Here is a 115,343-nt window from a genome sequence, read left to right on the forward strand (position 1 = left end):
GGGGCGCGGACTTCGAAAAGGGTGCCGGCTTTGAAACGGGCGACGACAGCGACTTCTTCAAGGACCTGTTCGCCCACGTGGGCGGGCGCCGTCGCCAAACCTTCCACACCCGCGGCGACGACAGCCACGCCACCATCCGCATTTCGCTGCACGACAGTTATCACGGCGCGGCGCGCACTATTACCTTGCGCGTGCCGGAACATGATGCGCAGGGACGTGTGGTCACGCGCGCACGCACGCTGAACGTGACGATCCCGAAAGGCGTGACGCCGGGCCAGCAATTGCGTCTGGCGGGGCAGGGCCATCCCGGTGCCGGCGGCGCCGCTTCGGGCGACCTGTATCTGGAGATCGAGTTCGCGCCGGACGCGCGTTACCGGATCGACGGCCGCGACGTGCACGAGACCGTGCCGGTAGCGCCGTGGGAGGCAATGCTGGGCGCGCAGATCGACTTGCCGACGCCGTCGGGGCGTGTGACGGTGACGGTGCCGCCGGGATCGCAGACGGGCCGCAAGCTGCGCCTGAAAGGCCGCGGCATCCCTGCCGCCGGCAGCGCGGCCGCAGGCGACCTGTATCTGATGCTGGAGGTGGCGCTGCCGCCGGCCGACACGGCGGCAGCGCGGGCGCTCTACGAACAGATGGCGCGCGAACTGACATTCGATCCGCGCGCAAACCTGGGGATAAAACATGACTGAGGACACGACTGAGTCGGTCCGCGGCGTGCTGCTGGAGGACGCCGCGCTGACCCTGGACGAAATCGCGCGTGCCTGCGCCGTCGAACCGGAGTGGGTAGTGCAGCGCGTGCGCACCGGCATTCTGCGGGGCGGGACGAGCGCCGCGCCGGAAAGCTGGCGCTTCACCAGCGTGGACCTGGTACGTGCCCGCAAGCTGGTGCAGGTGGAGCGCGATTTCGACGCGGACGAGGAGCTGGCCGCGCTGGTGGTCGATCTGACCGAGGAGGTGCGGCGCCTGCGGCGGCTGGTGGGACAGCCTCTTTAAACGGGTCAGGCCGACATTCGGACAAATGTCCGGATGTCGGACCTGGCACCGGGGTGCGTGACCCCGGTGTGCGTTACGCAGGCTTTAGCGCTGGTCTTCGTTCCCGCTGTCGCGCGGCTGTACGCTGGCAGCGCGTTTGCTGCCGATATCGTCGACGTCGCGCGTCGCGTCATCGGACTGCTCATTGCCGCGCGTGCTCTGGTATTGGTTGTCCATGCCGTCACGCTGGACGCTTTGCTGGTCTTGCGCCTGCGGGTTGCCCGGACCGCCTTTCTGGTCCAGCATGCGGCTGGCCGCATCCTGGCTGCCGGGGCCGCCCTGCAGGCCCTGGCCCGAACCCTGCTGGTTCTCCGGTCCGCCCTGCAGCTTGTCGGCCACGTCGCCGGAGCCGCCGGGTGAGCTGGACGCATAGCTGCCGGACTGCCGGCTGTCGCCCGTGCCCGTTTCATTGCCGTTGTCGCCCGACTGCTGGTTGAGGGAACGCTCGCCGTACGACTGGCCCGGCTGTTCGCCCGTGCGCACGTCGCCCTGCAGCGTGCCCGACTGGCTGCCGGACTGGTTGGTCGACATCTGGTTGCCGGACGGCTGGCTGCCCACGCCGCCCTGGCCCTGCGGCGAACCGCCCAGGTAGTCCGACTGGCCGCTTTGCTTGTTTCCGCCCTGATTGACGCCCTGGCCCGCGTCGGCGCCCTGCGTTCCGGACGGGGTACCGCTGATGCCGTCCTGTGCGCCCTGTCCACCGATCGATTGCGATGCTGTCATGTCCATTCCTCCTGAGCTGCCGGCGGCGCCGCTCTGCTGGCTGCCGGCGTTGTTGGCGCTGCCGATGTTGGGTTCGCGGTTGACGCTGGGGTATCGTTGGCTTCGAGCCCGGCGGCGTGATTGCCGCTCTGGGTCATGTAGCCGGCATCTTCCGCTTTCCCGTCGTGGTAATTACCGCCGATTTTGTCGAGTTTGTTCGTCATGTCCATTTCCTTTGCAAAAGCATGGCCAGGTGCCGGGCACCCGGCAGATGCTCATGCTATGCCCGACGGAGCAGGGCAGGAGTAGGCGCACGCCTCCCTCCGCTGTAGGAATGAGGCAGAAGCCGGTGCCAGTGCTCAGAAAGCGTCGTGCGGCAGGCCGTAGTCGAGATCGAGGAACTGCTGCCGGAGCCAGCGTCCGGCTGGACCCAGCGGATCGTCGCTGCGGTGGATGATGAAGAGCGGGTACTGCAGTGTCGCGCCGTCCTGCGGCTTCAGGGGTACGAGACGGCCCTTGGCCAGGTCGTCGGCAATCATTGCCTGCGGCATGCTGCCCCAGCCGAGGCCGCCGCGCAGCAGCGCGTGTTTCGAGTGCAGGTCGCCCAGCCGCCAGTTGGCGCGGCCGAACACGCCGAAATCCTGGCCTTGCGTCAGCGGACTGCGGTCCGTGACGACCAGTTGCAGGTGCTCTCGCAATGTGGCCGTCGGGATCACGCCCTCGATGGCGGCCAGCGGATGGTGCGGTGCGCAGACTGGCATCATCGTCACATGGCCCGTCAGCTGGCGTTCAATGCTATCCGGCATCGCCAGCGGCATGCCGCTGATGCCCAGCTGGCAGCGTCCGTCCAGCACCATCTGCATGACAGCGCCCAGCGCTTCCGTGTGCAACCGCAGCGAGACGGTCGGGTATTCGCGGCGGAAGGCCTCCAGCACCGTCACCAGCAGGCACATGGGGAACATGATGTCGACGACCAGACACAACTCCGCCTCCAGCCCTGCGCCCAGCGCCTTGGCGCGCGCCCGCATGTCGTCCACCTTGGCGGTGACAGCGCGTGCGTCGGCGAGCAACGCCTTGCCTGCCTCCGTCAAGGTGGGCTTGCGTTTGGCGCGGTCGAGCAATGCCACGTTGAGCTGCTCCTCCAGATTGGCGATCGTGTAGCTGATGACGGACTGCGTACGATGCAGGACCCGCGCGGCGTGGGCGAACCCGCCATGGTCGATAACGGCGATAAAGACGCGCAGCTGGTCGAGGGAAGGAAGGCCGGGTTCGCGCATATCGTGAAAATCGATAGAACTCATCGAATTAAAGTGGATTTCCTCGATACTAAACCCGATCTATGATGAACGCAATTACCCAACTTTAGGAGCTCATCATGGCAAACGTTCTGTACATCAATAGCAGTGTTCGTACCACCGGCTCGCTGTCGCGCCAGCTCTCCGCCGAGTTCATCGCCAAATGGCAGGCGGCCCATCCGCAGGACACCGTCGTCGAGCGCGACCTGGCCGCCAACCCGGTGCCGCACCTGAACGAGGAAATGCTGGGCGCGTTCTTCACGCCGGCCGACAAGCGCAACGCGGACCAGGCGTACGCCGTCAAGCTGTCCGACCAGCTGGTCGACGAAGCGATCGCCGCCGACGTCATCGTCATTGGCGCGCCGATGTACAACTTCTCCGTGCCGTCCGGCCTGAAAGCGTACATCGACCAGATCGCCCGCGCCGGCCGCACGTTCAAGTACACGGAGTCGGGCCCCGTCGGCCTGCTGACGAACAAGAAAGTGTATATCGTGACCGCCAGCGGCGGCGTCTACAGCGAAGGCCCCGCGGCCGGCTACGACTTCCTGGCCACGTATCTGCGCGCGGTGCTGGGCTTCCTGGGCATCACCGACATTACCTTCATCCGTGCCGAAGGCGTCGCGCTGGGCGAACAGGCGCTGGCCGACACGCTGGCGAAAAGCCGCGTCGCCATCGACGAGCTGGCGGCGGCATAAGCCCGTGGCGCGGCCCGGCGGCCGCGCCATTTTCATGGGATCCTGAAGGAAAGGCCGGCAACCGTTATCATGTCGGCATGCCCGCAACGGAGCCCTGAATGAAACAACACCTGCATTTGCTGATCATCGACCCGCAGAACGATTTCTGCGACCTGCCGCCCGCATACCTGCCGGTCAGCCCGGGCACGAGCCGCGCCGTGCAGCCGGCGCTGCCGGTACCCGGCGCGCACGAGGACATGCGCCGCCTGGCAGAAGTGATCCACCGTGGGCGCGACGGCATCGCGGCCATCAGCGTCACCCTCGATTCGCACCACCGCTACGATATCGCCCATCCGACCTTCTGGGTCGGCGCGGACGGCGGCCCGGTCGCGCCCTTTACCCAGATCGCAGCAAGCGACCTGCGGGCGGCGCGCTACCTGCCGCGCCACCCGCAGGCGCGCGCCCGCGCCCAGGCTTACCTGGACTCGCTGGAAGCGAATGGCCGCTATCGCCTGATCGTCTGGCCCGTGCACTGCGAGATCGGTTCGTGGGGCCACAACGTGCACGAGGACGTGCGCCTTGCCTACAACCGCTGGGAAGACGCGGCGCTGGGCGTCGTCACCAAGATCGCCAAGGGTTCGAATCCGTGGACCGAGCATTACTCGGCCGTCATGGCCGAAGTGCCGGACGACGACGATATCGACACGCAGCTGAACCGCAAGCTGATCGACAGCCTGCTGCAATCGGACCGCGTCTATATCGCGGGCGAGGCGGGCAGCCACTGCGTCAAGGCGACCACGGAACACATCGTCGCCGAGTTCGCGCAAGTTGGGCCGGAGGCGCTGGCAAAGCTGGTGCTGGTCACCGACTGCATGAGCCCCGTCAGCGGCTTCGAGGGCCAGCAGATGCAGTTCCTCGAGGAGATGCGCGAGCGCGGCGTGCAGATGGCGCGCGCCGGCGAAGTGCTGCAGGAATTGCTGATCAATGCAGGACGCTGAAATGACCGATACCACACCATTCGTTCCCGTCGTCCGCAGCCTGCTGGAGACGGACCTGTACAAATTCTCGATGTGGCAGGCCTTGCTGCACTGGCATCCGGGCACGCAGACGGAGTATGAATTCCGCTGCCGCAACAAGACCGCCTATCCGCTGGCGGAGCTGAAGGAAGAGGTGGAACGCCAGCTCGACCACCTGTGCACGATGTCGTTCAAGGAAGAGGAACTGGCGTATCTGCGTTCGCTGCGCTACATCAAGAGCGACTTCGTCGACTTTCTCACCGTGTTCCGCTTCCAGCGCAAGTTCATCACCGTCGCCACCGATGGCGACGGGCTGACGATCCATGCCGTCGGTCCGCAGGTGCACGTGATGGGCTTCGAGATCTTCGTGCTGTATATCGTCAATGAACTGTACTTCCGCCGCTTCGACCAGGCCGCGGCGCTGGCCGAGGGCCGTCGCCGGCTCGATGCGAAGATCGCCGCGCTCAAGGAGTTTGGCCGCGAACCCCAGCTGCGCAATCCGTTTGAATTCTCCGACTTCGGCGTGCGCCGGCGCTTCTCGGCCGCATGGCACGACGAGGTGGTGGAACGCCTGGCGCACGAGGTGCCCGAATTCTTCAAGGGCACGTCCAATGTCTACCTGGCGATGCGCTACAAGATCCACCCGATCGGCACGATGGCGCATGAATACATGCAGTCGTTCCAGGCCTTCGGCGTGCGCCTGCGCGACTTCCAGAAAGCCGCCCTGGAGGACTGGGTCCAGGAATTCCGCGGCGACCTGGGCACCGCCCTGACGGACGTTGTCGGCATGGACGCGTTCCTGCGCGACTTCGACCTGTACTTCGCCAAGCTGTTCGACGGCCTGCGCCACGATTCGGGCGATCCTGTCGTCTGGGGCGAAAAGGCGATCGCGCACTACCAGAAGCTGCGCATCGACCCGAACACGAAGCGCCTGGTGTTCTCGGATGGCCTGGACCTGGACAAGGCCGTGTCGCTGTACCGCCACTTTGCCGACCGCATCATGACGGGTTTCGGCATCGGCACGTGGCTGACGAACGACCTGGGTATCCAGCCGCTGAACATCGTCATGAAGCTGGTGCGCTGCAACGGCCAGTCGGTGGCCAAGCTGTCGGACTCGCCGGGCAAGACGATGTCGAAGGACGAGACGTTCCTGGCTTACCTGCGGCAGGTGTTCGAGATCGAGCAGCCGAAATAAAACAGGGGACAGCAGCGCTGTCCCCTGTTTTCCGCGTGCCGGCGCCTGGGACTACGCTTCGCTGGCGCCGAACCCGCGCACGATGGCATCGGCCTGGTCGCGCTCTTCGTCGGTATCGACATCGATGGTGAGCATCGCGGCCGCGCGCGGCGCACCGTGATCGGTCGTATCGGCATCGTCGGGCGTCATCGAGTTCATGATGTTGTCGACGGCGTTCGTGCTCGTGTCCTGTCCGCGCGGATCGTGCGTGTTCAGCTGCACGGCCGAAGGCTGGAAGCCGGCGTCGAGCAATGCGGTGCGCGCGCTTTCCGCGTCGGCGACCTGTTTGAAATTGCGATAAATCGTGTTGGCCATGGTGCTGTCTCCAGAGTTGCGTTGCCATCATTGTGCTGCAAAAATGGCAAGCATGTCGCCGCGATGGCGCCCCCGTCAGCTGCCGAAACCCGTCACGACCGTTTCGATATGCTCGACCTTTGGCGCCTCGGCAAAGAAGCTGCCGACGAGGGCGCGCCAGGCCTGGAAGTCCTCGCTGCCGCGGAAGTGCACAGTGTGGTCTTCCAGCGTCTGCCAGCCGATGACGAGGCGGTACGTTTCGGGCCGCTCGAAGGTGCGGTCCAGCCGCATCGACACGCAGCCGCGCGCGCGCTGGAACAGCGGCACGGCCTGCGCGACGGCGGCCTCGAAGGCGGCATTGGTGCCGGGCTGGATGGTGAGTTCGGCGATTTCGTGGATCATGGAGGTCCTTTGCAAATGAGTCATTCTGCCTTAAACATGGTAGCGCTGCCGGGGAAGGCGCGATGACAATTATCCGGACGGCGCGGCTGGACCTGCGCCTGTGGCAGCCCGAGGATGTGGCGCCGTTCGTGCAGCTCAACGCCGACCCGCTGGTCACCGAGTTCCTGCCGGGTCCCGTTTCTCCGGACGAGGCGCGTTTACTGTTCGCCAGGCAGAACGCACTGTACGAACAGCATGGCACCTGCTACTTCGCCGCGGCGCTGCGCGAGACGTCGGAACTGGTGGGTTTTGTCGGCGTGAAGCATGTCGCTTCCGGCCTGCCGTTTGCGCCGTGCTACGAGATCGGCTGGCGGCTTGGGTCGCCATGGTGGGGCAGGGGGCTTGCGACCGAAGGGGCGCTGGCGGCGCTGCGGCATGCGTTCGATACGTTGATGCTGGCGGAGATTGTGTCGTTCACGGTGCCGGACAATCTGCGGTCGCGGCGGGTGATGGAGCGGATCGGGATGGTGCGGGATGTTGACGGGGACTTCGATCATCCGGCGTTGCCGGTGGGGCATCGGTTGGCGCGGCATGTGCTTTATCGGATGCCAAGAGCGGCTCCGTCATAGCCGGAGTTAAGGAGCATCGCTTCCGCCTGCCTGGAGCAATGCAGGTCGTTATCGCCGTGAGCGGTTCCTGTACTGCCGGGCAGCCGAGTTTGCCTCGGCTGCCCGGCAGTACCCTGGGTACTGCCTTTGTCAGCGCTGCTGGTTACCGCCCTGATTGCCTTGAGCAGCCGGGTTGTCGTTGTACATCTCGCGCTGGTCCGCACCGGTGCTGTCGGCACCCGACGGGCTGCCGTGGTTTTCACCGCTCTGCCGATTTTGCTGGCTGTCGCCGGACGCATTGCCATGCCCGATCAGGTCGCCCGAGGTGCCGTCTTCGATGCGCTGGCCGCCAGATTCTGGCACGTTAGCGGAACCCATATTGCCGGCGTCCGTCTGCAGGCCGTCGGGGTCGGATGGCCTCATCGAGCCACCCATGCCGCCGGGCTGCGCATCGCCTTCCTGACGGTTACCACGGCTGCCGCCGGTCAGGCTGCCCATATCGCCCATACCCGTCTGCAGCTCACCTGCGCCTTTGGGGCTGGCGAAGCCTTTGTCGTATTGGTCGGCTTCGGAGCCGCCTGCCAACAGGTCGTCGGTACGGCCGCCCGATTGCATGCCACCCGAGTGCGCGGCTTCATCGTAGCCTTCCTTCGTGCCGACGTGGCCCGTCGAGCCCGCGCCCATTGAACCGGCGCTCGTGGTGCCGTCGTGGGTTTTCTGGTACAGGTCGCGGCCTTTTTCCTTGCCTTCGTTTTGCATGGTGGGTCTCCCGTGTTGGTTGGATAACAAAGGCATCGTAGGCTTTGTCGCGGAAGTGCGGAGTAGGTGCGCGGGTTGAACTCTTGTAGGAATTTGTCGGCACGCGCCTGGCGCGGCGATTCGCCGTCATATCGAGTCACTGGACATCGCCTGACGCGTTCGAGATAGCGGGCGACCTCACCGGTATCATCCTGCTATCCTTGCCTGCTTTCCTGCACAAAGGAGCAGCGTAATGGATGACGCGGTGCAGAAGCCGGCCCCCGAGGTGGAACTGCCGGCAACGGTGAGTGAGAACCTTGAGACCATCAGCGCCTTGCACGCGCGGCACAGGGAACAAAGCTCGGGTGCGCAGACAGCGATCGAAAAGCTCAGTTTATTCTTCGGGCGGCCCGCGTATCTCGTAGGCATTGTCGCGTTTGCCGTGCTGTGGATCGGCGCTAACGTTTTTGCCGATGAGCTAGGGTGGCAAGTGTTTGATGAGCCGCCGTTCTTCTGGCTGCAGGGCATCATAACGTTCAACGCCTTCCTGACCACCACCACCGTTCTCATTCGCCAAAATCGCATGGCCCGCCTGGCCGATCAGCATACCCATCTGGACCTGCAAGTTAACCTACTGACGGAAAAGAAAACCAGCAAGGTAATTAGCCTGCTGGAAGAACTGCGGCGCGATATGCCGCAAGTGGTCAACAAGGCCGACCCCGAGGCTGAGGCGCTGCACCAGCCCGCCGACCCTGCAGCGGTGCTCGGTGCCATCGAAAATCAGGACAGCGACGAAAGCAGAACTGCTTGAACGGTATGGGGCTGATCGACAATTGTCCCTAGGCGAATTGGGCCGTGCGCCGTGCAGGAGTGTACGGAAACTGTGGCAAGAGCAGTGGAGCAGCTGCTCATCCGATCAGGATCGGGCGATCGGGACAGGGCCGACATTCGGCTGTTGTGCGGAGCGCTGAGTGGCCCTCCGGGCGGTGGCGACATCGCGGAGCGATGTCGTGAATGGGCGAATCGGAGAGCCCCGGGCTGGTAGGCCCGGGTCGCCTTGCCGGCGTGCCGCATGCGGCACGAAACCCCGGCAAGGCCCCGCGTCCGTCTTTGGACGGACGCGGCTCCGATTCCCGCGGTCAACGATAGAACAAAAGAAAAAGGCCCTGAGCGAGCTCAGGGCCTTTTTCTTTTGTTCGGTGGTGGAGACGGCGGGAATCGAACCCGCGTCCGCAAGCACTCCACAGACAGTTCTACATACTTAGCTCTGCCATTTAATTTAACCTCCACGACGCGGACGAGCACGCTGCGTAGAAGCGATTCACCTTGGATTTAACGCTCTTTGAAGTGACCCCTCCGAGCGCGAGTCCCTGTAAATGACTCCACAGCTTTTAACGGCCCACCCCAGGGACGAGGTGTTGTGGAGCTAACAGCGATTAAGCTGCCAGTGCGTACGAGTTATCGTTTGCAGTTAGTTTGTTTCTGGGTGTATTTACGAGGTAACCAGGCCTCGGTATGCCCTGTTCTGCTTTGCAACCCACGTCGAAACCAGGTCGTCCCCACAGAAGGAAGGTTCATTGTACCTCAAACCGCGACCTGCGCGCATCCCTTAAGCCGAAAGTAACGCAGGGGCCGGGCATTGGCGTGAATCCTTGACGTTCAGTTCTTGAGCTCGACAAGGGGGCGGCCGGCAGCGCTCAGTGTCTTGAGCTCCGGGGTACCGTGGTCGAACACGCATTCGAACAGGTGCCGCCGTGCGATGGGGACGTGTTCGGACGTAAGTTCGTGGAAAGCGTCCGCGTCCTTGAAGCCAAGGTCGACCGTCAGGCGCTCGAGCAGGTATGTCTTCTGCAGCTCTTCAAGCCGCTCGCGCCGCGTGCCCAATTCCACCTCCTTGCGCGCGCGGGGCGCCGGGCCCTCGAAGTAGCGGATCAGTGCACCTTCGATGAGGTCCGTCTGCGTGCGAACCGACGCTTCTTCCGACATGTCGCGCGCGGTCGTTTCAACCTTTACGTCCATGCGCTGGATCAGCAGGAAGGTGTCGTTCTCGTCCATGACCGATTCGCGCAGGCGGTTGACGAGCGGCGACAGCCCTTTGGCCAGCTTGCCGGCCGGGTCGTGGGTCTGGCCGACGTACAGGACCGTGCTCGGGAAGGTCGGCTCTGGCTGGTAGCGCTGGATCAGGTCGTGGATGCTGAGCGTTTCCGTCAAGGCTCCCCAGTTCAGCAGCAGGAATTTGTCCTGCAGCTGGACCGTGGGCTTTTTCAGCGTCGCCTCGAACGGGACGTCGAGATCGATCGTCAGCGTGCTCTTGCGCTCTGCCGCGCCGAGCAGGATGGGAATGGTCAGCTTCAGCGAAAAGAAGCCCCAGCTGACGTTGCGATGCGTGTCGATGCGCACGCGCGGACGCGCGATGAGGAAATACAGCAGGCGCTTCTCCATCGTGCCGTCGAGCGCGAACTGCATGCGGCGCAGGTAACGGCCGACCGGGTCGCGAAAATCCGGCAATGGGCCGCCGCCGGCCAGCAGGTCGTACCAGTAGAACTTGCTCTCTGCTACCGTGGCCGTCCAGAACTGCGGAGCGGTGCTGTGCGGTGTGAGAGACAGCTCGGTCGTTTCTTCACCAGGCATTTCTGTCTCCCTTGGGGCTGTTGCCGGATTATTATTTTAATTGCCATCTATGGTAAGCCCATTGTTGAGTCTGGGCAATAACAATTGCAATAAATAGCGTCTCCGAGTGCGGATGTGCAACGCTTTATGCTGCCAGGGCGCCGCCCTCCAAAGTCGTGCGGATCAGCTCCAGCAAATCGCGCGGCGTGGCCATCAGGTAGTCGGCACCCCAGGCGGCGGGCTCGATCGCACCGCAATAGCCCCACTGGCAGGCAATGGTCGGCATGCCCGCTGCCTTGCCAGCCTGGATGTCGCGCAGGTCGTCGCCCGCGTACCAGCACTGTTCCGGTGCCAGGCCCAGGCGTTTGGCCGCCTCCAGCAACGGAGCGGCATGCGGCTTCGGGTGTGGGGTCGTGTCGCCCGAAATTGCGCAGGCGGTCTTGTCCAGACCGATCAATGGCAGCAGCGGGTCCGTGAAGCGGGCCGGCTTGTTGGTGACGACGCCCCAGACGAGTCCGGCGGCGACAATACCGTCCAGCAGTTCGGGGACGCCGTCGAACAGCGAGCTGTGCACTGACATCGCCGCCCCGTAGTTGTCGAAGAAGCCCTGGCGCAACGCCTCGTAACCTTCGTCGTGCGGGGCAAGGCCGAACGATGCGCCGATCATGCCGCGCGCGCCGGCCGACGCGGTGGGGCGCAGAATCTCGTACGGCGTGGGCTCCAGGCCGCGTTCCGTGCGCAGCAGGTTGACCGCTGCTGCCAGGTCGGGGGCCGTGTCGGCAAGCGTGCCGTCGAGGTCGAAGAGGATGGCGCGCGGGACAGTGATAAAGCTCATGGTCGGACTGAAATAGAAGAGGCGACCGCAGCCGCCTGCAGGACTGTAAACATACCGCTTAAAGCGGCCGCGTGCACGCCATCAGGTAATTCACGCTGGTGTCGTTGTTCAGCGAGTAAAGCCGGGTCAGCGGGTTATAGCCCAGCCCGCGCAGACTCTCGACCTGCAAACCCGCACTGCGCACATATTGCGACAACTCCGCCGGCGTGATGAATTTGTCGTAATCGTGCGTGCCGCGGGGCAGCATGCGCAGCACGTACTCCGCGCCAATAACGGCATGCAGGTACGACTTCGGATTACGGTTCAGTGTTGAAAAAAATACGTGGCCGCCCGGTTTCGCCAGCGCGGCGGCAGCGCGCACGATGCCGCCCGGATCCGGCACGTGTTCCAGCATTTCCATGCACGTCACGACGTCGAACCCGCCCGCTTCCTGCGCCGCCATTTCTTCGGCGGCGATCAGCTTGTAGCGCACCGGTACGCCCGATTCGAGGCTGTGCAGGTCGGCCACGCGCAGCGCTTTTTTCGACAGGTCGATACCCGTCACCGTGGCGCCTTTTCTGGCCATCGATTCGGACAGGATACCGCCGCCGCAACCGATGTCGATCACGTTCTTGCCCGCCAGTGGCGCGCGCGCGTTGATCCATTCCAGACGCAGGGGGTTGATATCGTGCAAGGGGCGGAATTCAGACGTCGGGTCCCACCAGCGGTGGGCCAGCTCGCTGAATTTCTGTATTTCGAGGGGGTCGGCATTTGCATTCATGATCGGCATCATAGCTGTAATTGGTCGTGTTCCAAAGCACGCTTGCAAAGCGCGCTCCGGTACAAATGAAAAACCCCGCCACGAGGGCGGGGTTTCGGGCCCGGCGGGGCGGAGATTACTTGCTGCGGGTACCGACGACTTCGATTTCCACGCGACGGTTCTTCGCGCGGCCTTCGGCGGTCTTGTTGTCGGCGACCGGCTGCTTCTCGCCTTTGCCTTCGGTGTAGACGCGGTTGGCTTCGACGCCTTTGCTCAGCAGGTATGCCTTGACGGACTCGGCGCGGCGGATGGCCAGCTTGTCGTTGTAGGCATCGGAGCCGACGGAGTCGGTGTGGCCAACGGCGATGACGACTTCAACGTTCATGCCGCCCAGTTTCGAGTGCAGTTCGTCCAGGGCCTGCTTGCCTTCAGGCTTCAGCGTGGCCTTGTCGAAATCAAAGAACGCATCGGCGTTGTAGCTGACTTTTTCGGACGTCGGCACTGGCGCGCCCGGGACCGGCGTTGGTGCCGGGGTCGGCGCTGGCGTTGCTGGCGGCGGTGGGGCTACGCACTTGCCGTTTTCCAGACGCTCAGGTTCCACGCAGATCGGCAGATCGCAACCTGGCACCGCGTCGGCAGGCGTCCAGTAACCGGTGCGCCAGCACAGGCCGAACGGGTTGCGGGCGATGACGCCGCGCTGATCCTGCACGTAAGCGCTCTTTGGCGTTGCGGCCTTGACGTCCTGGGTTACCGGCGCAAAAGGCGGCGCGGTTGGCTTGTCCTGCGCTGCCACGGTGCCAGCCAGAACTGCCGACGCTGCAAAGATGGTTGAAATCAGTTTTTTCATGTTTTTCTTTCCTTTCGGGGGTGATATCGGCAGAACACACTACATCGCATTTTGTTGCGTGGTGCGTCGCGTGGTGCGAATACTAACACGCGCACCCCTCTCGCTACTATGGGGCGACAACTGTGGAGACTGCCGATTGCGAAACAGCCAATTTTGAATTCCTGTCATTTTGCCATATGCCGCAAAAAGCACTGTGCGCCATCCAACAGGGCGCGTACATGCTGCCGGCCATGATGTTGTTTTTGTGCAACCTCTTTTGCTGATGCCCGGCGATATTAAACAGCAAATATGTCAGCCCGATTACACGTTCTTCCTGGGCTGCGGCCGCCGCCGCCGGGGCAGGGAGGGGCAAATGATCCGGCTGGCATGCCCGCATGTTAAAATCGTGCGATTGTCTGCCTGCACCTGCAGCAGCGTGGAGCGCGCCGGAAGCGGTTTTCCAGGCCCTCGGAACCAACGTCAGAGAACATCGACCCGCCAATGGATCAATTCGCAAAAGAAACAATCCCAATTTCCCTCGAAGAAGAGATGCGCAAGAGCTACCTCGATTACGCGATGAGCGTGATCGTGGGCCGCGCCTTGCCGGATGCGCGCGACGGCTTGAAGCCGGTGCACCGCAGGGTATTGTTCTCGATGCACGAAAGTAACTACGTGCACAACCGTCCCTACGTCAAGTGCGCGCGCGTGGTCGGCGACACGATGGGTAAATATCACCCGCACGGCGACTCGTCGATCTACGACACGCTGGTGCGCATGGCGCAGGATTTCTCGCTGCGCTACACGCTGGTGGACGGCCAGGGCAACTTCGGTTCCATCGACGGCGATGCCGCAGCGGCCATGCGTTACACCGAGTGCCGCCTGGACAAGATCGCCGGCGAACTGCTGGCCGACATCGACAAGGAAACCGTCGACTTCCAGCCGAACTACGACGGCAAGGAAAAGGAGCCGACCGTCCTGCCGACCCGCGTGCCGAACCTGCTGATCAACGGCTCCTCCGGTATCGCCGTCGGCATGGCGACCAATATTGCGCCGCACAACCTGTCGGAAGTGATCAACGGTGCGCTGCACGTGCTGGCGAACCCGGACTGCTCGATCGACGAACTGATCGAACTGATCCCGGCACCGGACTTCCCCACCGGCGGCATCATCTACGGCGTCTCCGGCGTGCGCGATGGCTATCGCACGGGGCGCGGCCGCGTCGTCATGCGCGCCAAGACGCACTTCGAGGAATATGGCAAGGATGGCGGCCGCATGGCGATCATCGTCGACGAGCTGCCGTATCAGGTCAATAAAAAATCGCTGCTGGAGCGCATCGCCGAGAACGTGCGCGACAAGAAGCTGGAAGGCATTTCCGACATCCGCGACGAGTCCGACAAATCGGGCATGCGCGTCGTCATCGAGCTCAAACGCGGCGAAGTGCCGGAAGTGGTGCTGAACAACCTGTACAAGCAGACGCAATTGCAGGACACGTTCGGCATGAACATGGTCGCGCTGGTGGACGGCCAGCCAAAGCTGATGAATCTGAAGCAGCTGCTGGCCACGTTCCTGTCGCACCGCCGCGAGGTGGTCACGCGCCGCACCGTGTTCGAACTGCGCAAGGCGCGCGAACGCGGCCACGTGCTGGAAGGTCTCGCTGTCGCGCTGGCGAACATCGACGATTTCATCGCCATCATCAAGGCCGCGCCGACGCCGCCGCTGGCGAAATCCGAACTGATGGCGCGCGCGTGGGATTCGTCCCTGGTGCGCGAGATGCTGGCCCGTACCGGCGAGGAAGGCCAGCGCGGCATGGATGCGTTCCGTCCCGAGCACCTGCCGAAGCACTACGGCATGCAGTCCGATGGCCTGTACAAGCTGTCCGACGACCAGGCCCAGGAAATCCTGCAGATGCGCCTGCAGCGCCTGACGGGTCTGGAGCAGGACAAGATCGTCAACGAATACAAGGACGTGATGGCGCAGATCGCCGATCTGCTGGACATCCTGTCCAAGCCGGCCCGCGTCACCTCGATCATCAGCGACGAACTCAATGCCGCCAAGCTGGAATACGGCACCAAGGACGAGCGCCGTTCGACCATCGAGCACAATGCCACCGACCTGGAAACGGAAGACCTGATCACGCCGCAGGACATGGTCGTGACGCTGTCGCACATGGGCTACATGAAGGCGCAGCCGATCTCCGAATACCGCGCGCAGAAGCGCGGCGGCCGCGGCAAGCAGGCGATGGCAACAAAAGACGAGGACTGGATCGACCAGCTGTTCATCGCCAACACGCACGACTACATCCTGTGCTTCTCGAACCGCGGCAGGATGTACTGGCTGAAGGTGTGGGAAGTGCCGCAAGGCTCGCGCAATTCGCGCGGCAGGCCGATCGTCAACATGTTCCCGCTGCAGGACAATGAAAAGATCACCGTCGTGCTGCCGCTGTCGGGCGAAAACCGCACGTTCCCCGAGGACCATTATGTCTTCATGTCGACAAGCCTGGGCACGGTGAAGAAAACGCCGCTGAAGGACTTCTCCAATCCGCGCAAGGCCGGCATCATCGCTGTCGACCTGGACGAGGGCGACTTCCTGATCGGCGCCGCGCTGACCGACGGCAAGCATGACGTGATGCTGTTCTCCGACTCCGGCAAGGCGGTGCGCTTCGACGAGAACGACGTGCGTCCGATGGGCCGCACGGCCCGCGGCGTACGCGGCATGAACCTGGAAGAAGGCCAGAACGTGATCGCGCTGCTGGTGGCCGAGAACGAGCAGCAGTCGGTGCTGACGGCAACCGAGAACGGCTACGGCAAGCGTACGCCGATCACGGAGTACACCCGTCATGGCCGCGGCACGAAGGGCATGATCGCCATCCAGACGTCGGAACGTAACGGCAAGGTCGTCGCCGCGACGCTGGTCGACGTGACGGACGAGATCATGCTGATCACGACGGGCGGTGTGCTGATCCGCACCCGTGTCGCCGAGATCCGCGAAATGGGCCGCGCCACGCAGGGCGTCACCCTGATCGCGGTGGAGGACGGCACCAAGCTGTCCGGCCTGCAGCGCATCGTCGAGGCGGACGTGGACGAGGTGGTGTTCGAGACCGAGGGCGGCGCGGCTGCAGTGGATGGCGCCGCGGAGCCCGCGGCCGAGCCGGCGGGCGACGACACCGCGGCCGAGTAATCCAGGCGGGCCCCGTCCGAGCAGTCGGACCGGGCCCGCAGTGTTTCAACTCAACGGAAAACGAATAAACATATGAAAAAAATCGCCGCTGCGCTGTCCTTCACCTTCTCCCTGGCATTCGGCCTGGCCGTGCCTGCGCTGGCACAGACGTCCGCGCCTGCCGCGCCTGCCGCCACTGCCGTGGACCCCGCGGCCGCCCAGGCCGTGCGCGAGCTGCTGGACTCGATGAACTATCGCGCGCTGGTTGCCGACGGGTTCAAGCGGATGTCGGCGCAGATGCCGCAGATGATGCGCTCCGGTGCCGAGGCCGCGGTGCGCGGTACGCCAAACCTGACGGACGCCGAGCGAGCGAAGCGGATGGCGGACGTGGACAAGCGCCTGGCCAACGTGGGCCCCCTGATGACGCAGCTGTTCAACGATCCCACGCTGATCGACGACATGGTGAACGAAATCGTGCCGCTGTACGCGCGCCACTTCACGGCCGACGAGATGCGCCAGCTGGCCGCGTTCTACCGCACGCCCGTGGGCGCGAAAGCACTGGAAAAGATGCCGCAGCTGATGGGCGAGAGCATGCAGATCGGCCAGAAGGTCGTGGCGCCGCGCGTGGAAAAACTGATGCGTGACGTGCAGGCAAAGTGACAGAGGACAGCGTGACGACGATCTACAACTTCTCCGCCGGCCCGGCCGTGCTGCCCAAGGAAGTGCTGCGCCAGGCTGCTGCCGAAATGCTGGACTGGCAGGGCAGCGGGATGTCCGTGATGGAGATGAGCCACCGCGGGCCGGAGTTCATCTCGATCTACCGGGCAGCCGAGCGCGACCTGCGCGAGCTGCTGGCGGTGCCGGACAATTACCGCATCCTGTTCATGCAGGGCGGCGGGCTGTCGCAAAATGCCGTGATTCCGATGAATCTGGTCGGTCGCAAAGGTGGCACTGGCGCGCAGCCGGCGACGATCGACTTCGTCCGCACGGGCTCCTGGTCCGGCAAATCCATCAAGGAAGCGGCGCGCTACGCCAACGTCAACGTGGCCGCCTCGGCCGAGGCGAACGGTTTTACGTTCGTGCCCCCTCGGTCGGAATGGAAGCTCACGCCCGATGCGGCCTATCTGCACCTGTGCACCAACGAGACCATCGACGGCGTCGAGATCGACTTCGTGCCCGACGTCCCGGCCGGCGTGCCGGTTGTTGCGGACATGTCGTCGCACATCCTGTCGCGCCAGGTGGACGTGTCGAAGTACGGCCTGATCTTCGGCGGCGCGCAGAAAAATATCGGCCCGGCCGGTGTCACCGTCGTCATCGTGCGCGATGACCTGATCGGGCACGCGCTGCCGATCTGCCCGTCCGCCCTCGACTTCAAAAACGTGGCCGACAACGAATCCATGTACAACACGCCGCCCACCTACGGCATCTATATCGCCGGGCTTGTGTTCCGCTGGCTGAAGGAGCAGGGCGGAATCGCGGCAATGGAACGCAAGAATATTGAAAAGGCCCGGCTGCTGTACGCCGCACTGGACGCCGACGACTTCTACCAGAACAGAGTCGCGCCAGCCTGCCGTTCGCGCATGAACGTACCGTTCTACCTGCGCGACGAATCGAAGAACGAAGCATTCCTGGCCGGCGCCAAAGCGCGTGGCCTGCTGCAGCTGAAGGGCCACAAGTCCGTCGGCGGCATGCGTGCATCCATCTACAATGCGATGCCGATCGAAGGCGTACAGGCGCTGGTTGATTACCTGAACGAATTCGCTAACCGGTAGTCCCTCGGCGCGATGTCGCCGGGGAGCGGAGCAGGGGTTTCGAAGAGCGCCGCTCTTCGCCTGCGCAGCGGCGATGGCATACTTGCCATCGCCATGTCCCCGACGTTGACGAAGCGCCGCCACGACCGGCACCGAGATCACAAGCCAACCATGACAGACAAACTGAAACCCCTGCGCGAAAAGATCGACACGATCGACGCGCAGATCCTCGCGCTGCTGAACCAGCGCGCCGCCGTGGCCCAGGAAGTGGGCCACGTCAAGGCCGAAACCAACGCGCCCGTGTTCCGTCCCGAGCGCGAAGCGCAGGTGCTGCGCGGCGTGGCCGACCGCAACCCCGGCCCGCTGGGCAATCTTGAGGTGCAGACGATCTTCCGCGAGATCATGTCGGCATGCCGCGCGCTGGAAAAGCGCGTCACCGTCGCCTATCTCGGGCCTGTCGGCACGTTCTCCGAGCAAGCCGTCTATCAGCAGTTCGGCCGCGCCGTCGAAGGCCTGCCGTGCGCGTCGATCGACGAGGTGTTCCGCGCCACCGAAGCGGGTACCGCCGAATTCGGCGTCGTCCCCGTCGAGAATTCGTCCGAGGGGGCGATCAACCGCACGCTCGACCTGATGCTGCAGACGCCGCTGATCATCAGCGGCGAGGTGGCCATCGCCGTGCACCACAGCCTGATGTCGAAGACGGGTGCGATGGATGGCGTCACCGTCATCTGCGCCCATTCGCAGGCGCTGGCGCAATGCCAGGTGTGGCTGAACCAGAACTATCCGCACGTCGAACGCCGCGCGGTCGCCTCGAACGCCGAGGCGGCGCGCATGGCAAGCGTGGACCCGACGATTGCGGCGATCGCCAGCGAGATCGCCGGCATGCAGTACAGCCTTGGTGTCGTCAAGGGCCACATCCAGGACGACCCGCACAACCGTACCCGCTTTGCCATCATCGGCAAGCTGCAGCCGGGGCCTTCCGGCAGCGATCACACGTCGCTCGTACTGGCCGTGCCGAACAAGGCCGGCGCCGTCTACCAGCTGCTGGCGCCCCTGGCGAAACACGGTGTGTCGATGACGCGCTTCGAGTCGCGCCCGGCACGGGTGGGCACGTGGGAGTATTATTTTTATGTCGACATCGAAGGCCACGTACAGAACCCGTCCGTGACGCAGGCGTTGGACGAACTCCGGCACAACGCCGCCTTTTTCAAAGTGCTGGGCTCCTACCCGACCAGCCTGACCTGACTTACAAGAGAGAGAAGCGAGAGAGAATCCATGTCCAAGCAATTCGGTCCAGAATACGTTCGTGCCATCGCCCCCTACCAGGCCGGCAAGCCCATTTCCGAAGTCGCCCGCGAGTTCGGTCTCGACGAGGCATCCATCGTCAAGCTGGCCTCCAACGAGAACCCGTTCGGCGTGCCCGAGTCGGCACAGCAGGCGATGACGAAGGCCGCCGCGGAGCTGGGCCGCTATCCGGACGCCAACGGCTTCGAGCTGAAGCAGGCGCTGTCGAAGCGCTACGACGTGCCGATGGAGTGGATCACGCTGGGCAACGGCTCCAACGACATCCTGGAAATCGCCGCGCACGCGTTCGTCGAGCGCGAGCAGGCCATCGTCTATTCGCAGTATTCGTTTGCCGTCTACGCGCTGGCCACGCAGGGTGTCGGCGCGCGCCATATCGTCGTGCCGGCCAAGGATTACGGTCACGACCTCGATGCGATGGCCGCGGCCATCGACGCCGACACGCGCCTCGTGTTTATCGCCAACCCGAACAACCCGACCGGCACCTTCGTGCCCGGCCCGGAGATCGAAGCGTTCCTGAAGAAGGTGCCGGCCAATGTGGTCGTCGTGCTGGACGAGGCGTACAACGAGTTCCTCGACGAGGCGGACCAGTACGAGTCGGCCGAGTGGGTGCGCCGGTACCCGAACCTGCTGGTATCGCGCACGTTCTCGAAGGCCTATGGCCTGGCGGGCCTGCGCGTGGGCTTTGGCCTGGCGCAGCCGGCATTGACGGACCTGATGAACCGCATCCGCCAGCCGTTCAACGTCAACTCGCTGGCGCAGGCCGCCGCCATCGCCGCGCTGAACGACCGCGCGTTCCTGGAGAAGAGCGCCGCCAACAACGCGGCCGGGTACCGCCAGTTTGTCGAGGCATTCGAGCAGCTGGGATTGCAGTACGTGCCGTCGCACGGCAACTTCATCCTCGTCAAGGTCGGCAACGACCTGGCGGCCGGCGCCCGCGTCAACCTGGCGCTGCTCAAGCAGGGCGTCATCGTGCGCCCGGTCGGCAACTACGGGCTGCCCGAGTGGCTGCGCATTTCCATTGGCCTGCCGCAGGAAAACGCGGTGCTGATCGCCGCCTTGCAAAAGGCGCTGGCCGAGCACCGTGAATAAAGTCGTCATTGTCGGCGTCGGCCTGATCGGCGGCTCGTTTGCGCGGGCCCTGAAGAAAGCGGGCGCCGTGCGCCACGTCGTCGGCATCGAACGCTCGGCGGCGTACGGCGCGCGCGCGCTGGCGCTGGGGATCGTCGACGAAGTGGCAACGGACTTCGCCGCCGTCGCCGATGCCGACATGGTGCTGCTGGCCGCGCCCGTCGCGCAGACAGGCAGGATCCTGGCCGCGCTGGCGCCGCACCTGTCGCCGGGCACCGTCGTCACCGATGCCGGCAGTACCAAGGCCGACGTCGCGGCGGCGGCGCGCGCGGCGCTGGGCGAGCGCGTCCGGCAATTCGTGCCGGGCCATCCGATCGCGGGGCGCGAGACGAACGGTCCCGATGCCGCCATCGTTGATTTATATGTCGGCAAAAAATTCGTCCTGACGCCGCTGGCGGAGAACGCGCCGGCCGACGTCGAGAAGGTGGCCGAGGCGTGGCGCGCCTGCGGCGCCATCATCCACCGCCTGACGCCGGAAGAACACGACAAGGTGTTTGCCGCCGTCAGCCACCTGCCGCACCTGCTGGCCTACGCGCTGGTGGACGATATCGCCAACAAGCCGCACGCCGACCTGCTGTTCCAGTACGCGGCCAGCGGCTTTCGCGACTTCACCCGCATTGCCGGCAGCTCGCCGGAGATGTGGCGCGACATCAGCCTGGCCAACAGCGCCGCGCTGCTGACGGAACTGGACGCGTACATGGCGCAACTGGCGCAATTGCGCGCGCGCCTGGCCGCGGGCGACGGCGCCACCCTGGAAGCCGTGTACGGCAACGCGCAGCGCGCGCGCCGGCAATGGATCGAGGCGATCGAGGCGGCCGAGGCGCCGCCTCCGGCCGACAGCGCAGAATAGAAAATATTTAAGAGAGAATCGCATGACCGCATCCACCGAACATCCAGCCTTTATCGACCTGCAACCCGTGATGCACGTGGAAGGCGTCGTGCGCCTGCCCGGCTCCAAGAGCATCTCCAACAGGATCCTGCTGCTGGCCGCACTGGCCGAGGGCGAGACCAAGATCGTCGACCTGCTCGACTCGGACGACACGCAGGTGATGCTGGGCGCGCTGCGTGCGCTGGGCGTCGAGTGGACGGAAGAGCCGCACACGGCCGTGAACGGCAATGCGCGGACGATCCACCGCGTGCGCGGCACCAACGGCAGCTTCCCCAACCGGGACGCGGACCTCTTCATGGGCAACGCCGGCACGGCGATCCGTCCGCTGACGGCGGCACTAGCCGTCATCGGCGGCGACTACCGGGTCAGCGGCGTGGCGCGCATGCACGAGCGCCCGATCGGCGACCTGGTCGACGCGCTCAATGCCGTCGGCGCGGCCATCGAGTACACGGGCCAGCCGGGCTATCCGCCGCTGCGCATCCGTACCGGCAGCTTCAATACGAACCGGCTGTCGGTACGCGGCAATGTATCGAGCCAGTTCCTGACCGCCTTGCTGATGGTGGCGCCGCTGATGGCGCACACGCATGGCGTGACGATTGCCGTCGAAGGCGAACTGATTTCCAAGCCGTACATCGAGATCACGCTGAACCTGATGCGCCGCTTCGGCGTCACGGTGGAGCAGGACGAGTGGCAGTCGTTCACGATCGCGTCCGGCCAGCGCTACCAGAGCCCGGGCAATATCCACGTCGAGGGCGATGCGTCGTCGGCGTCGTACTTCATGGCGGCCGGCGCGATTGCCGGCGGCCCGGTGCGGGTCGAAGGCGTCGGCCGCGATTCCATCCAGGGCGACGTGCGTTTCGTGCACGCGCTGGAGCAGATGGGCGCGCACATCACGATGGGCGACAACTGGATCGAAGCGAAGTCGCACGGCCCGTTGAAGGCCATCGACGCGGACTTCAACCATATTCCGGATGCGGCCATGACGATCGCGATTGCCGCGCTGTATGCCGACGGCACCAGCACGCTGCGCAATATCGCTTCGTGGCGCGTCAAGGAAACCGACCGCATCGCCGCCATGGCCACCGAGCTGCGCAAGCTGGGCGCCGAGGTGGAGGAGGGTGCCGACTACATCAAGGTGACGCCGCCGAAAGTGCTGTCGGCGGCCACCATCGACACCTACGACGACCATCGCATGGCGATGTGCTTCTCGCTCGCCTCGCTGGACGGCGCCGCCCGCAGCGGCGCGCAGGTGCGCATCAACGACCCGAAGTGCGTCGCCAAGACGTTCCCCGACTACTTCACCGCCTTTGCGGGCATCGCCCACGAAGCGAAGTACTGAAAAAAACCGCAACAGAAAACCGGTGCCAGAAAAACGGAGCCAGGCTCCGGTTTTGAGGAAAACGGAGCCAGGCTCCGGTTTTGAGGAAAACGGAGCCAGGCTCCGGTTTTGGAACCCGGCACGAAAAAACCGGTGCCTGGCTCCTTTTTCCGCCGAGGGAAACCGGAGCCTGTCACCGGTTTTCTGTCCTACAGGCTCGGCAGCGGAGTAAAATTCGGCCATGCCCAATTCGAATATTCCCGTCATCACGATCGACGGCCCCACCGCTTCCGGCAAGGGGACCGTTGCCCATAGAGTCGCCGAGCGACTTGGTTTCCACCTGCTCGATTCCGGGGCGCTGTATCGCCTGACCGCGCTGCAGGCGCTGCGTCGCCAGACGCCGTTGAACGACGAGCATGCACTGGCAAAACTGGCCGAGCATCTGCACATCGGCTTTACCGGCGAAGCCATTTTCCTGTCCAGCGAAAACGTCACGGACGCCATCCGCGCCGAGGAAGTTGGCAATACGGCATCGAAAATCGCCGCACTGCCGGCCGTGCGCCAGGCGCTGTTCGGCCTGCAGCTGGGCTTTCGCAAGGCGCCGGGCCTGGTGGCGGACGGCCGCGACATGGGCACGGTGATCTTTCCCAACGCACAATTAAAGGTGTTCCTGACTGCAAGTGTGGAGGCGCGCGCGGAACGCCGTTACAAGCAATTGATCGGCAAGGGAATTTCTGCTAACATGGACGACCTCCTGATGGATTTGAAAGCGCGCGACGACCGGGATACCCACCGGGCCATCGCTCCTCTCGTCCCTGCAGAGGGGGCGCATGTGCTCGATACTTCGGACATGACGGTCGAGTTGGCCGTAGAACAAGTAATGAACTGGTATGCGGCCTTCGGGAAGTAAGTTTTGGTGCCGTGAGCGTGCTCTGTCCGCCGCGGTGGTGTTCGGGAGCCCGGATTGAACTTTTCGGACTCCTTTAACCTCTAACCCAGCTGAAGTCGCATGTTGCGAGCCTTGCTGGATAACATGGAAGTACATACCTAATATGGAAAGTTTCGCAGCCCTCTTCGAAGAGTCCCTGTCACGTCAAGACATGCGCTCCGGCGAAGTGATCTCCGCTGAAGTCGTGCGTCTGGATCACAACTTTGTGATCGTCAACGCCGGCCTGAAATCGGAAGCTTTCATCCCTGTTGAAGAATTCAAGAATGACCAGGGCGAACTGGAAGTCAAAGTTGGTGACTTCGTTTCCGTGGCCATCGAATCGCTGGAAAATGGTTTCGGCGATACCATCCTGTCGCGCGACAAGGCCAAGCGTCTGGCTTCGTGGCTGGCACTGGAAAAAGCAATGGAATCCGGCGAGATCGTCACCGGTACCGTCAATGGCAAAGTCAAGGGCGGCCTGACCGTTCTGACCAACGGCATCCGCGCATTCCTGCCGGGTTCGCTGGTCGACACCCGTCCGGTCAAGGACACGACCCCATTCGAAGGCAAGACCCTCGAATTCAAGGTTATCAAGCTGGACCGCAAGCGTAACAACGTCGTTCTGTCCCGCCGCGCCGTCATCGAAGCATCGATGGGCGAAGAGCGTCAGAAACTGATGGAAACGCTGAAGGAAGGCACGGTCGTGACCGGCGTCGTCAAGAACATCACCGACTACGGCGCGTTCGTGGATCTGGGCGGTATCGACGGCCTGCTGCACATCACCGACCTGGCATGGCGTCGCGTGCGTCACCCGTCGGAAGTGCTGACGGTTGGCCAGGAAATCACCGCGAAAGTGCTGAAGTACGATCAGGAAAAGAACCGTGTTTCGCTGGGCGTGAAGCAGCTGGGCGACGATCCTTGGACCGGTCTGTCCCGTCGTTACCCGCAAGGCACCCGTCTGTTCGGTAAAGTCACGAACCTGACCGACTACGGCGCGTTCGTGGAAGTCGAGCAGGGCATCGAAGGTCTGGTGCACGTGTCCGAGATGGACTGGACGAACAAGAACGTCGCTCCGAACAAAGTCGTGCAGCTGGGCGACGAAGTCGAAGTCATGGTCCTGGAAATCGACGAAGAACGTCGTCGTATCTCCCTGGGCATGAAGCAGTGCAAGGCCAACCCTTGGGACGACTTCGGTGTCACCCACAAGAAGGGCGACAAGGTCAAGGGCGCGATCAAGTCGATCACCGACTTCGGCGTGTTCATCGGCCTGGCCGGCAACATCGACGGCCTGGTACACCTGTCCGACCTGTCCTGGACCGAGCCTGGCGAAGAAGCCGTGCGCAAGTTCAAGAAGGGCGACGAGCTGGAAGCCATCGTTCTGGCCATCGACGTCGAGCGCGAGCGTGTCTCCCTGGGCGTGAAGCAGCTGGAAGGCGACCCGTTCAACAACTTCGCAGCCATGAACGACAAGGGCTCGCTGGTCACCGGTACCGTCAAGTCCGTTGAGCCAAAAGGCGCCGTCATCGCTCTGTCCGAAGAAGTCGAAGGCTACCTGCGCGCTTCCGAAATCTCCCGCGATCGCGTGGAAGATGCCGGTACGCACCTGAAGGTCGGCGACTCCGTCGAAGCCCTGGTCATCAACATCGACCGCAAGGCACGCAGCATTCAACTGTCCATCAAGGCCAAGGACAATGCTGAGACCGCCGAGCAGATGCAGAAGATGGCAACCGACAGCAGTGCAGCTTCCGGCACCACCAGCCTGGGCGCACTGCTGAAGGCCAAGTTCGACAACAAGAACTAAGCAAGCAATCCAGACGAACGCGAACCGCATATGACCAAGTCCGAACTGATCAATCGCCTGGCTGAACGCTATTCCCAGCTGGTGGCGAAGGACGCGGAGTATGCCGTCAAGACCATCCTCGATGCGATGACGGGCGCCCTGGCGAACGGCCAGCGCATCGAGATCCGGGGCTTTGGCAGCTTTGCGCTGAACAGCCGGCCGCCGCGCATCGGACGCAATCCGAAGTCCGGCGACAAGGTGATGGTGCCCGAAAAGCGGGTGCCCCACTTCAAGCCGGGCAAGCAGTTGCGCGAGCGGGTCGATGCGATGGTCGGGCAGCCGATCATCGAGGACTGAAAATCTCTGCGGTAACGTAAGTCGGGAGGGGCGGGCGCAAGCCTGCCCCTTTTTTTTGATGCGGAAAGCATGTAATGTCGGGGCTCCGGTATCCCTTCAAGCCTCCGGCTGCATGCGGCTGTTGCAACAGGATCTTTACGATGAAAATAATCTCCACCGTCGTTGGCGTAATACTGTTTATCCTGTTCTTTGGTTTTGCCCTGAAAAACACGCAGGAAGTCGACCTGCACCTGTTCCTCAATTACGAATTGCGCGGCCCCCTGGTGCTGATGCTGCTGGCGTTCTTCATCGCCGGCGCCGCCCTCGGCGTGCTTGCCCTCACTCCCACTGTCTTCCGCCACCGGCGCGAAGCAAACAAACAGAAGACCACGATCCAGTCGCTGCAGACGTCCGTGCTGCAGGTCAACCGCGCGCCGGACAACGTCAACGCGCAGCAGTGACGGCATCGCCGTCCTGCGATCCTCATCAAATAAGAAAATATGGAATTTGAACTCTGGTGGTTACTGGGTATCCCGGCATTCTTCGGCCTGGGATGGATTGCCGCGCGTGTCGATATCCGCCAGCTGGTGTCCGAATCGCGCACGCTGCCGCGCGGCTATTTCAAGGGCCTGAACCACCTGCTGAACGACCAGCCGGACAAGGCGATCGATTCGTTTGTCGAGATTGTCCGCGCGGACCCGGAGGCGGCCGAGATGCACTTCGCGCTGGGGAACCTGTTCCGCCGCCGCGGCGAGACGGAACGGGCGATCCGGGTCCACCAGAACCTGCTGTCGCGGCCCGACCTGCCCGCCGACGAACGGGCCCACGCCGAGTATGAGCTGGGCCAGGATTACCTGAAGGCGGGCCTCCTGGACCGGGCCGAGGAAACCTATACGCGCCTGCTGGAGACGTCCTACGCGGTGCAGGCGCGGCGCGCGCTGCTGGAGATCTTCCAGCGCGAAAAGGAGTGGGTGCGCGCCATCGAAGCAGCCATTGCACTGCAGGAGGCGGGTGCCGGCTCGCGCCAGCGCGAGATCGCGCAGTTCTATTGCGAGCTGGCGCAGGACGCGCTGGTGCACATGCATCCCGACGATGCGCTGCCGCTGCTGGAAAAGGCGCTGCACGCGGATCGCACCAGCGTGCGCGCCACGATCCTCGTGGGCGACGTGCAGGGGGCCAAGGGCGACACCGAAGGCGCGCTGGCGACGTGGCGCCGCGTGGAACAGCAAAGCGTGCCGCACGTGGCGCTTGTCGCGCAGCGCCTGATGGACGGCTACCGGAAAGTCGGCCGGCCGGAAGAAGGCGTCAGCCTGCTCAAATCGTACCTGCAGCAGGCGTCGTCGATCGACTTGCTGGAAGTCGTGTTCAAGGCCACGCTGGAGCTGGAAGGAGTGGACGCGGCCAAGCAGCTCGTCGGCGACGAACTGCGCCGTACGCCCACGCTGCTGGGCCTCGACAAATTCCTGGAGGCGCGCATGCTCGATGCGCCGCCCGCCGTGCTGGGCGAGCTGTCGCTGGTAAAGAACCTGGTGCATGGCTACACGCAGAAGCTGGCGCGCTACCAGTGCAGCCATTGCGGCTTCAAGGCCCGCCAGTTCTACTGGCATTGCCCCGGCTGCAGCCGCTGGGAGACGTATCCGCCGCGCCGGACCGAAGAACTGAATGTGATGAATTAAGCGCGGACGGCAGCGTGCCAGGGGTCGGTCCCCATCGGGAACGACCCCGGTTTTCAGCGCGCCGCCGCCGCAGAACAAGAGCGACCAATGTTGAACACATCTCCCGCAGCATTCCAGACCCCCGCCCTGCAAAACGTGCGCATCCTCGTCGTCGGCGACGTGATGCTGGACCGCTACTGGTTCGGCGACGTGGGCCGCATCTCACCGGAAGCGCCGGTACCGATCGTGCGCATCGAGCGCCGCGAAGCGCGCCTCGGCGGCGCCGCCAACGTGGCCCGCAACGCCGCCGCGCTGGGCGCGCACGCCGGCCTGCTGGGCGTCGTCGGGGCGGACGAAGCGGGCAGCGAAGTGGAGATGCTGCTGCAGGGCGGCGGCATCCACAGCTACCTGCGCCGCGACGAAGCCATCTCCACCATCATCAAGCTGCGCGTCATCGGGCGCCAGCAGCAGATGCTGCGCATCGACTTCGAGGAACCGCCCAGCGACATCGTCCTGCGCGACAAGCTGCTACAATACCGCGCGCTGCTGCCGGACTACGACGTCATCGTGCTGTCGGACTACGCCAAGGGCAGCCTCGTCAACGTGACGGACATGATCGCCGCCGCGCGCGCCGAGAACAAGGTCGTCATGGTCGATCCGAAGGGTGACGATTTCTCGCGCTATGCCGGCGCCACGGTGCTCACGCCGAACAAGGGCGAACTGAAACGCATCGTCGGCAGCTGGAACGGCGAGGAGCAGCTCACGAGCCGTGCGCAGAACCTGCGCAGGGAGCTCAAGCTCGATGCGCTGCTGCTGACCCGTTCCGAAGAGGGCATGACGTTGTACACCGATGCCGAACGTTTCCATATTCCCGCCGATGCGCGCGAAGTGTTCGACGTGTCCGGTGCCGGCGATACCGTCATTGCCACGATGGCCGCCATGCTGGGGGCGGGCGCGGGCTGGAACGACGCCGTGCAGACGGCCAACCGGGCCGGCGGCATCGTCGTCGGCAAGCTGGGCACGGCGACCGTGACGCGCGAGGAGCTGTTCGGCACATGACCTCGCACGTTTGAGGCGCCGCAAGGCGGGGATGGCGATGTGGACCAGCCGTCAACGCCTGCCATGACGGGACGTTACTGGAAGTCAGGGCGCACGCCCTCGTTCAATCACTCCCGGAGGACTTATGTTGAAAAAGATGCTGCTGGCAGTTGCCGCAATGGTTGTCGCGATGGGCATGGCGTTTGCCCAGGTCGACGTGAACAAGGCCGACCAGGCCGCGCTGGACACGGTCAAGGGCGTCGGCCCGGCCAAGTCGAAAGCCATCCTGGAAGAGCGCTCGAAGGGCGAGTTCAAGGACTGGGCGGACTTCCAGAAGCGCGTCAAGGGCATCGGCGGCAAGAACGCCGCCAAGCTGTCCGAAGCGGGACTGCAGGTGAACGGCAAGTCGCTGGAAGGCGCAGCCGCCAAGCCGGCCGACACCAAGGTTGCCGAGGCGAAGAAGGAGCCAGCGAAGAAGTAACGCTGTCACAAAGCCGAACGTCCGCAATGGACGATGCATTGGGGACTGGCTCCGGTTTCAGGGCGAACGCCCTGTGACCGGAGCCAGCCCGAGGTAAGGCCACCGATGTAAAGTCCTGACGTAAAGCCCCTGACGTAAAGTCCCCGACGTAAAGTCTCCAACGTCATCGCTCGCGCCACGCGGGCCGGAGACCCGACGGAGCAACCCTGCAAGGCGCCGGTTCCGAACGCCTGTGAGTGGACGCCGTTCCGGTCTTCTGTGGCGTGCACTGCACAACAGTGCTTGTGTTGACGCAAGGCAAATTCGTGTTATCAATAAATCTTTATCTATCGTAATTGCACGTGTATCCTCGTGGAATCACTTTTCGGGGAACGACGATGCGCACACGGATTACAACCATTGCGGCCACGGTCATGCTGACGGCGGCCGCCATCGCCCACGCGGGCAATGTCGGCATCAGCGCCGGCGATTACTATTCGCCCACGCTGGCCACGACGTTGACCGCGCAGGGCAATAGCGTCCATGCCGTCGGCTGGTATAACGACAACGTCTTGTCCACGTACGATGTGTACATCCAGGACGGCAGCTCCTTTGCCGACGCGGCCGCGCTCGACCGCTTCGTCTATCACGGCGGCACCCTGATCCAGCTGCCGTGGAGTTTCACGAACATCGCCTACACTGCCGACACGACGGTTTTCAGCCGCCGCCGCAGGGGCACGCTGGAGCAGCTCAATCCGGGCATCGACGTCATCGCGCCAGACGACTGGCTGCTGGCCGGTGTGACGTTGCCCGAGGCGGGCACACAAACGATCGGCCGTGAGATCGGCAACCGGTTCGCGGACGGCGCCACGCCCGTGCTGGAATGGGAAGACGGCACCGCGCTGCTGGGCTACCGCCGCTATGGAGCCGGGCTCGTGGTCGGGTTCGACGTACACCTCGTCACGGCGGACGCCTCGCCCCTGTCGGCCGACTGGTCGAACCGGATCATCGGTAACGCGATCAGCCCCGTTCCGGAGCTGTCCACGTGGGCCATGCTGGCGACCGGCGCGACGATGCTGCTGCTGCGCCGGCGCCGCCCGGACTGACTTACCTCGCCGCCGGCAGGTTGGCGAGAAAGGCGTGGATCTGCGACACCACCTGCGCGCCTTCGCCGACACCGGCCGCGACCCGCTTCGTCGAGCCGGCGCGTACGTCGCCGATGGCGAACACGCCGGGCACGCTCGTCTCCAGTGCGGCGCGCTCGGGCTGGTCCGGCGGATAGATGCCGTTCTCGAAGTTGGCGCGGCACTGCGCCTTCGTCACGTCGTGGCCCGTGCGGATAAAGCCCTGGGGATCGACGTCGACGCCGCAGTCGCCCAGCCAGTCGGTGTTCGGGTCGGCGCCGATGAACAGGAACACGCGGCAGACGTCGCGCAGCTTTTCCGTTCCCGCCGCGTTATTGCGCAGCATGACCTGCTTCAGGCCTTCCTCGTCGCCTTCCAGCGCCACGATTTCCGTGTGCGTGTGCAGCTCGATATTCGGCGTGGCCCGGATACGGTCGATCAGGTATGTCGACATCGTCGCCTTCAACCCTTCGCCGCGCACGACCATGTGCACCTTTTTCGCATGTCCGGACAGGAACACCGCCGCCTGGCCGGCCGAATTGCCGCCGCCGACGAGGATCACCTCCTCGGTGCGGCACAGGTTTGCCTCAATGCGCGACGCCCAGTAATAGATGCCGCGGCCTTCGAACTGCTTGATGTTGGCCAGCGAGGGCCGGCGGTAGCGCGCGCCGCATGACAGCACGACGGTGCGTCCCTGGACGCAGGTGCCGTCGGCCAGCTGCACCCGCAGCGGGTACGTGTCGCAGAGAAGCCGCGCCGCCGCGGCGGGAATGGCCACCTCGACGCCGAACTTCTGCGCCTGCACGTAGGCCCGCCCCGCTAGCGCGCCGCCGGAAATCCCCGTGGGGAACCCCAGGTAGTTTTCGATGCGCGCGCTGGCCGCAGCCTGGCCGCCGTACGCACGCTGTTCCAGAGCCAGCACGGACAGGCCTTCCGACCCCGCGTACACGGACGTCGCCAGGCCGGCCGGTCCGGCGCCCACGACGATGACGTCCCACACTTTCGACTCGTCCAGCTCGGGCAGCATGCCCAGGCAGCGGCCCACGTCGGCGTTGCTCGGGTTGCGTTTGACGCTGCCGTCCGGGCAGACGACGAGCGGCCAGTCGTCGGGCGTCGGCTGGTAGTAGTCGCACAGCGAGCGGGCCTGCGCGTCTTCCTTCGGGTCCAGCAGCGTATGCGGATAACCGTTACCGGTCAGGAAGCTCTGCAGCTGGAACAGCCGCGGGTGGCCCGGCGGACCCACCAGCACGGGGCCGCCCGATCCGACTTCAATCAGGTTCACGCGGCGCAGGATCAGCGCGCGCACAATGCGCTCGCCCAGCTCCGCCTCGGCGATGACGAGCGCGCGCAGGTTCTCGGCCGATATCACCAGCGCTTCCACGTCGCCGACCGCCGTCGCATTCACCAGCGAAGGGCGGCCAGCCAGCTGCGACACTTCGGCCGTGAACTCGCCCGGTCCGTGCTCCGTGATGAAGGCGGAGTTGCCCAGGCCATCGTACCGGTTGATGGCGATGCGGCCGGACAGCACAACGACCATGCCGAACGTTGTATGACCCGCCTCCAGGATGCGCACGCCGTTGTGATAGGTGCGCACGCTGCCGAAGCGGTGCAGGCGCCGTACCTCCTGCTCGGTCAGGCGCGGGAAAATCTGGTGGCGGCGCGATTCGATCGTGGCGCCGATGGCGGGCACCTCGTCTTCCTTGCTTGCCTCGGGCACGAATTGGGTTGGGGTCAGCGTCATGTTGGCCATTGCGGGTCCTGCGGGTCGGTTGATGTGGCGATGCAACCAGTCTAACCGAACGTGCGCACGGCTTGGGCGAATCGGTCCAATGCTATCCCGTTCGGAGGAAGGGCACGCGGCGGGAACCGTCCCCGCTGCGGTATCGCGTGCCACGCGGCGGCGAATACGCTATCCTCGTGGCAGCCAAACAAGGCGCGGAGACAATAAAAAGGAGAAGGGAATGGCGGGTCTGGTAATCAGGGGAGTGCGCAAGCGGTTCGGCGAGCAGGCCATCCTGCACGGGATCGATCTCGATATCGCCGACGGCGAGTTCGTCGTGTTCGTTGGGCCATCCGGCTGTGGCAAGTCCACCTTGCTGCGCACGATCTGCGGGCTGGAGGAGGCGGATGCGGGCACCATCGGGATCGGTGGCCGCGACATGACGAACGTGGCACCCGCGCAGCGCGGCATCGCCATGGTCTTCCAGAGCTACGCCCTGTATCCGCACATGACCGTCTACGACAATATGGCGTTCGGCCTGAAGCTGGCCGGCACGCCGGCGGACCAGATCCGCGAAAAGGTGACGGCAGCCGCCGCCAGCCTGCGCATCGAAGCGCTGCTGCAGCGTAAGCCGAAAGAGCTCTCCGGCGGCCAGCGCCAGCGGGTGGCCATCGGACGCGCCATCGTGCGCCACCCCGAGGTGTTCCTGTTCGACGAGCCGCTGTCGAACCTCGACGCGGCGCTGCGCGTGCAGATGCGCATCGAGCTGAAAAACCTGCACCGCAGCCTGAAAAGCACGATGATCTACGTGACGCACGATCAGGTCGAGGCGATGACGCTGGCCGACCGCATCGTCGTGCTGCGCGGCGGGAAGGTCGAGCAGGTAGGCGCGCCGCTGGAGCTCTATAACCGGCCCGGCAACCTGTTCGTTGCCGGATTTATGGGTTCTCCAGCGATGAACTTCGTCAAGGGCACCGTGCGCGCCGGCCGGGTCGACGCGGCCGGCACGCAGCTGGCGGTCGCCGATGTCAAAGGCCTTCCCGACGGCGCGGCCGTCACGCTGGGCCTGCGCGCCGAGCACGTGGTGCTGGGCCAGGACGACGCCGCCGGCGGCATCCCGGCGCAGGTGCAGGCCACGGAGCTGCTGGGCGACTTCAGCTACGTCTACCTGCAGCCGGAAGGGGGCGGCGACCAGATCGTCGCCCGCGCCGATGCGGACATCGATTGGCAGCCGGGCCAGCGCGCCATCCTGCGCGCCGACGCCGGTCGTTGGCATGTCTTCGACGAGACGGGCGCGGCGCACCGGCCCAATCGCTGAGTGCGTGTCCCGCCGCGGTGCCTGGCACCGGGATGGGACACGAGTTCGACAGTGGGCGGGCACTCGTACTGCGGCTACAATGTTTCGATGACTACTCCGATCATCCGCCCGGCCAGCGAGGCCGACTTAAGCGCCTTCTTTCCTTATCTCGCCGACCAGCTGAGCGATAACGGCCAGCATGGCAACCCGCTGTTCCAGCCGATGTCGCGAAGCCAGCGCGGCGTACCGCCCGGCCGTATCGAGACTTTTACGCGTGGCGTGGCGACGCCGCTAACGCAACCTGGCTGGCGGCGGCTGTGGCTGGCGCTTGACGGCGACGACATCCATGGCCACATCGATTTGCGGGCGCGGCCCGAACCGGAAGCGGCGCACCGGTGCTTCCTTGGCATGGGCGTCCACCGCGATGCGCGCCGCCTTGGCTTGGGCATGGCGCTGCTCGAAATGGCGATCGACTGGGCCACGGCCAATCCGGCGCTGGACTGGATCGACCTGGAAGTGCTGAGTGTGAACGCGCCGGCGCGCGCACTGTACCGCAAACGAGGTTTTATCCAGACTGGCGAGATCGTCGACCTCCTGCGCATCGATGGCGAGCGGCATGGGTATGTCTCGATGAGCTTGCCGTTACGGTGGACGCTGTAGGCCGGCTCAGCGGGTAGCGTGGTTACTGTCGTTACGGTCGCGCCATCGCCATCGCCAACGTTCGCCCAGCACCAGCAGCCCTGTCACGAGCAGCAACCGATCTTGCCCCCGTCAAACGCGCTGCGGGCAGCTTCCGGCATGTAAGGGACTGGCCACGGCAGGCTCCGGGGCAAAGGCGGCCCAAGCGGCGCAGCCTGACTCGGATTAGAATGGTTGTTTTGGTGAAGAAAAAAGCTGATCGCATGACCTACAAGACCATCGCCGACACGATCGGCAACACACCGCTGGTGCAACTGGTTCGCATCCCGGGTGCGGAGGCCGCCGCGCGCAACAATATCATCCTGGGCAAGCTGGAAGGCGACAACCCGGCGGGTTCCGTCAAGGACCGCGCCGCGATGTCGATGCTGCGCCGCGCCGAGGAGCGGGGCGACATCAAGCCGGGCGACACGCTGATCGAGGCCACCAGCGGCAACACGGGTATTGCGCTGGCGATGGCCGCGGCCATCCGCGGCTACAGGATGGTGCTCCTGATGCCGGAAAATCTGTCCGAAGAACGTCGCCAGAGCATGGCCGCGTACGGCGCGCAGATCGTGCTGACGCCGAAAACCGGCGGCATGGAATACGCGCGCGACTTGGCCGAGCAGATGCAGAAGGACGGCAAGGGCATCATCCTCGACCAGTTTGCCAACGGCGACAATCCGCGCGCGCACTACGAGTCGACCGGTCCCGAAATCTGGCGCGACACCGACGGCCGCGTCACGCACTTCGTCAGCGCGATGGGCACGACGGGCACCATCATGGGGGTGTCGCAATACCTGAAGGAGCGCAACGAGGCCATCCGCATCATCGGCGCGCAGCCGGAAGAGGGCTCGTCGATCCCCGGCATCCGCAAGTGGCCGGAAGCATACCTGCCGAAGATCTTCGACAAGGCGCGGGTCGACCAGATCGAATACGTGTCGCAGGGAGCGGCGGAACGGATGGCGCGCCGGCTGGCGGCCGAGGAAGGCATCTTCTGCGGCATCTCCGCGGCGGGCGCCTGCGAAATCGCGTTGCGCATTTCGCAGACGGTAGAAAACGCGACAATCGTTTTCATCGTCTGCGACCGCGGCGATCGTTACTTGTCGACGGGGGTCTTTCCCGCCTGAGGCGCCCAAGCACATGAGGATCGGCGCCCCAGCCTGGCGCCTGTCCTGACGTTTGGTTGGCGGGTCGCACAGCCGGTCGGCACCGCATGCCAGGCCCCGACATTTTCAGCAGCCAGCCGCGGTGCGATCGACAGCCGCAGGCGCCTGGCACGGACGTCCACGACGTCGAACAGTGCCCCGTAAACGAAAACAGCCGGCATTGGCCGGCAGTCTGGTACTAATCCCGAACAAAACGCGTCACGCGCGTCCTCGCCCGGTGGGGGAGGACGCTGGCGCAACCGCGGCATCAGCCGTTGTTGTTGCTGGTGCTGCTTTGTGGCGTTTCGCCTTCTTTCGGCTTGAACTGCTTGTCGCTGATACGGAACTTGTTGCGGCGGTCGCCCATCAGGTAGCGCAGGTCGCGGATCGACAGATCGCTGACCTCGTGCATACGGATCAGCAGCGAGGCGCCCACCGGCAGGCGGTGGTGGCGGATCTTGCTGATGACCGGCGGCGCCACTTCCAGAGCGCGCGACAGGGCCGCATCGTTCTTCAGGCGCAGGTTCTCGATCAGCGTGTCCAGCAGGCGATTAGGGTTGTACTGCAGCAGGTCGTCGCCTTCCGAATCGTTGTTCATATCAATTCCGACTTGGTTTGTCATGATACGTCTGTTCCTTCTGTAAAGTTGTTCTGCAAAGTGAAACACTCGGAGCTCAAGCTGCGCTTCAGGACCACGAACCCGCTGTACGCCGAGGGCACACAACGCTGTCCGAGATCCCTATGTTCTCCCTTCACTGAGGAACGATACGCGGATTCCGGGATAACAAGGTTTCATAATATATACACAATTGTACAACATTCCGCAATATTTTACCCAAGAGCAATAGAAAATTTACCATCTTTCTGCTTGCCGTTGTCCTATCGCAACAATGTGTGAGAATTCTACCTGAATTTTTGTGGTAGATAAACGCACATCAGCGAGCGCGGCTTTGTCATTCGTACAATCTTAAGTGTAATATAAAACTTACCACTGTTGCTGCACTAAATGCAACAGTATCACAAGTTTCCCACATACATTACATTCTTGCAAGCAATAATGCAGTAATCTTTACAATATCTTGCAAACAAGACCAATGTCGGAAGGCTACGACCCCGTACGCGTGGTGCGGACGGCCCGGCCCAGTTCGACAACGGACATCGCGTAGAAATAGCTGCGGTTGTACTGTGTGATGGCGAAGAAGTTGTTACTTGCGACCCAATATTCAGTCGGCTCCGAGCCGTTCTGAAGATCCACCAGCCCATACAACATGTCTGGTGGCAAAGACGAAGTGGTGACGACGCCGGCCGCCGTCAAGTCTTCCGGGCGCACTTTCGCTTCCAGTCCGAGGTTCAGGTACTGCTCCCACGCGCGGCTGGGCGACACGGTGGCGTGATGGACAATGGGCCCGGCCTGGTCGCGTTTCCAGCCGTGACCGACAAGGAACGCGGCCACGCTGCCGATTGCATCCGCAGCCGAATTGCGCAGATCGACGCGGCCGTCGCCGTCGAAATCGACGCCATACTTCACAATGTTGCTAGGCATAAACTGCGGCATGCCGACGGCGCCTGCAAACGAGCCCTGCAGCGACAGGGGGGCAATACCCGTCTGGCGCGCGTACAGCAGCGTCGATTCCAGTTCGCTGCGGAAGAACGCCATGCGCGCATCGCGGTTTGGCGCCATGGGGTAGGCAAAGGCCAGCGTCGTCAGGGTATCGACTACGCGGAAGCGGCCCGTGTCGCGGCCATAAATCGTCTCCACGCCGATAATGCCGACAAGGATCTCCGCCGGCACGCCGTATAGCGCCTCGGCGCGTGCCAGCGTGTCCGCGTTGTCGTTCCAGAAGCGCACGCCTGCGTTGATGCGGATGGGTTCGATGAAGCGGCTGCTGTACACGGTCCAGTTCTTCGGCTTGCCAGGCGGTGCCGGCTTGACCAGCTGCACGACCGAATCGAGGAAGCGCACGTTCGACAGCAGCGAGCCCAGCTCGCCACGGGTGAAGCCGTGTTTGTCGACCATGTCGTCAACGAAACCCTGCACTTCCTTCCACTGGCCAAAATTGACGAATTCGCCCGTGTAGTAATCGCTCACAGGCGCGACGACGGGCTTCCTGACCTTGGCGGCTTTCGACTTCTTCGTCTGCTGCGGAGCGGCCAGCACCTCGGGCGGGCACAGGCTCGTCGCGGCCACGAGAGCGGCAAGCAGCAGGGTGGTCAGGGGTTTGGTACGGGATTTGACATGGGGCTTGATGCCGGACTTGATACAGGAGGATGGCTTGGCGGATTTCATCAGGGCTTATGGTTAGCGCAGTAGTGAAGCCAGCCGTCTGGCTGACCGGATTCGTTCATCGTCGTCGAGTGCGCGATAACGGAGCGCACCATAGAGTTCCAGGAATTCCGCGAGTGCGGCTTTCCGCTCTTCCGGCAGCGGCAGCGCCCGGAGCCGCAGCGCCAGGCTATGTGGACCCTCGCCGGGCGCGGGCACGAGACCCAGACCGGCGGCATGACGGCAGAAGCGCGCATACGCGGCCTGAACCGGATCAAGGGCGCGACGTTGCCGCCACCGGTATCCGGCCCAGGCCAGCGCGCCCAGCAGCGCCGCCGCTGCGGGCGTGCGCCAGTTGCCGATGGCTTGCCATAGTTCCACAAGGAAATTTTGCTGCCTCTCGGGATTGTAATCCAGGACCCATTGATTCCAAGCATTATTTGCCGCGTTCATGCCGAAACGCAGGCGCGAAAGCCACGAATCCTTATCGTTCTGTAACGCCATCAGCCCCGCCAGGCCAAATGGCGCCGGCCGTGGCAGCGCGCGCGACAGCCCCGAGTTGATCCGTTCCGGCGCCGCCGCCGCGGTCGGGTCGACGCGGCGCCAGCCCCGCCCGGGTACCCAGACCTCCGCCCATGCGTGCGCATCGGACTGGCGCACGGTGACGTAGCCATCCAGTGGATTGAGTTCGCCCCCCTGGTAGCCGGTGACGACGCGCGCCGGCACTCCGGCGGCCCGCATCAGGAACACGAACGAGCCGGCGAAGTGCTCGCAGAAGCCCTGGCGGGTGCGGAACAGGAAGTCGTCCACGCTGTTGCGGCCCAGCAGCGGCGGCTCCAGCGTGTATTCGAAGCGGCGCTGGCGCAGCATGCTCAGCACGGCGTCCACCAACTCCGCCGTCCCGCTGCCGCGTTCCCCGGCCAGCGCGTGCAGCCGGGCGCCCAGTGCGCGCGTGAGCGGATTGAAGCCGGGCGGCAGTTGCAGCCATTTGCCCGTCAAGGCGGGGTCGAGGTCGGCCTGCACCGCGTAGTCGGTGTGGGCCACGGCCGTGTAGCGCACCCGTTCATGCAGCGGTCGCAGGGTGTAGCTTTCCAGTTCGTCCGACGCAGAGACGCGCTGGCCGGGCACGATCAGATCGGGTGCCGTCAGCTCAAGCGTGAAAAGGTAGCGCTGCTGCGTGCCTTCCAGCGTGATCTCGTGCCGGATCGCGCTCCCGCCCAGGCGCAGGGTCAGGCCGTCCGTGATGCGGTTGATGTCGCGCCGGTAGGGTGTGCCGCCGATGCGCGTCCAGGTGCGGCCATCGTAGTTACTCAGGACCACGCCACGCCAGTACAGCCGGTTCTGCGGTGGTGCGGGGTCGAGGAAGCGCACCCGGAACGCCACTTCCTCGGACAGTGCCAGGTTCGTCATCGTGCCCGGCGCCATCGAGTCGGAGATGCCGGTGCGCGGGCCGCGCGCGTCGCCGGGCATTCCCCACAGTGGTCCCTGGATGCGCGGGAAGCCGACGAACAGCAGGGCCGCCAGCGGTGCCGCCAGCGTGGCCAGCTTGCCGGCCAGGCGCAGGCGCCGGCCCAGTGGCGGCACGGCACCCGTGTACTGGAACGTGATCTGGGCCGTCAGCAGCACGACGATGGTGGCGACCATCGCCACCCCCGTCAGGATCGTCTGCGAGTAGAAGAAATTTGTCAGCAGCAGGAAGAAGCTGAGGAACAGCACGACGAACAGGTCGCGCCGCGCATGCATTTCCAGCAGCTTGAACGCCAGCAGCAATGCCAGCATCGCCACGCCCGGATCGCGCCCCAGCAGCGTGCGGTACGAGTACCACACGCCGCCAATCGCCAGCAGCGCAATGGGCAGCAGCAGCCAGACAGGCGGCAGGCGGCGCCCGCGCAACGTCAGCAGCGCGCGCCAGAACAGCGTGACGCAGACGGTAGCGCTTATCCACCATGGCAGATGGGCGAAGTGGGGCGCAATGACCATGAACGCGGCGGCGACCAGCAGCAGCGTATCGGCTTTGTCGCGCGTAAGGGCCAGGTTCTTCATGCGCCGCCCTCCCTGCCGTACAAGGCCAGTGCGCGCAGGCACGCGGCCCGGTGGGCGTCGCCCAGCGCGGCCGGATAGTGCAGGTGGCCCAGGCGAAACGCATAGGGCAGGGCGCGGCCTTCGGCATCGAGCACCCACTGCGTCATGCGCGCCAGGCGCAGTTCGAGATCGAGCATGGGCTGCAGTTCGCCGAAATCGAGCAGCAGTTCGGCCACGGCGCCGCCATCGAAATGCTTGGTCACCAGCTGGCCGCCGTCGGCGGGGCCGAGGCGCGCGATCTGGCGCCATGCCAGGTGCCGCATCGGGTCGCCCGGCTGATAGCTGCGGATGCCGGCGAAATTGTCCAGGCCCACGGCGCCGTGGCCTTCCGCGCTGGCCGCGCCCCGCACCGGCAGCGGCGGCGCGTCCGCCTCGGGGAACGGGTAGACCAGCACGCGCATGTCCGGCTGCCAGTTGCTCCAGGCGCCGAAGAGGCCAAGCGGGAAGCGTGTCGTCAGGCGCACGGGCGGCGCCGGCAGCCAGCCCCGCTGCGGCGCCGGCACCGTCAGCACGACGGCCGCGCTGGCGCCGGCCGGCACGTCGACGGCATGCGGCAGCTCCATCGTGCGCGGCGTGCCAGGCGGATGAAAGCCCAGGCGCACGGCATGACGGTCGGTCGTGCCGTCGTTATGCAGCTGCACTTCGAACTGCGCTTCTTCGCCGGCAAAGACCGGCTGCGCGCGGCCGGCCGTCAGCCGCAGACCCGCCATGTTCATGACGGTCAGCACCATGTCCGCCACGGCGCACGAGCCGGCGAAAAACGTCAGCGCGAACCCCAGGCCCAGCGTGTAGTTGATGGCGCCGATCAGCATCAGCAGCAGCAGTACCGCATACGCCATGCCGGGCCGGGTCGGCAGCACATAGACCCGGCGCATCGTCAGCACGGCGGCACCGCTGGGCTCCGGCTTGCGGACGGCCGGCCTGAACATCGCTAGACGGGCACGGACTGCTGCAACCGCAGCACCAGGTCGCGGCTGGCCAGCGCCACGCCGTGCGCCGATTTCACCGGCCGCAGCCGGTGCGCGCAGACGGGCACCAGCACGGCCTGCACGTCCTCGGGAATGACGTGGTCGCGCCCTTCCAATGCCGCCCATGCGCGCGCGGCCTGCACCAGCGCCAGCGCCGCGCGCGGACTGAGTCCCTCCGCGAACGAGCCGTTCTGGCGCGACGCCTGGGCCAGCGCCTGGATGTAGTCGATCAGCGCGCCCGATGTGTGGATGTCGCGCAGGCCCCGCTGCGCGGCCGCCAGCTCGTCCGGCGTCATCGCGGCGGGCAGGGTTTTCAGCAGCGCGCGGCGGTCCTCGCCCATCAGCAGTGCGCGCTCCGCCGCCGCGTCGGGGTAGCCCAGCGAAAGGCACATCAGGAAGCGGTCCAGCTGCGATTCGGGCAGCGGGAACGTGCCGATCTGGTGGGTCGGATTCTGCGTGGCGATGACGAAGAATGGCGCCGGCAGCGCTCGCGTGACGCCGTCGGCCGTCACCTGGCGTTCCTCCATCGCTTCCAGCAGGCCCGATTGCGTCTTCGGCGTGGCGCGGTTGATCTCGTCGGCCAGCAGCACCTGGGTGAAGATGGGACCAGGATGGAACACGAAGCCGTTCTTTTCACGCTCGTAGATGGAGATGCCCGCGACGTCCGCCGGCAGCAGGTCGCTGGTGAACTGGATGCGGTTGAATTGCAGTCCCAGCGAAATCGCCAGCGCGTGCGACAGCGTGGTCTTGCCGACACCCGGCACGTCCTCCACCAGCAGATGGCCGCCGGCGAGCAGGCAGGTCAGCGCCTGGCGGATCTGCAGGTCCTTGCCGACGATGACCGTCCCCACCTGGCGCGCGACGGCGTGCAATTTGGCGTACATGGTGTCTGTTATAGTGGTGTCCGTGATGCAGGGGATTCTACCTTGCGCCATCCATCATGCGGTACAGAAACGAGTGGGGCAAACCACAGCAAAATGACGACAGCCATTTACAGCCATCCCGATTGCCAGCGTCACGAAATGGGGGAGTGGCACCCCGAATCGCCCGCGCGGCTGCTGGCCATCGCCGACCAGCTGATCAATTCCCACATCGACGACCTGATCGAGCACCGCGAAGCGCCGCTGGCCGACATGGAAGCCATCGCCCGCAACCACTCGCCCAATGCGATTGCCATCGTCAGGACCCAGCCGCATGAAGGCGACGATTACTATCCGATCGACGGCGACACGTCACTGAACCGGCACAGCTGGCAGGCCGCGTTGCGCGCCGCCGGTGCGGCCGTCGCCGCGACCAACGCCGTCATCGATGGCGAGATCGACAACGCATTCTGCTCCGTGCGCCCGCCCGGCCACCATGCGCGGCCATCGGCGCCAATGGGCTTCTGCCTGTTCAACAACGTCGCCATCGCGGCGCGCCATGCGCTGGACGGGCGCGGCCTGAAGCGCGTGGCCATCGTCGACTTCGACGTCCATCACGGCAACGGCACCGAGGAAGCGTTTCGCGACGAGCGCCGCGTGCTGATGGCCAGCTTCTTCCAGCACCCGTACTACCCGTATGTGGACGCGCTGCCGATCACGCCGAACCGCATCAACGTGCCGGTGCCCGCGTACACGAAGGGCGATGTGGTACGCCAGCTGGTGCTGGACAAATGGCTGCCGGCGCTGCACTCGTTCAAGCCGGAGATGATTTTCATTTCGGCGGGCTTCGATGCGCACCGCGAGGACGACCTGGGCGGCATGGGCCTCGTCGAAGCGGATTACGCGTGGATGACGGAGCAGCTGATGGCGGTGGCGAAGAAGCACGCCAGGGGGCGCATCGTCAGTTGCCTGGAGGGCGGTTACAACCTGTCCGCGCTGGGGCGCAGCGTGGTGGCGCATGTGAAGGCGCTGGCGGAGATCTGAACGCCGGGGACTGGCCGCGCGGCGGACCGACCTGAAGGTGCCAGTGCCCGAACGCCTCAGTTGATCGTCGAATAATCGAATTCCACCACCGCGTCGTCGCCCCACCCGCCATCGGCCAGCGGCGGCGTGAACGTGCGGTTGCGCTGCCGGTTGACGGGCAGCGCCTCGCGCCGCGAGCCCTCGCGCAGCCACGCGGCCCGCAGCGGCTGTGGCGCTTCGAAGCCGGTATGCGCCAGCGGCGAATGACATGGTCCGCCGCTCGCATCGAGGGCGCCGCGCGCCTGCGGTGTCAGCGCTTCCCGGTCGATAGCCCACTGCACGGCGCATTGCAGGCGCAGGTCGCCCAGCCGGCGCGCGCCGGCCGGCACGCCTGGACTGCGCACCTCCGGCCGCCAGCGGAACGAATTGCGTTTCTTGTTCAGCACCAGTTCCGCCCGATCCTCCAGCGCCGCCGCGCTGCGCGGCAGCACGAAGCCGCCGTCCGCCGCCAGCTCCACGGGCACCGTCACCTTGTCGCCGCTGATCTTCAACGTCAGGCCTTCCAGCGATTCGCCCGCGCCGGGGCGCAGCAGGAAACGCAGTACCCCCTGCGGCGCGTGCGCGCGCTCCTGCTCGAACGCGTCCAGTCCCTTGACCATCGTGCGATAGGCTTTCAGTTCCGGATCGCGTATGCCGGCCACTTCGACGACGGGGGCGGCATTGGCGCACGCGTGGGCGGCAAGCAGGAAGGCGAGGAGTTGGCGTTTCATGGGGCGAAGAGCGGACAGGCAAAGGGCAATGGTACCAGCGACTTGCTGCCGAGAAAATAGGCGCTGTGCGGTTTCCTCGGTAAAATAGCGGATTGTTCCAACGATTCTGAAGGCAAGAGCATGGCTATCCAATGGTTCCCCGGGCATATGAACGCCGCCAAGAAAAAGGCGGCGGAACAGATGGCGGACGTCGACGTCGTCATCGAAGTAGTCGATGCCCGCCTGCCCGCCGCCAGCTGCAATCCGCTGGTGGAGGAACTGCGCAAGTTCCGTGCGAAGCCATGCCTGAAGATCCTCAACAAGATCGACCTGGCGGACCCGGACGCCACGGCGGCGTGGGTGCGCCACTTCGAGCAGGACAGCAGCGTGACGGCCTATGCGATGACGACCAAGAAGCCGGCGGACGTGGCGAAAGTCATTGACAAGGCCCGCGCGCTGGCGCCGCATCGCGGCGTGGCGACCAAGCCGCTGCGCATGATGATCATGGGCATTCCCAACGTCGGCAAATCGACGTTGATGAACGCGCTCTTGAAGCGCCGCGTCGCCAAGGTGGGCGACGAGCCGGCTGTCACCAAAACGCAACAGAAAATCTACCTGGACCTGAACACGGCCATCATCGACACGCCAGGTTTATTGTGGCCGAAGATCGAAATGCCGAGCGACGGGCTGGCGCTGGCCGCCAGCCACGCCATCGGCGCCAATGCGCTGATTGAGGAAGAAGTGGCAACCTGGCTGGCCGAGGAGCTGCTGCGCCGCTATCCGCAACTGGTGCAGGCGCGCTACGGCTTCAAGAGCCTGGACGGCATGGACGGCATCGCCGTCGTGGAAGGGCTGGCGCAGAAGCGCGGCTACCGCATGCGCGGCGGCGACTGGGATTTCGAAAAGGCGTCGCACATGCTGCTGCAGGACTACCGCAGCGGCGCGCTGGGTCGCATCTCGCTGGAGACGCCGGAAACGCGCGCCGCAGCGCTGGCCGAGTACCGGGAGGCCGAGCGCATCAAGGCCGAGAAGGCCGCCATCAAGGCCGCCGAGAAGGAAGCCGAGAAGATGCGCGGCAAGCGAGGAACCTGATAGGGGTCTGCCCCCGGCAAGTGGTCCGGTCAGCGCCCGCCTGCGGCTTGATCGGAGGACTGACCCCGGTTTTTGGCTCCGCCGGCGGCCGGCTACTGCCGCAGTCTACCCGAACCTGAAACTCGACACCGCCAAGGCCCCGAAGAAATCCTCTTCGTGATAGACGACGGTTGCAGCATCGTCCTCCGCCGCGCCCAGCGCCACCATCAGCGGCAGCAGGTGTTCCTCGCGCGGATGCGCCTGGCGCGCGGCCGGTGCCCGCTCCCATTCCAGTAAGGCCGCCGTGCGCTCCTGCGGCGGCAAAGCCATCGCCGCGCGCAGCCAGGCGTCGAACGCATGCGACGCCGCGGCGCCCGCCCCATTGAACGCGCGCAGGTTGTGGTAACTGAGGCCACTGCCGACGATCAGTACACCCTCGCTGCGCAACGCGGCCAGCGCGCGGCCGACCGCCACGTGCTCTGCCGGATCGAGTCCATGCCGCAGCGACAGCTGCACGATTGGCACGTCCGCCTCGGGAAACACCGGGTACAGCGCGGAAAACGTGCCGTGATCGAAGCCGCGTGCATCGTCCAGCACGGCCCCGTGGCCCGCCTCCCGCAACAGCGCCTGTACGCGCGCGGCCAGCGCCGGTTCGCCCGGCGCGTCATACCGGATCGCGTAGGTATGCGGCGGGAAGCCGCCGTAGTCGTAGATCATCGGCGGCCGCGTGCCGGACGAGATCATGAAGTCGCGGCGGCCTTCGGCTTGCCGCCGATCTGGCGCACGATGTCGCGCAGCGATGCATCGAGCGCATCGTACGCCTGGCCGAACTGTTCGCGCATCCACGGCCATGGGCCGCCGCCATGCGACAGGAAGTAAGTGGGTAGCTGAGGCATTTGTTCTCCGTGCTCGTCGTTCGTCGATACGCACTATATGGCAGCGCGGCATGCCACCACAACGGCCAGAATATCGATACTGACGTTCGATTTGCCGGGTCAGCGCACCAGCATCGCCACCCGCACCAGCGCAAACAGCCGCGCCACGCGCATCCAGCCGATCACCAGCGCAATCAGCTGCGTCAGCAGTAGCGCGGCGATCAGCTGCACCGGTCCCACCGGCGGCACCTGCAGCCGGCCCAGCGCCAGCGAGGCCGCCAGTACCAGCCCCGCTACCGTGAACAGCGCATAGGCGCTCAGCACGGGTCCGGGCCGCTGCGCCAGCAACCCAAGGCCGCGCCACCACCCGGCCACCGCCGACGTGCGGCGGCGGTCGGTTGCCAGTGCGGCACGCCCCGCGTCCAGCGTCAGGTTGACCAACAGGACCAGCAGCGCCGCCGCCGCGCCGGCCGCGAGCGTGGCATTGCGCGCGTCCTCCGGTAGTATCACCGTGCGGCCGTGGGCCCGGGCCATGTCCAGCAGCCACATGCCGAGAAAAACGGCCGCGCCCAGCGGCACCACCGCCCAGCACAGCATGCGGGCCATGCGCGGATACTCGGCCAGCGCGCCGGCCAGCAGCGCTCTGAAACGCAACTGGTCCGGCGCGCGCGCCGCGGCGACGACGGCACCCGACAGCAACGGCGACAACGCCAACGTCAGCGCCAGCGCGCCGAAGCCCGCCGTGCCGATGGCGGGCATCTGTCGCCCCAGCACCGTCGCCAGGTCGCCGAGGGCGACGATGTCGAGGGCGCGTGCCAGCGCCGGCGCATGCGTCGAATAGTCCAGTTGTCCCGCCAGCAGGCTGTAGACGGGTATGGCCAGCAGCAGGGTAGGCAGCAGCACGCACGCGGCCCACAGCAGCAACAGGCGCCACTGCAGCGCGGCGCGGGCGGACAGGCTCAGGATCGATGTCATACGGTCGCCAGCAGGGCCAGTAAGGTCTGTACGATGGTGCCGAAGTCCAGCGTCCAGCGCCGGGTCGCGCTGGTGTCCGGCGCCAGGGTGCGGCCGTCATCGAGCTTGTTCGCATCGAGCAGGTGCCGGCGGTCGGGGTCCAGCTGCGCCGAAATCGCCTGCGCCGGCCGTACCCATTCGAAGCGGCGCCACTTTTCGGCACCGTTCCACTGCACCGTCTCGCGGCTGCCGTCGGCAAACGTGACGACCAGCGTCTGCGGCACCGCCGCGCCGCGCCGGCGCAGCACGACGGCGGTGCGATACGGGTACGGCCCCGTGCCGTCGCGCGCATCCGGGTTCGCCTTGCGCCACCGCTTCCGCGCCGCTTCCGCGCGCTCGTCGGCCTGCTCCAGCGTGACGTTCACGTACCTGCCGCCCACCAGCTCCCAGCCCGGCTGCGGTACCACTTCTTCGCTGGTGAAGTCGGCAATGCGATCGTCCACCGCCTGGGTCGCGTAGACCTGCTGCTCGAACACCGTGTTGACGAGGTCCGCGCGGCCGCTGACCTCCGCCAGCGTTGCGCGCAGATCCGCGGTGCTGGGGTGACGGAATTGCCACCGGCGGTAGTATTCGCGCATCGCCCGCTCCATCGTGTCCTTGCCCAGCTGCGCCTCCAGGTCGTGCAGCATCAGCGCCGTGCGCGCGTACACGGGGCCGACGCCTTCCAGCCGTCCCCAGGCGTTTTCACCCAATGGGTCGGCCGGCTCGTCCAGCGACAGGCCGATGCGCTCGAAGCCGAACACGTCGAAGGCGGGCGCGAAGCCGAGGCGGCGCAGCAGCGAATTGGTCGCATAGAGCCGCTGCCCGCGCGCCCGCAGCATGCGCTGGTCCCAGAATTCGTTGAGGCCTTCGTCCAGTATCGGTTCCTCGAACTCGTTGCTGGCCAGGATGCCGTGGAAATAGCCGTGGCCGAATTCATGGATGGTGACGAAGTCCAGCGTCATCTCCCCCATCGTGCCGGGTGCCGGGTCGGGCACGCTGTCGGCCGTGAAGAACGTGGGGTATTCCATGCCGCTGGCTTCGCGCCCGTTGAACGGCGGGATCACCGCCGTGACGGCGCGGTAAGGGTAGGGGCCCAGCGTGCGTTCGAAGTACGCCAGCGAATCGAGCGTGGCCTTCAGCACGGGCGCCGCATTGGAGCGGTACTCGGGCGGGAACAGCACGGTGACCTGCACCGCGTGGCCGGCCGCGCCCTTGTACGTGGCGCGCAGCGGCGGGGCCGTGCGGCTGTCCGCCGTCCAGGCGAAATCGTGCACGTCGCCCTGCACGAAGCGATGCGTGACAAGGCCGTTCTTCTCGACGGGCGCGCCCTGCGGCTCGCCCGTCGCGCCGACCGTATAGCCCTTCGGTACCGTCAGACGCACATCGTAATGACCGAAGTCCGCGTAGTACTCCGACTCGGCATGATACTCGTGGGCATTCCAGCGCACCGTCGTGGCGCCCCGTTCGCCCGGCAGTTCCAGCACGGCGATCTTGGGAAACCATTGCGCCACCAGGTGGAAGGTATCGAAGTAACCCGTGCGCACCGTCACGCGCGGCAGCTGGTCGAAGAAAGCGATATCGAGCGTCGTGCTGGCGCCCGCCGCCACGGGCTCGGGCAGGTCGAAGCGCACCACCGTGCGGTCCGTGGCCGGTCCGCCATCGGGTTGCACGAATGTCCACGGCACCTTGCGCCCGTTCTGGGTGACCGAGCGCAGCTCCGTGTAGCCGTATTTCTCGTCCCCCGCGTCCAGCCCCGAGCGGAATCCTTCGCCGCCATGCCGTTCTTCCGTATAGAACGTGCTGTTCTCGTTGCGGTGCGCATTCAGGTACAGGTGCAGATAGACGCTGCGCACCGGCCGGTCGCTGCGGTTGCGCCACGTGAGCTGCTGGCGCGCCTCGACGGTGTGGCGGATCGGGTCAAGGGTGGCGTCGATCCGGTAACTGGCGACGCGGTCGGACAGTGTAGCCTCGGTCCCGGTGCGCGGGCCGCCCCAGGCGTTCGGCGCGCTGGGCGTGCGCACGGCGGCGGCATTGGCCGGCGCCATCGGGATATCGTCAGGCGTTGGCGGCGCGGCGGTGGCCGCATGGACAGCCAGCGCGGCCAGCGCGGCAGCGGCAAGGATCTTGAGCGAACGGCAAGGCGGCATGGTGCACCTGTCGAGGTAGCGATGCTGTCACTATAACGGTTTGCCCCGCTGTTGTGGCGTGCCGTGCACACGGGACCGCCGGGGCTTAAACCCGCCTTAATTTCGCCGCGGGGGTGAACCGGGGCGCCAAAAGGTGGTAATCTCGCGGCGTTTACCGTCGGGAGGGCAGCCCTTCCCGATGGCCGTTTTCCGCAACCAGACAAGAAGGAAGATCATGCGTTTTCTGCGCCTCATGCTTGCCGCCACCGCCCTGCTGGCATTTACCGCCACCTCCCGCGCCGCCGAGATCCGCGACGGCGCCGGCTACCAGACGCTGGCACAGCCCGTGCGCTCCGACACGGGCAAGAAGGTCGAGGTCATCGAATTCTTCATGTACACGTGCCCGCACTGCAATACACTGGACCCGATGCTGTCGGAATGGGTGAAGAAGCAGGGCGACAAGATCGCCTTCCGCCGCCTGCACTTCCCGGCCGGCGGCGAGAAGGACCCGCTGGCGCACGCCTACCTCACGCTGGAAGCGATGGGTCAGGCCGAGCAGTTCCATCCGAAGTTCTTTAACGCGATCCACGTGCAGCGCGATCGTATCTACCGCAGCGACGAGCAGATCCTGGACTTCCTCGTCAAGAACGGCATCGACAAGGCCAAGTACCAGCAGTTCTTCAACTCGTTCGGCGTGCTGACCAAACTGAAGCGGCTGAGCGCCACCATCGGCGCCTACAAGGTCGAGAGCGCGCCGACGATCGTCGTCGACGGGCGTTACGTCACGTCGCCAACCATCGCGGGCGCACCGAACATGCCCGAACTGCAGGCCGGCAAGAACACGCTGGCCGTGCTGGACGCGCTGGTGGCGAAGGTCGCGGCAGAGAAGAAATAAGCAGGAAGGAGCGGCACCATGAGCGAGCGGGAAAAAGACGTCATGCAGATGTACGATGCGCTGGCGCCGGACGAGAAGCGGCTGTTCAGCGCCAGCAACGTCAACCACCTGGGCTGGAGCCTGGTCGTGGTGCTGGCCCTGCTGCTGGCGTGGTTCGGCGCGGCACTGGTCAACGCGGAGAACCAGCGCAACGCGCTGATGACGAAGCAATGCCAGGACCGCGTCTTCAAGGAAGAAGTGGACAAGACGTGCCTGCTGACCGTGCGTTCGCGCGAGCACTGGTGGCAGCATCTGACGTATGCGCTGGGGCATTTGTCTCCGGAGAAGTAAGCGCCGATGCCGGAATGGGCCCGCTGTTGCAGCGGGCCTTTTTGTTTGCCTACGCATCGTGGTCTCCGGCATCCTGCCCGCCAACGCTGCGCTGCTGGAGAACAGGGCTGTGACAGGCGGCGGCAGAGCAGACTGCTGTGTCTGCGGCCTCCGCGTGCTCTGCACCGAGCCGCTTTCGGCGGGCCCGTTTCATTAAAAATATTCTTTGTAATCAAGCTGTTGTGTACATGCCTCGGATTGTTGCACGCAAGTTCATCAATCGCATGTTTTCATATTCACAGACCATTCCTTAAGGCAATATTCACAGTTATCACATATGTGTTTAACAGTTCTTGGGAATTATCGTGAAATTACGGACAAAAATGCTGGCCGCCTTCGGTGCAGTTCTGGTGGTGTTCATCGTCGCCATCACCACCGCGCTGATCGGCATGCGCTCGGCCAAGGAAAGCTTCAATACCTTCATCGACCGCGACCAGGCCTTCCTCAGCGTCAGCGATGCGCTGTATGCGCAGGGCCTGCAAATGGGCCAGGCGCTGCGCAATATCATCCTGTCGCCGCAGAACCAGCAGGGCTACAAGAATCTGGCGACGGCGCGCAAGGATTTCCGTGAAGCGCTCGCCAGGGCCGAGCAGCTGTCCGGCGATGACGCGGCGGCGTCGAAAATCCTGGCCGACATCAAGGACCTGCATGCGCAGCAAAGCGGCCTGCAGGACGAGATTGTCAAGCTGGCGGTGCCCGACCAGCCGACCGCCATCGCCACGCTGAACGCGAAGGAAACCCCGGTCTGGCGCAAGATCCGCGGCCACATCCTGGAACTGCGCAAGGCCAAGGAAACCACGGTCGCCGACGCCAAGGTCGAACTGGCCGCGCGCACGGGCGCGATCGAGACGTACAGCATCGCGTTCGCGGCCGCAGCGGTGCTGATCGCCATCGGCGTCGCGCTGGCGATCACCCGCACCATCATGCGTCAACTGGGTGGCGAACCGGCTTATGCGGCGTCGATCGCATCGTCGATCGCGGCCGGCGACCTCTCCCAACCCATTGAACTGGACCGCACGGACGACAACGCCAGCCTGCTGTTCGCGATGCGTTCGATGCGCGACAGCCTGGCGGGCCTGGTGCAGCAGGTCCGCTCGGGCACCGACGTCATCGAGACGGCATCGGCGGAAATCGCCGCCGGTAATATGGATCTGTCGACGCGCACGGAGGAGCAGGCCAGTTCGCTCGAGGAAACGGCGGCCGCGATGGAAGAACTGACTTCCACCGTGGGCCTCAATTCGGAGAACGTGCGCCAGGCGAACGCGCTGGCCAATACGGCCTCCGAGGTCGCCGTGAAGGGCGGCCAGGTGGTGGCGGAAGTTGTCGGCTGCATGGACTCGATCAGCGACGCCGCCAGGCGTATCGTCAACATCATCGGCGTCATCGACGGCATCGCGTTCCAGACCAACATCCTGGCGCTGAACGCGGCGGTGGAAGCGGCGCGCGCCGGCGAACAGGGACGCGGCTTTGCCGTTGTCGCCTCGGAAGTGCGCAACCTGGCACACCGCAGCGCCTCGGCTGCAAAAGAAATCAAGGAACTGATCGACGACTCGGTGCAGCGCGTGGATGCGGGCACGCGTCTCGTCGACGCCGCGGGCGGCACGATGAACGAAGTCGTCGCCAGCGTACGCCGTGTCACGGGCATCATGGGAGAGATCGCGCTCGCCGGTGAAGAGCAGAGCCGCGGCATCGGTCAGGTCAACGAGGCGGTCGGCCAGATGGACGAGGCCACGCAGCGCAATGCCGCGCTGGTGGAAGAGGTGACGGCGGCCGCCGATTCGATGGCCGCGCAGGCGAAGAACCTGGCGGCCATCGTCAGTACCTTCCGCCTCGCGTAAAGGCGAAAGCGGGGTTTCTCAGCCGACCATCAGCTTGACGGACTTCAGGTCCACGCTGTCCGGCCCCACATGGATCGTGAAGCTGCCCGGTTCGACGACGCGCTTCATGTCCACATTGAAGAACCACAGGTCGCTCGGCCGGATATCGAAGACGAGCGTCCTCTTCTCGCCGGGGTTCAGCGTCACGCGCTGGAAGCCCTTCAGCTCCAGCACGGGGCGCGTCACGGACGAGACGTCGTCGCGGATGTACAGCTGCACGACTTCGTCGCCCCTGACCGGTCCCACGTTCGTCACGTCCACTTCTACCTGCGTGCTGTCGGCCAGGCCGATCGACGATTTCTTCAGGCGCGGCGCGGCGATGTCGAACTTCGTGTAGCTGAGGCCAAAGCCGAACGGGAACAAAGGCTTGGTGCTGCCGTCGATATAGCCGCGCCGGGCCGAGGGCTTGTGGTTGTAGAAGATCGGCAGCTGGCCCACGTCGCGGGCAATCGACACGGGCAGCTTGCCGCCCGGGTTGGCCCGGCCGAACAGGATGTCCGCGGCGGCGTGGCCCGTTTCCTGGCCCAGGTACCAGCCTTCGACCAGCGCGTCGGCGCGCTGCGCCAGCAGGTTGACCGACAATGGACGGCCGTTCAGCAAGAACACGACCGTCGGTTTGCCCAGCGCGAAGATGGCGTTTGCCAGCTCGTTCTGCTGGCCCATCAGGTCCAGGCTGTTGCGGTCGCCCAGGTGGTTGTCCGCCCACGCCTCGCGGCTGGTCTGCTCGTTGTCGCCCAGGACCATGACGATGGTGTCGGCGTTCTTCGCCGCCGCCACGGCCTCCGCGATCAGCCGCGCGTTGACCTCCGGCGGGGTGAACTTGATCTCGTCCTTGCCCCAGATGCGTTCCTCGGTGATGCGCACGGCTTCGCGGTAATCGAAGCCGAAGCCCTGCGCCTTTGCTTCGGCCTGCAGCGCGTCGTGAATCGACACCACGTGGCGCGGCACGTCCGAATAGCCGCCGATGGGCGTGTCTTTCGCGTGGGTGCCAAGCAGCAGCAGCTTGCCGACCTTCTTGCTGTTCAAAGGCAGCAGGCCCTTGTCGTTTTTCAGCAGCACGACGGAACGCACGGCAGCTTCGCGGGCGAGGGCGACGGCATCCGCCGTTGCCGTCAGCCCGTCCGCTGCCTGCGCGTCCACGTACGGCTGTTCGAACAGGCCCGCGTTGAATTTCAGTTCCAGGATGCGGCGCACCATGGTGTCGATCTCCGCGACCTTGACCTTGCCTTCCCTGACCAGCTGCGCCAGCTCGCGGTAGCCGTGGCCGTCCGGCGTCTCGATGTCGACACCGGCCCTGATCGCGTACAGCGCCGCGTCCTTCGGCGTGTCCGCCAGGCGATGGCGCGTGACGAGCTCCTTGATGCCGAAGTAATCCGACACCATGACGCCCTTGAACCCCACTCCTGACGGCATACCTTGTTCAGAAGCCAGCGGTTGGCATGCGATGGCACGCCGCCGATCTCGTTATATGACGGCATGATGGCGGCCACTGGCGTCTCGCGCACGAGCTTCTCGAACGGCGGGAAGAATTCCTCGCGCAAGGTGCGCTCCGACACTTCGGCCGGCCCGATATTCGTGCCCGATTCCGGCTGGCCATGGCCCGTCATGTGCTTCAGCGTGGCCAGCACCTTGTCCTTTGCCAGCTTGCGGTCCGTGCCGGAGAAGCCGAGTACCGCGGCCTTGCCCATCTCGCCGCACAGGAACGGGTCTTCGCCATAGGTTTCCTCGATGCGGCCCCAGCGCGGTTCGCGCGCCACGTCCACGACCGGCGCCAGGGCGAAATTGGCGCCGCGCGCACGCATCTCGCGCGCGGCGACGGAAAACACCTTCTGCGCCAGCGCGGGATCGAAACTCGATGCCAGGCCGATCGCCTGCGGGAACGACGTCGCGTCCTTCGCCACATAGCCGTGCAGCGCTTCCTCGTGCATGAACAGCGGGATGCCCAGGCGCGTCTGCTCGACCGCCCACTTCTGTACGGCGTTCACGTACGTGGCCGTTTCCAGCGCGGTGCGGTTGGCGCGGGCACCGCTGTCGCCGGCGCCGCCGGGCTTGGCGCTGTCCGCGCTGGCCTGCCCCTGGCGGTCGGACGGCCGCGCCATCATGCCCAGGCCGTGCGGATACCGCTGCGACGCCTTGGCCGGTGCGAAGTCGCCGTTGGCTTCCTCGATCAGGTTCTTCTCTTGCCAGACGCAGTCCATCTGCGCGATCTTTTCCTCCAGCGTCATGCGCTTCAACAGGTCGTCGACGCGTTTCGGCACCGGCGCGGCCGGGTCCTTGTACGGCGGGGGCGCATCGGTGGCGGCCAGCGCGAGCGTGGGCGCCGATGCGATGGCCGCCAGGCCCGTCATGGAAGTGAGGAACTGCCGGCGTTCGGGGTTGGTCTTGTCAGTCATCTTGTCTCCTCCGTTTTATTTTCAGCGCTTGCCGGCGCGTGTCGCCACGTCCACCCAGACTGCCAGCGTCAGGATGAAGCCCTTGACGATCATCTGCCAGTAGGTATCGACGTCCAGCATCGACATGCCGTTATCCAGGCTGGCCATCACCAGCGCGCCGATCAGCGCGCCGTACACGGTGCCCGAGCCGCCGCGCATCGACGTGCCGCCGATGAAGCAGGCGGCAATGGCATCGAGTTCGCCGGACATGCCGGCCGACGGCGAACCCGCCGCCAGGCGGGCCGTGTTGATCACGCCGGCCAGGGCGCACATCAGCCCCATGATCCCGAAGATCCACAGCTTGACGGCCTTGACGTTGATGCCGGACAGGCGTGTCGCTTCCATGTTCGAGCCGACGGCATAGATGCGGCGGCCGAACACGGTCTGCGTCGTCATGTACGTGAAGACGGCCAGCAGCGCGAGCAGCAGCAGCACGGGCAGCGGAATGCCTTCGTAGCTGTTCAGCGTCGTGACGAAGCCCGCCAGCACGGCGGCGATCAGGACCAGGCGCAGCGCGTCGCGCCAGATGGGTGCCTGCTCCAGCCCGTGCCTGGCGCGGCTGGCGCGCTGGCGCCACGTCAGGAACACCGCCACACCAAACAGCACGACGCCCAGCAGCAGGCCCAGTTGCGGCGCCAGGTAGCCCTGGCCCAGGTGCACCAGCTCCGGCGACACGGGCGCCACCGTCACGCCGCCCGTCACGCCCAGCACGATGCCGCGGTAGGCCAGCATGCCGCCGAGGCCGACAATGAACGAAGGGATGTGCAGGTAGGCCGTCAGGTAGCCGTTGAACAGGCCGATGAACAAGCCGACGCCAAGAACGATCAGCAGGTTGATGGGCAGCGACATGCCGTGCGTGACGTCCAGCACGGCGGCAATGCCGCCCAGGAGGCCCAGCAGCGAGCCGACCGACAGGTCGATCTCGCCGGCGATGATGACAAGCGACATGCCACAGGCGACGATGCCGGTGATGGCCATCTGGCGCATCAGGTTCGACATATTGCGCGGCGTGATGAAGCCGCCTTCCGTCTTCCATGTGAAGAAGCCCCAGATCAGCGCGATGGCGATCAGGAGCGCCAGCATCTTATATTGCGTAAACAGCTTTTTGAGTTGGTTGCTTTGCATGGGAATGGAGGGTCAGTGGGTGATTGCCGCGGTCAGCAGCGTTTCCTGCGTCAGGTTGTCGTTGACGAAGTCGCCGCGCAGTTTTCCTTCGCCGATCACGAGCACGCGGTCTGAGATGCCCAGCACTTCCTGCAGCTCGGACGACACCATGATGATCGACATGCCCTGTCTGGCAAGGTCGAACATCAGCTGGTAGATCTCGAACTTGGCGCCCACGTCGACGCCGCGCGTGGGCTCGTCCAGGATCAGGATCTTCGGGCGCGTCAGCAGCATCTTCGACAGCACGGCCTTCTGCTGGTTGCCGCCGGACAGGCTTGTGATCGAAAGGAACGGGCTGGCCGTCTTGAGCTTCAGGCGCTTGACTTCCTCGCGCACCGTGCGCAGCTCTGCCTCGGCATCGATGCGGGTCGCGTGCGCGAAGTCGCGCAGCACCGCCATCGTCATGTTCTGGCCGACCGTCAGGTCCGGCACGATGCCGTGGTGCTTGCGGTCCTCCGGCACCATCGCCAGGCCGTTGCGGATGGCCTTCAGGGGCGTGCCCGTATCGAGCCGCTGGCCTTCGAGCAGGACTTCCGCCTCGTACGGCCCGTTATAGGCGCCGAAGATGGCCGAGACCAGTTCCGTGCGGCCGGCGCCCACCAGGCCGGCGATGCCAAGGATCTCGCCACGGCGCAGGTTGAACGACACGTTGTCGACCCGCTTGCGCTGCGGGTTGTCCGGATCCCAGCACGTCACGTTGCGCGCCTCGAACACGACCTCGCCCAGCGCATGTTCATGCTTCGGATACAGCTGGTTCATCTCGCGGCCCACCATCTGCGAGATGATGCGCTCCACGCTCATCTCGCGCATCGGCGTGGTGGCGATATGCTGGCCGTCGCGGATCGTCACGATCGTGTCGCAGATCGCCGCGATCTCATCCAACTTGTGCGAGATGTAGATGCACGTGACGCCCTTGGCCTTGAGCGAGCGCATGATGTCGAGCAGGACGGCGATTTCCGACGACGTCAGCGACGACGACGGCTCGTCCAGGATCAGCAGCCTGGCGTTCTTGTTGAGCGCCTTGGCGATCTCGATCAGCTGCTGGTGGCCGCCGCCATACTGCTTGACGGGCAGCACGACGTTGACGTCGCGGATATTCAGTTCGGCCAGCAGTTCCACGGCGCGGCGGTTCATCGCGTCGTAGTCCATCCGTCCGCCGGGCAGCCTGATCTCGTTACCGAGGAACAGATTCTCCGTCACCGACAGCTCCGGCACCAGCATCAGCTCCTGGTGGATGATGACGATGCCGGCCGCCTCCGTCTCGCGGATCGACGTCGCCTTCAACGGTTTGCCCTGCCAGAAAATCTCGCCGTCATAGGTGCCGTGCGGGTAGACGCCGGACAGCACCTTCATCAGCGTCGACTTGCCGGCGCCGTTCTCGCCACACAGGCCGACGCATTCGCCGGCCTTGACCCTGATGTCGATGCCGTTCAATGCCCGCACACCGCCGAACTGCTTGACGATGTTCCTCATTTCGAGCAGATACTCGTTCATGCGTTGTCCTGTCAGTTGGCGCTCAGCTGGGCTTTCGTGTAGAACCCGTCGTCCACCAGCGTCTGCACATTGGCTTTCGTGAGGGGGATGGGTTTGAGCAGCAGGGTGCTGACCTGTTTCAGGCCATTGTTGTACTGCGCGTTGTAGGCCGGCTTCTCGTTGCGCACCAGCTGGATCGACAGCTTGGCCGCCTCGCTGGCGATCAGCTTGAGCGGCTTGTAGACGGTCAGCGTCTGCGTGCCGGCGATGACGCGCTTGACGGCGGCGATATCGGCATCCTGGCCGGACACCGGCACCTTGCCGGCCAGCTTCTGCGCCGTCAGCGCCTGGATGGCGCCGCCCGCGGTGCCGTCGTTGGAGGCGACGATCGCGTCGATCTTGTTGTTGTTGGCCGTCAGCGCGTTCTCGACGATGGACATGGCCTCGGAAGCGCTCCAGTCCTTGACCCATTGCTTGCCGACGATTTTGATGTCGCCCTTGTCGACCAGCGGCTGCAGCACCTTCATCTGGCCTTCGCGCAGCAGCTTGGCGTTGTTGTCGGTCGGCGCGCCGCCCAGCAGGTAATAGTTACCCTTCGGTTTGGCCGCCACGACACCCTGCGCCTGCATCTCGCCCACCTTCTCGTTGTCGAACGAGATATAGGCGTCGATGTCGGCGTTCAGGATCAGGCGGTCGTACGACACCACCTTGATTTTCGCCTTTTTCGCTTCGCGCACGGCGTTGTTCAGTACCGTCGCGTTGTACGGCACGATGACCAGCACGTCCACGCCGCGCGAAATCAGGTTCTCGATCTGGGAGATCTGGCGCTGCTCGTTGGCGTCGGCCGACTGGACGTACACTTTCGCGCCCAGCTTCGTGGCCTCGGCCGTAAAGAAGTCGCGGTCGCGCACCCAGCGTTCCAGGCGCAGGTCGTCAATGGAAAAACCGATCTTGGGATTCTTGGCGTCCGCGTGGGCGGCGCCGCAGGACAGGGCGAGCAGGGCGCCGACAACGGCGGTTTTCAACAGCTTGTTCATACAGTCTCCTGGTTAAGGGCCTTTGCGGCCTCTTGTTCTTGGGGTGGATGATGGTTGTCTGCCTGGTGAATAGTGCTTCTCTGGTGGTTACCTTCTAGTGATTATGCCGCGGCATGACATTGGCGACGCCGCGGTATTCGACGGCCAGCTCCATGCAGGCGCCCGTGTGCATCTGGCCCACGGTAGCACGGTAGATTTCCTGCCACGGCGTCTGGCTTGGCGGTACGGGCGGAATGCCTTCTTCCTTGCGGCGCGCCAGCTCCGCGTCGTCGACCAGCATGTCGCACGTGCCTGCGTTCAGGTCGATGCGGACCGTGTCGCCGGTACGGATGTACGCCAGGCCGCCCCCCACCGCCGCTTCCGGCGACGCGTTCAGAATCGATGGGCTGTCCGACGTGCCGGACTGGCGGCCGTCGCCCAGGGTCGGCAGGTTCTTCACGCCACGCCTGATCAGCGCATCGGGCGGCTGCATGTTGACCACTTCGGCGGAGCCGGGCCAGCCGATGGGACCCGCGCCACGGATGACGAGGATGCAATCCTCGTCGATGTTCAGGCTCGGGTCGTTGATGCGGGCGTGGTAGTCGCCGGAACCGTCGAACACGATGGCGCGGCATTCGAACACGTTTTCCTGCCCGGGCTTGGACAGGTAGCGGGCGCGGAACTCCGGCGAGATGACGGACGTCTTCATGATCGCGAAGTCGAACAGGTTGCCCTTCAGGACAAAGAAGCCCGCAGCCGTTTTCAGCGGCTGGTCGAACGGCGCGATCATCTCGCGGTCGACGCTTTCGTGGCCTTCCAGGTTCGCCGCCATCGTCCTGCCGGTGACGGTGGGGCGGTCGGCGCGCAGCTTGCCGGCCTGCAGCAGCTCCCACATCACGGCGGGCACGCCGCCGGCGCGGTGGAAGCGCTCGCCCAGGTATTTGCCCGAAGGCTGCATGTTCAGCAGCAGCGGCACGTCGTGGCCGTATTCCATCCAGTCTTCCAGCCGCAGCTCGACGCCGGCATGGCGCGCCATGGCGATGATGTGCTGCTGGGCGTTGGTGGAGCCGCCGATGGCCGCGTTGACGACGATCGCATCCAGGAACGCGTCGCGCGACAGGATATCGGATGGCTTGACGTCCAGCTTCGCCAGTTCGACGATGCGCCGGCCCGTCTCGTAGGCCATCTGGCCCCGTTCGCGGTACGGCGCGGGAATGGCGGAGCAGCCGGTCAGCGACATGCCCAGCGCTTCGGCGATGGCGTTCATCGTCGACGCCGTGCCCATCGTGTTGCAGTGCCCGGCGGACGGCGCCGAAGCGGCGGCAATCTGCAGGAATTTCTCATTGTCGATCTCGCCCGCGGCCAGGCGGCGCCGCCCCTTCCAGATGGCGGCGCCGGAACCGACCAGTTCACCATCGAGCCAGCCGTCCAGCATCGGGCCGCCGGACAGCACGATGGCGGGAATGTCCACGGTGGACGCGGCCATGATCTGCGCCGGCGTCGTCTTGTCGCAGCCGGTCGTCAGCACGACGGCGTCGATGGGGTAGCCGTGCAGGATTTCCACCAGTCCCATATAGGCCAGGTTGCGGTCGATGGCGGCGGTGGGGCGGCGGCAGTTCTCGAAGATCGGATGCAGCGGGAATTCCATCGGAATGCCGCCCGCATCGCGGATGCCGTCGCGCACGCGCCTGGCCAGCTCCAGGTGGATGCGGTTGCATGGGCTGATGTCGCTGCCCGACTGGGCGATGCCGATGATCGGCTTGCCCGAGCGCAGCTCGCTCGGTGTGATCCCGTAGTTCATGAAGCGCTCCAGGTACAGCGCGGTCATGTCGATGAAGTCGGGATTGTCGAACCAGTCCTGCGAGCGGTAGCGGCGGGTGGTGTTTTCGGCGCTCATGCGAATTTGTCCATGATGTATTGATGCGCCGGCAGGCCGGGCACGGGCACGCGGAAGGCGAACAGCGCGCCGGCCAGCGGGTGGCGCCCGCGTTCCTCGTCGCTCATGCCTTTCCAGGCGGTGGTGGCAAAGGCCGTGCGCAGGTCCGGGCCGCCGAACGCGATCTTCGTCACGTTCGGGCACGGGAACACGACGAAGTCGAGCAGCTCGCCGGCGGGCGAGTAACGCTCCACGCGGCCGCCGCCGAACAGCGCGACCCACACGCAGCCGTCGGCATCCACGCTGGTGCCGTCCGGGTAGCCGCTGCCGGCGATTTCGACGAACGTGCGGCGGTTCGACAGGGCGCCGGCGGCATCGACGTCGAACGCGTAGACGCGTTTCTGCAGCGTGTCCGTGTGGTAGAAGGTCCTGCGATCCGGGCTGAATGCCGGACCATTGGTGATGACGTAGCCGTGGTCATGGCGGCGCAGCGCGCCGTCGAAACGGTACAGGGCGCCGGTCGGCGCTTCCTCGGCGTTGTCCATGGAGCCGAACCACAGCGCGCCGTCCGGGGCCACGCTGGCGTCGTTCATGCGGTTGCCCGGCAGCTGATCTTCCAGCGTCAGCACGGGCTTGAACGTGGCGCGCGCCGGGTCGTAATGTACCAGCTGGCCAGGCAGGCCGCAAATCAGGCCGCCGCCGCGCACCGGCAGTGCGAAGCCCGTTTCGTCCGGCATGTCGAACGTCTCGCGGTTGCCGCCATCGGGGCCGCAGCGGTGCAGCTTGCGTCCCTTGATGTCGACGAAGTACAGCACCCCTTCGTCCGCATGCCAGACCGGGCCTTCGCCCAGCTTGGCGCCGACGGGCCAGATGCATTCTGGCGCGATCGCCTGGGCGTTCATGCGCCGTACCATCCCGCGTCGACAAAATAATCGCGGCCGGAGCAGCGGCGGGCGTTGTTCGACGCCAGGAACAGCGTCAGTGCCGCCACGTCTTCCGTTTCCACGCGCTCGTGCAGGCATTGCGCGGCCAGGATATTGGCTTCGTCTTCCGGCGAGTGCCACAGGGCCATCTGGCGCGGCGTCCTGATGGAGCCGGGAATGATCGTGTTGACGCGGATGCCGTCGCCGCCGAGGTCGCGCGCCAGGCCGCGCGTCATGCCTTCGATGGCCGCCTTGGCAGTCATGTACAGCGACAGGCTGTCGAGCGCCAGGTGCCACGAGATCGAACCGAAGTTCAGGATCACGCCGCCGCCGGCCGCCTTCATGCCGCCGGCCACCGCCTGCGCGCAGAAGAACTGATGGCGCAGGTTCACGGCCAGGCTGTCGTTCCAGTACTGCGGCGTGACTTCGTGCACCTTGTGGCGGTGGTCGTTGGCGGCGTTGTTGATCAGGATTTCGACGGGGCCGATTTCGTCGGCAATCTGCGCGAACGTCCTGCCCACGGCGTCCAGGTCTGTCAGGTCGCAGTGAATGAAGCGGGGAACGTGTCCCACGCCTTCGGCGCCGGCCAGACCAGTCGCCAGCGCGTGCGACGCTTCGTCGGCGATGTCGAGGAAAACGACCTGCGCGCCCTGGCGGGCGAACGCGTCGACGATGGCCGAACCGATGCCGGTGCCGCCGCCCGTGACGACGACCCGCTTGCCGGCGAGGTCAGGGTAGGTTGCATAGACCATCGCCGTTTTTGCTTCACTCATTATTTCTCTCCAATTGTCGATGCCAGGCCGCGCCGGGCCAGGTTGCCGTACAGGGCGCGAACGCCGAAGGTCCATGGCGCGATCTGGTCGCTGCGCTGGACGTGATTGATCAGCGCACCCAGCGCCGGCGTCGCGATCGTGACGCGGTCGCCCAGGTGGTGCGTGAAGCCGGAGCCGGCGCTGTCGCGGTCCTTGATCGGCGAGAACATCGTGCCGAGGAAGAGCATGAAGCCGTCCGGGTACTGGTGGTGTTTGCCGCAGGTCTGTCCCACCAGGTCGAGCGGGTCGCGGCTGATCTGCTTCATCATGCTCGCGCCGTCGAGCACGAAGCCGTCGTCCGCGCCTTCGATGGTCAGGTGCACTTCCGCATTGCGCACGGTGTCGAGGGTGAAGTTCTTGTCGAACAGGCGAATGAACGGGCCGATGGCGCAGGAGCCGTTGTTGTCCTTGGCTTTGCCCAGCAGCAGGGCGCTGCGGCCCTCGATATCGCGCAGGTTGACGTCGTTGCCCAGGGTGGCGCCGACCACGGTGCCGCGGCTGTTCACGGCCAGGACAATCTCCGGCTCCGGGTTGTTCCACTTCGAGTCCGGGTGCAGGCCCACGTCGGCCCCGAAGCCGACGGCTGCCATCGGCTGCGACTTCGAGAACACTTCCGCATACGGGCCGATGCCTACTTCCATGTATTGCGACCAGGCGCCGCGGCTGATGAATTCCTGCTTCAGCTTTTCCGCGTCCGGGGAGCCGGGCCTGATGCTGGACAGGTCCGCGCCGATGGTGGCCAGCAGCTCGCTGCGCAGCTTGTCGGCCCGGGCGGCGTCGCCGCCAGCCTGCTCTTCGATCACGCGTTCAAGCAGACTGACGGCAAACGTGACACCGCAGGCCTTGATGGCCTGCACGTCGCATGGCGCCAGCAGGCGCACGTCCTCGTTCCGGCCGGCCAGCGCCGCGTCGATCAGCTGCTGGGCCGAGCCCAGGTGGTCGCCCGGCGCGGAACGGGCCAGGGCGACCGCATCCTCGCGCTCGAACAGGTCGGACACGGTGGCCACGTGGGTGGTGATGTCATACACTTCGCCGGCGCGCACGGCAACGACGCACGGGCCGTCGATGGCGCCACCGCGCCACACGCGGCCGACCAGCAGTGCGTCCGACAGGTCGGACGGCAACAGCGACTGGGCTGACGCTTCCTTCATGATGTCTCCTCGGTTTGTAGGGTGAATCAGCGGCCCAGGCTGGGCAGCTTCGGCGAATACGTCCAGCCGGGTATCAGGTACTGCATGGCCATCGCATCGTCGCGCGCGCCGGCACCCACCTGCTTGAACAGGGCATGCGCCGCCATGATGCGCTCCATGTCCGGTTCGATGCCCAGGCCGGGCTTGTCCGGTACGGCCACGCTGCCGTCGACGATCTGCAGCGGCTCGCGTGTCAGGCGTTCCTCGCCTTCCTGCCAGATCCAGTGCGTGTCGATGGCCGTGATGCGGCCCGGTGCCGCGGCTGCCGCATGCGTAAACATCGCCAGCGACACGTCGAAGTGGTTGTTCGAATGCGAGCCCCACGTCAGGCCCCAGTCGTGGCACAGCTGCGCCAGCCGTACGGAGCCCTGCATCGTCCAGAAGTGCGGGTCGGCCAGCGGAATGTCCACGGCGCCCAGCAGGTGCGAGTGCGCCATCTGACGCCAGTCGGTAGCGATCATGTTGGTGGCGGTCGGGATGCCGGTGGCACGACGGAACTCCGCCATGATCTCGCGGCCTGAGTAGCCGTGTTCCGGGCCGCACGGGTCTTCCGCGTAAGCCAGCAGGTGGCCCTGTCCGCGGCACAGTGCAATGGCTTCGTCCAGCGACCAGGCGCCGTTCGGATCGAGCGTCACGCGCGCATCGGGGAAGCGTGCCTTGATGGCGGCCACCGCTTCCATCTCGTCGGCGCCGCGCATCACGCCGCCCTTCAGTTTGAAGTCCTTGAAGCCGTAGCGTGCCACGGTGGCTTGTGCCTGGCGCGCAATGGCGGCCGGCGTCACGGCTTCCTGATGGCGGATGTGGTACCAGTCGTTCGCATCGCCGCTGCCGGCCTGGTAGGGCAGGTCGGTGCGGGTACGGTCGCCGATATAGAACAGATAGGCCAGCATCGGCACCTTGTCGCGCTGCTGCCCGGACCCGAGCAGTTCGCAGACGGGAACGCCCAGGTACTGGCCCAGCAGGTCGAGCAGCGCCGCCTCGATGGCGGTGATGACGTTCTCCAGCCGCAGGTTGATTTCATGCGGCTGTTTCAGCACGGCCGCTTCGGCGGCGGAAGTGACCTCGTGCTTGATGACGCCCTTGTCCTGGCCGGCGATCGCGGCGCGCACCGCATTGAGCGTGCGGTTGTAGCGGCCAGTGTGCGTGCCGACGACAATCGGGACGACGCGTTCCAGCGCGCCCGTGATGCCGGCGCCACCGGGCACTTCGCCGATACCGGTGCGGCCCGCGCTGTCCTGCAGCAGCACCAGCGTGCGGATGAAATACGGTGCGTGCGCGCCGCACAGGTTGAACAGCATGCTGTCGCGGCCCGCCACGGGAATCACCTGCATCGATGTGACGATGGGGGATCCTGGGGATTCCGGGCTGCCGGCGCTGCCTGTTATCAGGTCTGTTGCCATGTCTCCTGCCGTCTCTTTTGCCAAGTCTCTTTTATGATTTGTTGCGCGTACCATTCTGTTGACCTAAAATGAATAGCGCTAACATTTCTGAAGTGTGCGGCAATTGGCGGGGCAAGTCAACACGTCCGGATGTAAAAAAGTCTACGGTTCGGCGGACCGGCGGCGCTGACGAGATTGACGTGTCGTGCCATCGCCGGCATGCGGCAATGGAAGCGAACGACAGCAAAATCCTGGCAACAGCAACGGTCGAGACGTGGGGCAAAAGACCCCGGGCCGGCCATAACGGAGACAACAGGAATGCAGAACAGACTGCCGGGCACCCGGCATATGCGCCGTCACGCCCTGGGCGCGTGGCTGGCCGGGATGGCGCTTGCCGCCGGCGCGGCCGCGCAACCCCCCAATACTTCTCCCGCGCCGCACTGGGTCGCCTCCTGGGGCGCGGCGCAGCAAATCCCCGAACACCACAACGAGCTGGCACCGCAGTACTGGCGCGACGCGACGCTGCGCCAGATCGTCCATACGTCGCTGGGCGGCGAGCGCCTGCGCGTACGCGTCAGCAATGCGTTCGGCACCGAGCCGCTGGTCGTCGATGGCGCCGGTATCGCGCTGGCGCGCGCACCGGGCGATGCCGCCATCGATCCGGGCTCCACGCGGACGCTGACCTTTGACGGCCGCGCCAGCGTGACGATTCCCGCCGGCGGCGAATACTACAGCGACCCGGTCGCGCTGACGCACAAGGCCGGCGCCGACCTGGCCATCTCGCTGTACTTCAAGGATGCGCCGGCGCGCCAGACGGGCCACCCCGGCTCGCGCGCGACCAGCTTTGTCGGCGGCGGCAACCAGGTGGCCGCGGCCACGCTGGACGAGCCGACGAAGGTCGAGCACTGGTATGCGTTGGCGGACGTCGAAGTGCAGGCGCCGCGAGGCACGCGCGCCGTTGTCGCCATCGGCGATTCGATCACGGACGGCAATGGCGCCACGACGGACGGCAACAACCGCTGGCCCGACCTGCTGGCCGGGCGCCTGCGCGCGGCGAAGACCCCGATGGGTGTCGTCAATGCCGGCATCGGCGGCGGGCGCATGCTGCGCGACGGGCTGGGACCGAACCTCGTGTCGCGCTTCGAACGCGACGTGCTGGGGCGCGCCGGCGTGACGCATGCGGTCGTCATGATCGGCGTGAACGACCTGGGCGGCCTGCACCGCAACAAGCCGGACGACCCCGCAGCACGCGCGCGGATGCTGGAGGACCTGCGCCTGGCGCACCGCCAGCTGGTGGAGCGGGCGCACGCGCAAGGCGTCTGCGTCATCGGCGGCACGATCACGCCGTACGCCGGCAGCGACTATTACAAGCCGGCGCCCGTGAACGAGGCGGACCGCCGCCAGCTCAACGACTGGATCCGCAGCGCCGGCGTGTTCGACGGCGTGGCGGACTTCGACGCGGCACTGCGCGATCCGGCGCGGCCGGAACTGATCCGCAAGGAGTACGACAAGGGCGACGGCCTGCATCCTTCTCCAGCCGGCATGCGTGCGCTGGCGGAGGCGGTGCCGCTCGCCGCGTTGCGCAAGTGCGCATATGCGCCGGGGAGCGCGCGATGAAGCACCTCGTCCCATTCGCGCTGGCGGCGCTGCTGGCAGGCGGCGCCGAAGCGGCGGCCACCTACCGCAACCCGGTCATACCGGGCTTTCATCCCGACCCCAGCATCTGCCGCGTCGGCAAGGACTACTACCTTGCCACCAGCAGTTTTGAATACTTCCCCGGCGTGCCGATCTTCCACAGCCGCGATCTCGTGCACTGGCGCCAGATCGGCCATGCGCTGACGCGCACCAGCCAGCTGCAACTGGCCGGGCAGCGGGCGTCGCGCGGCATCTACGCCCCGACGTTGCGCTGCGAGGGCGGCAGGTTCTACCTGATCACGACCAATATCGACAACGGCGGCAATTTCTACGTGACGACGGGCGACCCGGCCGGCGAGTGGTCGGACCCCGTCTGGCTGAAGGAGGCGAAGGCGTGGATGGACCCGTCGCTGTTCTTCGACGATGACGGCAAGGTCTACTTTACCCGCCACGGCGGCGGCGAAAAGGGCGGCATCTACCAGTCGCAGATCGACTTGCAGACTGGCCGGCTGGCCGAAGAGCCGCGTCCCATCTGGCCCGGCACGGGTGGCGTGTGGCCCGAAGGGCCGCACCTGTACAAGGTGAGCGGCATGTATTACCTGACCGTCGCGGAGGGCGGCACGTCGTACGACCATGCCATCACGATGGCCCGCTCGAAGTCGCCCTGGGGACCGTTCGAGGCCGATCCACGCAATCCCGTGCAGACGCATCGCGACAAGCCGGACCTGCCGCTGCAGGCAACCGGCCACGGCGATCTGGTGCAAACGGACGAAGGCAAATGGTGGATGGTGATGCTGGGTGTCCGTCCGCAGGGCCGTCACCACCATCTGGGGCGTGAGACGCTGCTGGCGCCGGTGGCGTGGAAGGACGGCTGGCTGGAGGTAAATAACGGCAAGCCGCTGGCGCTGGAGATGAGTGGTGCGGGCCTGCCGCCGGCGCATCCATGGTCGGCGGCACCCGTGCGTACCGACTTTACCGAGGCCCGCCTGGGCCTGGAGTGGACGTACTTGCGCGCACCGATCCCGCATCTGCTCTCGCTGACGGAGCGGCCCGGCATGCTGCGCCTGAAAGGCTCGGCCGACACGCTGGACGACGTGGCGGCGCCCGCATTTGTGGCGCGGCGCCAGCAGCACCTGAACATGCGGGCGGCAGCGCTGCTCGATTTCACGCCGCGTGCGGACGGCCAGACGGCCGGGCTGGTACTGCGGCAGAATGAAAACAACCATTACCAGCTGCGCATCGCCGGTACGCCGCAGCGGCACGTGGAGCTGGTCACGCGCGTCAAAGGCAAGTCGCGCACCGTGGCAACTTCGCAGGTGCCAGCCGGGCCGGTCGAGCTGTCGATCCGCGCCTGGCCGGACCGTTACGAATTCGCGTACCGTGCGCAAGGATCGTCGCTGCGTACGCTGGGTGCGGCGCCCACGGCGGCGCTGTCGTCGGAAAGCGCAGGCGGTTTTACGGGCGTGTTTGTCGGCATGACGGCCAGCGGCAAGGGCGACATGCCGCCGTCCGATTTCGACTGGTTCGACTACGAACCGCTGGGAGACTGACATGCGCATCCTGATCCTGGTGGCTTTCCTGGTTTTCTTCGCACCGGCCGGTGCCGTCGGCACGCACAGCTTCGTGGGCTTCGATACCAAAGGGGACGTGACGCTGGCCGCTGCCGACAAGGCGGCACCGCTCTACGTCGACAGCAACGATTACCCCGGTGTGCTGCGCGCGACCGCCGACCTGCGCGCGGATGTGCAGCGCGTCACCGGCACGCTGCCCGCCCTGCACAAGAGCGCGGCGCCGGCGGGGCGCGACGTCGTCATCGTCGGCACCGTCGGCAAAAGCGCGCTGATCGATGCGCTGGTGGCGGCCGGCAAGCTCGATGTTTCGGCCATCCGCGGCAAGTGGGAAGGGTGGCAGGTGCAGACGCTGGAACGGCCGATGCCCGGTGTCGGGCGCGCGCTGGTGATTGCCGGCAGCGACAAGCGCGGCACGATCTTCGGCATCTATGAGCTCTCCGAGCAGATCGGCGTGTCGCCGTGGTACTGGTGGGCCGACGTGCCGCCCACGCGCCATGCGGCGCTGTCGGTCACGGCGCTAAAGCCGGTCAGCGACGCCCCCGTGGTGCGCTATCGCGGCATCTTCCTCAACGACGAGGCGCCCGCCCTGACAGGCTGGGTGAAGGAGAAGTTCGGCGGCTACAACCACGCCTTCTACAGAAAGATATTCGAGCTGCTGCTGCGCATGCGCGGCAATTACCTGTGGCCGGCAATGTGGGACGCGGCATTCTTCGCCGACGACAGGGACAACGGCAGGCTGGCCGACGAATACGGCATCGTCATGGGCACGTCGCACCACGAACCGATGATGCGGGCGCACAAGGAGTGGCAGCGCACCGGCAACGGGCCGTGGGACTACTCGCGCAATGCAGGGGTGCTGGGCGAATTCTGGCGCGGTGGCCTGCGGGGCACGCGCGACTACGAAAAGGTTATCACCTTGGGCATGCGCGGCGACGGCGACGAGCCGATGTCGCGCGACGCCAATGTGGCACTGCTGGAGAGAATTGTCGCGGACCAGCGCGAGATGATCCGCCAGGAGATCGACCCGGACGTGACGAAGGTGCCGCAGCTGTGGGCACTGTACAAGGAAGTGCAGGAATACTATGAGCAGGGCATGCGCGTGCCGGACGACGTGCTGCTGCTGTGGTGCGACGACAACTGGGGCAATATCCGCCGCCTGCCCACGCCGGAGGAGCGCCGCCGCCCCGGCGGCGCCGGCATCTACTATCACTTCGATTACGTGGGCGGCCCCCGCTCGTACAAATGGCTCAACGTGACGCCGTTGCCGAAGGTGTGGGAGCAGATGCACCTGGCGTGGCGCTACGACGCGACGAAAATGTGGATCGTCAACGTGGGCGACCTGAAGCCGATGGAAGTGCCGACGGAGTTCTTCCTCAGCTATGCGTGGAATCCCGCGCGCTGGCCGGCCGACCGGTTGCAGGACTACCTGCGCCAGTGGGCCGCGCGGGAATTTGGCGCCGCGCACGCAGCCGATATCGCCGACATTGTGGCGAAATACGCCACGTATAACAGCCGCCGCCGTCCGGAGATGCTGGAGCCAGGCACCTACAGCCTGGTCCACTACGGCGAATGGGATAGCGTTATCGCCGACTACAACGCCATCGTCGCCCGAGCCGAGACGATATCGGCGGCCTTGCCGCGCGAGCGGCGCGACGCGTTCTACCAGCTGGTGCTGCATCCGGCCAAGGCCAGTGCCGTCGTCAACGAGCTGTATGCCACGGCGGGGCGCAACGCCCTGTACGCGAAGCAGGGCAGGGCGGAGGCGAATGCGCTGGCGGTGCGGGCCCGTGCGCTGTTTGCCGAGGATGCCGCGCTGACGCGGCGCTATCACGCGCTGGGCAACGGCAAATGGAACCATATGATGGCGCAGACGCACCTTGGCTACACCTACTGGAACCAGCCGCCCGTCAACGTCATGCCGGCCGTCAGCGAGGTCCAGGTCAAGCCGGGCGCGGACATGGGCGTGGCCGTCGAAGGCGACGAGCGTGCATGGCCCGCGGCGGAAACGGACAAGCTGACCGTGCCGGCGCTGGACGCGCATGAGCGCCAGCCACGCCATCTCGACATCTTCAACCGCGGCGCGAAACCGTTCGACTTCACCGTGCGCGCCGTCGAGCCATGGCTGGTCGTCAGCCACGCGCGCGGAACGGTGCGGACCACGCAACGCGTCACCGTTGATGCGCGGTGGGACGATGTGCCGGCAGGCGTCAACACGGGCACGCTGATCGTTGCGGGCCCGGGTGCGGAGGTAAAAATCCACGTGCCAGTGCACAAGCCGGTGGGAGACGTAAAGGGCTTTGTCGAGACGGGCGGTGTCGTGTCGATGGAGGCGCCGCACCATGCGCGTGCCGTCGCCGCACCGGGACGCCAGTGGCTGGCGCTGCCTGGCCATGGCCGCACGCTGGGCGGTGTGACCACGTTGCCTGCCGACGCGCCGGCCCTGACGCCGCAAGACGGCATGCGCCTTGAATACGACGTGCATACGTACACGGCGGGTCCGGCCACCGTCAACGTCACGCTGGCGCCCACGCTGAACTTCCAGCCCGGCCACGGCCTGCGCTTTGCGGTGTCGTTCGATGACGAGCCGCCGCAGGTGGTGGACATGCATGCCGACGTCTCGCTGGCGGCAACCGACCGGCGCGTGGCGGATGGTGCCGCGGCATACAGCACCCGCCACAACCTCGCCAGGCCGGGCGCGCACGTACTGAAATTCTGGGCGCTCGATCCCGGCGTCGTGCTGCAGAAGGTCGTGATCGACCTGGGCGGACAGAAGCCCAGTTACCTGGGGCCGCCGGAAAGTCCGCGCGTCCAATAACAAGGAGGAGAAGGCATGAACATGTGGACCAAGGCGCTGGCGGCAGTGCTGGCAATGGCCTTGCTCGCCCCGGCATTGGCACAGGAAGAAGACGGCTATGACCTGTGGCTGCGTTACCGGCCCTTGCCGCAGGCCGGGCGCGACGACGTGCTGCGGCAGGCGCAGGCGATTGTCGCGCCGCGGTCGTCAGCGACGGTGCAGGCGGCGGTGACGGAGCTGCGGCGTGGCGTGCAGGGCATGACGGGCCAGGCGCCTGCCGATGCTGCGCAGCCGCGTGCCGGCGCCATCGTGCTGGGCACGGCGGCCACGCTGCCGCCGGCATTGCTGCCCGACGGTCTGGCTGCGCTGGGGCGCGAAGGCTACGCCGTGCGCCGCATGGAGTCTGGCGAGACGGTCATCGCGGCCAATACCGATATCGGCCTGCTGTACGGGGCGTTTGCGTGGCTGCGCGCGGCCAACACGGGCATGCCGCTGGACCGGCTTGACGAACGCAGCGCGCCGAAGCTGCAGCTGCGCGTGCTGAATCACTGGGATAACCTGGACCGCACCGTGGAGCGGGGCTATGCCGGCGAGTCGATCTGGAACTGGTGGGCGCTGCCGGACGTGCGCGACCGCCGCTATACGGACTATGCCCGGGCCAATGCCTCGCTGGGCATCAACGGCACAGTCCTCAACAACGTCAACTCGAAGCCCGAGATCCTGACGGCGCCCTGGATCGCCAAGGCGGCCGCGCTGGCCGACGTGCTGCGGCCATACGGCATTCGCGTCTATCTTTCCGCGCGCTTCTCGACACCGCTCGAGCTGAAGGAAACGGCGACGGCCGATCCGCTGGCGCCGGAGGTGGCGGCGTGGTGGGCGCGCAAGGCGGACGAAATCTACCGGGCGATTCCCGACTTCGGCGGCTTCCTGGTGAAGGCCAATTCGGAAGGCCAGCCGGGTCCGCAGGATTACCATCGCAGCCATGCGGACGGCGCCAACATGCTGGCGGCGGCCGTGGCGCCGCACGGCGGTGTCGTGATGTGGCGCGCGTTCGTGTATGCGGCCGAAAACCCGGCGGACCGGGCAAGGCAGGCGTACGACGAGTTCACGCCGCTGGACGGCAAGTTCGCGAAGAACGTGCTGGTGCAGGTGAAGAACGGCCCGATCGACTTTCAGCCGCGCGAGCCGTTCCATCCGCTGTTCGGGGCCATGCCGAAGACCCCGCTCGTGATGGAATTCCAGATCACCAAGGAGTACCTGGGCTACGCGACGCATCTGGCGTATCTGGGCACGATGTTCGAGGAGGCGCTGCGCAGCGACACGGCACGCGCACCGGGCGGGCTGACGGTGGCGCAGGTGGTGGAAGGGGCGCAAACGCCGGGCCGGCCGACCGGCATGGCCGGTGTCGCCAATATCGGCAGCGAGCGCACGTGGAGCGGCTCTCACTTCGACCAGGCCAACTGGTACGCGTATGGCCGGCTGGCCTGGAATCCGCAGGCGTCGAGCCGGGCGATCGCGCGCGAGTGGGCGGCGCAGACCTTTACCCGCGAGCCGCGTGCACTGGACGATATCGTCGGCATGATGTCGATGTCGCGCGAAGCGGTCGTCAATTACATGACGCCGCTGGGCCTGCACCACATCATGGGCACGGGCCACCATCATGGTCCGGCGCCATGGGTGGCGGAACTCGCGCGGCCGGACTGGAACCCCGTCTACTATCACAAGGCGGATCGCAACGGCATCGGCTTCGACCGCACGGCCAGGGGCAGCAACGCGCTGGCGCAGTATGCGCCAGCCATCGCGCGCCAGTACGGCGATCCGCGCACGACGCCGGAGCCGCTGCTGCTGTGGTTCCACCACCTGCCATGGGATTACGCGATGCCGTCGGGCCGGACGCTGTGGGCCGAGCTGGTGGCGCGTTACGATCTCGGCGTGACGCAGGCTCAGGCGCTGCGCACGCGCTGGGCCGCGCTGAAGCCGTTCGTCGACGCGCGCCGGCATGAGGACGTGGCGGCGCTGCTGGACGTGCAGGTGAAGGAAGCGCAGTGGTGGCGCGATGCGTGCGTCGCCTACTTTGCGTCCGTGTCGGGCCGGCCGCTGCCTGCCGGGACGAAGCGCCCGGCGCTGCCGCTGGAGCGCTACAAGGCTTTGCAGTTCCCCTATGCGCCGGGGCGCGGCTAGGGCGAGCCGGGAACCGCTGTGGTAAAGTCCGCGCATCGTGACAAATCGTCCATGACAAACAAGAATAGCAGCGACCCAGATGACTAAACCAAAGGCGCAACCGGAACCGGTCGACTTCAATCAGGACGCGGGCACGCCTCGCCCGAAAGGCCGCAGCGGCATGACGGACAAGCCGGGCGTACCGACGATGTCCGACGTCGCCAGGCTGGCCGGTGTCTCGCCGATGACGGTGTCGCGCGTGATGAACGGCGATCCGAACGTGCGCCAGAGCACTCGCCGCAAGGTGGACGATGCGGTGGCCGCATTGAACTACGTACCAAACCAGGCCGCGCGCCGGCTGGCCGGGGCGCGGCCCATCCGCGTGGGCTTCTTGTACAGTAATCCGAGCGCGGGCTATCTGTCCGAATTCCTCGTCGGCCTGCTCAATCAGGCCAGCATCCACAACGTGCAGCTGGTGGTAGAGAACTGCGAAGGCGAGCGCGCATGGGATGCGCAGACGCGACGGCTGATCGACAACGGCGTCGACGGCATCATCCTGCCGCCACCGCTATGCGACACCCCCGGCCTGATCGACCTGATCGACGCGGCCGGCATGCCGGCGGTGACGGTGGCGTGCGGCCAGCCGGACGAACGGGTTGGCGCCGTCAGCATCGACGACTACCAGGCCGCGTACGACATGACCTGCCACCTGATCGCGCTGGGCCACCACCGCATCGGCTTCATCATCGGCCACCCGAACCAGACGGCCAGCGGCCGGCGGCTGGCCGGCTTCAAGGCGGCCATCGCCGCGAAGGGTGTCGAAAGCGCGCCGGAGCTCTTGGTGCAGGGGATGTTCACGTACCGCTCCGGGCTGGACGCGGCTGAGATCCTGCTGGGACTGGAGCAGCGTCCCACGGCGGTCTTCGCCAGTAACGACGACATGGCGGCGGCAACCGTTGCCATCGCCCATCGGCTGGGCCTTGACGTGCCGGGCGACCTGACGGTCGCAGGCTTCGACGACACGGCACTGGCCACGACGATCTGGCCGGAGCTGACGACGGTGCGCCAGCCCATCACGCAGATGGCGGAAACGGCGGTGCAGTTCCTCGTCCGCCACATCCGCGCGCGCCGCGACGGCGCCGACGAAGGCCCGCAGCACCTGGTGATGGACTTCTCGCTGATCCGCCGCCAGTCCGACGCGGCGCCGCGCCGGCGGCCGAAGACATCGGGCAAGCGCTGAAAGGCTGACCCCGGCCCTGAACAATCGGTGCCAGGCTCCGATTAAAAAAACCGGTGACAGGCTCCGGTTTCCCGAAAACGGAGCCTGTCACCGGTTTTCTGATTACGCGGCCTTGCGCGGGGCTGTGGCGTGCACCGGCGCTGGCGCGGTCACGATCGTCACCGTGCACGTCGTGCCCGCGACCAGCGGGACGTCTTTCGGCAGCGTGTCGATGTGCACGCGCACCGGCACGCGTTGCGCAAGGCGGACCCAGTTGAACGTCGGGTTAACGTCGGCCAGCAGTTCGCGGCCGGTGCTGGCGTCGCGGTCGGTGATGCCGCGGGCGATGCTTTCGATATGGCCGCGCAGCGCCACGCCATCCATCAGTTGCACGTGCACCTGCGCGCCCGGCCTCAAGAGCGGCAGGCGCGTCTCCTCGAAGTAGCCCATCACGTAGAACGAGGCATTGTCGATCAGCGCCAGCTTGGCCGCGCCGACGGCGGCGAAGTCGCCCGTGTGCACGTGCAAGTTGGTGACGTAGCCCGTGACGGGGGCGCGCACGACGGTGCGTTCCAGGTTCAGTTGCGCCAGTTTCAGCGCGGCCTGCGCGGCGCGATATTGCGCGCTGGCCGTGCCCACGGCGTACTGCGCCGTCTCGCGGCTTTCAAGCGAGACGACGGCGTCGTCCAGCGCGGCCCGGCGTCTGGCCTCGCTGCTGCGGCGGCCCTTTTCGACAGCTTGCGCGGCCAGTGCCGCTTCGGCGGCGGCGACGGCGTTGCGATAGCGCTCGTCGTCGACGACGAACAGCACGTCGCCCTTGTTTACCAGCTGGTTGTCGTGCACGCGCACGTCCGTGACGACGCCGGCAACGTCGGCGCCGATCGTGACGACATCGGCCTTGACGCGGCCGTCGCGTGTCCATGGCGACTCCATGTAATGGTCCCACCCGGACTTGCCGGCCCACAAGGCGGCCCCCAGCAGCAGTAAGGTCAGCGCTAAACGAAACAGCTTGGCGACAATGTTCACGATTTATCTTGAGAGAAGTTGGAGGAAAAGGGTCAGCGGTACAGCCAGGCGGTCAGCCCGCCAAAAATGCAGACGAGGAGGCACAGCCGCGCCAGCGCGGGATGCCACAGCCGCCGGTAGACGCCGGCGTGGCTCAGCACCCAGTCCAGCGCGCCCTGCAGCAGCAGGCTGGCGAAGAAGACGGGCAGGATCGTGGGGATCAGGATGCCCAGGACGGACAGTTCACGCGGCATGCGGTGCTCCGGAAGATGCAACAGGTTCAGTGGTGGGCGCTGCCTGGTCGAGCAGCGACGTATAGATGGCATGCAGGTCCGCCAGTACCGTGTGCAGCCGTTCGGCGCGGACCGGGTCGCACGCGGGATCGGCCAGCCCCGCGCGAATGACGATGCCCGCATCGAGCAGCGCCGCCACGGCGTCGGCATTGGTTCCGGTGACGGGTGCGCGCAGGTATGCGGCCAGCCGGCGCAGCACGGTTTGCAGCGCGTCCCGCACGGCGCCGTCGCGCGAGGCCGCCAGCAGCGTACGCAGCTCGATGACGGCGTGGCCCAGCTCCAGCAACGTCAGGCCTTCGCGCACGACGGCTCGCGTCGCCACGGGCGGCGTGGGGCCTGCCGCCGCGTTGAGCTGGCTGAGGAGGTCGCGCACGCGGTTGTCGAAGCGGTGGCGCAGCTTGCGCCCGTCGCCCGCGAGGCGCTGGCGGCACGCATTGAGCGCCTCGCGCCACAGCGCGGCACGCACGTGGTCGCGGTTGCCCATCGTATGCTCGGGCAGCACCACGGTGAAGATCGCATAGGCCAGCACCACGCCGGCCATCTGCGCCAGCATGCCGTTGGCCACGCCGGCCGCGTCGTAGTGCATCAGGTTGACGGGCGCGACGAACTGGCTCGAGAACATCGCCATGCCAATGCCGATACCGGCCCGCTTCGGGTCCGTCATCAGCCACAGGGCCAATGCAAACAGCGGCAGGGCGGCCAGCACCAGCATCGGAAAACCGCTGGCGCGGATCACCAGCAGGAACTCGGTGGCGAGCGTCAGCGGGGTGGCGATCAGGAAGCCCGTCAGCACCTGTTTTACCATCGCGGTGGGGCGGGGCGAGCTGGAGGCAAGGGCGCAGAACACGGTCGTCATCACCAGCGACATCGCCAGCTGGCCCCACGCCAGCCAGTACCACAAGGTCGCGGCGCCCAGCAGCGCCAGCGCGGCGCGCACGCCGCTGGCCAGCACGATGCCGGGAGGCGTCTTCGGTGTGTAGGCCTGCGGTTCGCTGACCTGCAGGCGCTTTTGCTGCGTCAGGCCGTGGTAGATCGCGGCAAACGCCGCCAGGTGGCCGGCAAAGCGCTCGGCCAGCTCGATGGCCGTCTCGCCGTCGATGATGGCGGCGCGGGTCTGTCCGGGCGCCTGCGCCAGCGCTGCCAGTGCCGCCCGCGCGGCGGCGGCGGGTTGCGCCAGCGCCGCCGGAAGTTCCTCCAGGTTCCCGCCGCGCGGGTCGGCCAGCGCGCCAGCCAGCAGTGCATGCAGCGGCGCGACCAGCGCATGGACGGGCGAAGTGGCATTGGCCCGATGCAGCAGGCGATGCAGCGTGTAGAACGTCGTCAGCGCCGTCATGAACGCACCGTTGAAGGCGTGCAGCCGGCGCGTGTGGCTGCGCGCGTGGCCTGTCTCGAAGAACGCGGCGGCGCGGCCCGATTCGAGCGCCGCGATGTCGGCCGCATAGCGCAGGTGGGTCAGTTCGGTCTGTTCCGGCGACAGCCGCTGCTCCAGCACCTGGCGGCAGAAGGCGAGGAAGCCTTCGTAGCGCGTCTGCACCGTGCGCTGCACCTGCCGGCCATGGGCACGCGGGAACAGCACGTCGTGCACGATGGCCGCGACGATGACGCCCAGCCCCACTTCGGTGGCGCGCGTGACGGCGGCGGCAAACACGCCGGACGGATTGTCCAGCGCCGGCACGGCGATCATGCAGGCCGTGTAGCCGGCCAGCACGAAACTGTAGGACTGCTGGTTGCGGTGCATCGCGGCGCCGGCCGTGCACAGGCCCACCCAGACGGCCAGGCCGACGAGCAGCACCGGAGCCTGCTGGGGAAAGAGGGCAATCAGGACCAGGGCGGCGCTGCAGCCGACGACGGTGCCGAGCAGGCGGTAGAACGCCTTTTCCAGCACCATGCCGGATGAGGGCAGGGCCAGGATGAACGTTGTCGTCATCGCCGTGCCGGGCGAATCGAGGCCGAGGCGGAACGCCATCCACAACGCCAGAAAGGCGGCAAACGCACTGCGGCCGACAAAGATCAGCCGTTCGCCATCGGTGGCAGCCCAGCCACGCAACTGGGCGGCAACCCAGGCGGCTGGAGCGGTTGGTGTGACAGTGGGCGGGGCCATGTTCTTTTCTCGCGGCCCCTGCGGGCCTTATATATTGTCCAGATTTCCAAGCTGACGCTGGAACAGCTGCTCCTGCGCCCGGATGTCCTCGACGGTGAAGCCGTCATAGGCGCGCGTCGTGCGTTCCCATACTTCCGGCATCACCTGCTCGATCAGCTGGCGTCCCGCATCGGTCAGCGAGATCATCACGCAGCGGCGGTCGCCGGGGCGGTTGCCGCGCGTGACCAGCCCTTGCGACTCCAGGTCGTTGCAGACCCGGGTCAGATTCGCCGGCTTTTCCATGCAGGCTTCGCCCAGCGTGGACGCGGTGGATGTCTCGTTTTCCGAACCGTACAGCACAGCCAGCACCATGTAGCTGGCGTCCACCAGGTCGTATTTGCGCAGGACGGCGTTCGACAGGTCCTTCATCCGCTTCTGCACGTGATACGTCATGCGCATCAGGCGCATCAGGTCTTCCGGAAACGCGGGGATGCGGGAACGGATGTTTTTAAGGCGCTTGTTGGTGGCGTCAAAACTGCTCATCTACGCACTCCTGTGCAGGGCTGGTCTAAAACCCTGATTGTACAAGGGGGTTGCACTAGGGGAAATGAATTTCCATTCCTCCCCAAGTGCCGTCATCAGGCTGGCGTAGTTGTCGAGCCGCTCGCTGGCCACGCGCAACAGCTGGTCCTGTTCGGCCAGCAACGTCAATTTCGCCTGCAATACCCCGAGATAGTCGGTAACACCTGCCTTATAAGCCTGCTCGGCCAGCCCTTCGGCGCGTTTCGCGGTCGCCAAGGCACGCTCCGCAAGCGCTTTTTGTTGTTGCGCAGACTGTATCTTTGCTACCACATTGGCAACATCCGTCAGCGCCGAAATCACCGTGGCGTTGTACTGCTCCACCGCCACATCGTAGGCTGCCGTACGCGCGCCGAGTTGACCGCGCAGGCGTCCGCCTTCGAAAATCGGCAGCGTCACGGCCGGCGTCACGCCCATGGTGCGTGCCGACGCTTCGAACAGCCGCGAGAAGCCGAACGACTGCAGTCCGGCAAACGCCACCAGGTTGATGTTCGGATAGAACGCGGCCCTGGCGGCATCGATCTCGCTGCCGGCCGCTTCCACGCGCCAGCGCTGCGCGGCGATATCGGGGCGGCGGCCCACCAGCTCGGCCGGCAGCGCGCTGGGCAGGCCCACGCGCTTGTCCGCTTCCGATAAGGCCGGCATTGGCCGGGCGATCGCATCGCCGTCGCCCGGTCCCTTGCCGATCAGTGCCGCCAGCTGGTTGCGCAGCAGGGCGATCGATTCACCGATCTGCTCGTGCTCGCGCCGGCCAGCCGGCAGTGTCGTTTCGATGGCGGCCACGTCGAGCTCGCCCGTCAGTCCCGCCTGGTGCCGCTTGCGGGCAATCTCCAGAATGCGCTGGCGTTGTGCGAGGCTTTCCGCCACGCTGTCCTGCAACGCATAGCGGTACCACAGCTGCACGTAATTGCGTACGATGGCCGTCTGCAGGGCCAGCCGGGCCATCTGTTCCTCCGCGGCGGCCACGTGCGTCTCGTCGACGGCGGCGGCCAGCAGGTCGTGCTGGCGGCCCCAGACGTCGAGGTCGTACGAACCCGTCATCGTGGCCGAGTTGTACCACTGCCAGCTGCCGGCCAGCGGGGCGGGCGCGGAACCGTGCGTAGGAAACAATTCGCGGGTGCTGGAAGCGCTGCCGTCCACTTTGGGCAACGTGCCGGCGCGGGCCACACCGGCCAGCGCTTCGGCTTGCCGCACCCGGGCCTGCGCCACCTTCAGCGTGGGGTTGTCGGCCAGCGCGGCCGCCATCAGCCGGTCGAGCTGCGGGTCACCAAAGGCCTGCCACCATGCTTCGCGGGGCCACTGGGCCGCCGGGCTGGCGGACGCCTTGATCGCGGCGCCGGCGGCCAAGTCGGCCGGGCGCATCGCGTGCGACTGCGGTGCGACGTGGCCCATGTCGGCGCAGCCGGCCAGGAGCAGCGCGGCCGCAACGACGGCCAGGCGAGCGCGCAGGAGTGGCACGGCGCGCACGGATTACTGAGCGATCTGCTTGCGGGTTTGCGCAACGTCCATGTCGGCTTCCGTCTCGATCAGCGTGCCGTTGCGGCGCGCTTCGACCGCCTGGGCGCGCACCTCGGCACGGGTCAGCGGATGGGCCGCAGGCGCGGCCTTGGCGGTTGCCAGGGCTGCGGCCACAGGTACGGAGGCCGAAGCGGCCTCGTTACCGTTCGCTTCGGCGCCAAATGCGGCACCGGCGGTGGCAAGCGCGAGGGCGGCGGCAATATAGTAAGCGGTTTTCATGATGACTCCCAAAGATGGATGGTATGGCACCTACTATATCGCTGAATAATACATTTGTGAAATAGGAAGTTTAAATAAGTGCTAGAAAGAAATCCTATGGGCACGGGTGCGACGTCGATCGGGCGGGTTTGTTAAAGTATTTGCAATGCCGCGACCGCGGCAACGCAACGAAGCAATAAGGAGCCCATCATGAGCGGTACGAGCACACTTGATCCAGACAACTTCCCCCAGGCACCTGACCGCGTCCTCGGCCGTGGCCATGGCACCGGCGCCCTCGGCCCCAGCGATACGTCCGATTCCGGCAGCGACGTGCAGGGCGGCTCCGGCCTGGCCCAGCAGATCGAAGATACAAACCTGGACGGCGGCACCAACGAAGACGTCGACCTGGGGACGGCGCACGGCACGGCCGGGCCCGACGTGGGTGACGCCGACCTGGACAGCGATTCCGACGCGGGCGGCACGGGCGAGCGCGCCACTGCCGGCCGCGACACCACGTCGCCGGATGGCGCCGACATCAATGTCGATCACATCGAAACCATTCCGCTGACCGGCGAGAATGGCCTGGACGACGAGGACGAGGACGACGTGGAGCGGGGCGCCTGAGGCGTACCGGCGTAAAAAAAGCGCGACTTCGGTCGCGCTTTTTTTTTCGGCGGCGGCGGTGTCAGGCCGCCTTGGCGTCCGCTTTCACGACCGGCCGCGCAAACTCGAAGCGGCGGATCTCGCCGACCAGGAACAGGTAGCACAGCACGGTGGCCAGCGCATTGGCGCCGACGAACACGAGGGCGCCGTAGAACGAGCCCGTGGCCGACAGGATGTAGCCGATCACGATCGGCGTCGTGATACCGGCAACGTTGCCGAAGGTATTGAACAGCGCGCCGCTCATGCCGCCGGCCTGGCTGGGCGACGTGTCGCCCACGACAGCCCAGCCCAGTGCGCCGATGCCCTTGCCGAAGAACGCCAGCGCCATCACGGCGACCACGACGGCATCGCTCTCCACGTAATTACACAGGATCATGGTGGTGGCCAGCAGCATGCCGCCAATGATGGGCGTCTTGCGCGCCGTCGACGTGCTGTACCCCGCCTTGATCATCCGGTCCGAGATCACGCCGCCCAGCACGCCGCCGAGGAAGCCGGCAATGGCGGGCAATGCCGCGATGAACCCGGCCTTCAGGATCGTCATGTGGCGTTCCTTGACGAGGTAGACGGGGAACCACGTCAGGAAGAAATACGTCAGCGTATTGATGCAGTACTGGCCGATATAAATCCCCAGCAGCATGCGGCTCGACAGCAACTGGCGGATGCACGACCACGTGTCGATGGCCTGCTTTTTGGCGCCGGTCGTTTCCAGGTCGATCAGCGCGCCGCCGTGTTCGATCTGCTTCAGTTCGGCCGCGTTGACTCTCGGGTGGCTGCGCGGGCCGTGGATGACTTTCAGCCAGACCAGCGCCATGACGATACCGAGTCCTCCCATGACAAAGAACACGCTCTCCCAGCCGAAGCTGTGCACCAGCCAACCCATCAGTGGGGCGAACAGCACGGTGGCGAAGTACTGCGCCGAATTGAAGATGGCGGCCGCCGTGCCGCGCTCGGCGGTGGGAAACCACGATGTCGTCAGCCGGCTGTTACCGGGGAACGAAGGTGCTTCGGCCGCGCCCACCAGCAGGCGCAGGCCGAACAGCACTGCCACGGCCGTAGCGCCGCTGAAAAAGCCGACCCAGCCCTGGAACAGCGTGAAGACGGACCACAGGAAAATGCTGAAGAAATAGGTAATGCGCGTACCGAAACGGTCCAGCAGCCAGCCGCCGGGCAGCTGTGCCAGCACGTACGACCAGGCAAACGCGGAGAACACGAAGCCCATCTGCACCGGCGACAGGTCCAGCACCTTGCTGAGTTCGGGGCCGGCAATCGAGATGGTCGCGCGGTCGGCGTAGTTGACCGTGGTAACGAGGAAGAGCATCGCCAGGATGGTCCAGCGTACCCGCGTGGGCCGGTCGGTGAGAAACTGTGCTGCCATGGAGCCTCCGTAAGTATCGGCGTCTTGCGCACCGTCTGTAGTTGTCAGTCGTCGTACAACTAGTATAAGCAGTCGGGCTTGGGGATGGCAAGAGGTTTACTTGCGAACCGTTCAAAGGTGAAGAGTATGGGTGGGGCGAGGGCGCCGGAGCGGTGACGCTGCCGGAAGCTGCGCCGATCTTCGGGCTAAGCGCTGCCGAACGCTGTATCACTTGCCGCCAGGTCGCGGACGGACCGCAGCGTGTGGCCGACATCACGTCGGCCCAACAGCGAAGAGCCGGATCGTGCCCGGCGGGCGTAGCAGGCAATTCAAGGAGCAAAGCTCCTTGCCTGGGGAGCAGTGACGGCATGCGTGCCGTCGCTCCTCTCTGACCCCAGTTCATGGTGCGGGTCTGAGAAACGGCCTGCGGCTCGCCTTGCGTCTTGACTCAGCGCGATCGGAGCCTGTCCCCAGGGGCGCAGACGGCTGTGGCGGAGCTTCCTGTGCCCGCAGCGCGGACGGCGTCGGGTGAGCTGCCAGCGCGGGCGATCAAGCGGCTGCCGGCCGATTGACAGGCTGACCGGGGCCGATGTAAACGTCGGGAACCAACGGCGCCGGCCGAGCTGCCGTTGCCTGGCTCCGACGTGCCCGCCTGCCCGTTCGTAGCGCGGCAGGGGGCTCGCATGCTACATACGGGCACAGCCAGCTTCCCCGGCGCCTGGAAACCCCGGGAAACCTGCCAGTGCCAGCGGCTCAGTCCTCAGCGAGCGAGCGGACCATCAGCCCAGCGGCCCCACCCCTTCATTCGTGACAGTGGTGGTGCCCGGCCGCGACAGCATCCAGGCCGCCACCAGCGCGCCACCACCCAGCAGGGCCAGCTTCAGTGGCTTGTAGCGCAGGGTGGCTTGCGTGTAGGGCGACGTTTCGGACACATTGCCCATGCCCTCGCGCTGGCGCAGCTCTTTCGAGTTGTCGGGCGAATGCAGCGCATCCTTGCGGCCCCAGCGCGACGGCTTCTCGGTGCGCTGCTGGTTCCACATCGTCGTTTCGCCCATCTTGTCGAACAGGCGTGGCAGGTGGAAGCCGCCGACGGAGTTCAGTTTCGACGCGCCGCCCACGTGCACGTCGCGTTTTGGATACTGGGCCGCGTGCAGGATGGCCTCGGCCACCAGTTCGGGGGCGTAGATCGGCGGCGGCAGCTTCGGTTCGACGTCCATGTAGTTCTTGGCGTGCACGGCAAACATCGTGTCGATAGCTGCCGGTTTGATCAAGGTGACGGAAACCTGCGCGCCTTCTTTTTCCAGCTCCATGCGCAGGCTGTCCGTGAAGCCCTTGACCGCATGCTTCGACGCCGAATACATGCCCTGCAGCGGTACCGACACGTCGGACAATTCGCTGCCCAGGTTGATCAGCGCGCCGCCGCGCTTCTTCATGTGCTTGACCGCTTCCAGCGAGCCGTTGACGACGCCCCAGAAATTGGTCTGGAACAGACGGTGGCTGTCTTCCTCGGACACTTCCTCCAGCCGCCCGAAGATCGAGATGCCGGCGTTGTTGATCCACGTGTCGATGCGGCCGAAGCGCGCCACGGCCGCCTTGGCCAGCGCCGCCACTTCTTCCTTGCTGCCTACGTCGGTGGGGACGACCAGCGCCTCCGTGCCGAACGTCTGCAGCTCGCTCTCCAGGCGCTGCAGCGCATCCTCGGCACGTGCGGCCAGCACAAGTTTTGCGCCTTGCGCCGCCGCCATCCGCGCCGTCGTCAGGCCGATGCCGCTGGTTGCGCCCGTGATCACGATGACCTGGTCCGATAGTTTTTTCAAACGCATGCGGGACTCCTTCTGTATTCATGGTTAGCCGATTGGTGCGCTTCATGGTACAGACAGCGCCGCTCGCGCGGCGTACGGTTCTTCCCGTCAACAGATTGGCGGCTGCACGGCATGCGCCGTCGCCATCACCTCCGCCACCCAGTCGGCGAACACGCGCACGCGTGGCGACAGCTGGCGCTGGTGCGGGTACAGCACCGTGACCGGCAGCGGAGGCGGTGGATGCTGCGGCAGCACCTCGCACAGCCGGCCCGACTGCAGCAGGGCATGCACGCGGTAGCGGGGCAGCTGCGCCAGTCCCATATCGCCCACGCAGCAGGCCGCATACGCCTCGCCTTCGCTGACGCTGACCTTGCCGGGCAACGACAGCGAGCGCAGCGTGCCTTCCACCATGAACTCGAACGGCAGCATGCGCGCACTGGACGACGAGTACCAGTTGACGGCCTGGTGCCCGCGCAGCTCGTCCAGCGTGGCCGGCATGCTGTGCCGCGCCAGGTAGGCGGCGCTGGCGCACGTGACTTGCGGCAGGGTGGCGACGCGCCGTCCCACCATGCTGGAGTCGCGCAGTTCGCCCACCCGCAGCACGCAGTCGACGCCTTCGGCCACCAGGTCGACGTGGCGGTCGCCCAGCCCGATCTCCAGTTCGATGTCGGGATAGCGGGAAAAAAACTCGTGCAGGCGCGGCAGCACGAAGACGCGGCCCAGGGTCGGCAGGTCGATGCGCAGCCTGCCCTTGGGCGCCACGCCGCTGTGGCCGAAGCCTGCTTCCGTTTCCTCGACGTCGGCCAGGATGCGCAGGCAGCGGCCGTAGTACGCCTGGCCGTCCGACGTGGGCGTGACCTTGCGCGTGGTCCGGTGCAGCAGGCGCACGCCCAACCGTGCCTCCAGCTGGCGAATGGCGTGGGTGGCCGTGGCGGCGGGCAGCTTCAGGTCGTCGGCCGCCTTGCTGAAGTTGCCCAGCTCGACGATCCGGGTGAACAGGCGCATCGCATCGAAACGGTCCATGGCGGTCGGATTATTGATGAAGATTGCATAGTGTAGCCAAGCGAACCGTATTTATTCAATCCAACGAGGGCGCGATACTGTTCCCGTCCACTCAACCAAGGAGCCATCATGCAGACCAAGACCAACCAGCCCGTCGCTATCATCACCGGCGCTTCGCGAGGCATCGGCGCCGCCATTGCCCGGCGTCTGGCCGAAGACGGCTATGCCGTCGTCGTCAATTACGCCGGGCGTGCCGTTGATGCGCAAGAGGTCGTCGCCGCCATTGCCGCTGCGGGCGGCAACGCGTTTGCCGCGCAGGCCGATGTGGCCGACGGCGCCGCCGTCGCGCGCCTGTTTGACGCCGCCATCGAGCGCTACGGCCGCGTCGATGTACTGGTCAACAATGCCGGCGTGATGCCGCCGGCGCTGCCCCACCTCGTCGACACGGACGATGCCGCGTTCGACTCGATCGTGGGCGTCAACCTGAAGGGCACGTTCAACACGCTGCGCGCCGCGGCCAGCCGGATGGCGCAGGGAGGACGCATCGTCAACCTGTCCAGCAGCCTCGTGGGACTGGCCATGCCGGGCTATGCCGTGTATGCCGCCACCAAGGCGGGCGTGGAAATGATGACGAACATCCTGGCGAAGGAATTGCGCGGCAAGGAGATCCGCGTCAACGCCGTGGCGCCGGGCCCGACGGCAACGGAGCTGTTCCTGGACGGTAAAACCGACGAGCAGGTGCAGCGCCTGGCAAAAATGCCGCCGCTGGAACGCCTGGGCCAGCCGGACGATATCGCCGCCGCCGTCGCGTTCCTGGCGCAGCCGGGCGGTTGGGTCAATGGGCAGACGTTGCGGGCGAATGGGGGGATTGTCTGATATCTGGAGCGCTGGGGAGAAAATAATAGTAGTGCGTGACAATCTGTGAGAAATGCGCCTTTCCCCGTCGGTTAATATAACATTTTTATAATAGTTTACTTTGAAACGATGATACGAACTCTACATGCACGCACCGCTCTGGCGGCGACTATCGCTTTGATCTGGACCGGATCGTCGCTGGCGCAAATGCCGGCTGCGGTGCGCGACGAGCACCCGCGCGTGCTGGCGACGCAGGCTGACCTGGACCGGATCCGCCAGGAGGCGGCCATCGGGCCGCTGACGTTGCCAGCCAAGAAGGGCAAGCTGGTCTTTACGCTAAATCCGAAGGCGCGAGGGAGCAACGACCTCGCGACGGCAGATGTTTTCGGGCAGGAAGCCGGCACGGGTGATCGCTTTTATATGCGTTACAGTAACCAGACTGCCCCGGCGGGGACGATCGCGGTGCAAGTGGTCGGTGTCAGCGGTGGCAGCACAGCATTCCTCACTTATCTCTTTCCCACTGTCGGGGCCGATAACAAGATCGTGTTCGAATACGATAGCGACCGCCAGTATGCGGCCGTTGGCCTCAACACGAACAATCCGACGCCCCTGACGTGGAAAACGGCCAGTTGGTCGCCCGCCGGCCAGCAGTTCGCGTTCTTCGGTAATCAGGGCGATCGGATCACGGATCTGAAGCTGTTCGACAACGATACCGAAGTATGGCGCGACGATGAGGTTGACCTCGAGCTGCACCGCTCATGGCGCGGCTTCCTGACCAACGCGACTTATACTGCCGACGTGCTTGCCGCGTGCACCATCACGACGGCGGTCGGTAACGGGAAGGGTTGCGACCGCAATGCGGGCGGGCGCTCCGTCATCATCGAAGCAGCGCAACGCCTGACCATGGCGTATCGGATGACGCGTCGCGAGGCGTTTCTTGCCGCCGCCCGTAAGCATATTAACTATATCCTGCAGGTGACCAACGGCCAGGAGACCGTCACCACGGTCAAGGACGGTGTCACGACGACGAAAACAGTGCCCACCATTACCAAGGGCGGCGAATGGGATACGGCCGCGCGGGTAGGCGCGCTGGGGCTGTATTACGACTGGCTGCATGACGAGCTCGGCGAGGACGAACGGAAAGCGATCGCGACGGCGATCCGCGCGACCATCGCGGCAAAAAACCCGATTTCTCCGAACGACGATCTGGTCTATTCGGTGTGCGGTTTCAACCAGACCGTGGTGACCGGGTCCGGCAGCTTCGATTGCCAATACAAGCCAACGCTGACCGTCGTGGACGGCTACAAACGGACCATCGCGGACACCTATATCAGCGGTCATACGCAGGCGGCCAATGCGGGCGTGGCAATGGGCCTGCTGGCCATCGGTACCAAGGCCGACGGCAATGCCGATGTCAAGCCGATGCTCGATACCGTCTACGATCACTATGCCAAGGGATTCTGGCCGGCGCGGGACTTTTATGGCATCGACGGCGGGAGCCACACGCTGTTCGCCTATGCGGTCTCGGGCGGCAACGACACTGCCGAGCGGCTGACGGTATGGAAGCGCGCCATGGTGGCACTCGATGACCCGGCGACGGGACCAACCCAGCAGGTGTTGCCACTGTTGATCTACCCTTATATCTACGGACTGCGTGGCGATGGTACTTACCCCGCGCGCAGCGACTATTTCGCTACCGATGCGGGAAGCCCCGGCGAGATGGCGGCGGCGGCCGTCGCCGCCGCCGGCGATCCGCAGGCAGCTTATTTCTACCAGCAATATTCCATACCGAATCGTAATCGGCTGAAGCCGAAGGAGCGGATGGATCCAGGCATGTTCTGGGAACGGATGCTGTATCCGTCCGCCGGCGTGACGCCGCTGCCGTTGAAAGACCTGCCTTTGTCCCGTTACTTCCGCAATGCCGGTAATGTGCTGATGCGCGACACCTGGGACTTTGCCGATGCGACACTGCTGGAGTTCAAGTCGTCGTCGTTCATTACCGTCAACCACCATCACATGGACCAGAACAGCTACTCGCTGTACTACAAGGCGCCGCTGCTGCTGGACTCCGGCATGTACGACCGCTACGGCAGCAATCACTGGCACAACTACTACATCCGTTCGATCGCGCACAATACCATCACCGTGTTTGATCCGACGGAAACGTACAGTCTCGGCAAGACCAAGGAACTTTCCGTCGATGGCGGCCAGTGGCCAGGCCCGGAACGCGAGGGCAACCCGGAACTGCGCGACATCCAGCTTGGCGGCAAGTACGCTCTCGACGGCGTTACCGCCTTCGAGGAGGGCGGCGATTACTCGTACGTGGCGGCCAACGCCAGCAAGGCCTACGTCAATGCCAAGCTTGACAGTAGTGCGGGCTTCTTGCGCAGCACCGTCTATTTGCGTCCGCGCAACACGGGCGAGAAGCCGAAGGTCCTGGTATTCGACAGTGTCCGGCCAATCAAAGATGACCTTGAGATTACCTCGCTGCTGCACAGCGCAAACAAGCCGACCAGCACGATCGCGCCAACGGCAACGGAGCCCGGCCGCTACCAGTTCAATTTCCTGAACGGTGTCGCCGAACCACTGACGATCCGCAACCTGGATGGCATGGTCACTGTTCAGACGGTGTTGCCGGCCCAGGCGAACGTGCTCATCTCCGGCGGCAAGGGCGAGGGGGCAAAGTGCGCCCAGGCCACCGATCCGTTCTTCCAAAAAACGCGCCAGGATGACACCGATTGCCGCTTCCTGGTCCGCAAAAAGACCGCTACCGGTTATCAATGGCAGAACTTTGCCGTCATCGAAAAGGCAGATAATATCCCGATGGATGGTGATGGGGTCAATCCGATTACCGACATGGGCGCTTGGCGCGTCGAGATCTCGCCGAAGGTTAAGCCGGCCAAAGGCTCGACTCAGTACTTCCTGAACGTGCTGCACGTGGCCGACAACGACAAGCTCGAGCGCGCGGCCAACATCGAGGCGGCGACATTGCTGTCGGCCGAGGACAATACCGTCGCGGTGGCGCTGGTAGACGGCCGTAACTTCGTCTTCAATGGCGGCCCGGTGCCGGCGACCACGGTGAAGTGGAAGCGTGGTGCCAGCAGCACGGCGCCCACTCTGGTGTTCGGCCTGGTTCCAGATACGCGCTACGCGTTGGCGCAACCTGGCACGGACGGCAAGTTCGTGCTCACGCAGAGCACAGGCGGTGCTTATCAAAGCTCCGCGAACGGTGTGCTGGAGCTGAACCGGCAGTAATCATGCCGGATGCGCAGGGGCCGGTTCGAATGGCCCCTGCGGCGTCGGCGCAGTCGTCAGGACTGGCTGCCCGACGACCCCGCCCACAGATTCAGATGTCCCTCCTGGGCCTGCGCGTCGATGGCGCGCAGCTCCTCGTCCGTGAACGCCAGGTTGGCCAGTGCGCCGATGTTCTCGCGGATCTGCGCGCTGCTCGACGCCCCGATCAGGGTGGACGTGATGCGCGGATCGCGCAGCACCCAGGCCAGCGCCATCTGCGGCAGCGACTGGCCGCGTGCCGCGGCGATGTCGTTCAATGCCCGCACGCGTGCCAGGTTTTCCGCCGACAGGTGCGACTCCTGCAGCGAGCTGCCGCCGGGCCGGTTGATGCGCGCGTCCGGCGGGATGCCGTTCAGGTATTTGTCCGTCAGGATGCCCTGCGCCAGCGCCGTGAAGGTGATGCAGCCGATGCCCTGCTGGCCCAGCGCGTCCAACAAGCCTTCCTTCTCGATCCAGCGGTTCAGCATGTTGTACGACGGCTGGTGGATCAGGCACGGCACCTTCCAGTCGGCCAGCAGGCGCTGCGCCTCGACCGTCTTCTCCGCCGAATACGACGAGATGCCGACATATAGCGCCTTGCCCTGGTGGACCGCGTGGGCGAGGGCACCCATCGTTTCTTCCAGCGGCGTTTCCGGATCGAAGCGGTGCGAGTAGAAGATGTCGACGTAGTCCAGTCCCATGCGTTTCAGGCTCTGGTCCAGACTGGCCAGCACGTACTTGCGCGAGCCGCCGCCCTGGCCGTACGGGCCGGGCCACATGTCCCAGCCCGCCTTCGTCGAAATGATCAACTCGTCGCGGTAGGGTCGGAAGTCGTCGCGGAACAGGCGGCCGAAGTTGGTCTCGGCGCTGCCGTACGGCGGGCCATAGTTGTTGGCCAGGTCGAAGTGCGTGATGCCGTGGTCGAATGCGGTGCGCAGCATGTCGCGCTGGGTGGACAGCGCCGTCGTGTCGCCGAAATTGTGCCACAGGCCCAGCGACATCAGTGGTAGCTTCAGGCCGCTGTTGCCGCAGGCGCGGTAGGGCATCGTTTCGTAGCGGTGGCGGGATGCGGTGTAGGTCATGGCGTCTCCATCGATGTGGGAGGCTTATTATCGGCCAAAGCAAAAAAGCTCGCCGGGGCGAGCTTTTCAATGGGACAGCGAAAACCGGTGACTGTCACCGGTTTTCCAGTCGTCAGGCGAACTGCTTGTTGACGAATTCCCAGTTGACCAGGTTCCAGAACGTCTCGACGTATTTTGGACGGGCGTTGCGGTAGTCGACGTAGTAGGCGTGTTCCCAGACGTCGCAGGTCAGCAGTGGCTTGTCGGCGGTGGTCAGCGGGGTTTGCGCGTTCGACGTGTTGACGATGTCGACGGTGCCGTCGGCCTTCTTCACCAGCCAGGTCCAGCCGGAACCGAAGTTGCCGACGCAGGACTTGCTGAACTCTTCCTTGAACTTGTCGAACGAACCCCACTTGGCGTTGATCGCGTCGGCCACGGCGCCGGTGGCTGCGCCGCCCGCGTTCGGTGCCATGCAGTTCCAGTAGAACGTGTGGTTCCACACCTGCGCGGAGTTGTTGAAGACGCCGCCGGACGATTTCTGGATGATCTCTTCCAGGGACATGTTCTCGAACTCGGTACCCTTGATCAGGTTGTTCAGGTTCGTGACGTAGGCCTGGTGGTGCTTGCCGTAGTGGTACTCCAGCGTTTCCTTGGAAATGTGCGGCTGCAGGGCATCCATCGCGTACGGCAGGGGCGGCAGGGTATGTTCCATATTTCTTCCTTTTTGGTTGAGACACAAGTGTGTTTGCCAGATCGACCACTATTGTAATGCGTAGTCCGCGCGGGTGTTGAAATCCCCTCCAAAACGTGTGGGCACGGGTCTCTGGCTCAGGGATCTGTCCCGGTAAGCGTTGACTTCAACGGGAATCGCCGGCGCATCGAGGGGACTGACCCCGGTTTTTACGCCGAAGCGACGCTGGCCGGCGGACCTACTCCAAGCCCACCTGCACAGTCCCAACCTCCACCACCGCACTCCCTTCGGCCAGCCGCACCTTCAATGCGCTGCGCGGCTGGATCTCGCGCGGCGAGCGCAGGATCGCCCCTTTCGCATCCGTGACGATGGCATACCCGCGCTCGAGCGTGCGTTGGGGATTGAGCATTTCGAGCTGCGCAGCCAGCGCGTTCAGCGCCTCGCGCCTGTGCGCCAGCTGCGTATCGATATTGATGGCGCAGCGGTGCTGCAGCGCCGCCAGCCGGGCCCGCACGGCGCGCGTGTCGGGACGGCGCGCGGCCAGGCGTCCCGCCACCTTGTCCAGCGCATGGCGCGACGCGCTCAAAGGCGCACGCGTCGCATGCATCATGGCCGTGGACAGCGCCAGCAGTTGCAGGCGCTGCTGGCGGATGCGCGCCGTGGGGCTGAGCAGGCGGCGGGCGTGATAGTCCAGCGTCTGCCCGGCGTTGTCCAGCGTGCGGCGCATGGCACGGCGCAGGTCCGTGGCGTCGGCCCTCAGCGATGCCAGCCAGTCGCCGCGTGGCGTGGCCGCCAGTTCGGCGGCGGCCGTGGGCGTGGCCGCGCGCAGGTCGGCCGCGAAATCGGCGATGGTGAAATCGGTCTCGTGGCCCACGCCGGAAATGACCGGCATGCGGCAATTGGCGATCGCGTACGCCACCGCTTCCTCGTTGAAGCACCACAGGTCCTCGATGCTGCCGCCGCCGCGGCAGACGATCAGCACGTCGCACTCGGCTCGCATTGATGCCGTGTCGATGGCATCGGCGATCTGCGCGGCGGCCAGCTGGCCCTGCACCAGCGTCGGGTACAGCACGACGCGCACGTGCGGCGCGCGCCGGCGCAGCGCCGTCAGCACGTCGCGCAGCGCGGCTGCCTGCGGGCTGGTGACGATGCCGACGGTGCGCGGGAACAGGGGCAGGGGGCGCTTGCGGGCCTCGTCGAACAGGCCCGCCGCCGTCAGCTTTTCCTTCAGCCGCATGAACGCTTCGAACAGCGCGCCCACGCCTGCGCGGCGGATGGCTTCCACGTTGATCTGGTAATCCCCGCGCGGGCCGTACAGCGTGACCAGGGCACGCACCTCCACCTTGTCGCCCTCGCGCGGCACGAAGCCGGCATATTGGGCACGGCCACGGAACATCACCGCACGCACCTGGGCGCCGTCGTCCTTCAACGTGAAATACCAGTGGCCGGAACTGGCGCGCGTGAAGTTGGAAATCTCGCCGGCGATCCACGTCAACGGGAACGAGCGCTCCAGCAGCCGGCCGACGGCCTGGTTCAGCGCGCTGACGGTGATGACGGCAGGTTGTTCGAAGGCGGGATCGGGCGGTGTCATGGGCGTATCGGAGGTTCGTATTGCTATCGGTTGAGTCGTGCTATCCACACAGTCGTGGGGCGGTCATGCTTATGTCATATCTCGCGTTCGATCGCAAGGAGTTTTTGTAAACCCCTGATTTTTAAGCGTAAACCAAAGTGCCACATTCGCGTGCAGTGTAAGAATTCTCTTACAGATCAAGGATTTGGCTACCCGGGCGGGGTGTTACGCACAAAGATATCCACAGAAATTGTGAGCAAAAGTGGATAAGCCGGCGGGAAGTGCCAAAAAATGCCGCAAGGATACAATGTTCTTTTAAATCAACAGGTTGGCAGTGTCGCTGGTACCTTCCCCACAATATTATCCACAGAAGCTGTGCAGAAATGCTGGCGATAAACTAACGGGCACCATCTTTCGAGGATCAGATCACTCCCGCGCAGCCTGCCTAAAAATTGAGCGGCACAAATTTATCGTTATGAATCAAGGGACTTAGGAGATGTCAGCGCGCTTGCGCACAATATTGTCCACAGTTTTTGTGCAGAAGCGCTTAACTGCAAGCGCCGTGCGCGGGAAAGGGGCAATTTCCTGCGTTTGCGTAGTTTTTGTGCGGAAGAAAATTTTTGATTGAAATCAACGAGTTAGTCGATGCTAGCGACCATTGCCAACAGTCTTATCAACAGTTTGTGTGCAGAACACTCTGGTCGTCGGTTAATGCGCTTTACCCCGGCTGCAAGGAAATTGCGCAGCGGGAAAATAGTCTTCCTGTTCAATAGGTTAGAGTGTTTCGACAGGCCTTGCTAACAATATTGTCCACAGAAAATGTGCAGAAGGAGCTTGTCTGCCCTCACCGCGCCGCTGCCGCAAATTTATGCAGTCAAAGTTAGTTGAGTAAAATCAATGGGTTGAGCGGCAATCCTGGCGTTTCGCACAATCTTTTCCACAGAATTTGTGAAGAAGGGGCTTGTTTGTGTGAAAGCAGCCGCGGAGCAATGCAACGCATGCGCATCCGTGACAGTTTTTGTGCCTGACCCCGATGTTGTCGGCGGCGAGGTCTCAGCTGGCGCATCGTTTTGCTGCCGGCGCGCACTTGCCGAGTGCCGTCCAACACGCTACATTGCGCGTCTGGCCCACCGCTTGCCTACTTATCCGAGGAGTTTGTTTTGCTCGCCATCTTTCAAGCCGCAGGCTGGCCGATCTGGCTGCTGCTGATCGCTTCCATTGTCGCCACCGCCCTCATCGTCGAGCGGCTGATGTCGCTGCGCCGTGCGCGCATCCTGCCACCCAGCACGTTTGACGACGTCGTGCGCATCTACCGCAGCGGTACCGTCACGCCCGACATCATCGCCAAGCTGGAAAGCAGTTCGCCGCTGGGCATGGTGCTGTCGGCCGCGCTGAAGAACATCGACGCCCCACGCGACGTGATGAAGGAGTCGATCGAGGAGGCGGGCAGCGGTGTCGCGCATACGCTGGAGCGCTTCCTGACGACACTGGGCACGATCGCCACGCTGGCGCCGCTGATGGGCCTGTTCGGCACCGTCGTCGGCATGATCGAGATCTTCGGCGCGCAAAATCCCACCGGCGCCAATCCCGCGCAACTGGCACACGGCATCTCCGTCGCGCTGTACAACACGGGCTTCGGCCTGGCCATCGCGATGCCGACCCTGGTGTTCTACCGCCACTTCCGTGCCCTCGTCGATGGCTTCGTGATCCAGATGGAGCAGCAGGCCGTGCGCTTTGTCGACGTCGTGCACAATTCGAGGAAGTAAGCCGTGAACTTCCGCAAAGGCCAACGCCGCGAGGATCCGGAGATCAACCTGATTCCGTTCATCGACGTGCTGCTCGTGATCCTGATCTTCCTGATGGTGACGACGACCTACAGCAAATTCACCGAGCTGCAGATCACGCTGCCGACGGCGGATGCGGAAAAGGCCGTGGAACAGCCGAACCAGATCGACGTGACCGTCGATGCGAAAGGCCACTACACGATCAACGGCGCTCCCGTGTCGTTCCGTGACGTACCCGGGCTGGCGCAGGCAATGAAGGCCGCTGCCAAGGGCGGAGCCAATCCGGTCGTCGTCGTCAATGCCGACCAGTTCGCGATGCACCAGATGGTCGTCAACGTCATGGAGGCCGCGCGCATCGCCGGCTTCGATCGCCTGACGTTCGCGGCGCAGAGCGGCAGTGCCAGGTAAGGCCGACCGCGAACGCCGACCGCGCGGCCAGTCCACCATGTCCCTCGAAACCACCTTTACCCGCGCCTGGCAGCGGCGCGGCCCGCTGGCCTGCGCGCTGTATCCGCTGGCGCTGCTGTTTCGCGCGCTGGCGGCGCTGCGCCGCTGGCTGTACCGCACCGGCATCCTGCGCTCGAACCGCCTGCCCGTCCCCGTTGTCGTGGTCGGGAATATTTTCATTGGCGGTACCGGCAAGACGCCGCTGACGATCTGGCTGGTGCAGCAGTTGCGTGCGGCCGGGTTGACGCCCGGCGTGGTGTCGCGCGGCTTTGGCGCCACGGACGGCGCGCCCCGTCCCGTCACGGCGATGTCCACGCCGGCGCAGGTGGGCGACGAGCCCGTGCTGATCGCCACCCGTGCCGGCTGTCCCGTCGTGGTGGGACGCGACCGCGCCGCGGCGGGCAGGGCGCTGCTGGCGGCGCATCCCGAAGTGGACGTCATCCTCACCGACGACGGCCTGCAGCATTACGCGCTGCAACGCGACGTGGAGATCGTGCTGTTCGATGGCCGCGGCACGGGCAATGGCTGGACGTTGCCGGCCGGGCCCCTGCGCGAAGGCCCGGGGCGGCGGCGCGACGTCACCGTCGTCAACACGCCCGAGCTGACGGACGCCCTGCGACGCAAGGTCGGCAACGGCGGCCCCGTGTTCCAGATGACCCTCGCGGGGGACGTGGCCGAGCGCCTGGCCGACCGGCGCGAGCGCGTGACGCTGGCCGAGCTGGCGGCGCGGCCCGTCAAGGTCGCTGCGGTCGCGGGCATCGGCAATCCGGCGCGCTTCTTCGGCATGCTGGCGAACGCCGGATTGCGCTGCACGGAGCTGGCGCTGCCGGACCATCACGATTTCCTCGACAATCCGCTGCGCGCGCTGGACGCGGACGTGATCTTGATGACGGAGAAGGATGCAGTAAAATGCGTGCAAATTGAAGAACTGAAGGACGATCCCCGGCTGTGGGTCGTTCCGGTCACGGCGCGCATCGATGCCGCGCTGGCCGAACACATTGTGGAGAAATGCCGTGGACGCACGTTTGCTTGATATCCTGGTCTGCCCTGTTTGCAAGGGGCCGCTGATGCACGACAAGAAGACCCAGGAGCTGATTTGCCGCGGCGACCGCCTCGCTTTCCCCATCCGCGACGGCATCCCGATCATGTGGGCCGACGAAGCCCGCACGCTGCAGGACACCGTCGAGTAAATGCGGCCAGCATGAGCTTCACCGTCATCATCCCCGCACGGCTGGCCTCGACGCGGCTGCCGGATAAACCGCTGGCCGACCTGGGCGGCAAGCCGATGATCGTGCGCGTGGCCGAGCGCGCGCGCCTGTCCGGCGCGGCCCGCATCATCGTCGCCACCGACCATGACAGCATCCTGGCCGCCTGCGCCCGGCACGGCATCGAGGCGTGCCTGACGCGGGCCGACCATCCTTCCGGCACCGACCGCATCGCCGAGGTGGCGCGGGCGCTGCAGCTGGCGCCGGACGCCGTCGTCGTCAATCTGCAGGGCGACGAGCCACTGATCGACCCAAGCCTGCTGGCCGCCTGCGCCGCCCGCATCGGCGCGGACGTACCGATGGCCACGTGCGCCCATCCGCTGGACGACGCGCATGACGCGTTCAATCCGAATGTCGTGAAGGTCGTGCTGGACAAGCATGGGCGCGCCTTGTACTTCAGCCGCGCCACGATCCCGTGGGCGCGCGATGCCTTCGCGGTCAATCGCGCAACCCTGCCTGTCGCCTATTCGCCACTGCGCCACATCGGCCTGTACGCCTACCGCAACGACTTCCTGCAGGCGTACCCCGCCCTGGAACTGTCGCCCCTGGAAGGCATCGAGGCGCTGGAACAGCTGCGCGTGCTGTGGCATGGCTACCCGATTGCCGTGCACGTCACCGACGCGGCGCCGGCACCCGGCGTGGACACGCCGGAAGACCTGGAGCGGGTGCGCCGCCACTTCGGCTGAAGCCTGATCATTTTGCATGTGAAAAACGCTCCCAAGGTGGCGTTGGGGCGGCCTTTTGTGGTAAGTTTCGTCACAACCCTGACACACTTACCATATTATTAAAAACGTTCTAGGAATTTTTCATGCGTCTCATTCTGTTAGGAGCTCCCGGCGCCGGCAAGGGAACCCAGGCCAACTTCATCAAGGAAAAGTACAACATTCCTCAGATTTCGACGGGCGACATGCTGCGTGCCGCCATCGCGGCCGGTAGCGAACTGGGCATCGCGGCCAAGAAGGTGATGGACGCCGGCCAGCTGGTATCGGACGACATCATCATCGGCCTGGTGAAGGACCGCCTGAAAGAAGCGGACTGCGCCAACGGCTACCTGTTCGACGGCTTCCCGCGCACGATCGCGCAGGCCGACGCGATGAAGGATGCCGGCGTGAAGGTCGATTACGTTCTGGAGATCGCCGTACCGGATGAATCGATCATCGAGCGCATGGACGGCCGTCGTTGCCACCCGGGCTCGGGCCGCGTGTACCACGTTAAGTTCAATCCGCCGAAAGTGGACGGCATCGACGACGTCACGGGCGAGCCGCTCGTGCAGCGCGAAGACGACCGCGCCGAGACGGTGAAGAAGCGCCTGGACGTGTACCACAACCAGACCGAAGTCCTGCTGGGCTACTACAACGAGTGGGCCAGGTCGGGCGACCCGGTGGCGCCGCAGTATCGCCGCATCGAAGGCGTGGGACCGGTGGAGGAAATCCGCGACCGGGCGTTTGCCGCACTGGCAAACTAAAAGAAGGCGGACCTGCGGGTCCGCTTTTTTTTGTCCCATTTTTAACATCGCGCAGTCAGATTACTGTTCGGGCCCCTGTTGGCCAGTCGAGATTTCGCAGTACGTGGTTTGGTAGGCCGCGCCTGTCCGGGCGGTTTTCTGAAGTCCGTTTTATTTGCTGATCCGAAAACAATGGGGGACATATGGCAGCTGGTCTTTGGTTTGCTGTGGCGTGCGGCATCGTCGCCGTCGTGTATGGGCTGGTTTCACGCAGCTGGATTCTCGCGCAGGACCCGGGCAACCCCCGCATGCAGGAGATTTCCGCTGCGATCCAGCAGGGCGCCGGGGCCTACCTGGCGCGCCAGTACCGCACGATCGGCATCGTCGGCGTCATCCTGCTGGTCGCCATCTTCTTCCTGTTGGGCGCGCACACGGCGCTCGGTTTCCTGATCGGCGCCGTGCTGTCCGGCGCCTGCGGGTTCATCGGCATGAACGTCTCCGTGCGCGCCAACGTGCGCACGGCCCAGGCGGCATCGCTCGGGATGAATCAGGCCCTGAACGTCGCGTTCCGCGGCGGCGCCATTACCGGGCTGCTGGTGGTCGGCCTGGGCCTGCTGGGCGTGGCGCTGTTCTACTGGATGCTGACGACGTTCTCCACCGCCGCCTACCCGGCACCGCAAATGACGCCGCACGATGTCGTCAAGCCGCTGATCGGCCTGGCGTTCGGCGCCTCGCTGATCTCGATCTTCGCCCGGCTGGGCGGGGGCATCTTCACCAAGGGCGCGGACGTGGGCGCGGACCTGGTCGGCAAGGTCGAGGCGGGCATCCCCGAGGACGATCCGCGCAATCCCGCCGTCATTGCCGACAATGTGGGCGACAACGTCGGCGATTGCGCCGGCATGGCCGCCGACCTGTTTGAGACCTACGTGGTCACGCTGATCGCCACGATGCTCCTGGGCGCCCTCGTCATCACGGACGCGCCGAACGAGGCGATGCTGTATCCGCTGCTACTGGGCGCCGTGTCGATCCTCGGCTCCATCGTCGGCTGCATGTTCGTCAAGAACAAGCCGGGCAAGAAGATCATGTCGGCGCTGTACACAGGCCTGTGGTGGTCGGCGATCCTGTCGCTGATCGGCTTTGCCGTCGTGACCTGGCTGCTGTGGACGGACGACACGATGCGCTGGAAGATGATGGGCGCCACCGTCGTGGGCATCGTGCTCACGGGCCTGATGGTCTACATCACGGAGTACTACACGGGCACGGACTTCAAACCGGTGCGCCACATCGCGGACGCCTCGACGACCGGCCACGGCACCAACATCATCGCCGGCCTGGGCGTGTCGATGAAATCGACGGCATGGCCGGTGCTGGCCGTCTGCGTGGCGATCCTTGTCTCGTTCAAGCTGGCCGGGTTGTACGGCATCGCCATTGCCGCCACGTCGATGCTGTCGATGGCCGGCATTATCGTGGCGCTCGATGCCTACGGTCCCATCACCGACAACGCCGGCGGCATCGCCGAGATGGCCGGCATGCCGGACTCCGTGCGCGCGATCACCGATCCGCTGGATGCCGTCGGCAATACCACCAAGGCCGTCACCAAGGGTTACGCGATCGGCTCTGCGGGGCTGGCGGCGCTGGTGCTGTTTGCCGACTACACGCATGCGCTGGAATCGGTCGGCAAGACGATGACGTTCGACCTGTCCAACCCCATGGTCATCGTCGGCCTGTTCATCGGCGGCCTGATTCCCTACCTGTTCGGGGCGATGGCGATGGAGGCCGTGGGCCGCGCAGCCGGCGCCGTCGTCGTCGAGGTGCGGCGCCAGTTCCGCGACATTAAGGGCATCATGGACGGCACCGGCAAGCCGGAATACGACAAGGCCGTGGACATGCTGACGGCGTCCGCCATCCGCGAAATGATCGTGCCGTCGCTGCTGCCCGTCATCGTGCCCATCCTGGTCGGCATGCTGCTGGGCCCCGCCGCGCTGGGCGGCATGCTGATGGGGACCATCGTCACGGGGCTGTTTGTCGCCGTCTCGATGACGACCGGCGGTGGCGCCTGGGACAACGCCAAGAAGTACATCGAGGACGGTCACCACGGCGGCAAAGGCTCGGACGCGCACAAGGCCGCCGTCACGGGCGACACGGTGGGAGATCCGTACAAGGACACGGCCGGTCCCGCCGTCAACCCTTTGATCAAGATCATCAACATCGTCGCGCTGCTGCTGGTGCCGCTGCTGCCGACCACGGGCTGGCTGGCCGTATCGGCCGAGCCGCTGCTGGCGCACGGCCCTGCCAGTGCGCAGGTCGCAGCCGTGCCGGCGACGCTTCCCGCCGGGTCACGGGCCACCTCGCAGGCCGCACCCGAACCGGCGCACTGAGAGGCCGTCGCAACCGTGCGGCCGGCCTCGCAGGGGCCGGCGTATCATCGGAACGCCATTCCAGGAGCGTTCCATGACCTTTTTGATCCGCCGCCAGATCCGGATCGCCGTGCTGGCGGCGCTGCTGCCATGCGTGGTGTTTGCGCAGACGCCGCCGCGGTCCGCGGCCGACCGGGAAGCCTATGCGCGCCTGCCCGTCTGCAAGCTGCGGCCGGACGGGCGCGCGCTTGCAGTCGAGCCGTGCCGCACGGCGCCTGCACGGCGGCCGATGCCACGCAGGCCGGTGCCGCAGCGGATCGAGCCGACGCAGCGCATCGCCCCACCCGACGTTGCCGATATGCCGGCGCCACCGTCCGCGCCGGTGACGCTGTTCGAGCTGACGCCACGCACGGGGCCAGCGGCCGTCGTTACCCCGGCGCCCGGCACGTCCGTCACGCCGCCGCCTTCACCCTACGTCAACCACGCGCCGGGTGCATTCGCCACGCCACCGCCGGGCGTCAGCCAGCCAATGCCCGCCACCTGCGGCGCGGGCGGCTGCCGCGATGCTGCCGGCACCCAGTATAACGGCTCGCGCGTGCTGACCAGTCCCACCGGACGGCTGTGCAGCAGTGCCGGCGGCGTCGTCACCTGTATGTGAACGGTAAGCGTCATTCCACCATCGTCTAGACATCGGCACTGACCCGCTCGGCGGCCTGTGCCAGCGGCAAAGACGTGACAGAGCAGCTGGAGGACGTGCCGGCCAGCTTCCGCATGATCCGCCATGTACCCCAAGCTGGCGTGATCAGGAACCGTTCACACGCAAAAGAGGGCGGCAACGCCGCCCTCTTTTGCTACCTACCTAAGCTTAGAAACAGCAGGCGAGCAGATTGATGCAGCATTCAATGCCAGAACAGCAGCTATTGCTGGCAGCAAAGGCAACCGCCGAAGTGGCCATGAGTGTGAAAGCTGCGCCGATTTTGATGATTTTCGATTTCATTTGAGACTCCGATATAAGCTAAGAATTGACCGATTAGAACTAAAATTGTTCTTGCCGTCAGTCAGGTGGAGTCCAGATTTCTTTGAAACGATTTGGTAAGTAAATCACAAGCTTCCTTGGTACATCACGCGCGCCTTTCCATGAGGGTACGACCAGCGCGGCCTGAGGAGCCATCAGGGCTATCAGTGGCAGACAGTCCATCTCCACGCATTGAGCCATGCCGCAATCTTGGTCTGGGCAGCAGGTGCTCACTTCGCGGGCCGAAGCGTAAGCGCTGACCGTCAACGCAAACGTGAGAAAAATCGCCCAAAAAATTTTCATAACGCCAGTTTAGCGTAAGACTGGGGCCCTGCATTAAGCGAGGCTGAATTGGGCTGCATCTGGTTGGCTCTACCTGGGGCGAATGCCAGACCACGCAAGATGGTGCTCCGGCGACGCTTAGTGTGAACAATGGGTCCTTCGCGCTACAATGTGGGTTGACGTTAACGTAAACGTCATCCACCACGAAGGAGACACGAACGATGCAAATCAGGGACAACGTATTCATCATCACCGGCGGCGCGTCGGGCCTGGGCGCGGCCACGGCGCGCACCCTGGCCGCAGCCGGGGCGAGGGTCGTGCTGGCGGACGTGCAGGAAGGCCCGGGCCAGGAGCTGGCCGAGGAGCTCGGCCGGAACGCAACTGCCATATTCGTCCGCTGCGACGTCACGTCGGAAGCGGACGGCCAGGCCGTGGTTGCCGCCGCGGCAGCGCTGGGCACGTTGCGTGGCCTGGTCAACTGCGCCGGTGTCGCGCCCGCAGTGAAGACGGTCGGCAAGGACGGCCCCCATCCGCTGGACGTGTTCCAGCGCGCCGTCAACATCAACCTGATCGGCACCTTCAATATGTGCCGGCTGGCGGCGGAAGCGATGGGCAAGACCGACGCGGCGGAGCAGGGCGAGCGGGGCGTCATCATCAACACGGCGTCCGTGGCCGCGTTCGACGGCCAGATCGGGCAGGCGGCTTACGCGGCCTCGAAGGCCGCGGTGGCCGGCATGACGTTGCCGATGGCGCGCGACCTGTCGCGCAGCGGCATTCGCGTGATGACGATTGCGCCGGGCATCTTCGAGACGCCGATGCTGCTGGGGATGCCGGCCGAGGTGCAGGACGCGCTGGGGAAGATGGTGCCGTTCCCGCCGCGGCTGGGCAAGCCGGACGAATACGCCCATCTGGCCAAGGCCATCATCGAGAATGTGATGCTGAACGGCGAAACGATCCGCCTGGACGGCGCGATTCGCATGCAGCCGAAATAAGGTAGCATTCCACCGTCACGAGCGCGCCGGACCGCCGGCGCGTTTTGTATTGTGGAGAACCGATGATCAGCTTCAAACACCTTGCCCTTGCCGTGGCGCTGGCCTGCGCCGCCGCGCCGGCGCTGCACGCCCAGGATGGGGGCCAGCGCCCGGTTCCTGCAAAGGCGGCCGACAAGGCCGCCCTGCAGGCAGCCCCCGAAATCGCCACCGGCTATGCGGAAAAATCCGGCTGGACGGCCAGCAAATTCATGGTGGCGGCGGCCAATCCGCTCGCGACCGAGGCGGGCTACCGCATGCTCAAGCAGGGCGGCAGCGCCATCGACGCGGCAATCGCCACGCAGATGGTGCTGACGCTCGTCGAGCCGCAATCGTCGGGCATCGGCGGCGGGGCGTTCCTGCTGCTGTTCGACGGCAAGAAGGTGCACTCCTACGACGGCCGCGAAACGGCGCCGATGGCCGCCACCGAGCGGCTCTTCCTCGACAAGGACGGCAAGCCTGTGTCGCGCGAGACGGGCGTCGTCGGCGGCCGCTCGACGGGCGCGCCCGGTGTGCTGCGCATGCTGGAAATGGCGCACAGGAAGCATGGCAGGCTGGCGTGGTCGAAGCTGTTCGAGCCAGCCATCGAGCTGGCCGAAAAGGGCTTCAACGTCAGCCCGCGCCTGAATGCGCTGCTGCGCTACGACCAGCGCCGCCTGACGCGCGACCCGGTCGCGGCGGCGTATTTCTATGACGCGGACGGGCAGCCCCGTCCCGTGGGCTACCTGCTGAAAAATCCGGAACTGGCAAAGGTCCTGCACGAAGTGGCACAGGGTGGCGCCGACGTGTTCTACACGGGCCGCGTGGCGCGCGACATCGCCGCCAAGGTGGCCGGTCATCCGACTAACCCGGGCCTGCTGACGGCCGCCGACATCGCCAGTTACCGGCCGCGCGAGCGCGATCCCGTCTGCAGCGACTACCGCAAGTGGCGCGTGTGCGGCGCGCCGCCGCCATCGTCCGGCGGCATCGCGATTGCGGAGATGCTGGGCATCCTGGAGACGACCGACATCGGCGCGCACCGCCCGGTCAACGGCGTGCCGGACGCCCAGGCAATACACCTTTTCAGCGAAGCGGGCCGGCTGGCCTACGCGGACCGCAACCGCTACGTGGCCGATACCGACTTCGTGCCGCTGCCGGGCAACGGCATCGCGTCGCTATTGGATAAACGCTACCTGGCCCGCCGCGCGGCGCTGATCGGCACGCAGTCGATGGGCAGCGCGCAACCAGGCACGCCGCAGGGCATGCAGGTGGCGTGGGGCACGGATACCGCCATCGACAAGCCGTCCACGTCGCACCTCGTCGCGGTGGACGGGTATGGCAACGCTCTGACGATGACGACGTCGGTGGAAGACGCGTTCGGCTCGCGCCAGATGGTCGATGGCTTCATGCTGAACAACCAGCTGACGGATTTCTCGTTCGACGCGCTCGATGCCAACGGCCCGATCGCCAACCGCGTCCAGCCGGGCAAGCGCCCGCGCAGCGCCATGTCGCCCACGCTGGTGTTCGACAAGGCGACCGGCAAGCTGGTGCTGGCGACGGGATCGCCGGGCGGCTCGACCATCATCAACTACGTGGCCAAGGTGCTGGTGGGGACGCTGGACTGGAACCTGGACGTGCAGCAGGCCATCAGCCTGCCCAACTTCGGCAGCCGCAACGGCCCCACGGAGCTGGAAGCGGGGCGCTTCCCGGACGCTGTCGTGCAGCAGCTGAAAGCACGCGGACACGAGGTGCGCCAGTTCGAGCAGAACTCCGGCCTGCAGGGGATCCAGCGCGTGCGGCGCGACGGCAGGGATGTCTGGTTCGGCGGCGCCGATCCGCGCCGCGAGGGGATCGTGCGCGGGGATTGATTCCGGCGCTGGCGCGCACTCGCCGGCCGTACGAAACAGCAGTGAGGGAAAACGTCGGCGACGGGCCGCGCATCGGCAAAGCGCGCGGTTATTGCGTTGGCCACCTGACCACGGGTGGGGAGCCTTATCGAAGCAGTGTGCGGTTCGGTGAGCTGGCGATGCCCGAATTTTCGATCACCTCGCGGGTGGCGTATCCCGGCTCCACATAGCCGTAACCGCCTTTGACCACGCGCCCGTCCGCAAACGTCGCCTCGATCCGGTAACTGCCTTCGCCGGCGAGGAAGAAGTGTGCTTCGGCAGATGCGCCACGTGGCAGGGCGGGCAAGGTCATGGTACCGGTCCCGCGGCCCGATTCGTGTATCAGCACCACGGCGGCCAGGTCCGCGCCGCTCGCGTTGGTGACCCTGACGTGCACGACCGGCTGGAACCAGCCCCTTATGGCGGCGGTCAGCGCGCCCGCCGCAAAGCAGATTCCTGCAAACAGCATGATGCCAACGACTTTCGCGGCGATCTTCAAGCGGCTCTCCCTTTGATTGTCGAAGCGACAGGATTCTATCGCGGCGCAGTCGCCAGCAAACCACGAACGTCGCCGACGGGGGGCTCTCCGGGCGCCGGAAGGCTCCGAGAAAGGTGCCTGCCGCCATATAACCTGTTACCCTTATTGGATGGGAATGAAAAAGAAGACCGGCCTGATACTGACCGGGGGCGGCGCCCGTGCCGCTTACCAGGTCGGGGTTCTGCAGGCAATCTCCGAGATATTGTGCGACGCCGGCTGGCCGCCAGCCAGAAATCCGTTTCAGATCATCTGCGGCACGTCCGCCGGCGCGATCAACGCGACGGCGCTGGCTTGCCGCGCCGATAACTTCGGCGAGAGCGTGCAGAAGCTGGTGGACGTGTGGTCGCACATTGCCGTCGCCCAGGTCTACCGGGCCGACTCCCTGGGCGTGCTCCGCGCCGGCGCGCGCTGGCTGTCGCTGCTGTCGTTCGGCTGGCTGCTGCGCAAATGGCGCGCCTCGCCGCCCAATTCCCTGCTGGATAACACGCCGCTGGCCGACCTGCTGCACCGCATGCTGGACCTGCCGCGGCTGGACTCCGTGCTGCAGGAAGGGCTGCTGCACGCGGTGGCCGTGACGGCGTCGTCGTACACGGGCGGCCAGCACCTGACGTTCTACCAGACGGCCGCCGAAATCGCGCCGTGGGTGCGCATGCAGCGGGTGGCGCTGCAGGACCAGATCGGCGTCGAGCACCTGCTGGCGTCGTCGGCCATCCCCTTCATCTTTCCCGCCACGCCGTTGTACCTGGGCGGACACCGCGAGTATTGCGGAGACGGCTCCATGCGCCAGCTGGCGCCCATTTCGCCGGCGATCCACCTGGGCGCGGCCAAGGTGCTGGTCGTCGGTGCCGGGCGCCTGTCGGAGTCGGGCCGGCCCGCGGTGGAATCGGCCCGCTATCCCAGCCTGGCGCAGATCGCCGGCCATGCGATGTCGTCGATTTTTCTCGACAGCCTGGCGGTGGATATCGAACGCCTGAACCGCATCAACCAGACCCTGTCCGTGCTGCCGCCCGAGCTGCTGGAGAAGACGCCGCTGCGACCCGTCCAGCTGCTCGTCATCGCCCCCTCCGAGCGGCTGGACGACCTGGCGCTGCGCCATATCGGCAGCCTGCCGGCGCCCGTGCGCACGCTGCTGTCGGGAATCGGCGCCACCGAGGTGCGCGGCGCCGCGCTGGCGTCGTATCTGCTGTTCGAGGCCAGCTACACCAATGAGCTGATCCGGCTTGGCCAGCGCGACACCCACGCCCGCCGCAGCGACGTACTGGCGTTTTTCGGATCATGACGATGAGAACCATGTCGCGATACCTGCTGTGCGCCTTGCTGTTCTGCGTCTTGCTTCCATTAGCGGCCGCGCTGGCCGATGCCGCGCCGGCGCGCACGCTGCGCTTCGAGCAGCTGGGCGTGGCGGACGGGCTGGCGCAGGAATCGGTGCTGGCAATCGCGCAGGACCGCCAGGGCTTCATGTGGTTCGGCAGCCAGGGCGGCCTGTCGCGCTTCGACGGCTACCGCACGGTGGTCTACCGCCATACGCTGTCGGACCCGCACAGCCTGGCCGAGAACTGGGTGCGCGTCATCCACGTCGATCCGTCCGGGCGCATGTGGGTCGGCACGGACAACGGCCTGGACCTGTTCGACCCGCTGACGCAGCGCTTCACGCACTACCGCCCGGAGGAGCCGGAGCAGCGCGGCAACGGCAACCGCCACATCCGTGCGATCATCGACGACGGTGCGGGCGGCCTGTGGGTCGGCACTGCGGACGGTCTGCAGCGCTTCGACCCCGCCACCGGGCGCTTCGCGCTGTGGCACAACGAGGTGGCCAATCCACGCAGCCTGGGTCACGATCAGATCAATGCGCTGGCGCGCGACAAGGCAGGCCGGCTGTGGATCGCCACGCCGGCCGGCGTCGACATGCTGGCGCCTGGCGCGCAGGGCTTCCGCCATTACCGCATCCAGTCGGCCACGGGCCGGCCCGTGGCCGCGCAGGCGCTGCTGGCCGACCGCGACCAGCTGCTGTGGGTCGGCACGCACGAAGGCGTCGAGCGCTGGCAGCTGGGGCCCGGCGGCACGGAGCCGCGCCGCGAACGGCTGGACGAAGCACAGGGCATGATGCCGGGAATCGTCGCCACGCTGTTCCAGGACATCGAAGGCACCGTCTGGCTCGGCATGCGCAACCAGGGGCTGCTGCGCTGGCTGCCGGAGTCGAGGCGCTTCGTTCAATATCGCCATCAGCCGGGCGATCCGCACAGCCTGGCCGACGACTACGTTGCCGCCTTGTTCCGCGACCGCGTCGGCACGCTGTGGGTGGGCACGTGGTACAACGGCCTGAGTCGCGTCGACCTGGCCAGCGGCGGGTTCGCCCGCCTGGTCAAGGACCCCGACCAGCCGCGCTCACTGAGCGACAACCGCGTCTTCACCATCGCCCAGGCGGAGAATGGCCGGCTGTGGATCGGCAACAAGGATGGTCTCAGCCTGCACGACCCGTCCACCGGCGAGAACACGGTGTTCGCGCTGCCGCGCGGCGAGACCTTCCGCAACGAAGGCCAGGTCACGGCGCTATGGCCACAGCGCGATGGCACGCTGTGGGTCGGCTCGCGCACCGGGGTGCGCCTGTTCGATCCCGCGCGGCAGACGTTCGGGCCCGCACTGCTGGCGCACGGCGACCCCGAGACGGACGTGGTGCGCTACCTCTACCAGGACCGCGCCGGGATGCTGTGGGTGGCCACGAAGGCGGGCCTGGTACGGCTCGATCCCGCCAGCGGCGGCGTGCTGGTGTTCCGGCACGATCCGGCCGATCCGGCCAGCCTGTCCGACAATATCGTGCGCCCCATCCTGGAGGATCGCCGCGGCGACCTGTGGGTGGGCACGTTCAACGGCCTCGATATGCTGGACCGCAGGACGGGTCAGTTCCGCCACTTCCGCCACGACCCCAACGATCCGGCAAGCCTCAGCCACAACGAGGTGCATTACCTGTACGAGGACGCCAAGGGCACGCTGTGGGTGGGTACCGCGTCGGGCCTGAACCGGATGGAACGCCGGCCGGACGGCAGCGCCAGGTTCCGCCGCTACCTGCGCCAGGACGGCCTGGCCGACGATGCCATCGCCGCCATCCTGGCCGACCGGACGGGCAAGCTGTGGCTGTCGTCCAACACCGGGGTGTCCAGCCTCGATCCTGCCTCCGGCCGCGTCAACAACTACTCCGGCGTGGACGGCACCATCGAAGGCGCGTACTTCGACGGCTCCGCGCTGGCGGCGCAGGACGGCACGTTGTACTTCGGCGGCTTCAACGGCATCACGGCGTTCGATCCGGCACAGATCCGCTCGAACACGATGGCCCCGCCCGTCGTCATCACGGACTTCCAGATCTTCAACCGTTCGCAGCGGCCGGGCGAGCGCGATGTCGATGGCCACGCCGTGCTGACCCACGCGATCGAATACACGCGCGCGCTGACGTTGCAGCAGGACGACTCCGTGTTCTCCCTTGAATTCTCGGCGCTGCACTTCGCGGCGCCGCAGCGCAACCGCTTCGCCTACCAGCTGATCGGCTTCGACAAGAACTGGGTCAGCACGGACGCCGGCAAGCGCTTTGCCACGTACACAAACCTCGATCCCGGCAACTACGTGTTCCGCGTCAAGGCGGCCAACAAGGACGGCGTCTGGAGCGAGCCCGCCACGCTGGCGATCACGATCCTGCCGCCTGTCTGGAAGACCTGGTGGTTCCGCCTGCTGGCGGGCCTGCTGGTGCTGGGCGGCGCGTTCGCGCTGTACCGGGCGCGAGTGCGCGTGCTGAGCCACCAGCGCGCGCGCCTGGAACAACAGGTCAGCCTGCGCACGGCCGAAGTGGAAATGAAGAACCGCATGCTGCTGGAGCAGAAGCGCGAACTGGAGCAGCGCGACGAGCGCCTCAGCCAGGCCAAGCGGAAAGCGGAGGATGCGACCCGGCAGAAGTCGGAATTCCTTGCCAATATGAGCCATGAGATGCGTACGCCGTTGGCGGGCGTGATCGGCATGCTGGGCTTCGCGCTGCGCGACGAGGCGTTGGCCAGTACCACGCGCGAGCAGATCGAACGGGGCCAGGCCAATGCGCAGTCGCTGCTGTCGATCATCAACGACCTGCTGGACTTCTCCAAGATCGAGGCAGGCAAGCTGACGATCGAGAAGATCGACTTCGCGCTGGCCGCGACGGTGGAGAACGTCGTCAGCCTGTTCGAGGAACAGGCGGCCGCCCACAGTATCGAGTTCCGCGTCGAATTCGGTGCCAACCTGCCGCCGTTCGTCGTCGGCGACCCGACGCGCCTGCGCCAGGTGCTCGTCAACCTGGTCGGCAATGCGTTCAAGTTCACGCAGCAGGGGCAGGTCACGCTGCGGGTGGAGCGCGTGGGTGAGTGCGACAGCACGGATGCCGAGGCGTGTACCCTGATCCGCTTCACGGTGGAGGACACGGGGATCGGTATTCCGGAAGCGGAGCTGCCGCGCCTGTTCGAGAAGTTCGAGCAGGCCGATGCCACGACGACGCGCCGCTACGGCGGCACGGGCCTGGGCCTGGCGATCTGCCGCGACCTGGTGGGGCTGATGGGCGGCGAGATCAGCGCCGTCAGCACGCCGAACGTGGGAAGCGTGTTCAGCTTCACGCTGCCGCTGCGCCGCGGCATCGCGCCGCCGCTGGTGCCGCACGTGCCGCGTGCGCCGCACAGCCACCAGCTGCGCGTGCTGTGCGCCGAGGACTTCCCCACCAACCAGATCATCGTGCGCATGATGCTCGAGGAGCTGGGGCACAAGGTCGATATCGCCGGCAACGGCGCGCTCGCCGTGGCCGCGTGCGCGCAGACACGCTACGACCTGATCCTGATGGACGGCCGCATGCCGGAAATGGACGGCCCGGCCGCGACGCGCCTGATCCGCGCTGGCGGTCCGCCCGGGGCGCCGGTGCGCGACCAGGGGCTGATGATCATCGCGCTGACGGCCAACGCCAGCGAGGAAGACCGCAGCCGCTACCTCGCCGCGGGCATGGACGATTTCCTTACCAAGCCGATTGACGAAGGTGCGCTGCACTTCCAGCTGTCGCGCGCTATCGAACGCCAGCTGCAGCGCGGCATAGCGCTGCAGCCCATGCCGGGCCGATCGGAACCGGGGCGGCCCAGCGTGGCGGACCTGGATGCGATGTTCGGCGTGGACACCATCGGCGGCGCGCCGCCTGCAGGCACGACGGCCGGCGCCGTTACGGAGGACGACGCGGATGCGGAGCGTCTGGCTTCGGAAAAGGCCGCAGCCGAAGCCTTGCGATTGCGCCTGCGCGACGCCTTCATTGCCGATCTGCCAGGCCGGCTGGACGACCTCGATGCGGCACTGGCCGCGGCCGACGCCGATGCGGCCGGCCGGCTGTTCCACGGCATGAAGGGCAGCGCGGCGTATCTGCAGGACATGGAGCTGCATGCGCTGTGCTCGGAGCTGGAGCGCGCCGCCGATCGCGCGCTGTGGCCGGCGATCCGGCACAAGCTGCCTCGCCTGCATCAGATGCTGGGACGGATCGTGTCGCCGGCGCGGACGGACTAGAGCAAAAGCCGCATTTACAGGCGCGCCCGTTGCGGGCATGATGCGGTGGTTGAGATGCGTAAAATTGAACAACTGTCGTGTTGAAGGTGGCAATGAAAGTACTGGTAGTGGACGACGACGTGGTGTCGCGCATGATGCTGATGCACCTGATCGACAGCAGCGGCAGTTTTGAAATCGTGGAGGCAGAGGATGGCGTGGATGCCTGGCAGCAGTTGAACGCGGGGCTGCGGCCCGCCATTTGCTTTTGCGACCTGCGCATGCCGCGCCTGTCCGGCATGGAGCTCCTGCAGCGTATCCGTGCCGATGCCGAGCTGGCGGACCTGCCGTTCGTGCTGGTTTCGTCGGCGGGCGACCGCGCCACCGTGCAGCAGGCCACCCAGGCCGGCGCATCCGGATACGTCGTCAAGCCGTTCGAGGCGGAGCACGTGCGCACCCATCTGGCCAGGTTGCTGGGCGGCGCGGGGCGCGACCTGCCGGCCGAAGATCCGGCCGTGACGCAGGTGCGGCTCGGCATCGACGCGGCCCGGCTGCAGGCCTACCTGGCCGGCTTCGAGCAGCAGCTGGCCGTGGCGCCGGCCGATATCGTCGGCCAGCTGGAGCGAGGTGACGAGCAGGGCGCGCTCGCGCGGCTGCAACGTATCGGCGCGGGCTGCGCCACTCTAGGCCTGCACGGCGCACTGGCTGCCGTGCGCGAAATCGAAAGCCGCGTGCTGGCGCCCGCCGCCGTGCGCGCCGTGCTGGAGGACGTGCTGCGCGCCGTGCAGCGGCAGGCCGCCGCCATCTGAAATCGGGCCAGGGCCTGCGGGCCTTGCGGACTGCCGGGGACTGGCGCCTGCGGCCGCTGTCCCCGACGTGAAAGCGGCAAACGGGCAGCGGCCGTCTCGCGGCCGTTTCCTGGCATGCGGGAGCGAGGCCCGTACACAAAAACCTTGTCAGCATAATACTTTAAGCTTAAAGTAAAGCCTTGCCGACCCTCCGGCATTGACACCTGACAGGGGTGACCATGATCCCAGATGCACGCAGCGCCAGCGGCCATGTCGACACGTTTGCGCGGCAACACCTGCCGCCGCGCGAGCAGTGGCCGGAATTGTTGTTCGAGCTGCCGGAGCTGCGATATCCCGACCGTCTCAACTGCGCCGCCGAGCTGCTGGACCATGCAAACGGCGCCCGCCCGGCGCTGTACGGCGTCCGGGGCACGTGGACGTACGCCGAACTGCGCGAGAAGGTGGACCGCATCGCCCACGTGCTGCGCGGCCCTCTCGGGCTCGTCCCCGGCAACCGCGTGCTGCTGCGCGGCGCGAACACGCCAATGATGGCGGCGGCCATCCTGGCCGTGTTCAAGGCCGGCTGCATCGCCGTGCCCACGATGCCGCTGCTGCGCGCCCGCGAACTGGGCACCATCATGGCCAGGGCGCAGGTGGACGCCGTGCTGTGCGCCGGCGACCTGTGCGCGGAATTGGACCTGCTGCCCGACTGTCCGCGCACCGTCCGCTTCGGCGGCGACGGCACGCAGGGACTCGAAGCGCTGATGGCCGCCCAACCCGCGGCTTTCTCTCCTTGCGATACGGCGGCGGACGACGTCTGCCTGATCGGCTTCACGTCCGGCACCACGGGCGTACCGAAGGGGACGATGCACTTTCACCGCGACATCCTCGCCATCTGCGACTGCTTCCCAAAGCACACGCTGCGCGCGCAGCCGGACGACCTGTTCATCGGCACGCCGCCGCTGGCCTTCACGTTCGGCCTGGGCGGGCTGCTGCTGTTCCCGTTGCGGATCGGCGCGGCCGGCGTGCTGCTCGAGAAGCTGACGCCGGAAACGCTGCTGGGGCGATCGAGCGCCATCGGGCGACGGTCTGCTTCACGGCGCCCACGTTCTACCGGCAGATGGCCACGCTGGCGCCGCGCTACGACCTGTCCAGCCTTGCCAGGACCGTGTCGGCCGGCGAAGCGCTGCCGCTGGCCACGCGTACCGCATGGCAGCAAGCGACGGGACTGCGCATGATCGACGGCATCGGGGCCACCGAGATGCTGCACATCTTTATCTCCGCTGCCGGCGACGATATCCGTCCCGGCGCAACGGGCAAGCCGGTTCCCGGCTATCGCGCCTGCATCCTGGACGACGCGGGCCGCCCCGCGGGGCCCGGCACGATCGGCCGGCTTGCCGTGAAAGGGCCGACGGGCTGCCGCTACCTGGCCGACGAGCGCCAGAAGGACTATGTGATCGACGGCTGGAACGTGACGGGCGACGCCTACGAAATGGACGCCGACGGCTACTTCATCTATCGCTCGCGCGTGGACGACATGATCATCTCGGCCGGCTACAATATCGCCGGCCCGGAAGTGGAAGACGCGCTGCTGCGCCACCCGGCCGTGGCCGAATGCGGCGTGATCGGCAGGCCGGACGTGGAACGCGGCCAGATCGTCGAGGCGCACGTCGTGCTGCGGCCCGGCCACGAGCCATCGCCCGCGTTCACGGCGCAGCTGCAGGAATTCGTCAAGCGTGAAATCGCTCCTTATAAATATCCCCGTTCGATCGTCTATGCGCAGGCGCTGCCGCGCACCGAGACGGGAAAGCTGCAGCGCTTCCGCCTGCGCACACAAGCGGCCAAGGACGGAGCATGAATATTGTCTGTATCGGCGGCGGCCCCGCCGGCCTGTATTTCAGCCTGCTGATGAAGAAGCGGTTCCCGGCGCACCGCATCGTCGTCGTCGAGCGCAACCGGCCCTACGACACGTTCGGGTGGGGTGTCGTGTTTTCCGACCAGACGCTGGGCAACCTGGTTGCCGCGGACGAGCCGACGGCGCGCCAGATCCTGCAGGCGTTCAACCACTGGGACGACATCGAGGTGTGCTTCAAGGGCGAGGTGGTACGCTCCGGCGGCCACGGCTTTTGCGGCATCGGCCGCAAGCGCCTGCTGAACATCCTGCAGGGGCGCTGCGAGGAACTGGGCGTGGAACTGGTGTTCGAGACGGACGTGGCGGATGACCGCGAGCTGGCTGCGCATTACGACGCCGACCTGGTGATCGCCTCCGATGGCCTGAACAGCCGGATCCGCGGCCGCTATGCCGATACGTACCGGCCGCAGGTCGAAGCGCGCCAGTGCCGCTTCGTGTGGCTGGGCACGACGAAAAAATTCGAGGCCTTCACGTTCGACTTCCGCGAGACGGAGCACGGCTGGTTCCAGGCCCATATCTATCAGTTCGACGGTGCCACATCCACGTTCATCATCGAGACGCCGGAGGAGGTGTGGCGCGCGGCCGGACTGGAGGCGATGTCGCAGGAGGAGGCGATCCGCTGGTGCGAGGACCTGTTTGCCGACCGGCTGGACGGGCATCCCCTGATGTCGAACGCATCGCACCTGCGCGGATCAAGCATGTGGATACGCTTCCCGCGCATCGCCTGCGAGCGCTGGGTACACTGGAACGGCGTCGTTCCCGTCGTGCTGATGGGCGATGCCGCCCACACGGCGCATTTCTCGATCGGCTCCGGCACCAAGCTGGCGCTGGAGGATGCCATCGAACTGGCGCGCTGTATGGCGGCCGAACGTGAATTGGCACCTGCGCTCGCACGCTATGAGGAAGTACGCGCCCTCGAAGTGATCAAGCTGCAAAGCGCGGCGCGCAACTCCATGGAATGGTTCGAGAACGTGCGGCGCTATACGGCGCTGGAGGCGCCGCAGTTTGCGTACTCCATGCTGACGCGCAGCCAGCGGCTCTCGCATGAAAACCTGCGGCTGCGCGATGCGGACTATGTGGCCGGTTACGAGCGCTGGTTTGCCCGCCGCGCGTTCGAACAGGCTGGCCTGCCGGCGCCGGCCGACCTGAAGATTGCGCCGATGTTCACGCCGCTGCGCGTGCGCGACCTGGTGCTGAAGAACCGCATCGTCGTCTCGCCGATGGCGCAGTACAGTGCCGTCGACGGCGTCGTGGGCGACTGGCACATGGTGCACCTGGGCGCCCGCGCGCTGGGCGGGGCGGCGCTGGTGATGGCCGAGATGACGTGCGTGTCCGCCGATGCGCGCATCACGCCGCATTGCCCCGGCCTGTACACGCCGGAGCACACGCACGCGTGGCGCCGCATCGTCGACAGTATTCACGCACTGTCCGATGCCGCCATCGGCGTCCAGCTGGGGCATGCGGGCGCGAAGGGTTCGACGCGGGCGATGTGGGACGGCATCGACCGTCCGCTCGACGAGGGCAACTGGCCGCTGGTGTCGGCCTCGCCCCAGCAATACCTGGCAGGCGTGTCGCAGGTGGCGCGCGCCGCCACGCCCGACGACATGCGCTGCATCGAAGCCGACTTCGTGCGCGCCACGGTGGCGGCGGAAGGCGCCGGCTTCGACTGGCTGGAGCTGCACTGCGCGCACGGCTACCTGCTGTCGTCGTTCATTTCGCCGCTGACCAATTTGCGCACCGACGAATATGGCGGCAGCCTGGAAAACCGCTGCCGCTTCCCGCTGCGCGTGTTCGCGGCGATGCGCGCCGCGTGGCCCGTGCACAAGCCGATGAGCGTACGCATTTCCGCACACGACTGGGTCGAAGGCGGCATCACCCCCGACGACGCCGTGCAGATCGCGCGCCTGTTCCGGCAGGCGGGAGCCGACGTGATCGACTGTTCGTCCGGCCAGGTCAGCAAGCGCGAAAAGCCTGTGTTCGGGCGCATGTTCCAGGCGCCGTTCGCAGACCGTGTGCGCAACGAGGCAGGTGTCGCGACGATGGCCGTGGGCTCCATTTTTGAAGCGGATCATGCCAACGGCATCGTTGCCGCCGGCCGCGCCGACCTGTGCGCCGTGGGCCGGCCGCACCTGGCCAACCCGGCGTGGACATTGACCGAGGCCGCGCGCATCGGCTACACCATGACGGCGTGGCCCCGCCAGTACCTGCCGGGCAAACAGCAGCTGGAGCGCAACCTGGAACGGGAGCGGCAACTGGCGGCAGCCGGAGCGGGCTTGACACCGCAACAGGTCGCGGCGAAGCTGCTGGAGAGTTAATGCGAGGGACTATGAATCTGAACGAATCGAACGAGGACGGCGGCGCGCAGGAACTCGACCTGGCCAGCCGCCTGACGGACGACCATCACCAGTCGCTCAAGCTGTGGCTGCGCATGCTGTCGTGCACCGTCAAGATCGAGAACGAGATCCGTTCGCGCCTGCGCGCGCAGTTCGGCGTGACGTTGCCGCGCTTCGACCTGATGGCGCAGCTGGAGCGCCATCCCGAGGGGCTGCGCATGGGCGAGCTGTCGAAGCGGATGATGGTCACGGGTGGCAACGTCACCGGCATCACCGACCAGCTGGAGAAGGAAAGCCTGGTTATGCGCGTGCCCGACCCGCGCGACGGCCGCGCCTACACGGTCAAGCTGACGCCGGCCGGACGGCGCGCGTTCGGCCGCATGGCGGCGGTACATGAGGAATGGATCACGGAGCTGCTGCAGGATATGCCGGCCGCCGACAAGGGCCAGCTGATCGACCTGCTGTCGCAGATGAAGAAATACCTGGTCGCAAGGGATGACAAGTGATGAACCACCTGCACGGGCAGCCGCACGCGCTGCCGGGACACCGCAACCTGCTTGCCGGTTACACGGCGCGCCATTTCCTGTTTGCCGTCGAGGAGGGCGTCGCCACATTGACGCTGAACCGGCCGGAGCGCATGAACCCGCTGACGTTCGATTCGTACGCGGAGCTGCGCGACCTGTTCCGCGCGCTGGCCACTGCGGACGACGTCAAGACAGTCGTCATCCTGGGCGCCGGCGACAATTTCTGCTCGGGCGGCGACGTGCACGAGATCATCGGCCCGCTGACGCGGCTGGACATGCCGGGCCTCCTGACCTTTACCCGGATGACGGGCGACGTCGTCAAGGCGATGCGGGCGTGCCCGCAACCGGTCATCGCCGCGATCGACGGCATCTGCGCCGGTGCCGGCGCGATGCTGGCGCTGGCGTCCGACATCCGCTTCGGCACGGAGCGCAGCAAGACCGCGTTCCTGTTTACGCGCGTGGGTCTGGCCGGCTGCGACATGGGCGCCTGCGCGCTGCTGCCGCGCGTGATCGGGCAGGGGCGGGCGGCGGAGCTGCTGTACACGGGCCGGTCGATGTCGGGCGTGGAAGGCGAACGGTGGGGGTTCTTCAACAGCCTGCATGCGCCGCAGGACGTGCTGGCAGCGGCGCACGCTTTCGCGCGCCAGCTGGCGACAGGCCCGACGTTCGCGCATGGCATGACAAAGAAAATGCTGCAGCAGGAATGGAATATGGGCGTGGACGAAGCCATCGAGGCGGAAGCGCAGGCCCAGGCCATCTGCATGGCGACCAACGATTTCCACCGCGCCTATCACGCGTTCGTGGCGAAAGAAAAGCCAGCCTTCGAAGGAGACTGACGTGGCGGACAAGACTTACCTGGAATGGCCGTTCTTCACGGCGCAGCATGCGGTGCTGGAACGCGAACTCGATGACTGGGCCGCGCGCGAGGTGGCGCACGTGCACGACACGTTCGGCGCCGACGTGGACGGCGCCTGCCGCGACATCGTGCGGCGCCTCGGCGCCGGCGGCTGGCTGCGTCATGCCGTCGGCGGTACGGCGTGGGGCGGTGCGGCGGAGGCGATCGATACGCGCGCGCTGTGCCTGATCCGCGAGACGCTGGCGCGGCACGAGGGGCTGGCCGACTTCGCGTTCGCCATGCAGGGCCTGGGCTCCGGCGCCATCAGCCTGTTCGGCACGCCCGAGCAGCAGGAGAGCTACCTGCCGCGGGTGGCGCGGGGCGAGGCGATTGCCGCCTTCGCGCTGTCCGAACCGCAGGCCGGATCGGACGTGGCCGCGCTGCGCTGCGCCGCCGTGACGGAGGGCGATCATTACGTGCTCGATGGCGAAAAGACGTGGATCTCGAACGGCGGCATTGCCGACTTCTATGTGGTGTTTGCCCGCACGGGCGAGGCACCGGGCGCGCGCGGCATCAGCGCCTTTGTCGTCGACGGCAACACGCCGGGGCTGACGATTGCCGAACGCATTGCCGTCATCGCGCCGCATCCGCTGGCACGGCTGCGCTTCGACGGTTGCCGCATTCCCGCCTCGCGCCGCATCGGCGCGGCAGGCCAGGGATTCAAGGTGGCGATGGCGACGCTGGACGTGTTCCGCACCTCCGTTGCCGCTGCCGCGCTGGGCTTTGCGCGGCGCGCGCTGGACGAGGCGCTGGCCCATGCGTCCACGCGCGAGATGTTCGGCAAGACGCTGGCCGGCTTCCAGCTGACGCAGGCGAAGCTGGCGTCGATGGCGACGGGTATCGACGCGGCGGCGCTGCTGACGTATCGCGCTGCGTGGCAGCGCGACCAGGGCCGCGCGGTGACCA

General features: G+C 65.8%; 97 protein-coding genes, 1 other RNA gene and 3 pseudogenes (2 of these 101 cut by a window edge). 56 read left to right on the forward strand and 45 right to left on the reverse strand.

Annotated features, from left to right (window positions below):
* On the forward strand, positions 1–692 hold the 3' portion of the coding sequence (locus E1742_RS22830; protein ID WP_134387387.1) for a DnaJ C-terminal domain-containing protein. The gene continues 253 nt to the left of window position 1, outside the view; the window shows 692 of its 945 coding nt (coding positions 254–945); the start codon falls outside the window, past its left edge; the stop codon is at positions 690–692.
* Positions 685–996 (forward strand): chaperone modulator CbpM, encoded by a 312-nt coding sequence (locus E1742_RS22835; RefSeq protein ID WP_134387388.1) that lies wholly within the window; start codon positions 685–687, stop codon positions 994–996. The genes E1742_RS22830 and E1742_RS22835 overlap by 8 nt, the downstream gene beginning before the upstream one ends.
* An 84-nt stretch (positions 997–1,080) precedes the next feature.
* On the opposite strand, the gene E1742_RS22840 is transcribed toward E1742_RS22835, so the two are convergent.
* The 3 genes from E1742_RS22840 to E1742_RS22850 all read right to left on the reverse strand — a co-directional run bounded on the left by E1742_RS22840 (position 1,081) and on the right by E1742_RS22850 (position 3,038).
* Positions 1,081–1,758 carry a hypothetical protein gene (locus E1742_RS22840; RefSeq protein WP_134387389.1) on the reverse strand — a complete coding sequence of 226 codons (678 nt, stop codon included), beginning with the start codon at positions 1,756–1,758 and terminating at the stop codon, positions 1,081–1,083.
* A complete protein-coding gene (locus E1742_RS22845; RefSeq protein ID WP_134387390.1) occupies positions 1,755–1,961 on the reverse strand; it encodes a hypothetical protein in 207 nt (68 codons plus the stop codon). Before E1742_RS22845 ends, E1742_RS22840 begins: the two co-directional genes overlap by 4 nt.
* Positions 1,962–2,096: 135 nt before the next feature.
* Complete coding sequence (locus tag E1742_RS22850; protein ID WP_503826302.1) at positions 2,097–3,038, reverse strand: LysR family transcriptional regulator; 942 nt, start codon at positions 3,036–3,038, stop codon at positions 2,097–2,099.
* Positions 3,039–3,112: 74 nt separating this feature from the next.
* On the opposite strand from E1742_RS22850, the gene E1742_RS22855 reads away from it, so the two are divergent.
* The 3 genes from E1742_RS22855 (at position 3,113) to pncB (ending at position 5,917) form a co-directional block, all read left to right on the forward strand.
* On the forward strand, positions 3,113–3,727 hold the full coding sequence (locus E1742_RS22855) for an FMN-dependent NADH-azoreductase (RefSeq protein WP_134387391.1): 615 nt from the start codon (positions 3,113–3,115) through the stop codon (positions 3,725–3,727).
* A 98-nt stretch (positions 3,728–3,825) separates the two neighbouring features.
* Positions 3,826–4,704, forward strand: coding sequence for a cysteine hydrolase family protein (locus tag E1742_RS22860; RefSeq protein ID WP_134387392.1), 879 nt, complete (start codon positions 3,826–3,828; stop codon positions 4,702–4,704).
* Position 4,705: 1 nt separating this feature from the next.
* Complete coding sequence (pncB, locus tag E1742_RS22865; RefSeq protein WP_134387393.1) at positions 4,706–5,917, forward strand: nicotinate phosphoribosyltransferase; 1,212 nt, start codon at positions 4,706–4,708, stop codon at positions 5,915–5,917.
* 51 nt (positions 5,918–5,968) lie between these two features.
* Here the strand turns inward: pncB and E1742_RS22870 are convergent, their stop codons facing one another.
* Together E1742_RS22870 and E1742_RS22875 are read right to left on the reverse strand one after the other, a co-directional pair.
* Positions 5,969–6,271, reverse strand: coding sequence for a hypothetical protein (locus E1742_RS22870; protein WP_134387394.1), 303 nt, complete (start codon positions 6,269–6,271; stop codon positions 5,969–5,971).
* 75 nt (positions 6,272–6,346) lie between these two features.
* A complete protein-coding gene (locus E1742_RS22875; RefSeq protein WP_134387395.1) occupies positions 6,347–6,652 on the reverse strand; it encodes an antibiotic biosynthesis monooxygenase family protein in 306 nt (101 codons plus the stop codon).
* A gap of 62 nt (positions 6,653–6,714) precedes the next feature.
* Here E1742_RS22875 and E1742_RS22880 point away from each other — a divergent pair, with 62 nt between their 5' ends.
* The gene (locus E1742_RS22880; RefSeq protein WP_134387396.1) at positions 6,715–7,260 is read left to right on the forward strand and encodes a GNAT family N-acetyltransferase; all 546 of its coding nucleotides are present in this window, start codon (positions 6,715–6,717) and stop codon (positions 7,258–7,260) included.
* 129 nt (positions 7,261–7,389) lie between these two features.
* On the opposite strand, the gene E1742_RS22885 is transcribed toward E1742_RS22880, so the two are convergent.
* On the reverse strand, positions 7,390–7,998 hold the full coding sequence (locus E1742_RS22885) for a hypothetical protein (protein ID WP_134387397.1): 609 nt from the start codon (positions 7,996–7,998) through the stop codon (positions 7,390–7,392).
* A gap of 232 nt (positions 7,999–8,230) precedes the next feature.
* Between E1742_RS22885 and E1742_RS22890 the strand changes: the two genes are divergently transcribed.
* Complete coding sequence (locus E1742_RS22890) at positions 8,231–8,788, forward strand: DUF1003 domain-containing protein (protein WP_134387398.1); 558 nt, start codon at positions 8,231–8,233, stop codon at positions 8,786–8,788.
* Between the two features lie 389 nt (positions 8,789–9,177).
* Here the strand turns inward: E1742_RS22890 and ssrA are convergent.
* From ssrA to ompA, 5 genes are all read right to left on the reverse strand, one after another.
* Positions 9,178–9,538, reverse strand: a transfer-messenger RNA (tmRNA) gene (gene ssrA / locus E1742_RS22895).
* A 98-nt stretch (positions 9,539–9,636) separates the two neighbouring features.
* Positions 9,637–10,608, reverse strand: a complete 972-nt coding sequence (locus E1742_RS22900; RefSeq protein WP_134387399.1) for a hypothetical protein — start codon at positions 10,606–10,608, stop codon at positions 9,637–9,639.
* A gap of 124 nt (positions 10,609–10,732) precedes the next feature.
* Positions 10,733–11,422, reverse strand: coding sequence for an HAD family hydrolase (locus tag E1742_RS22905; protein WP_134387400.1), 690 nt, complete (start codon positions 11,420–11,422; stop codon positions 10,733–10,735).
* Between the two features lie 58 nt (positions 11,423–11,480).
* A complete protein-coding gene (gene ubiG, locus E1742_RS22910; protein WP_134387401.1) occupies positions 11,481–12,182 on the reverse strand; it encodes a bifunctional 2-polyprenyl-6-hydroxyphenol methylase/3-demethylubiquinol 3-O-methyltransferase UbiG in 702 nt (233 codons plus the stop codon).
* Positions 12,183–12,297: 115 nt separating this feature from the next.
* Positions 12,298–13,008, reverse strand: a complete 711-nt coding sequence (gene ompA, locus E1742_RS22915; RefSeq protein ID WP_134387402.1) for an outer membrane protein OmpA — start codon at positions 13,006–13,008, stop codon at positions 12,298–12,300.
* Positions 13,009–13,488: 480 nt separating this feature from the next.
* On the opposite strand from ompA, the gene gyrA reads away from it, so the two are divergent.
* The 15 genes from gyrA (at position 13,489) to E1742_RS22990 (ending at position 29,837) form a co-directional block, all read left to right on the forward strand.
* Positions 13,489–16,164: a DNA gyrase subunit A gene (gene gyrA / locus E1742_RS22920; RefSeq protein ID WP_134387403.1), complete on the forward strand. Its 2,676-nt coding sequence runs from the start codon at positions 13,489–13,491 to the stop codon at positions 16,162–16,164.
* A gap of 72 nt (positions 16,165–16,236) precedes the next feature.
* The gene (locus E1742_RS22925) at positions 16,237–16,803 is read left to right on the forward strand and encodes a DUF2059 domain-containing protein (protein WP_134387404.1); all 567 of its coding nucleotides are present in this window, start codon (positions 16,237–16,239) and stop codon (positions 16,801–16,803) included.
* Between the two features lie 11 nt (positions 16,804–16,814).
* A complete protein-coding gene (gene serC / locus E1742_RS22930) occupies positions 16,815–17,915 on the forward strand; it encodes a 3-phosphoserine/phosphohydroxythreonine transaminase (RefSeq protein ID WP_134388299.1) in 1,101 nt (366 codons plus the stop codon).
* Between the two features lie 150 nt (positions 17,916–18,065).
* The gene (gene pheA / locus E1742_RS22935) at positions 18,066–19,139 is read left to right on the forward strand and encodes a prephenate dehydratase (RefSeq protein ID WP_134387405.1); all 1,074 of its coding nucleotides are present in this window, start codon (positions 18,066–18,068) and stop codon (positions 19,137–19,139) included.
* Between the two features lie 30 nt (positions 19,140–19,169).
* Entirely contained in the window at positions 19,170–20,288 is a 1,119-nt protein-coding gene (gene hisC / locus E1742_RS22940) for a histidinol-phosphate transaminase (RefSeq protein WP_134387406.1), read from the forward strand.
* Positions 20,281–21,177, forward strand: coding sequence for a prephenate dehydrogenase (locus E1742_RS22945; RefSeq protein WP_134387407.1), 897 nt, complete (start codon positions 20,281–20,283; stop codon positions 21,175–21,177). Before hisC ends, E1742_RS22945 begins: the two co-directional genes overlap by 8 nt.
* A 22-nt stretch (positions 21,178–21,199) precedes the next feature.
* Complete coding sequence (gene aroA / locus E1742_RS22950) at positions 21,200–22,555, forward strand: 3-phosphoshikimate 1-carboxyvinyltransferase (protein WP_134387408.1); 1,356 nt, start codon at positions 21,200–21,202, stop codon at positions 22,553–22,555.
* 220 nt (positions 22,556–22,775) lie between these two features.
* Complete coding sequence (gene cmk, locus E1742_RS22955; protein ID WP_134387409.1) at positions 22,776–23,444, forward strand: (d)CMP kinase; 669 nt, start codon at positions 22,776–22,778, stop codon at positions 23,442–23,444.
* Positions 23,445–23,586: 142 nt separating this feature from the next.
* A complete protein-coding gene (gene rpsA / locus E1742_RS22960; protein ID WP_134387410.1) occupies positions 23,587–25,263 on the forward strand; it encodes a 30S ribosomal protein S1 in 1,677 nt (558 codons plus the stop codon).
* Positions 25,264–25,293: 30 nt separating this feature from the next.
* The gene (locus E1742_RS22965; protein ID WP_134387411.1) at positions 25,294–25,599 is read left to right on the forward strand and encodes an integration host factor subunit beta; all 306 of its coding nucleotides are present in this window, start codon (positions 25,294–25,296) and stop codon (positions 25,597–25,599) included.
* A 140-nt stretch (positions 25,600–25,739) separates the two neighbouring features.
* Positions 25,740–26,039 (forward strand): LapA family protein, encoded by a 300-nt coding sequence (locus E1742_RS22970; RefSeq protein WP_134387412.1) that lies wholly within the window; start codon positions 25,740–25,742, stop codon positions 26,037–26,039.
* Between the two features lie 39 nt (positions 26,040–26,078).
* On the forward strand, positions 26,079–27,254 hold the full coding sequence (gene lapB, locus E1742_RS22975; protein WP_134387413.1) for a lipopolysaccharide assembly protein LapB: 1,176 nt from the start codon (positions 26,079–26,081) through the stop codon (positions 27,252–27,254).
* Between the two features lie 87 nt (positions 27,255–27,341).
* Positions 27,342–28,292, forward strand: coding sequence for a D-glycero-beta-D-manno-heptose-7-phosphate kinase (rfaE1, locus tag E1742_RS22980; protein ID WP_134387414.1), 951 nt, complete (start codon positions 27,342–27,344; stop codon positions 28,290–28,292).
* Between the two features lie 124 nt (positions 28,293–28,416).
* Positions 28,417–28,752, forward strand: coding sequence for a ComEA family DNA-binding protein (locus E1742_RS22985; RefSeq protein WP_134387415.1), 336 nt, complete (start codon positions 28,417–28,419; stop codon positions 28,750–28,752).
* 377 nt (positions 28,753–29,129) lie between these two features.
* Positions 29,130–29,837 carry a PEP-CTERM sorting domain-containing protein gene (locus E1742_RS22990; RefSeq protein WP_134387416.1) on the forward strand — a complete coding sequence of 236 codons (708 nt, stop codon included), beginning with the start codon at positions 29,130–29,132 and terminating at the stop codon, positions 29,835–29,837.
* A gap of 1 nt (position 29,838) precedes the next feature.
* Here E1742_RS22990 and E1742_RS22995 read toward each other — a convergent pair whose 3' ends face one another.
* Positions 29,839–31,605 carry an FAD-dependent oxidoreductase gene (locus tag E1742_RS22995; protein ID WP_134387417.1) on the reverse strand — a complete coding sequence of 589 codons (1,767 nt, stop codon included), beginning with the start codon at positions 31,603–31,605 and terminating at the stop codon, positions 29,839–29,841.
* A gap of 211 nt (positions 31,606–31,816) precedes the next feature.
* Between E1742_RS22995 and E1742_RS23000 the strand changes: the two genes are divergently transcribed.
* The 3 genes from E1742_RS23000 (at position 31,817) to cysM (ending at position 34,677) form a co-directional block, all read left to right on the forward strand.
* Positions 31,817–32,893 (forward strand): ABC transporter ATP-binding protein, encoded by a 1,077-nt coding sequence (locus tag E1742_RS23000; RefSeq protein WP_134387418.1) that lies wholly within the window; start codon positions 31,817–31,819, stop codon positions 32,891–32,893.
* Positions 32,894–32,980: 87 nt separating this feature from the next.
* On the forward strand, positions 32,981–33,532 hold the full coding sequence (locus tag E1742_RS23005; protein WP_134387419.1) for a GNAT family N-acetyltransferase: 552 nt from the start codon (positions 32,981–32,983) through the stop codon (positions 33,530–33,532).
* 242 nt (positions 33,533–33,774) lie between these two features.
* On the forward strand, positions 33,775–34,677 hold the full coding sequence (gene cysM / locus E1742_RS23010) for a cysteine synthase CysM (protein WP_134387420.1): 903 nt from the start codon (positions 33,775–33,777) through the stop codon (positions 34,675–34,677).
* A 286-nt stretch (positions 34,678–34,963) separates the two neighbouring features.
* On the opposite strand, the gene E1742_RS23015 is transcribed toward cysM, so the two are convergent.
* From E1742_RS23015 to E1742_RS23035, 5 genes are all read right to left on the reverse strand, one after another.
* The gene (locus E1742_RS23015) at positions 34,964–35,293 is read right to left on the reverse strand and encodes a hypothetical protein (protein ID WP_229466259.1); all 330 of its coding nucleotides are present in this window, start codon (positions 35,291–35,293) and stop codon (positions 34,964–34,966) included.
* Between the two features lie 507 nt (positions 35,294–35,800).
* On the reverse strand, positions 35,801–36,982 hold the full coding sequence (mltB, locus tag E1742_RS23020; protein WP_134387422.1) for a lytic murein transglycosylase B: 1,182 nt from the start codon (positions 36,980–36,982) through the stop codon (positions 35,801–35,803).
* Between the two features lie 12 nt (positions 36,983–36,994).
* A complete protein-coding gene (locus tag E1742_RS23025) occupies positions 36,995–39,001 on the reverse strand; it encodes a transglutaminase TgpA family protein (protein ID WP_134387423.1) in 2,007 nt (668 codons plus the stop codon).
* Positions 38,998–39,969 (reverse strand): DUF58 domain-containing protein, encoded by a 972-nt coding sequence (locus E1742_RS23030; protein WP_134387424.1) that lies wholly within the window; start codon positions 39,967–39,969, stop codon positions 38,998–39,000. The genes E1742_RS23025 and E1742_RS23030 overlap by 4 nt, the downstream gene beginning before the upstream one ends.
* A gap of 2 nt (positions 39,970–39,971) precedes the next feature.
* A complete protein-coding gene (locus E1742_RS23035) occupies positions 39,972–40,892 on the reverse strand; it encodes an AAA family ATPase (RefSeq protein WP_134387425.1) in 921 nt (306 codons plus the stop codon).
* 93 nt (positions 40,893–40,985) lie between these two features.
* Here E1742_RS23035 and E1742_RS23040 point away from each other — a divergent pair, with 93 nt between their 5' ends.
* The gene (locus tag E1742_RS23040) at positions 40,986–41,912 is read left to right on the forward strand and encodes a histone deacetylase family protein (RefSeq protein WP_134387426.1); all 927 of its coding nucleotides are present in this window, start codon (positions 40,986–40,988) and stop codon (positions 41,910–41,912) included.
* A 56-nt stretch (positions 41,913–41,968) separates the two neighbouring features.
* Here the strand turns inward: E1742_RS23040 and E1742_RS23045 are convergent, their stop codons facing one another.
* On the reverse strand, positions 41,969–42,661 hold the full coding sequence (locus E1742_RS23045; protein WP_134387427.1) for a hypothetical protein: 693 nt from the start codon (positions 42,659–42,661) through the stop codon (positions 41,969–41,971).
* A gap of 120 nt (positions 42,662–42,781) precedes the next feature.
* Here E1742_RS23045 and ylqF point away from each other — a divergent pair, with 120 nt between their 5' ends.
* The gene (gene ylqF, locus E1742_RS23050) at positions 42,782–43,732 is read left to right on the forward strand and encodes a ribosome biogenesis GTPase YlqF (RefSeq protein WP_134387428.1); all 951 of its coding nucleotides are present in this window, start codon (positions 42,782–42,784) and stop codon (positions 43,730–43,732) included.
* Positions 43,733–43,837: 105 nt separating this feature from the next.
* On the opposite strand, the pseudogene E1742_RS23055 reads toward ylqF, so the two are convergent.
* The 3 genes and pseudogenes from E1742_RS23055 to E1742_RS23065 form a co-directional block, all read right to left on the reverse strand.
* A pseudogene (locus E1742_RS23055) lies at positions 43,838–44,607 on the reverse strand (DODA-type extradiol aromatic ring-opening family dioxygenase).
* A 99-nt stretch (positions 44,608–44,706) separates the two neighbouring features.
* On the reverse strand, positions 44,707–45,561 hold the full coding sequence (locus E1742_RS23060) for a hypothetical protein (RefSeq protein ID WP_134387429.1): 855 nt from the start codon (positions 45,559–45,561) through the stop codon (positions 44,707–44,709).
* Positions 45,558–47,729: a M1 family metallopeptidase gene (locus E1742_RS23065; protein WP_134387430.1), complete on the reverse strand. Its 2,172-nt coding sequence runs from the start codon at positions 47,727–47,729 to the stop codon at positions 45,558–45,560. Before E1742_RS23065 ends, E1742_RS23060 begins: the two co-directional genes overlap by 4 nt.
* 214 nt (positions 47,730–47,943) lie before the next feature.
* Here E1742_RS23065 and E1742_RS23070 point away from each other — a divergent pair, with 214 nt between their 5' ends.
* The 3 genes from E1742_RS23070 to E1742_RS27180 all read left to right on the forward strand — a co-directional run bounded on the left by E1742_RS23070 (position 47,944) and on the right by E1742_RS27180 (position 50,810).
* Positions 47,944–48,603 carry a thiol:disulfide interchange protein DsbA/DsbL gene (locus tag E1742_RS23070; RefSeq protein ID WP_134387431.1) on the forward strand — a complete coding sequence of 220 codons (660 nt, stop codon included), beginning with the start codon at positions 47,944–47,946 and terminating at the stop codon, positions 48,601–48,603.
* A gap of 18 nt (positions 48,604–48,621) precedes the next feature.
* Entirely contained in the window at positions 48,622–48,933 is a 312-nt protein-coding gene (locus tag E1742_RS26270) for a hypothetical protein (protein ID WP_166793544.1), read from the forward strand.
* 344 nt (positions 48,934–49,277) lie between these two features.
* On the forward strand, positions 49,278–50,810 hold the full coding sequence (locus E1742_RS27180; protein WP_276528539.1) for a methyl-accepting chemotaxis protein: 1,533 nt from the start codon (positions 49,278–49,280) through the stop codon (positions 50,808–50,810).
* A gap of 18 nt (positions 50,811–50,828) precedes the next feature.
* On the opposite strand, the gene E1742_RS26960 is transcribed toward E1742_RS27180, so the two are convergent.
* From E1742_RS26960 to E1742_RS23125, 10 genes and pseudogenes are all read right to left on the reverse strand, one after another.
* Entirely contained in the window at positions 50,829–52,046 is a 1,218-nt protein-coding gene (locus tag E1742_RS26960; protein ID WP_371860238.1) for a glycoside hydrolase family 3 C-terminal domain-containing protein, read from the reverse strand.
* A 36-nt stretch (positions 52,047–52,082) separates the two neighbouring features.
* Positions 52,083–53,242: pseudogene (locus tag E1742_RS26965) on the reverse strand (glycoside hydrolase family 3 protein); the annotation flags it as partial.
* 21 nt (positions 53,243–53,263) lie between these two features.
* Positions 53,264–54,406, reverse strand: coding sequence for a sugar ABC transporter permease (locus tag E1742_RS23090; RefSeq protein ID WP_134387432.1), 1,143 nt, complete (start codon positions 54,404–54,406; stop codon positions 53,264–53,266).
* Between the two features lie 12 nt (positions 54,407–54,418).
* Positions 54,419–55,939 (reverse strand): D-xylose ABC transporter ATP-binding protein, encoded by a 1,521-nt coding sequence (xylG, locus tag E1742_RS23095; RefSeq protein WP_134387433.1) that lies wholly within the window; start codon positions 55,937–55,939, stop codon positions 54,419–54,421.
* 11 nt (positions 55,940–55,950) lie between these two features.
* Positions 55,951–56,955 (reverse strand): D-xylose ABC transporter substrate-binding protein, encoded by a 1,005-nt coding sequence (xylF, locus tag E1742_RS23100; RefSeq protein ID WP_134387434.1) that lies wholly within the window; start codon positions 56,953–56,955, stop codon positions 55,951–55,953.
* A 94-nt stretch (positions 56,956–57,049) separates the two neighbouring features.
* A complete protein-coding gene (locus E1742_RS23105; RefSeq protein WP_134387435.1) occupies positions 57,050–58,831 on the reverse strand; it encodes an IlvD/Edd family dehydratase in 1,782 nt (593 codons plus the stop codon).
* Positions 58,828–59,712 carry an SMP-30/gluconolactonase/LRE family protein gene (locus tag E1742_RS23110; protein ID WP_134387436.1) on the reverse strand — a complete coding sequence of 295 codons (885 nt, stop codon included), beginning with the start codon at positions 59,710–59,712 and terminating at the stop codon, positions 58,828–58,830. The genes E1742_RS23105 and E1742_RS23110 overlap by 4 nt, the downstream gene beginning before the upstream one ends.
* Positions 59,709–60,485: a D-xylose 1-dehydrogenase gene (xylB, locus tag E1742_RS23115; protein WP_134388302.1), complete on the reverse strand. Its 777-nt coding sequence runs from the start codon at positions 60,483–60,485 to the stop codon at positions 59,709–59,711. Before xylB ends, E1742_RS23110 begins: the two co-directional genes overlap by 4 nt.
* A gap of 20 nt (positions 60,486–60,505) precedes the next feature.
* On the reverse strand, positions 60,506–61,696 hold the full coding sequence (locus tag E1742_RS23120; protein WP_134387437.1) for a fumarylacetoacetate hydrolase family protein: 1,191 nt from the start codon (positions 61,694–61,696) through the stop codon (positions 60,506–60,508).
* A gap of 26 nt (positions 61,697–61,722) precedes the next feature.
* Complete coding sequence (locus E1742_RS23125) at positions 61,723–63,135, reverse strand: enolase C-terminal domain-like protein (protein ID WP_134387438.1); 1,413 nt, start codon at positions 63,133–63,135, stop codon at positions 61,723–61,725.
* Between the two features lie 297 nt (positions 63,136–63,432).
* On the opposite strand from E1742_RS23125, the gene E1742_RS23130 reads away from it, so the two are divergent.
* The 5 genes from E1742_RS23130 to E1742_RS23150 all read left to right on the forward strand — a co-directional run bounded on the left by E1742_RS23130 (position 63,433) and on the right by E1742_RS23150 (position 72,514).
* Positions 63,433–64,731: an SGNH/GDSL hydrolase family protein gene (locus E1742_RS23130; RefSeq protein ID WP_229466262.1), complete on the forward strand. Its 1,299-nt coding sequence runs from the start codon at positions 63,433–63,435 to the stop codon at positions 64,729–64,731.
* The gene (locus tag E1742_RS23135; RefSeq protein ID WP_134387439.1) at positions 64,728–66,299 is read left to right on the forward strand and encodes a glycoside hydrolase family 43 protein; all 1,572 of its coding nucleotides are present in this window, start codon (positions 64,728–64,730) and stop codon (positions 66,297–66,299) included. The genes E1742_RS23130 and E1742_RS23135 overlap by 4 nt, the downstream gene beginning before the upstream one ends.
* Before the next feature lies 1 nt (position 66,300).
* Positions 66,301–69,135, forward strand: coding sequence for a glycosyl hydrolase 115 family protein (locus tag E1742_RS23140; protein WP_134387440.1), 2,835 nt, complete (start codon positions 66,301–66,303; stop codon positions 69,133–69,135).
* Between the two features lie 15 nt (positions 69,136–69,150).
* Positions 69,151–71,295 (forward strand): alpha-glucuronidase family glycosyl hydrolase, encoded by a 2,145-nt coding sequence (locus tag E1742_RS23145; protein WP_206076701.1) that lies wholly within the window; start codon positions 69,151–69,153, stop codon positions 71,293–71,295.
* A 79-nt stretch (positions 71,296–71,374) separates the two neighbouring features.
* Positions 71,375–72,514 (forward strand): LacI family DNA-binding transcriptional regulator, encoded by a 1,140-nt coding sequence (locus tag E1742_RS23150; RefSeq protein WP_307721894.1) that lies wholly within the window; start codon positions 71,375–71,377, stop codon positions 72,512–72,514.
* 102 nt (positions 72,515–72,616) lie between these two features.
* Here E1742_RS23150 and E1742_RS23155 read toward each other — a convergent pair whose 3' ends face one another.
* The 6 genes from E1742_RS23155 to E1742_RS26460 are packed head-to-tail and all read right to left on the reverse strand — an operon-like array spanning position 72,617 to position 78,187.
* Positions 72,617–73,513 carry an efflux RND transporter periplasmic adaptor subunit gene (locus E1742_RS23155; protein WP_229466878.1) on the reverse strand — a complete coding sequence of 299 codons (897 nt, stop codon included), beginning with the start codon at positions 73,511–73,513 and terminating at the stop codon, positions 72,617–72,619.
* A gap of 38 nt (positions 73,514–73,551) precedes the next feature.
* Positions 73,552–73,752 carry a DUF1656 domain-containing protein gene (locus tag E1742_RS23160; RefSeq protein WP_134387441.1) on the reverse strand — a complete coding sequence of 67 codons (201 nt, stop codon included), beginning with the start codon at positions 73,750–73,752 and terminating at the stop codon, positions 73,552–73,554.
* Entirely contained in the window at positions 73,742–75,892 is a 2,151-nt protein-coding gene (locus tag E1742_RS23165; RefSeq protein WP_134387442.1) for an FUSC family protein, read from the reverse strand. Before E1742_RS23165 ends, E1742_RS23160 begins: the two co-directional genes overlap by 11 nt.
* A 27-nt stretch (positions 75,893–75,919) precedes the next feature.
* Positions 75,920–76,414 carry a MarR family winged helix-turn-helix transcriptional regulator gene (locus E1742_RS23170; RefSeq protein WP_134387443.1) on the reverse strand — a complete coding sequence of 165 codons (495 nt, stop codon included), beginning with the start codon at positions 76,412–76,414 and terminating at the stop codon, positions 75,920–75,922.
* Positions 76,415–77,917: an efflux transporter outer membrane subunit gene (locus tag E1742_RS23175; protein WP_229466264.1), complete on the reverse strand. Its 1,503-nt coding sequence runs from the start codon at positions 77,915–77,917 to the stop codon at positions 76,415–76,417.
* Between the two features lie 3 nt (positions 77,918–77,920).
* Positions 77,921–78,187, reverse strand: coding sequence for a DUF4148 domain-containing protein (locus E1742_RS26460; RefSeq protein ID WP_134387444.1), 267 nt, complete (start codon positions 78,185–78,187; stop codon positions 77,921–77,923).
* A gap of 189 nt (positions 78,188–78,376) precedes the next feature.
* Here E1742_RS26460 and E1742_RS23185 point away from each other — a divergent pair, with 189 nt between their 5' ends.
* Complete coding sequence (locus E1742_RS23185) at positions 78,377–78,790, forward strand: hypothetical protein (RefSeq protein ID WP_134387445.1); 414 nt, start codon at positions 78,377–78,379, stop codon at positions 78,788–78,790.
* Positions 78,791–78,851: 61 nt separating this feature from the next.
* On the opposite strand, the gene E1742_RS23190 is transcribed toward E1742_RS23185, so the two are convergent.
* The 3 genes from E1742_RS23190 to E1742_RS23200 all read right to left on the reverse strand — a co-directional run bounded on the left by E1742_RS23190 (position 78,852) and on the right by E1742_RS23200 (position 83,008).
* The gene (locus E1742_RS23190) at positions 78,852–80,204 is read right to left on the reverse strand and encodes an MFS transporter (RefSeq protein WP_134387446.1); all 1,353 of its coding nucleotides are present in this window, start codon (positions 80,202–80,204) and stop codon (positions 78,852–78,854) included.
* A 758-nt stretch (positions 80,205–80,962) separates the two neighbouring features.
* Positions 80,963–82,006, reverse strand: coding sequence for an SDR family oxidoreductase (locus tag E1742_RS23195; protein ID WP_134387447.1), 1,044 nt, complete (start codon positions 82,004–82,006; stop codon positions 80,963–80,965).
* Positions 82,007–82,093: 87 nt separating this feature from the next.
* Entirely contained in the window at positions 82,094–83,008 is a 915-nt protein-coding gene (locus E1742_RS23200; protein WP_134387448.1) for a LysR family transcriptional regulator, read from the reverse strand.
* A 108-nt stretch (positions 83,009–83,116) separates the two neighbouring features.
* Between E1742_RS23200 and E1742_RS23205 the strand changes: the two genes are divergently transcribed.
* Together E1742_RS23205 and E1742_RS23210 are read left to right on the forward strand one after the other, a co-directional pair.
* Positions 83,117–83,863 (forward strand): SDR family oxidoreductase, encoded by a 747-nt coding sequence (locus E1742_RS23205; RefSeq protein WP_134387449.1) that lies wholly within the window; start codon positions 83,117–83,119, stop codon positions 83,861–83,863.
* A 156-nt stretch (positions 83,864–84,019) separates the two neighbouring features.
* A complete protein-coding gene (locus E1742_RS23210; RefSeq protein WP_206076702.1) occupies positions 84,020–87,097 on the forward strand; it encodes a heparinase II/III domain-containing protein in 3,078 nt (1,025 codons plus the stop codon).
* 56 nt (positions 87,098–87,153) lie between these two features.
* Here the strand turns inward: E1742_RS23210 and mgrA are convergent, their stop codons facing one another.
* The 3 genes from mgrA to xseA form a co-directional block, all read right to left on the reverse strand.
* Entirely contained in the window at positions 87,154–88,197 is a 1,044-nt protein-coding gene (gene mgrA / locus E1742_RS23215) for an L-glyceraldehyde 3-phosphate reductase (RefSeq protein ID WP_134387451.1), read from the reverse strand.
* A gap of 112 nt (positions 88,198–88,309) precedes the next feature.
* On the reverse strand, positions 88,310–88,888 hold the full coding sequence (sodB, locus tag E1742_RS23220; protein WP_134387452.1) for a superoxide dismutase [Fe]: 579 nt from the start codon (positions 88,886–88,888) through the stop codon (positions 88,310–88,312).
* 217 nt (positions 88,889–89,105) lie between these two features.
* Positions 89,106–90,458, reverse strand: a complete 1,353-nt coding sequence (xseA, locus tag E1742_RS23225) for an exodeoxyribonuclease VII large subunit (protein WP_134387453.1) — start codon at positions 90,456–90,458, stop codon at positions 89,106–89,108.
* 1,139 nt (positions 90,459–91,597) lie between these two features.
* Here xseA and E1742_RS23230 point away from each other — a divergent pair.
* The 8 genes from E1742_RS23230 to E1742_RS23265 all read left to right on the forward strand — a co-directional run bounded on the left by E1742_RS23230 (position 91,598) and on the right by E1742_RS23265 (position 98,392).
* On the forward strand, positions 91,598–92,203 hold the full coding sequence (locus E1742_RS23230) for a MotA/TolQ/ExbB proton channel family protein (RefSeq protein ID WP_134387454.1): 606 nt from the start codon (positions 91,598–91,600) through the stop codon (positions 92,201–92,203).
* 3 nt (positions 92,204–92,206) lie between these two features.
* Entirely contained in the window at positions 92,207–92,629 is a 423-nt protein-coding gene (locus E1742_RS23235) for an ExbD/TolR family protein (RefSeq protein WP_134387455.1), read from the forward strand.
* A gap of 37 nt (positions 92,630–92,666) precedes the next feature.
* On the forward strand, positions 92,667–93,701 hold the full coding sequence (lpxK, locus tag E1742_RS23240) for a tetraacyldisaccharide 4'-kinase (protein WP_134387456.1): 1,035 nt from the start codon (positions 92,667–92,669) through the stop codon (positions 93,699–93,701).
* Positions 93,682–93,858 carry a Trm112 family protein gene (locus E1742_RS23245; RefSeq protein ID WP_134387457.1) on the forward strand — a complete coding sequence of 59 codons (177 nt, stop codon included), beginning with the start codon at positions 93,682–93,684 and terminating at the stop codon, positions 93,856–93,858. Before lpxK ends, E1742_RS23245 begins: the two co-directional genes overlap by 20 nt.
* A gap of 11 nt (positions 93,859–93,869) precedes the next feature.
* Positions 93,870–94,619, forward strand: coding sequence for a 3-deoxy-manno-octulosonate cytidylyltransferase (kdsB, locus tag E1742_RS23250; protein ID WP_134387458.1), 750 nt, complete (start codon positions 93,870–93,872; stop codon positions 94,617–94,619).
* Between the two features lie 122 nt (positions 94,620–94,741).
* On the forward strand, positions 94,742–95,398 hold the full coding sequence (adk, locus tag E1742_RS23255) for an adenylate kinase (RefSeq protein WP_134387459.1): 657 nt from the start codon (positions 94,742–94,744) through the stop codon (positions 95,396–95,398).
* 182 nt (positions 95,399–95,580) lie between these two features.
* The gene (locus tag E1742_RS23260; protein WP_134387460.1) at positions 95,581–97,755 is read left to right on the forward strand and encodes a sodium-translocating pyrophosphatase; all 2,175 of its coding nucleotides are present in this window, start codon (positions 95,581–95,583) and stop codon (positions 97,753–97,755) included.
* 73 nt (positions 97,756–97,828) lie between these two features.
* Entirely contained in the window at positions 97,829–98,392 is a 564-nt protein-coding gene (locus E1742_RS23265; RefSeq protein WP_134387461.1) for a hypothetical protein, read from the forward strand.
* 207 nt (positions 98,393–98,599) lie between these two features.
* Here E1742_RS23265 and E1742_RS27105 read toward each other — a convergent pair whose 3' ends face one another.
* On the reverse strand, positions 98,600–98,731 hold the full coding sequence (locus E1742_RS27105; RefSeq protein WP_259772415.1) for a hypothetical protein: 132 nt from the start codon (positions 98,729–98,731) through the stop codon (positions 98,600–98,602).
* Between the two features lie 521 nt (positions 98,732–99,252).
* Between E1742_RS27105 and E1742_RS23270 the strand changes: the two genes are divergently transcribed.
* Together E1742_RS23270 and ggt are read left to right on the forward strand one after the other, a co-directional pair.
* Positions 99,253–100,023 carry an SDR family NAD(P)-dependent oxidoreductase gene (locus E1742_RS23270; RefSeq protein WP_134387462.1) on the forward strand — a complete coding sequence of 257 codons (771 nt, stop codon included), beginning with the start codon at positions 99,253–99,255 and terminating at the stop codon, positions 100,021–100,023.
* 62 nt (positions 100,024–100,085) lie between these two features.
* Positions 100,086–101,906 carry a gamma-glutamyltransferase gene (ggt, locus tag E1742_RS23275; protein WP_134387463.1) on the forward strand — a complete coding sequence of 607 codons (1,821 nt, stop codon included), beginning with the start codon at positions 100,086–100,088 and terminating at the stop codon, positions 101,904–101,906.
* A 124-nt stretch (positions 101,907–102,030) separates the two neighbouring features.
* Here ggt and E1742_RS23280 read toward each other — a convergent pair whose 3' ends face one another.
* A complete protein-coding gene (locus E1742_RS23280; RefSeq protein WP_134387464.1) occupies positions 102,031–102,423 on the reverse strand; it encodes a hypothetical protein in 393 nt (130 codons plus the stop codon).
* A 148-nt stretch (positions 102,424–102,571) separates the two neighbouring features.
* On the opposite strand from E1742_RS23280, the gene E1742_RS23285 reads away from it, so the two are divergent.
* From E1742_RS23285 to E1742_RS23320, 8 genes and pseudogenes are all read left to right on the forward strand, one after another.
* Entirely contained in the window at positions 102,572–103,741 is a 1,170-nt protein-coding gene (locus E1742_RS23285) for a patatin-like phospholipase family protein (protein ID WP_134387465.1), read from the forward strand.
* An 11-nt stretch (positions 103,742–103,752) separates the two neighbouring features.
* A complete protein-coding gene (locus E1742_RS23290; protein WP_229466267.1) occupies positions 103,753–108,009 on the forward strand; it encodes a two-component regulator propeller domain-containing protein in 4,257 nt (1,418 codons plus the stop codon).
* A 92-nt stretch (positions 108,010–108,101) separates the two neighbouring features.
* Positions 108,102–108,794 (forward strand): response regulator, encoded by a 693-nt coding sequence (locus E1742_RS23295; protein WP_134387467.1) that lies wholly within the window; start codon positions 108,102–108,104, stop codon positions 108,792–108,794.
* Positions 108,795–109,012: 218 nt separating this feature from the next.
* Positions 109,013–110,631 (forward strand): annotated as a pseudogene (locus E1742_RS23300) (AMP-binding protein).
* The gene (locus E1742_RS23305) at positions 110,628–113,000 is read left to right on the forward strand and encodes a bifunctional salicylyl-CoA 5-hydroxylase/oxidoreductase (RefSeq protein WP_134387468.1); all 2,373 of its coding nucleotides are present in this window, start codon (positions 110,628–110,630) and stop codon (positions 112,998–113,000) included. Before E1742_RS23300 ends, E1742_RS23305 begins: the two are co-directional and overlap by 4 nt.
* 11 nt (positions 113,001–113,011) lie before the next feature.
* Complete coding sequence (locus E1742_RS23310; protein ID WP_134387469.1) at positions 113,012–113,524, forward strand: MarR family winged helix-turn-helix transcriptional regulator; 513 nt, start codon at positions 113,012–113,014, stop codon at positions 113,522–113,524.
* A complete protein-coding gene (locus E1742_RS23315) occupies positions 113,524–114,378 on the forward strand; it encodes an enoyl-CoA hydratase family protein (protein ID WP_134387470.1) in 855 nt (284 codons plus the stop codon). Before E1742_RS23310 ends, E1742_RS23315 begins: the two co-directional genes overlap by 1 nt.
* 1 nt (position 114,379) lies before the next feature.
* Positions 114,380–115,343 carry the 5' portion of an acyl-CoA dehydrogenase family protein gene (locus E1742_RS23320; RefSeq protein WP_134387471.1) on the forward strand. It continues 215 nt past the right edge of the window, so only the first 964 of its 1,179 coding nucleotides appear in the window; the start codon lies at positions 114,380–114,382; its stop codon lies beyond the right edge, outside the window.

Origin of the sequence: Pseudoduganella plicata (assembly GCF_004421005.1) — a bacterium.
GTDB classification, from domain to species: domain Bacteria; phylum Pseudomonadota; class Gammaproteobacteria; order Burkholderiales; family Burkholderiaceae_D; genus Rugamonas; species Rugamonas plicata.

What these genes read in the sequence shown, in the direction of transcription:
- E1742_RS23135 (WP_134387439.1), top strand. Translation starts at nt 64,728, where the DNA reads ATGAAGCACCTCGTCCCATTCGCGCTGGCGGCGCTGCTGGCAGGCGGC.
- sodB (WP_134387452.1), bottom strand. Translation starts at nt 88,888, where the DNA reads ATGGAACATACCCTGCCGCCCCTGCCGTACGCGATGGATGCCCTGCAG.
- E1742_RS23265 (WP_134387461.1), top strand. Translation starts at nt 97,829, where the DNA reads ATGACCTTTTTGATCCGCCGCCAGATCCGGATCGCCGTGCTGGCGGCG.
- E1742_RS22970 (WP_134387412.1), top strand. Translation starts at nt 25,740, where the DNA reads ATGAAAATAATCTCCACCGTCGTTGGCGTAATACTGTTTATCCTGTTC.
- E1742_RS22875 (WP_134387395.1), bottom strand. Translation starts at nt 6,652, where the DNA reads ATGATCCACGAAATCGCCGAACTCACCATCCAGCCCGGCACCAATGCC.
- E1742_RS26960 (WP_371860238.1), bottom strand. Translation starts at nt 52,046, where the DNA reads ATGGTGCGCCGCATCCTGGAACTGAAATTCAACGCGGGCCTGTTCGAA.
- E1742_RS23145 (WP_206076701.1), top strand. Translation starts at nt 69,151, where the DNA reads ATGAACATGTGGACCAAGGCGCTGGCGGCAGTGCTGGCAATGGCCTTG.
- xseA (WP_134387453.1), bottom strand. Translation starts at nt 90,458, where the DNA reads ATGACACCGCCCGATCCCGCCTTCGAACAACCTGCCGTCATCACCGTC.
- E1742_RS27105 (WP_259772415.1), bottom strand. Translation starts at nt 98,731, where the DNA reads ATGAAATCGAAAATCATCAAAATCGGCGCAGCTTTCACACTCATGGCC.
- E1742_RS23160 (WP_134387441.1), bottom strand. Translation starts at nt 73,752, where the DNA reads ATGCCGCGTGAACTGTCCGTCCTGGGCATCCTGATCCCCACGATCCTG.
- E1742_RS23200 (WP_134387448.1), bottom strand. Translation starts at nt 83,008, where the DNA reads ATGGACCGTTTCGATGCGATGCGCCTGTTCACCCGGATCGTCGAGCTG.
- xylF (WP_134387434.1), bottom strand. Translation starts at nt 56,955, where the DNA reads ATGAACAAGCTGTTGAAAACCGCCGTTGTCGGCGCCCTGCTCGCCCTG.
- E1742_RS26270 (WP_166793544.1), top strand. Translation starts at nt 48,622, where the DNA reads ATGAGCGAGCGGGAAAAAGACGTCATGCAGATGTACGATGCGCTGGCG.
- E1742_RS23040 (WP_134387426.1), top strand. Translation starts at nt 40,986, where the DNA reads ATGACGACAGCCATTTACAGCCATCCCGATTGCCAGCGTCACGAAATG.
- E1742_RS22995 (WP_134387417.1), bottom strand. Translation starts at nt 31,605, where the DNA reads ATGGCCAACATGACGCTGACCCCAACCCAATTCGTGCCCGAGGCAAGC.
- E1742_RS23310 (WP_134387469.1), top strand. Translation starts at nt 113,012, where the DNA reads ATGAATCTGAACGAATCGAACGAGGACGGCGGCGCGCAGGAACTCGAC.
- E1742_RS23090 (WP_134387432.1), bottom strand. Translation starts at nt 54,406, where the DNA reads ATGCAAAGCAACCAACTCAAAAAGCTGTTTACGCAATATAAGATGCTG.
- E1742_RS22890 (WP_134387398.1), top strand. Translation starts at nt 8,231, where the DNA reads ATGGATGACGCGGTGCAGAAGCCGGCCCCCGAGGTGGAACTGCCGGCA.
- E1742_RS23015 (WP_229466259.1), bottom strand. Translation starts at nt 35,293, where the DNA reads ATGAACAACGATTCGGAAGGCGACGACCTGCTGCAGTACAACCCTAAT.
- E1742_RS23195 (WP_134387447.1), bottom strand. Translation starts at nt 82,006, where the DNA reads ATGCGTTTGAAAAAACTATCGGACCAGGTCATCGTGATCACGGGCGCA.
- cmk (WP_134387409.1), top strand. Translation starts at nt 22,776, where the DNA reads ATGCCCAATTCGAATATTCCCGTCATCACGATCGACGGCCCCACCGCT.
- E1742_RS22990 (WP_134387416.1), top strand. Translation starts at nt 29,130, where the DNA reads ATGCGCACACGGATTACAACCATTGCGGCCACGGTCATGCTGACGGCG.
- E1742_RS23260 (WP_134387460.1), top strand. Translation starts at nt 95,581, where the DNA reads ATGGCAGCTGGTCTTTGGTTTGCTGTGGCGTGCGGCATCGTCGCCGTC.
- E1742_RS23285 (WP_134387465.1), top strand. Translation starts at nt 102,572, where the DNA reads ATGGGAATGAAAAAGAAGACCGGCCTGATACTGACCGGGGGCGGCGCC.
- E1742_RS23120 (WP_134387437.1), bottom strand. Translation starts at nt 61,696, where the DNA reads ATGAAGGAAGCGTCAGCCCAGTCGCTGTTGCCGTCCGACCTGTCGGAC.
- mltB (WP_134387422.1), bottom strand. Translation starts at nt 36,982, where the DNA reads ATGAAATCCGCCAAGCCATCCTCCTGTATCAAGTCCGGCATCAAGCCC.
- E1742_RS23030 (WP_134387424.1), bottom strand. Translation starts at nt 39,969, where the DNA reads ATGTTCAGGCCGGCCGTCCGCAAGCCGGAGCCCAGCGGTGCCGCCGTG.
- E1742_RS23205 (WP_134387449.1), top strand. Translation starts at nt 83,117, where the DNA reads ATGCAGACCAAGACCAACCAGCCCGTCGCTATCATCACCGGCGCTTCG.
- xylG (WP_134387433.1), bottom strand. Translation starts at nt 55,939, where the DNA reads ATGAACGAGTATCTGCTCGAAATGAGGAACATCGTCAAGCAGTTCGGC.
- E1742_RS22840 (WP_134387389.1), bottom strand. Translation starts at nt 1,758, where the DNA reads ATGACAGCATCGCAATCGATCGGTGGACAGGGCGCACAGGACGGCATC.
- E1742_RS23000 (WP_134387418.1), top strand. Translation starts at nt 31,817, where the DNA reads ATGGCGGGTCTGGTAATCAGGGGAGTGCGCAAGCGGTTCGGCGAGCAG.
- E1742_RS23130 (WP_229466262.1), top strand. Translation starts at nt 63,433, where the DNA reads ATGCAGAACAGACTGCCGGGCACCCGGCATATGCGCCGTCACGCCCTG.
- ylqF (WP_134387428.1), top strand. Translation starts at nt 42,782, where the DNA reads ATGGCTATCCAATGGTTCCCCGGGCATATGAACGCCGCCAAGAAAAAG.
- E1742_RS23150 (WP_307721894.1), top strand. Translation starts at nt 71,375, where the DNA reads ATGACTAAACCAAAGGCGCAACCGGAACCGGTCGACTTCAATCAGGAC.
- E1742_RS23070 (WP_134387431.1), top strand. Translation starts at nt 47,944, where the DNA reads ATGCGTTTTCTGCGCCTCATGCTTGCCGCCACCGCCCTGCTGGCATTT.
- E1742_RS22965 (WP_134387411.1), top strand. Translation starts at nt 25,294, where the DNA reads ATGACCAAGTCCGAACTGATCAATCGCCTGGCTGAACGCTATTCCCAG.
- E1742_RS23270 (WP_134387462.1), top strand. Translation starts at nt 99,253, where the DNA reads ATGCAAATCAGGGACAACGTATTCATCATCACCGGCGGCGCGTCGGGC.
- E1742_RS23035 (WP_134387425.1), bottom strand. Translation starts at nt 40,892, where the DNA reads ATGTACGCCAAATTGCACGCCGTCGCGCGCCAGGTGGGGACGGTCATC.
- E1742_RS23185 (WP_134387445.1), top strand. Translation starts at nt 78,377, where the DNA reads ATGAGCGGTACGAGCACACTTGATCCAGACAACTTCCCCCAGGCACCT.
- gyrA (WP_134387403.1), top strand. Translation starts at nt 13,489, where the DNA reads ATGGATCAATTCGCAAAAGAAACAATCCCAATTTCCCTCGAAGAAGAG.
- E1742_RS22905 (WP_134387400.1), bottom strand. Translation starts at nt 11,422, where the DNA reads ATGAGCTTTATCACTGTCCCGCGCGCCATCCTCTTCGACCTCGACGGC.
- E1742_RS23065 (WP_134387430.1), bottom strand. Translation starts at nt 47,729, where the DNA reads ATGCCGCCTTGCCGTTCGCTCAAGATCCTTGCCGCTGCCGCGCTGGCC.
- xylB (WP_134388302.1), bottom strand. Translation starts at nt 60,485, where the DNA reads ATGGTCTATGCAACCTACCCTGACCTCGCCGGCAAGCGGGTCGTCGTC.
- E1742_RS22860 (WP_134387392.1), top strand. Translation starts at nt 3,826, where the DNA reads ATGAAACAACACCTGCATTTGCTGATCATCGACCCGCAGAACGATTTC.
- adk (WP_134387459.1), top strand. Translation starts at nt 94,742, where the DNA reads ATGCGTCTCATTCTGTTAGGAGCTCCCGGCGCCGGCAAGGGAACCCAG.
- E1742_RS22850 (WP_503826302.1), bottom strand. Translation starts at nt 3,038, where the DNA reads ATGAGTTCTATCGATTTTCACGATATGCGCGAACCCGGCCTTCCTTCC.
- E1742_RS23190 (WP_134387446.1), bottom strand. Translation starts at nt 80,204, where the DNA reads ATGGCAGCACAGTTTCTCACCGACCGGCCCACGCGGGTACGCTGGACC.
- E1742_RS23125 (WP_134387438.1), bottom strand. Translation starts at nt 63,135, where the DNA reads ATGGCAACAGACCTGATAACAGGCAGCGCCGGCAGCCCGGAATCCCCA.
- ggt (WP_134387463.1), top strand. Translation starts at nt 100,086, where the DNA reads ATGATCAGCTTCAAACACCTTGCCCTTGCCGTGGCGCTGGCCTGCGCC.
- pheA (WP_134387405.1), top strand. Translation starts at nt 18,066, where the DNA reads ATGACAGACAAACTGAAACCCCTGCGCGAAAAGATCGACACGATCGAC.
- E1742_RS22925 (WP_134387404.1), top strand. Translation starts at nt 16,237, where the DNA reads ATGAAAAAAATCGCCGCTGCGCTGTCCTTCACCTTCTCCCTGGCATTC.
- cysM (WP_134387420.1), top strand. Translation starts at nt 33,775, where the DNA reads ATGACCTACAAGACCATCGCCGACACGATCGGCAACACACCGCTGGTG.
- E1742_RS23315 (WP_134387470.1), top strand. Translation starts at nt 113,524, where the DNA reads ATGAACCACCTGCACGGGCAGCCGCACGCGCTGCCGGGACACCGCAAC.
- E1742_RS23165 (WP_134387442.1), bottom strand. Translation starts at nt 75,892, where the DNA reads ATGGCCCCGCCCACTGTCACACCAACCGCTCCAGCCGCCTGGGTTGCC.
- E1742_RS22835 (WP_134387388.1), top strand. Translation starts at nt 685, where the DNA reads ATGACTGAGGACACGACTGAGTCGGTCCGCGGCGTGCTGCTGGAGGAC.
- E1742_RS23005 (WP_134387419.1), top strand. Translation starts at nt 32,981, where the DNA reads ATGACTACTCCGATCATCCGCCCGGCCAGCGAGGCCGACTTAAGCGCC.
- E1742_RS23295 (WP_134387467.1), top strand. Translation starts at nt 108,102, where the DNA reads ATGAAAGTACTGGTAGTGGACGACGACGTGGTGTCGCGCATGATGCTG.
- E1742_RS23060 (WP_134387429.1), bottom strand. Translation starts at nt 45,561, where the DNA reads ATGACATCGATCCTGAGCCTGTCCGCCCGCGCCGCGCTGCAGTGGCGC.
- ubiG (WP_134387401.1), bottom strand. Translation starts at nt 12,182, where the DNA reads ATGAATGCAAATGCCGACCCCCTCGAAATACAGAAATTCAGCGAGCTG.
- E1742_RS23105 (WP_134387435.1), bottom strand. Translation starts at nt 58,831, where the DNA reads ATGAGCGCCGAAAACACCACCCGCCGCTACCGCTCGCAGGACTGGTTC.
- kdsB (WP_134387458.1), top strand. Translation starts at nt 93,870, where the DNA reads ATGAGCTTCACCGTCATCATCCCCGCACGGCTGGCCTCGACGCGGCTG.
- E1742_RS22855 (WP_134387391.1), top strand. Translation starts at nt 3,113, where the DNA reads ATGGCAAACGTTCTGTACATCAATAGCAGTGTTCGTACCACCGGCTCG.
- E1742_RS23170 (WP_134387443.1), bottom strand. Translation starts at nt 76,414, where the DNA reads ATGAGCAGTTTTGACGCCACCAACAAGCGCCTTAAAAACATCCGTTCC.
- pncB (WP_134387393.1), top strand. Translation starts at nt 4,706, where the DNA reads ATGACCGATACCACACCATTCGTTCCCGTCGTCCGCAGCCTGCTGGAG.
- E1742_RS22900 (WP_134387399.1), bottom strand. Translation starts at nt 10,608, where the DNA reads ATGCCTGGTGAAGAAACGACCGAGCTGTCTCTCACACCGCACAGCACC.
- ompA (WP_134387402.1), bottom strand. Translation starts at nt 13,008, where the DNA reads ATGAAAAAACTGATTTCAACCATCTTTGCAGCGTCGGCAGTTCTGGCT.
- E1742_RS23025 (WP_134387423.1), bottom strand. Translation starts at nt 39,001, where the DNA reads ATGAAGAACCTGGCCCTTACGCGCGACAAAGCCGATACGCTGCTGCTG.
- lpxK (WP_134387456.1), top strand. Translation starts at nt 92,667, where the DNA reads ATGTCCCTCGAAACCACCTTTACCCGCGCCTGGCAGCGGCGCGGCCCG.
- aroA (WP_134387408.1), top strand. Translation starts at nt 21,200, where the DNA reads ATGACCGCATCCACCGAACATCCAGCCTTTATCGACCTGCAACCCGTG.
- E1742_RS23305 (WP_134387468.1), top strand. Translation starts at nt 110,628, where the DNA reads ATGAATATTGTCTGTATCGGCGGCGGCCCCGCCGGCCTGTATTTCAGC.
- lapB (WP_134387413.1), top strand. Translation starts at nt 26,079, where the DNA reads ATGGAATTTGAACTCTGGTGGTTACTGGGTATCCCGGCATTCTTCGGC.
- E1742_RS22870 (WP_134387394.1), bottom strand. Translation starts at nt 6,271, where the DNA reads ATGGCCAACACGATTTATCGCAATTTCAAACAGGTCGCCGACGCGGAA.
- E1742_RS23290 (WP_229466267.1), top strand. Translation starts at nt 103,753, where the DNA reads ATGTCGCGATACCTGCTGTGCGCCTTGCTGTTCTGCGTCTTGCTTCCA.
- mgrA (WP_134387451.1), bottom strand. Translation starts at nt 88,197, where the DNA reads ATGACCTACACCGCATCCCGCCACCGCTACGAAACGATGCCCTACCGC.
- E1742_RS22985 (WP_134387415.1), top strand. Translation starts at nt 28,417, where the DNA reads ATGTTGAAAAAGATGCTGCTGGCAGTTGCCGCAATGGTTGTCGCGATG.
- rfaE1 (WP_134387414.1), top strand. Translation starts at nt 27,342, where the DNA reads ATGTTGAACACATCTCCCGCAGCATTCCAGACCCCCGCCCTGCAAAAC.
- rpsA (WP_134387410.1), top strand. Translation starts at nt 23,587, where the DNA reads ATGGAAAGTTTCGCAGCCCTCTTCGAAGAGTCCCTGTCACGTCAAGAC.
- E1742_RS22880 (WP_134387396.1), top strand. Translation starts at nt 6,715, where the DNA reads ATGACAATTATCCGGACGGCGCGGCTGGACCTGCGCCTGTGGCAGCCC.
- E1742_RS26460 (WP_134387444.1), bottom strand. Translation starts at nt 78,187, where the DNA reads ATGAAAACCGCTTACTATATTGCCGCCGCCCTCGCGCTTGCCACCGCC.
- E1742_RS23140 (WP_134387440.1), top strand. Translation starts at nt 66,301, where the DNA reads ATGCGCATCCTGATCCTGGTGGCTTTCCTGGTTTTCTTCGCACCGGCC.
- E1742_RS23045 (WP_134387427.1), bottom strand. Translation starts at nt 42,661, where the DNA reads ATGAAACGCCAACTCCTCGCCTTCCTGCTTGCCGCCCACGCGTGCGCC.
- E1742_RS22885 (WP_134387397.1), bottom strand. Translation starts at nt 7,998, where the DNA reads ATGCAAAACGAAGGCAAGGAAAAAGGCCGCGACCTGTACCAGAAAACC.
- E1742_RS22845 (WP_134387390.1), bottom strand. Translation starts at nt 1,961, where the DNA reads ATGACGAACAAACTCGACAAAATCGGCGGTAATTACCACGACGGGAAA.
- hisC (WP_134387406.1), top strand. Translation starts at nt 19,170, where the DNA reads ATGTCCAAGCAATTCGGTCCAGAATACGTTCGTGCCATCGCCCCCTAC.
- E1742_RS23110 (WP_134387436.1), bottom strand. Translation starts at nt 59,712, where the DNA reads ATGAACGCCCAGGCGATCGCGCCAGAATGCATCTGGCCCGTCGGCGCC.